Source organism: Pseudomonas sp. NPDC087336 (genome assembly GCF_044744285.1).
Classification (GTDB): domain Bacteria; phylum Pseudomonadota; class Gammaproteobacteria; order Pseudomonadales; family Pseudomonadaceae; genus Aquipseudomonas.
Genome location: NZ_JBIUYA010000013.1, coordinates 1 through 109,388 on the forward strand (window position 1 = coordinate 1; position 109,388 = coordinate 109,388).

Sequence of the window (109,388 nt, forward strand, 5' to 3'; positions counted from 1 at the left end):
CCGCGTCACCGTTGCGCAGGGCTCACGTCATGCGTCGACAGCGGAACGCGGAGCGTCCCTGGCGGCATTCCCACGCAGAGCGTGGGAACGATCACGTGTTCACTTGAAATCAGGTCGGCTGTCAGGCCGCCATCCCAAGTGCACTGACAATCAAGAACCAGTGCACCTTGCGCCAAGCCAGCCCCTGGTTCGAGCGCGTAGTTTTGTGTCGTGGGTTAGACGTTCGTCCTGACCTCCACCTGGATAACAACAAGATTTCTGGTGACCCATGAGCACAGTAGATCCGATCACCTTGGCAGTCGTGCGCGGCGCGCTCGAAACCGCGCAACGGGAAATGACCATCACCCTTGAGAAAACCGGTCGTTCAAGCGTTTTCAACCTGGCCCACGATTACTCCAACGCCCTCTTCGATCACCTTCCGGAAATGATCCTGCAAGGCCAGGACATCCCGATTCACCTCGGTTCGCTGATTCCGGCGATGAAATGCGTGGCCGGTTTCTTCGGCGACGACGTCCAGGAAGGCGATGTGATTTATCACAATGACCCCGCTTACATGGGCAGCCATATTCTCGACTGCTGCATGTACAAACCGGTGTTCTACGAAGGCGAGTTGGTGTTCTGGGCGGTGTGCAAAGGTCACCTGACCGACATCGGCGGACCGGTGCCCGCCGGCTACAACCCGGATGCCAAGGAGATCTACGCCGAAGGTTTGCGTATCCCGCCGGTCAAGCTCTGGTCCCAAGGCATGCGCCGCGAAGACGTGATCAACCTGCTGCTGACCAACATGCGCGCCCGGGCCTACCAGGAAGGCGATCTCAACGCCCAGTACGGCGCCTGCAATGTCGGTGAACGGCACTTGCTGGAACTGCTCGATCGGTATGGCGTGGCGCAGGTGCGCGCGTGTATCGCCGAATTGAAGGACATGGCGGACCGGCACATGCGGGCCTTGCTGCGAGAAGTGCCGGATGGCCTCTACAGCGGCACCGCCGTGCTGGAAGACTCGGGCCATGGGCTGGGTGAACTGTCGATCACCGCGCAAGTGGAAATTCGTGGCGACGAGGCGCACATCCTGATCGAAAGCCCGCCGCAGGTGCCGTACTTCATCAACTCCTACGCCGGCAACTCGGTGTCCGGGGTTTACCTGGGGCTGATGATGTTCGCCCAGGTCCCGCCGCCGTACAACGAAGGGCTGTACCGCTGCGTGTCCGTCGACCTCGGCCCGCCGGGCACCTTGTGCAACGCCCAGGAACCGGCGCCCCACGTCAACAGCACCACCACACCGATGGAAACCCTGGCCGACGCGGTGCGCCAGGCCCTGGAGCAAGCGGCCCCCGATCGTGTCACCGCCTCCTGGGGTCACGCCAGCGGGATCAACATCGCCGGCCATGATCCGCGCAATGGCAACGACGAGTACGTGACCATGGTGCTCGCCTCGATCATTTCCGGTGCCGGCGCGAACAAGTCCATGGACGGTTGGCCGGCATGCGGTCCGCTGTGTTGTTTCGGTGCGTTGATGTCCGGTGATATCGAGTTGCTGGAGTACGCCTATCCAATCCTCGTCCATCGCTACAGCCTGATGACCGACAGCGGCGGTGCCGGCGAATTTCGCGGTGGCTCGGGGACGCGCATCGAAATCGAACCGCTGAACCACGCCATGACGGTGGTCGGCTTTGGCGAGGGCCGGCAACTGCCGACGTCGGGTGCCGCGGGCGCGAACAACGTCCTGCTCGAACCCAAACTGGGCCGCTTGATTCACCGCAAGCTCGACGGTGAGGAACAGTCCTTCATCTACAACGCGCAGCTCACCGCGCAACCGGGCGAACGGGTGATCAACGTCAACCCTGGCGGCGGTGGCTATGGCAACCCCCTGCGACGCCCGGCCGCCAGCGTGGTCGACGACGTGCGCAACGGCCTGGTGTCCCGCGAAGGCGCCCGCCTGGAGTACGGCGTGGTGATCGACAGCCAAGGCCAGGTCGACGACGCCGCGACTCATGCTTGCCGCGCCACGCACTGATCGCCCCCCTTGAGCAATCTGGAATCCCTCATCATGAGCAAGCAACAATATCGCCTGGGCATCGACGCCGGCGGCACCTTCACCGATTTCATCCTGGCCGATCGCAGCGGCAACGTGCAGCTGTTCAAGGCTCCATCGACACCACAGGACGGCACCCTCGCCATCCGCAACGGGCTGGCGCAAATCGCCGATGCCATCGGCCGCACCCCCGCCGAAATCATTGGCGACTGTGACCTGTGCATCAACGGCACCACGGTGGCCCTCAACGCGCTGATCGAGAAAACCGGGGTCAAGGTTGGCCTGCTGTGCACCGACGGGCATGAGGACAGCCTGGAAATCCGCCTGGGTCACAAGGAAGACGGCCATCGCTACGATGCCAGTTACCCGCCGGCCTACATGCTGGTGCCGCGGCATCTGCGGCGGCCCATCGGCGGCAGGATCATCAGTGATGGCAGCGAATACGCCGCGCTCGACGAAAACGCAATAACTGAAGCGATCGAGTATTTCCGCGAACAGGACGTCAAGGCCGTGGCCATTTCGTTCGTCTGGTCGGTGCGCAATCCGAGCCACGAGCAACGCGCCGCCGAAATGGTGCGCGCGGCACTACCGGGTGTATTCGTCTGCACCGGCAACGAAGTGTTCCCGCAGATCCGCGAATACACCCGCACCTCGACCACTGTGGTCAACGCGTACCTGAGCCCGGTCACGGGCCGCTACATCGAACGCATCGACGCCTTGTTCGAAGAGCTCGGCGCGCAGCAGCCCACCCGCTACTTCCAATCCAACGGTGGCCTGGCGCCCGGTGTGGTGATGCGCGAACGCGCGGTGAATGCGATCAACTCAGGGCCCGCGTCCGCGCCGCAAGCCGGGTTGTGCGTGGCGCAGCCATTCGGCATCGACAACGTGATCACGGTGGACATGGGCGGCACTTCGTTCGACATCACCTTGAGCAAGTCAGGACGCACCAACTTCAGTAAGGACACTGACTTCCTGCGCTATCGCATCGGCGTGCCGATGATCCAGGTTGAAACCCTCGGTGCCGGCGGTGGCTCGATCGCCTATCTCGACGACTTCGGCATGCTCCAGGTCGGCCCGCGCAGCGCCGGCGCCAACCCAGGCCCGGTGTGCTATGGCAAGGGCGGCATCGAGCCGACCGTCACCGACGCCAACCTGGCCCTGGGTTACCTGGCCGACGGCGCGCTATTGGGCGGTAGCATCCGGCTCAATCGCCAGGCCGCCGTCGAGGCGATCCGGAGCAAAATCGCCGACCCCCTGGGCATCAGCGTCGAACGCGCCGCGCTTGGCATCATTACCCTGGTCAACCTGAACATGGTCAGCGGCATTCGCCGGGTGTCGGTCGAGCGCGGTTATGACCCACGGGACTTTGCCCTGATCGGCGCGGGCGGTGCGGCGGGCATGCACGTCATGCGCCTGGCCGAGGAAATCGGCAGCAAGGTGGTGCTGATCCCGAAAGTGGCTTCCGGGCTGTGCGCCTATGGGCAGATTCTTTCCGATATCCGCTACGACCAATTGACCACGCTGCCCATGCGCCTCGACGACGAACTGGTCGACCTGCCGTTGCTCAACCAAACCTTGCGTGACCTGCGCGAGCGCGGCATGAACAACCTGCGTGACGATGGCTTCGGCGCTGGCAATAACGTCGAGTGCTTGTACAACCTGGAAATCCGCTACCTCGGGCAGATCCACGAATGCAGCGTGGAGCTTGCCTGTGATCAGCTGGATCAGTCGGGCCTGGTCGCGTTGCGCGAGGCGTTCCACACCCGGCACAAGGCGCTGTTCTCCTACAGCGAACCGCAAAGCCCGGCAGAACTGGTCAACCTCGAGTGCTCGGTGATCGCGCGCCTGCAACGTCCGCCCATGCCGGAACTGCCGCCAGCTGCCGAGGACGTCGCACCCAAGGCCAGCGGTCATCGCTCAATGCTGTTCAGCGCCCAGTCGTCCTGGCAGCAAACGCCGGTGTACAACGGTGACCGCTTGCAATCGGGGCAAACGGTGCAAGGCCCGTGCGTGATCGAAGAGTCGACCACCAACATCGTCGTGCCCCCTGGCTGGCAGGCCACGCTCGCGCCATCGGCCACCTACCGGCTGACACCCGGTGATTGACCGCCCGTAAGCATTGGCAAATGATGGCAACCCAACGGTGTCGGCGGCTTTTCTGCGTCGGCACCGTCCTCATAATAAAAATGATACGAGGGCAGCCGTGACCTACAAACTCTCCACTCGCTCCTGGCCAGACAGTCAACGCCAGCCGCTCTGGGCCCAGGCCATCGGCAGTGCCTACTTTCCACTGTCACTGGAATTCGCGCCCGACAGCCCTTTCAGTGGCAGCCTGCAGATCTGGGAAACCGGCAGCACCGCGCTGACCCTTTCACGCTTGCGCTCCAGTCAACTGGGCTATTCGCGCAGCAAAGCCCAGGTCAGTGAAGACAAGGAAGCCTGCTACCTCGTCACCGTACCGCGGCGCAGTGAAGTGCATTTCGAACAGGACGGCCGCACCCTGCATTGCCAACCTGGTGGCTTCATCTTCGAACGGGGTGATGCGCCCTACCGCTTTCACTACGCCCGCGACAACGACCTGTGGGTGTTCAAGCTCCCCGAACGCGCACTGCAGGGCCAATTGCGCGGTGCCGAGCGCTATACCCGCCTGTGCTTCGACGCCAGGCGCGCACTCGGGCGGGTCTTTGTCGACCAACTGGCGATGTGCGCCGCACGTTTCGACGAATGCGACGCCCCCGCCCGGCACATGCTGCTGGAGCAGGCCCTTTCGACGTTGTTGATGGCATTGCGTGACGATGAGCGGGTGCTCAGCAGCGAAAGCTCGAACCTGGCCGGCCTGCATTTGCAACGCATCGAGCACTACGTCGACCAGCAACTGGGCAACCCCGACCTGGCGCCGCCAATGATCGCCGAGGCCTGTGGGTTGTCCGTGCGCTATGTGCATAAACTCTTCAGCAGCACGCCCTACAGCCTTGGGGAATGGATTCGCCTGCGCCGCCTTGAGGCGGTCAACAGAGGCCTGCTCGATCCCAACTGCCACCTGTCGATCGGCGAACTGGCCATGCGCTGGGGCTTCAGCGATCAGGCGCAATTTACCCGAAGCTTTCGCCAGCACTTTGGCTGTACGGCCAGGGAAGTGCGCAGTGGGGGGCGGTTGCCTGCGTCTTCGAATATTGGGGTTTCAGGCGGGATAAGGGCCTGACAGCCGACCAATCTCCTGCAGGTGTACCTCGATCTACTGTGGGAGCTGGCCTGCCGGCGATGAAGGTCTTACAGCCGACATTCTCTTTCAGGTGTACATATCCATTCCTGCGGTAACGGCCACTTAGGGTTTTTTCCTTACGGCGACTCACTTGTCCAAACGCCGGAGTGCCGGCCCAGCGAAAAGTAAGCAAAAGGCTTTGCCCCACCACTCTGTGTCTCGCTAAGGCTCGGCATGCCAGGGGACAGGCCGCCTTCGCGAGCAAGCTCGCTCCTACAGTTTTTACAACCATCCGACCAGAAACCCCTCTTAGCCTATTGCGCATCCGGTATTATGGTATACCATCATACGCACAGACACCTTTCACCCTGATACGGAGCAGCTCATGAGTTTCGAAATCCGCAAGATCGTCAGCTATGTCGAAGAAACCTTCATTGAAGGCGGCAAGGCCGCCGACAAGCCCGTGACCATGGTCGGGCTGGCCGTGGTGATGAAGAACCCTTGGCTGGGCAACGGTTTCGTTGAAGACCTCAAACCGCAGATCCGCGCCAACTGCTCCGACCTCGGCGCACTGATGGTCGAGCGCCTGGTGGGCATTATCGGTGGTGCCGAGAAGATCGAAGCGTACGGCAAGGCCGCCGTGGTCGGTGCCGATGGTGAAATCGAACACGCCTCCGCGGTGATCCACACCCTGCGCTTCGGCAACCACTACCGCGAAGCGGTGAAAGCCAAGAGCTACCTGAGCTTCACCAACAAGCGCGGCGGCCCGGGCACTTCGATCCAGATCCCAATGATGCACAAGGACGATGAAGGCCTGCGTTCTCACTACATCACCCTGGAAATGCAGATCGAAGACGCGCCGCGTGCCGACGAAATCGTCGTGGTCCTGGGTTGCGCCGATGGCGGCCGCCTGCACCCACGCATCGGCAATCGCTACATCGACCTGGAAGAACTGGCAGCCGAAAAAGCCCAGTAAGCCGGTCGGTCACTAAAACAAAAAGGTATGCAGGAGCGCTCCATGATTCGGCTCACCGCTGAACGCACCCCGGCTGGCACCAGTTACCTGGCGACCGGCCAAGGCCAGCCCGTGGTCTTGATCCACGGCGTGGGCCTGAACAAAGAAATGTGGGGCGGCCAGATCGTTGGCCTGGCCACGAAATACCGTGTCATCGCCTACGACATGCTTGGTCATGGCGCCAGCCCGCGCCCGCAAAGCGGCACGCCGCTGCTCGGCTATGCCGATCAACTGCTGGAGCTGCTCGATCATCTGCAATTGCCTAAGGCGGCAGTGATCGGTTTTTCCATGGGTGGGCTGGTGGCGCGGGCTTTTGCCCTGCATTACCCGCAGCGCCTGCAGAGCCTTGTGGTGCTCAACAGCGTGTTCAATCGCACCGCCGAGCAACGCGCCGGTGTCATCGCCCGCACAGCCCAGGCCGCCGAACACGGCCCGGATGCCAACGCCGAAGCCGCACTCTCGCGCTGGTTCAGCCGCGAATACCAGGCAGCTAATCCGGCGCAGATCGCCGCTTTGCGCCAGACGCTCGCGCAGAATGATCCGCAGGGTTACCTGACCACTTATCAATTGTTCGCCACCCAGGACATGTACCGCGCCGATGACCTGGCCAGCATCCAGGTGCCGACGCTGGTTGCCACCGGCGAACTCGACCCGGGGTCGACCCCGGAAATGGCCGAGCAACTGGCCCAGCGCATTCCCGGTGCGCAGGTTGCCGTACTCGCCGAGCAGCGGCATATGATGCCCGTAGAATCGCCGCGCCTGGTCAACCAGCTGTTGCTGGAATTTCTCGACACGGCGCACGCCCGACAAAACCAGATTAAGGGGATCGTTGCATGACTCTCGCACGCTTCCAGATGTGCATCGGCGGTGAATGGGTCGACGCCCTGTCCGGCAAGACTTTTGAAAGCCTCAACCCGGCCCTGGCCGAACCTTGGGCCGAACTGCCCGATGCCGACGAAGCCGACGTCGAGCGCGCCGTACAGGCTGCGCAGACTGCCTTCGACAGCCAGGCCTGGCGCGGCCTGACCGCCACCGCCCGCGGCAAGTTGTTGCGGCGCCTGGGCGACTTGATCGCCGAAAACAAGGAACAACTGGCGCAGCTGGAAAGCCGCGACAACGGCAAGCTGATCCGCGAAACCCGCGGCCAGGTCGGCTACCTGCCAGAGTTTTTCCATTACACCGCGGGCCTGGCGGACAAGCTCGAAGGCGGCACCCTCCCGCTGGATAAACCGGATCTGTTTGCCTACACCGTGCACGAAGCCATGGGCGTGGTTGCCGCGATCATTCCGTGGAACAGTCCGCTGTACCTGACCGCGATCAAACTGGCACCGGCCCTGGCGGCAGGCAACACCATCGTGATCAAGCCGTCCGAGCACGCCTCGGCGACCATTCTCGAACTGGCGCGCCTGGCGCTGGAAGCCGGAATTCCACCGGGGGTGGTCAACGTCGTCACCGGTTACGGCCCAAGCACCGGCGCCGCGTTGACCCGTCATCCGCTGGTGCGCAAGATCGCCTTCACCGGCGGCGCGGCCACGGCGCGGCATGTGGTGCGCAGCAGTGCGGAGAACTTCGCCAAGCTGTCGCTGGAGCTGGGCGGCAAATCGCCGAATATCATTTTCGCCGACGCCGACCTCGACAGCGCGATCAACGGTGCCATCGCCGGGATCTATGCGGCGTCCGGGCAAAGCTGTGTGTCGGGTTCGCGCCTGCTGGTGCAGGACGAGATCTACGACGAATTCGTCGCCCGCCTGGTGGAACGCGCCCAGCGCATCCGCATCGGCAACCCACAGGACGACAGCAGCGAAATGGGCCCGATGGCCACCGCGCAGCAACTGGCTGTTGTCGAGGGGCTGGTGGCGGATGCCATTGCCGAAGGTGCGCGTTTGCGCCTGGGTGGCAAGCGTGCGGAGAATCTCGGCGAAGGCTGGTTCTATGAGCCGACCTTGTTCGAATGCGACCGCAACTCGATGAAGATCATGCAGGAAGAAGTGTTCGGTCCGGTAGCCTCGGTCATCCGTTTCAAGGACGAAGCCGAAGCCCTGGCGATCGCCAACGACTCGCAGTTCGGCCTCGCCGCCGGCATCTGGACCCGCGACCTGGGCCGCGCCCATCGCCTGGCCCGGGATGTGCGCTCGGGGATCATCTGGGTCAATACCTACCGTGCCGTGTCGGCCATGGCGCCGATCGGCGGCTTCAAGAACAGTGGCTATGGACGCGAAAGCGGCATCGATTCCGTGCTGGCCTACACCGAGCTGAAAACGGTGTGGATCAATCTGTCCCAGGCACCGATGCCTGATCCGTTTGTGATGCGCTAGGAGTCCTGAAAAATGATCGAACCCGGCATTTACAAAGACGTCATGAGCTCGTTCCCTTCCGGGGTCACGGTGGTCACCACCCTGGACCCGGATGGCGGCATCGTCGGCATTACCGCCAGCGCCTTCAGTGCGCTGTCGATCGATCCGGCACTGGTGCTGTTCTGCCCCAACTACGCCTCTGACACTTACCCGATCCTGCGCGACAGCAAGCAATTCGCGATTCACCTGCTGTCCGCAGACCAGACCGCCGAAGCCTATGCGTTCGCCGGCAAGGGCAAGGACAAGGCCAACGGCATCGAATGGCACTTGAGCGAACGGGGTAACCCGTTGCTGCGAAAAGCCACGGCGATCATCGAGTGCGAACTGTGGCGTGAATACGATGGCGGCGACCACGCCATCATCGTCGGCGCGGTGAAGAACCTGATCCTGCCCGAGCAACCGGTGACGCCGATGATCTACCACAAAGGCAAGCTGGGCCCCCTGCCCACCCTGGCCTGATGGCGCTGCACAAATCCTTGCAGGAGCCCGGCTTGCCGGCGAAGGCGTGCACAAGGACGCCTTCGCCGGCAAGCCGGACTCCTACAGGTAATCACCTTTTCCTCCAGGAGCCGGCATGAGCCCAGCAGCCTCGCAACTGTTCCGCCAGCAGGCGTACATCAACGGCCAATGGCTGGATGCGCCCGACGGTGCGCGACAGGACATCTTCAACCCGGCCACCGGTGAACACATCGGTAGCGTACCGAACCTTGGCGCCGAGCACGCCCGGCAGGCCATCTTCGCCGCCAACAATGCCTGGCCGGCCTGGCGCGCGCTGACCGCCAAAGAGCGCAGCAACACCCTCAAGCGCTGGCACGCGCTGGTGCTGGAAAATGCCGATGCCCTGGCCGAAATCCTGACCCTGGAACAAGGCAAACCGTTGGCCGAAGCCAAGGGTGAAATCCTCTACGCCGCCAGTTTCATCGAGTGGTTCGCCGAAGAAGCCAAGCGCATCTACGGCGACACGATTCCCAGCCACAAGGGCGATGCGCGCATCGTCGTCAGCAAGGAACCGATCGGTGTCGTCGCGGCCATCACGCCGTGGAACTTCCCCGCAGCGATGATCACCCGCAAGGCCGGCCCGGCGCTGGCCGCCGGTTGTCCGTGCATCGTCAAGCCGGCGCCGGAGACGCCATTCTCGGCACTGGCCATGGCGGCGCTGGCCGAACAGGCCGGCATTCCTGCCGGTATTTTCAACGTGATCACCGGCGATGCCATCGCCATCGGCGCTGAGCTGACGGCAAGCCCGTTGGTGCGCAAACTGTCGTTCACCGGCTCCACGGCGATTGGCAAGTTGCTGATGGCGCAGTGCGCGCCGACGCTGAAGAAAGTCTCGCTGGAACTGGGCGGCAACGCACCGTTCATTGTCTTCGACGATGCCGACCTTGAGCGTGCTGTAGAAGGCGCGCTGATTGCCAAGTTTCGCAATGCCGGCCAGACCTGTGTCTGCGTCAATCGTTTCCTGGTGCAGGACGGCATTCACGATGCCTTTGTCGCGCGCCTGGCCGAACGGGTGTCGCAACTCAAGGTTGGCAGCGGTTTCGCTGACGGCGTCACCCAGGGCCCACTGATCAACGAGCGCGCCGTGGCCAAGGTTGAAGACCACGTGCAGGACGCACTGGCGCAAGGCGCCCGGTTGCTTTGCGGTGGCGAACGTCATGCGCTGGGGCACGGCTTCTTCCAGCCAACGGTATTGGCCGGCATCACCACGCACATGAAAGTCGCCCGGGAAGAGACCTTCGGCCCGCTCGCCGCGGTGTTCCGTTTCGACAGCGAAGCCGAGGCCGTGCAGATGGCCAACGACACCGAATTCGGCCTGGCGGCCTACTGCTACACCCGCGACCTGGGCCGCGCCTGGCGCATGAGTGAGGCGCTGGAATACGGCATGGTCGGGATCAACGAAGGGTTGATTTCCACCGAGGTCGCCCCTTTTGGCGGGATCAAATCCTCAGGCCTGGGCCGTGAAGGCTCCAGGTACGGCATCGAGGATTACCTGGAACTTAAATACACCCTCATGGGTGGGCTCGACGACGTTGGGAGCAGCCGGCAATGAGTAACGAGAAATACGAAAAAGGCCTGAAAATCCGCACCCAGGTGCTGGGTGAAGCCTATGTGAACCGCTCCATCGAGAACGCCGACGACTTCACCCGCCCCCTGCAGGAGATGGTCACCGAGTACTGCTGGGGCCACGTCTGGGGCCGTGAGGGTTTGTCGCTTAAAGAGCGCAGCATGATAAACTTGGCGATGATTTCGGCCCTCAATCGACCTCACGAACTCAAGCTGCACGTGCGTGGTGCCTTGCGTAACGGACTGAGTCGTGAACAAATACGCGAAACTCTGCTTCAGGTCGGTATTTATTGCGGGGTTCCCGCGGCCGTAGACAGCTTCCGGCTCGCCCGTGAAGCGTTCGCCGAAGCCGATGCCGAGGCCTCCAGTTAACCCTTGGCTATCTGACTGAACGAGCACCAGGATTATTGCGATCGAAGTGCTCTTTTTGCATGGACAGCCACATTCAGAGCGGACCCCATGAAACGCCTGCCACTCGACGACAGCTTCAAGGTCAATCGCAACCCCGTTACCCTGCGCGAAATCGTGCTGGATAAACTGCGAAGCGCCATCATGAACTTCCAGCTTCTGCCGGGAGATCGACTGGTCGAACGCGATCTGTGCGATCGCCTGGGCGTGAGCCGCACTTCGGTGCGCGAAGCCTTGCGTCACCTCGAATCCGAAGGCCTGGTGGAGTTCGCCGATGCCAAGGGCCCGCGGGTCGCGATCATCACGCTGGCCGATGCCGTCGATATCTATGAGCTGCGTTGCGTCCTCGAGGGCCTGATCGTCCAGCTGTTCACCCTGCGCGCCAAGGCCAAGGACATCAAGGCCCTGGAAAAGGCCCTGGAAGAAAACCGCCAGGCGTTGAAGGAAGGTGAACTGCAACAGGTCATCGATTCCGTGCAAGGTTTCTACGACGTGCTACTCGAAGGCTCCGGCAACCATGTCGCCGCGACCCAGTTGCGTCAGCTGCAGGCCCGCATCAGCTACCTGCGCGCGACTTCCGTGTCCCAGGAAAACCGTCGCGGCGCCAGCAACCAGGAGATGGAACGCATGGTCGAAGCGATCAAGAGCGGTGATCCGCTGGCCGCTCACCAGGCTTGCGTCGACCACGTTCGCGCCGCCGCCACCGTCGCCCTCGATTACCTCAAGCGCAAGCAGGAAGAGACCGGGGCGATCCCCGAGATCAACCAGCCCATTGCGCTCAAAGAACCGCGCATAGGTCGTTGATCATGTTCAGCCCGAGCTATTGTCCAAAGTGCGGCAGCAATGACATCAAGTCACAGCTGCCACCGGGCGATACGCACGAGCGCCTGATGTGCCGCGTCTGCGGCTACATCCACTACGTCAATCCGAAAATCATCGCCGGCTGCATCATCGAGCAGGACGGCAAGTACCTGCTGTGCCAACGCGCCATCCCCCCGCGCCCCGGCACCTGGACCTTGCCGGCGGGCTTCATGGAAGCTGGCGAAACCACCGAGCAGGCGGCGTTGCGCGAAGTCTGGGAAGAGAGCGGCGTGCGCGCGGAAATCCTCTCGCCCTACTCGATCTTCAGCGTGCCGAAGATCAGCGAGGTGTACATCATCTTCCGCGCCATCGCCCTGGAGATCACCGGGCAGTACGGACCGGAAACCCTCGACTACAAATTCTTCGCGCCCGAGGACATTCCCTGGGACAGCATCTACTACCCGGCGATCCGCCAGATCCTCGAACGCTACATCGAGGAGCGGCAGGCCGGGGTCTACGGGATCTACATCGGCAACGATGACAGCGGCAAGATCCACTTCATCCGCTGACGCAAACCTTCAATTTCGATTACCACCCGTAGGAACTGGCTTGCCAGCGAAGGGGCCGTTGGATACTGCGTTGATCTTGCGCACGCCTTCGCCGGCAAGCCAGCTCCTACAGGGTTATGTGGCGATTTTCATGCTGGCGCCACGCCTTCGACAATGATCACCTCGGCCCGAGCCACACCCTCGCGGTGCCCTTTGGCCTCCTGATACAGCTCTGATCGATAACAGGCCAGCGCCTGCTCGTAGGAATCGAACTCGATCACCACGCTGCGTTGCGGCGTCGGCCGACCCTCCATCGCTTCGCTGCGCCCACCGCGCGCCAATATCCGGCCACCGTATTGGGCAAACGCCTGCGGTGCCCGTTGGGTGTATTGGCTGTATTGATTGGGGTCGGTGATATCCACGTGAGCAATCCAGTACGCCTTCATAGTGACCTCTCTGTTTGTTTGTATTATGGTATACCATAGTATCTATTCATCAAACACCGGGAATCGCGACATGGCCTTCAACAGCATCGAAGAAATCATCGAAGACTACCGCCAAGGCAAGATGGTGCTCCTGGTTGACGACGAGGACCGGGAAAACGAGGGCGACCTATTGTTGGCCGCCGACTGCTGCAGCGCCGAAGCCATCAGCTTCATGGCCCGTGAGGCGCGCGGCCTGATCTGCCTGACCCTGACCGACGAGCATTGCCAGCGCCTGGGCCTCGAGCAGATGGTGCCGAGCAATGGCAGCGTGTTCAGCACCGCGTTCACGGTGTCGATCGAAGCAGCTGTTGGCGTCACCACCGGCATCTGCGCCGCCGACCGCGCGCGCACCGTCGCCGCCGCCGTCGCCCACGGTGCAAGTGCCGCCGATATCGTGCAGCCCGGCCACATTTTTCCGCTGCGCGCCCGGGAAGGCGGCGTATTGACCCGCGCCGGTCACACCGAAGCCGGCTGCGACCTGGCGCGCCTGGCCGGCTTCACCCCCGCCTCGGTGATCGTCGAAGTGATGAACGATGACGGCACCATGGCGCGCCGCCCGGACCTGGAAGTGTTCGCGCGCAAACACGGGATCAAGATCGGCACCATCGCCGACCTGATCCACTATCGTTTGAGTAACGAGCACACGGTGGTGCGTATCGGCGAGCGCGAGCTGCCGACGGTGCATGGCACCTTTCGTCTGATCACCTTTGAGGATCGCATCGAAGGCGGTGTCCACATGGCAATGGTTATGGGTGATCTGCGCCGCGATGAAGCGACGCTGGTGCGCGTGCACGTCATCGACCCGTTGCGCGACCTGGTTGGAGCCGAATACAGCGGCCCTTCCAACTGGACGCTGTGGGCCGCGTTGCAGCGGGTGGCTGAGGAAGGTCGCGGCGTGGTGGTGGTGCTGGCCAACCACGAATCGTCGCAAGCGTTGCTGGAGCGGGTGCCGCAATTGACCCAGGCGGCGCGGCAGTTCAGCCGATCGCAGTCGCGGATCTATTCGGAAGTCGGCACCGGTGCACAGATCCTGCAAAACCTTGGCGTCGGCAAACTGCGGCATCTGGGGCCGCCGTTGAAATACGCAGGTTTGACCGGGTATGACCTGGAAGTGGTGGAGAGCATTCCGTTCACTTCATGACCTGGAGGAGCCAGGCTTGCCGGCGAAGGCGTCCGCAAGATCGCCTTCACCGGCAAGCCTGGCTCCTACAGGTCCCCACCGGCAATAAAAAAGCATTTTTGGCTGATAGCCGGTAAGGCAAAGTGCTTGCACAAAGTTTGGAATACCATAATATGATATTCCATAGACCGAACGATTTGGCCAAGCGCACCCGCGAGGGAAAGCACCCACAACAGCCCTTGGCACGGTCGCCTTTCAAGGCCAGATGGACCTACTGCTCCCGATAGGCGGGCATTACCAAGCCCGCTCAAAAACACAACAAATGAGGGCGTGAAAATGGTGTTGAACAAACGTGCATCCGCAGTACTGTTCGCCGGCTTGCTGGCCACGGTCAGTCATGTGGCAACGGCTGCTGAAAGCGTCAACTTCGTCAGCTGGGGCGGTAGCACCCAGGATGCGCAGAAGCAGGCCTGGGCCGACCCGTTCAGCAAGGCCAGCGGCATCACCGTGGTCCAGGATGGCCCCACCGACTACGGCAAGCTCAAGGCCATGGTCGAAAGCGGCAACGTGCAGTGGGACGTGGTCGACGTCGAAGCCGACTTCGCCTTGCGTGCCGCCTCCGAAGGCCTGCTCGAACCCCTCGACTTCAAAGTCATCGAGCGCGACAAGATCGACCCGCGGTTCGTCTCCGATCACGGCGTCGGCTCGTTCTTCTTCTCCTTCGTCCTCGGCTACAACGAAGGCAAGCTCGGTGCCAACAAACCCCAGGACTGGTCCGCGCTGTTCGACACCAAGACCTACCCCGGCAAACGCGCCCTGTATAAATGGCCAAGCCCTGGCGTGCTGGAACTGGCGCTGCTGGCCGATGGCGTCAGCGCCGACAAGCTCTACCCGCTGGACCTGGACCGCGCCTTCAAGAAACTCGACACCATCAAGAAAGACATCGTCTGGTGGGGCGGCGGCGCTCAGTCGCAACAGCTGCTGGCCTCCGGTGAAGCGAGCATGGGCCAGTTCTGGAACGGCCGGATTCATGCCCTGCAAGAAGACGGTGCTCCGGTTGGCGTGAGCTGGAAGCAGAACCTGGTCATGGCCGACATCCTGGTCATTCCAAAGGGTTCGAAGAACAAGGACGCGGCGATGAAGTTCCTGGCCAATGCCACCAGTGCCAAAGGCCAGGCCGACTTCTCCAACCTGACCGCCTACGCCCCGGTCAACGTCGACAGCGTGGCGCGCCTGGACTCGGCTCTGGCGCCTAACCTGCCGACTGCCTACGCCAAGGACCAAATCACTCTTGATTTCGCGTACTGGGCCAAGAACGGTCCTGCTATCGCGACACGGTGGAACGAATGGCTGGTCAAATGAAGATGACGGCAACTGTGTCCCGTCCCTCGACGCCCGCCGGGAGCGCCACCGGCGCTGCCGCCAAGGCGGCTGCGATGACGCAAACCCCAACCCTGGCGCAACGCTGGCGCGGATCGAGCAACCTGATCCCCGCCCTGCTGTTCCTCGGCCTGTTCTTCCTCGGGCCATTGATCGGCTTGCTGCTGCGAGGTGTGCTGGAACCTGTTCCTGGGCTGGGCAACTACGAGCAGCTGTTCGCCAACTCGGCGTATGCCCGGGTCTTGCTCAATACCTTCTCGGTGGCCGGGCTGGTGACGCTGTTCAGCCTGCTGCTGGGTTTCCCGCTGGCCTGGGCGATCACGCTGGTGCCACGTGGCTGGGGTCGCTGGATTCTGAACATCGTGCTGTTGTCGATGTGGACCAGCCTCCTGGCGCGGACCTACTCCTGGCTGGTGCTGCTGCAAGCCTCCGGGGTGATCAACAAGGCGCTGATGGCCATGGGCATCATCGATCAACCGCTGGAGATGGTGCATAACCTCACCGGCGTGGTGATCGGCATGAGCTACATCATGATCCCGTTCATCGTGCTGCCGTTGCAGGCGACCATGCAGGCCATCGACCCGATGATCCTGCAGGCAGGTTCCATCTGCGGCGCCAGTCCGTGGACCAACTTCTTCCGGGTGTTCCTGCCGCTGTGCCGGCCGGGGCTGTTCTCCGGTGGCCTGATGGTGTTCGTGATGTCGCTCGGTTACTACGTCACCCCGGCGCTGCTGGGCGGTGCGCAGAACATGATGCTGCCTGAGTTCATCATCCAGCAGGTGCAGTCGTTCCTCAACTGGGGCCTGGCAAGCGCTGGCGCCGCGTTGCTGATCGTCATCACGCTGGTGCTGTTCTACTTCTACCTGAAGCTCCAGCCGGAATCCCCGGTTGGCGCCAGCAACGCGAGGTAAGCCGCCATGCTCCTGACCCCCAATGCCATGAGCCGCCGGATGCGCCTTGGCCTGTATGCCACCACCGGGCTGATCGGGTTGTTCCTGTTGCTGCCGATCGTGTTCATTGTCTTGCTGTCGTTCGGTTCGTCCCAGTGGCTGGTGTTCCCGCCACCGGGCTGGACGCTGAAATGGTACGGCCAGTTCTTCTCCAATGCCGACTGGATGAACGCGGCCATGGCCAGCCTCAAGGTCGCGGTGCTGACCACGTTCTTTGCCGTGGCCCTGGGCCTGCCGACTGCGTTTGCCCTGGTACGTGGGCGCTTCCCGGGCCGGGAAATGCTCTACGGCCTGTTCACCCTGCCGATGATCGTGCCGCTGGTGATCATTGCCGTGGCGGTGTACGCGCTGTTCCTGAAACTGGGCTACACCGGGACCATGTTCGCGTTCGTGGTCAGCCACGTCATCGTCGCCTTGCCGTTCACCATCATCTCGATCATCAACTCGCTGAAGCTGTTCGACCAGTCGATCGAAGATGCCGCGGTGATCTGTGGTGCCTCGCGCCTGCAAGCGGTGTTCAAGGTGACCTTCCCGGCGATTCGTCCGGGCATGGTGGCCGGCGCCCTCTTCGCCTTCCTCGTCTCGTGGGATGAAGTGGTACTGAGCGTGATGATGGCCAGCCCGACCCTGCAAACCCTTCCCGTGAAAATGTGGACCACCCTGCGCCAGGACCTGACGCCCGTGATCGCCGTCGCCTCGACGTTGCTGATCGGTCTCTCGGTATTGGTCATGGTGATCGCCGCCGCACTGCGCCGGCGCAATGAAATCAGCGCCTAAGCGCAGGAGTACGACATGAGTGCAGTGATCAAAGATGCCGCGCAGCAAAATGACAAGCCCCTGGTGAGCCTGCGCAACCTGAACAAATACTACGGCGACTTTGCCGCCGTGGACGACATCTCGCTGGACATCAAGGACGGTGAATTCCTCACCTTCCTCGGCTCCAGCGGCTCGGGCAAAAGCACCACGCTGTCGATGCTCGCCGGCTTCGAAACCCCCAGCAGCGGCGAGATCCTGGTCAACGGCCAATCGCTGGTGAACGTGCCGCCGCACAAACGCGACATCGGCATGGTGTTCCAGCGCTACTCGCTGTTCCCGCACCTGTCAGTGCGCGACAACATCGCCTTCCCGCTGGCGATCCGCAAACTGGCCGCGGCCGAACGTGATCGTCGGGTCGATGCGATGCTCAAACTGGTGCAGCTTGAACAGTTCGCCCATCGCCGCCCTTCGCAACTCTCCGGCGGCCAGCAGCAACGCGTCGCGATCGCCCGGGCGCTGGTCTACGAACCACGCATCCTGCTGATGGATGAACCGTTGGGCGCACTGGACAAGAAACTGCGTGAAGATTTGCAGGATGAACTGCGCCAGCTGCATCGGCGCCTGGGCATCACCATCGTCTACGTGACCCACGACCAGGAAGAAGCCATGCGCCTGTCCCAGCGCATTGCGATCTTCAGCCACGGCAAGATCGTTGGCCTGGGCAGCGGCTACGACCTTTACCAGAACCCGCCGAACGCCTTCGTCGCCTCGTTCCTCGGCAACTCGAATTTCCTCAAGCTCAAGGCCCAGGGCAATGCGGTGGCTTCGTTCGAAGGGCAACCGCTGTCGATCCGCCTGACGGCCGGCCTGCAAACCGATCAGGATGTGTTGCTGATGGTGCGCCCGGAAAAGGCCTTGGCCTTGAGTATCGAGCAAGCCGCTCAGGAACCGTTGGCCGCGGGGTGGAATGAAGTGACGGCCAAGGTAGTGGAAGTGTTGTTCCTGGGTGAAAGCCAGACGTGCAGCGTGGTGACTTCGGGCGGTACGTCGATGACCGTCAAGGCGCTTTCCGCGGCGGGCATGCCCATGAAGGCGGGGGATCCGGTGCGGGTGCGCTGGGCGACTGCGGATGCCTGCGTTTATACCGAATGGGCTGAAAGCGACTTGAACAAGGCGGCAGGGGCGCATTGATTTTTTGAGGTCCGCGACAGTGGACCGTTAGTTACATATCACCCTCGGGTCGCCGCAACGTCGGGTTGCGGTGGCCTTTTTTTTTGCTTTTTGATCGGGGGCATATCCGTTTCATCGGTAACGGCCACTCATGACGGCGGGTGAGAATCCTGTAGGAGCCCGGCTTGCCGGCGAAAGCGTCATCGCTGCCGATGATTGTCTTTCAGGTGTACATATCCACTGCTGCGGTAACGGCCACTCATGACGGCGGGTGAGAACCCTGTAGGAGCCCGGCTTGCCGGCGAAAGCGTCATCGCTGCCGATGATTGTCTTTCAGGTGTACATACCCATTGCTGCGGTAACGGCCACTCATGACGGCGGGTGAGAATCCTGTAGGAGCCCGGCTTGCCGGCGAAAGCGTCATCGCTGCCGATGATTGCCTTTCAGGTGTACATATCCACTGCTGCGGTAACGGCCACTCATGACGGCGGGTGAGAATCCTGTAGGAGCCCGGCTTGCCGGCGAAGGCGTCATCGCTGCCGATGATTGTCTTTTCAGGTGTACATATCCATTGCTGCGGTAATGCAGCAATGGATATGTACACCTGAAAGACAATCACCAAAACAAAAATGCCCGGCAAAAGCCGGGCATTCCTGACAAACACGAGCGATCAAAAAGTCAGTCGGTATAACTCAACCCCGAAGCCCTACCCTGCTGAACCCGCCCACGCGTAGCCAGGCAATAGTAAAGCGGACAAGTCACCACCAACCCCACCAGCCACGACAGATCCGCCCCCTCGACCAGGTTGGCATAAGGCCCCACATACAACGACGTATTGGCAAACGGCAGCTGCACGATGATCCCGATGAAATACGCCACGATCGCATGCAGGTTGAAGCGCCCATAGATCCCGCCATCCGCACGGAAGATCGAGGCAGTGTCATAACGCCCGCGCTTGATCACATAGAAGTCGATCAGGTTGATCGACGCCCATGGCACCAGCACCAACAGCAATGCCAGGATCAGCCCGATGAACTGCGAAATGAAGTCCGCCGAAGCGCCCAGCGCCACCACACAGCAGCCCGCCAGCACCACGCTCGACAGGATCACGCGCACCTTGATGCTCGGCGTCCACTGGCTGGCGAAGGTCTGGATGGAGGTGATGATCGACAACACCGCGCCATACAGATTCAAAGCGTTGTGGCTGATGATGTTGAGCAGGAACAGCACCATCAGGATCGGCCCCAGCCACCCGGTGGATTGCTTCACCGCGGCCATCGCTTCCGTACCTTCCGGGGTCGCCAGTACAGCCACCGCGCCGAAGGTGAAGGACAGGATCGTGCCCAGGGTTGCCCCCAGGTAGGTGGCCCAGAACGGTTTGGCAATGCCGATATCGGCCGGCAGGTAGCGCGAATAGTCCGACACGTAGGGCGAGAAACTTATCTGCCAGATAATCCCCAGGGACACGGTGGCCAACCAGCCGGACAGGTTGAAACCACCGCGAGTGAAAAAGTCCGCCGGCAGGTCATGGGCGAAGATGTAGAGGAACCCGGCGAGCAAGGCGCTGCCCATGACCCAGGTGCCGATGCGGTTGAGGGAATGGATGAAGCGGTAACCGATCACACCGATCGCCGTGGCGCTCAGGGCACCGATCAGGATACTTGCCGGCACTGGCACCGAGGGTGCGATGCCGACAATCGACTTGCCTGCCAGCACGATGTTGGAGATGAAGAAGCCGACGTAGATCAGTGCGGCAAAAAACACGATCAGCAACGCGCCATAGCGGCCGAACTGACCGCGGCTCTGGACCATTTGTGGAATCCCCATGCGCGGGCCCTGGGCCGACGCCAGGGCAATCACCAGCCCGCCGACCATGTGCCCGAGGGCAATCGCCAGCAGCCCCCATAACAAGTCGAGATGGAACACCTGGACCACCATGGCACCGGTGACGATGGGCAGTGGCGCAATGTTGGTGCTGAACCACAGGGTGAAAAGATCGCGGGCCTTCCCGTGGCGCTCTGCGAGTGGAACGTAATCGACCGTGTGATTCTCGATCAACGGGTCTTGCCGGGACATCTGGGACATATGCATGAACTCGAGTTTGTCTGTTCTTATCTTTGTATGAAGCCAAACCGGGGGGACTCTCTGGCCGCCCCTCAGATGCGCACCATATTATGGTATTCCAACATTTCCACAAGACTGATTCGGTCTTTGCGAGCCCATCTGATCCGGCATCCTGCCGCAAACCCACACCCACTGATTAGCTGAAAGCCCCGTAAACACTGACTTAAAAACCAAAGTCGTACGTTTATCGGACGACCAAAAAAGCCCTTGCAAACGATGTATTACGGTATACCATCAGACCTACAAACTCATAAAAACCACGTTCCACTCCCGAGGACAGTCCAATGATCGATGCCGCCATCTACAAACAAGTCATGGGCTCGTTCCCGTCCGGCGTCTGCGTCATCACCACGTTCGATGAAGACGGGCAGGTCGTCGGCCTGACCGCCAGCGCCTTCAGCTCGCTGTCGATGGACCCGGCCCTGGTGCTGTTCTGCCCTAACTACAGCTCGGACTCCTACCCGGTCCTGATCAGGAACAAGCGCTTTGCCATTCACGTCTTGTCCGGCGGCCAACAGAGCGAAGCCTATGCCTTCGCACGCAAGGGCAAGGACAAGGCGCAAGGCATCGAGTGGACGTTGAGCGAGCTGGGCAACCCGATCCTGGCCAACGCCACGGCGGTCATCGAATGCGAGCTGTGGCGCGAGTATGAAGGGGGCGACCACGCGATCATGGTCGGCGCGGTGAAGAACCTGATCGTGCCCCAGCACAATCCCGGGCCACTGGTGTATTGCCACGGCAAGATGGGCGCCCTGCCCGTTCTGGCCTGACACAGGCTGCGATCTTTTGATCCAATAGATTTTGCAGCACGATCGTATTATGGTATACCAATAATCAACAGCCCCGCAGTCGACGGGTCGACCACAAGAGATTCGAGGTAGCGTCATGAAATTTTCCCTGTTCGTACACATGGAACGTTGGGACGAAAGCGTCAGCCACCGCCAGCTGTTCGAGGACCTGACCGAACTGACGCTGATGGCCGAGGCTGGTGGTTTCAGCACCGTATGGATCGGTGAACACCACGCCATGGAGTACACCATTTCGCCAAGCCCGATGCCGCTGCTGGCGTACCTCGCCGGCAAGACCACCACCATCCATCTCGGCGCCGGCACCATCATCGCGCCGTTCTGGCACCCCATCCGGGTCGCCGGTGAATGCGCCCTGCTCGATGTGATCAGCAACGGTCGCATGGAAGTGGGCCTGGCCCGTGGCGCCTATCAGGTTGAATTCGACCGCATGGCCGGCGGCATGCCAGCCTCTTCCGGCGGCCAGGCATTGCGGGAAATGGTTCCGGTGGTTCGCGCCCTGTGGCAAGGCGACTACGCCCATGACGGCGACATCTGGAAATTCCCGACCTCCACCAGCGTGCCCAAGCCGATCCAGAAACCGAACCCACCAATGTGGATCGCAGCCCGTGACCCGGACTCGCACAACTTCGCCGTCGCCAACGGCTGCAACGTAATGGTCACGCCGCTGATGAAAGGCGATGAAGAAGTCCTCGACCTGAAGAACAAATTCCAGGCCGCCCTGGACAACAACCCGGACGTGCCACGCCCGCAATTGATGGTGCTGCGTCATACGCACGTGCACGCGGTCGACAATCCCGAAGGCTGGAAAGTCGGGGCCAAGGCAATCGCCAAGTTCTACCGCACGTTCGATGCCTGGTTCGGCAACAAGGAAACTCCGGTCAACGGCTTCCTGGCACCAAGCCCGGAAGAGAAGTTCGCCGGTCGTCCCGAGTTCGAGCTGGAGAGCCTGCACAAGACCGCCATGATCGGCACCCCGGAAGAAATCATCCCGCGCATCAAGTACTATCAGGAGCTGGGTGTCGACGAGTTCAGCTTCTGGTGCGACAACAGCCTGCCGCATGCCGAGAAGAAAAAGTCCCTGGAGTTGTTTATCAAGCACGTGGTGCCGGCGTTCCGCTGAGCCCACCTCCCTGCCCCTGTGGGAGCAAGCCTGCTCGCGATGGACGTCAACGATAACGTGTTCCGCCTGAATCACTGCGTTTTCCGGATGTTTTTCGCGAGCATGCTCGCTCCTACAGGTGGGTCGATTCCCATGTTCAACGGTCGTCTCCAATCGCTCTCCCCTCCCTCCGGCGCCGAGCAGGCTTACCTGCGCGGCGAATGGACCGCTTCGCATATCCATTTCAAGCGCCTGCGCGCCAGCGTTTCCGCCAAGCAGAACGGCTTCTGGCAACCCGTTTACTGAGCCTGCCCGAATAAAAAGTCACGCACGTCATACCGCTTCATTGCGCGGTATGCACTGTGCATTGTGCTTCGGCTCATGATCAGGTTTGCCCCATGAACAATAAAAACGCTCTGTTGATCATCGACATGCAACAGGAGGACGGTTTCGTCCTCGAACACTTCGACAAAGTGCTGGCCAACACCGCCGCACTGCTCGACACCGCCCGGCAGCAGCGGGTCCCGATCCTCTATACCCGCCATATCAATCAAGCCGATGGCAGAGATCTGCCACACGGCGAACCCCGCGCATGCGACGGCGGTCCGAGCGGCTACCGCGCCGGCACCCGCCAGGTGGAGATCATCGAAGGCCTGGCGCCGCGGCCCGATGAAGCCATTGTCGACAAAGGCCGCTACAGCGCCTTCCACCGTACCGATCTGGATGCCCGGCTCAAGGTGCTGGACGTCCGCACACTGATCATCTGCGGCGTGCTCACCGATGTCTGCGTGCTGACCACGGTATTCGATGCTTTCGCCTTGGGTTATCAGATTCGCCTGGTCAGCGATGCCTGCACCACGACCACCCAGGCCGGTCACTACTCAGCGCTGTTGATCATGGCCAACTGGGTCTACTCCCTGGAAATCCTCACCAGCGGCGAATGCCGGCGCGCCCTGCAAAACCTTGACTACCTGAGCCTGAATCCCGAGTACCCGGACCTGTTCGCCCACCAGCCCCATGAGCTGCCAGGCACCATCGCCCGGTTGCAAAACCACCTCGTGCGGACTCAGGAGTAATCGCCATGCAAGTCGAAAAAAGAAGCATCGATTTCATCCCTGAAGCCGAGCGCCATGGCCGGCCGGGGTCGCTGTTCTTCATCTGGTTCGGCGCCAATATGAACATCACCACCATCGCCTCCGGGGTGTTGCCGGTGGTAATGGGGCTCAACCTGTTCTGGAGCGCCCTGGCAATCATCGTCGGCTCGTTGCTGGGCGCGATTTTCATGGCCTCCCATTCCGCCCAGGGGCCCAAGCTGGGCATCCCGCAGATGATCCAGAGCCGCGCGCAGTTCGGCGTACTCGGGGCGGTGTTGCCGCTGTTGTTCGTGATGCTGATCTACCTGGGGTTCTTCGTCAGCAACACCCTGCTGGCCGCCCAGGCGCTGGAGTCGGTGAGCCCGTTGCCGGCCAGCGGCAACATCTACCTGATCGGCGCCTTGTGCTTCGTGGTGGCGCTGTATGGCTACCGGTTGATTCACCGCTTGCAGAAGCTGCTGTCGATCCTTTCGCTGCTGATATTCGCCGCCGCCACGCTGTTGGCCTTGCAACTGCCGATCCCGGCCGAGCAATGGCTGCCGACGGGCTTCTCGCTGTCGAAATTCCTGGTGGCGGTGAGCATTGCCGTGACCTGGCAGCTGTCCTACGCGCCCTACGTCGCCGACTATTCGCGCTACCTGCCGAGCGGTACGTCGGCCGCACAGGTGTTCTGGTACAGCTACGCCGGTACGGTCAGCGGCGGTGCATGGATGATGATTCTCGGGGCGATCCTGAGCGTCGGCATCGGCGACTTCTCCAGTAACGTCGGCGGCCATGTCGCCGGGCTGTTCGGCAGCGGCGCGATACTGCTGTTCGCCTTCATCGTCTACGGACAGGTGTCGATCAACGTGTTCAACCTGTACGGGGCGTTCATGTCGACCATCACGGTGATCGAACCCTTCGCTCAATTGAAGGTGACGCCACGGGTACGCGGGCTGTTCATGCTGGTGATCAGCGTGGTAGCGACCGGCCTGTGCACCATCAACCAGGACGATTTCATCGCCTTCTTCCTCAACTTCATTTTCTTCATGAGCTACTTCCTGATCCCCTGGACGGCGATCAATCTGGTGGACTTCTACTGCCTGCGCAAAGGTGAATACCGGATCGACGACATCTTCGACCGCAACGGGATGTATGGTCGGGTCAACTGGATCGCCTGCGGCAGTTTCGTGCTGGCGATTGCCCTGGAGATTCCGTTCATGAACACCACGTGGTATGTCGGTCCGATCGCCACCGCGCTCGAAGGTGTCGACCTGGCCTGGCTGGTCGGCTTGCTGGCGCCGGCCTTGAGTTACTACTGGCTGATGAAGCTTGGCAAGCGAGCCGAACAAGTCGGCGAATTGTCCTGATCCATCCCTGAAGACCACAACGTCGGGCGCAATGCCCGGCGTTGTGCCCTGCCCCCGTGACGTCGCTCAGCGCGCTGAATCGTGCCGGGTGTTGCGCTCGAAAATGGCCCCCTCGATACCCAGCACTTCACGGGTATCGGCGTAGATCCCGACACCTTTCTCCCAGACGTGCTTGATCGAATGATCGGCGCAGCGAATCCGGTAGTTGAGTTCGAACGGCTCCCGCCGTGACAGGGCATATTGGACTTCGCGCCAGACATACTCGGCGTCTTGCGCCAGGATCAGGCTGTTGTAGGTGAATTCATGATTGTCCACCAGCCGCTCCGCTGGATACCCGGTCAGTTGCAGGCACCCGGCGCTGACAAACTCCATGGTCCAGTCACGGTTGTTGCGTCCGCGATAGATCAGCCCCGGCATGCTGTCGAGCAGGCTCATGCAGCTGCGCTGGCTGGCCAGCAAGGCAATCTCGCGCCGCTTGTGCGCCGTGATGTCCCCCGCGACCAGGTAGAAACCCTGATCACCACGCCTGAGGCTGACCTCGAACCAGCGCAGTTCCCCTGACGGGTGCACAAAGCGCAGCCGCTGATTGAAAGAGGACTCGGGTCGCCGACGCAACTCATGCAGCGCCTGGCGCCACATCGAGCGGTCTTCGTGGTGCACATGGTCGATGAGGTTGCGCCCGCATTCGGGTCGATCCATCAACTCCACCCACGCCAGATTGAAGTGTGCGATCTGACCGTCATCCGTCAGCTCCAGCAACGCCGCAGGAAAGTGATCCATCATCTAATGACGCTCCCCATGTCTCACCGATGCGCCGTTGTGCACCCAGGCCGCCAGTTCCAGACGCGAGTGCAGACTGAGTTTCTGCAAAAGATTCTTCACATAGATCTTGACCGTGCCATCGCTGATCCCCAGTTCCCGGCCGATCTGTTTATTGCTCATGCCGGTGGCGATCAGGGCCAGCGTCTGGCCTTCGCGCTCGGTCAGGTTGCGGGTGTCGCATTGTTCAATATCGTGCACGGGCCGATGCGTCGACGCGCCCTGATCGGCCAGCAGGGCAATCAGGGTCGACTCCAGGACGATCGCGCCCCTGTTGCAATTGCGCATGTAGTCCAGCAATGCATCGGGCTCGGTTTCCTTGAGCACATAACCGCTGGCTCCCAGGCGCAGGGCCATCAATAACTCGGCGCGATCCATCGAAGCGGTTAGCACCACCACCTGACAGTCCAGGCGCAGCTGACGCAGTTCATCAAGGACCTGCAAGCCGCTCAAGCCTGGCATGTGCAGGTCAAGCAGAACCTGTTGCGGGGCCAGGCTCACGGCCAGATTGATGCCTTCGCGACCACTGGCGGCCTGCCCCACCACCGCAAAGTCGTCACTGGCATCGAACAGCTGGGCCAGGCCCCTGCGAAACAAAGGGTGATCATCGATCAGTAACAAGGTCGTGCAGTCCATCGAAACTCCCCTCTGACAAATCCTGGTGACGGCAAAGGCCAAGGTGCACGCGTACCCCGTGCGGACGGATGGCCTCAATGGTCAGCCGCGCGCCAATGCTCGCGGCACGCTCGCGGATAATCGCCAGCCCGAAATGGTTTTCCTCCCCTGACGCCGGGCTCAAGCCGATGCCGTCATCCTCCACCGACACCGACGCATCACCATCCTGGTTTTGCCGCAACTCGATGCGCACATGGCGTGCATGGGAATGGCGTACCGCGTTGGCCAGCGCCTCGCGAATGATCTGCAATACCTGCAATTCGGTTTCCGGGCCCAAGGCGTCGTCGGCCAGGCGGTTATCCAGTTCGAACACGATGATGCAACGTCGTGAGAACTCCGCGACGGAGTCGGCCAGGGCCTGGCGCAGGGAGCGCCCATCCATGGTCAGGCGGGCGCTGGTGATCAGTTCCCGTACCTGGCGCTGGAGCTGGCTCAAGCCGCCGCGCAACTCTTGCAACACCGCAGCCGCCTGCGCAGGCTCGCCCATCTGCGACTGCAACAGACTCGCCTGAAACGATAGATAACCCAACTGCTGGGCCACCGAATCGTGCAGTTCACGGGCCAGCGCACCGTGCCGGAAAGTCGCATGCCTACGTTGCTGTTCGCGGGTGTGACAGAGCAGACGCACACTGACGCTGACGGCCTGCGCGGTCTCTTCCAGCAACCGGCGCCAGCTCTCGCCGGCCGCGCGTGACGTATCGAGCATCAACCAGCCACTGCCGGGTTCGTCGCTATCGGGTAAGGCACACAGCAGGCGATGCACGCCCCTTTGCCGACAAGGACCACAGGCTTGGGCGGATTCGTTCGATGCAAGGGTTCGCCTGGGGCAGTGCTCCACGTCGTGGCAACCCTCGATCAAACCGCGCCGAGCCGGCGTCGGCTCGACACCGCCGAGGATCAGGTTCAGTTGGCAACCGGGCAACAGTGCTTCGAAACGGTCCGTAAAAACCGCCAAGGCACCGTCAGCGTGCACCTGGCTCAAGGGCAACCCGGCCAACAGCTTGCGCACGCTGCGCGCCTGTTCGGGACGGATACGCCCCCACCAGAGCGGCCACCACTGCACTCGTGTTCGCACTATCGATCACTCCCCGTCCGCTTGCTCGGCTGTGAACAAGGACCAGCAACTTCCATGCCCCGAACGGCCCTCGAGCAAGGCTTACCCCCAAAGAGATAGCGCTTTTTCTGGATTGAGAGATTTTTCCCCGTAGGAAATTATCTTCCCCAACAGGAAACAACACACCCTGTCCAACGCCTTTCTCGCCCCTTCAAACAGGTGCGGATCAACAGGAAAGCCAGCATGACGGATAGACACAGCGCCGCCCCGGATCGACTTCACAGCCTCCCGCTCTATCGCCAGCCGCTTCCTCGTGAAGCCGCCACCCGCCATATCGTGATCCTGCAATCGGCGGCCGCCTGCGCGTCCTTTGTCGGCGAGTTGCAACAGCCCCTGGTGCTGAACCAGGAGAACAGCGACTTCAGTGCCCGCCTGCATCAGGTGCTGGGCAGCGCCACCGTGGGCAGTCACGTGTACATCATGGGTGACGAGGCATTCGTGTGGCGCATTCACGCTCAAGCCCGCGCCGCGGGGCTGGAAGATGACGAGATCGACATCACCCGCTCCATCGTCGGCCAGCGCTCGGTGTATTGCGTGCATTGCGGCCTGACCCAGGCTTGCGGGCCGCAGCCATCGCTCACTTGCGTGCGCTGTGAAGTCGGGCTGGAGGTGCGCCAGCATTTTTCCCAACGCCTGGGGGCTTACCTCGGTGTCTGCACCAACGCCGACCAGCCATATGCAGGAGTCCAGCCATGAGCGGCGCGCTGATGGTCCGGGTCAGCGCGACCAACATGCTCACTCCGGTCGTGCGCGAATTCACCCTGCAACCCTGCACCGGTTCCCTGCCGGGGTTCTCTGCCGGCAGTCATATACAGGTCCACCTACCGGGCAATGTACGCAATGCCTACTCGTTGACCAGCGACCCGTCGGACAGCCACTACCGTATCGCGGTACGCCTGCAGGAAGCCTCTCGCGGCGGCTCGCACTACTTGCACCTGCACGTAAAGGCAGGCGACACGCTGCAGATATCGCCGCCGGCCAACCTGTTCGCCCTGCACTCGACCGCCCGTCTGCACATCCTGATCGCCGGTGGTATCGGCATCACACCGTTCATGTCGCACGTTGCGGAGCTGGAACGACGCCAGGCCGATTTCGAACTGCATTACCTCTGTCGCCCGGGCCTGAGCGATGCCTATCTCCAGCCATTGCAACAACGGCTGGGATCGCGACTGCACACCTACAGCGGCCGCCCGGACCTGAGCACGATCCTGCGCGATCGCCCGCTGGGCAGTCACGTCTATACCTGCGGCCCGCAAACCTTGCTCGATGCAGTTCAGCAGCAGGCCAGGGCCCTGGGCTGGCCCTTGGCGCGGGTGCACTGGGAAGCCTTCAAGGGCGCAACACCCGGGCAAGCCTTCGATCTGGAACTGCTGCGCAGCGGGCAGCGTCTGCGGGTCGGGGCCGAACAAAGCCTGCTCGAAGCGCTGGAGTCCGCCGGCCTGCAGATCCCCAACCTGTGCCGTGGCGGGGTCTGTGGCCAATGCATGACCCGCCATGTGCGCGGTGAAATCGAGCACCGCGACAGCTTTCTGAGCCCCGCCGAGCAGGCCGATTTTCTCATGCCCTGCGTCTCTCGCGGCTGCGGCCCTTGCGTTTCGCTAGACCTATAGGAGTCGACCATGACCGTTCCATCAAGCCCCGTGCTGAGCTATCGAAACGACTTCAGCTTTCGCAACAGCCCCGCCGCCATCCGCCGGTTTCCTTTTCCCTTTACCGAGGACAGCTATCTGTATTCGGTGAACATCGAACCCGCCACTTCCCGGGACCCTGGTTCGATTTACCAGCACAGCTTCGACATCGACGAACACTACCGTTCGGAAATGGCCGAACGCGCGTTGGTACTGGACAAGGACCCGCGCCGTTACCTGGTGATGCCGCACATGCAAGTGGCGGCGTGGGATGCGCTGCAGATGCTCATGGAGCACCTCGCCGCCGACTATCCGCAGTGGTTCGTACTGGAGCGTCAAGGCGACCACTGGCATTGGCGCAATCATCTGCTGGACATCGATCAGCGCTTTGTTTTCGGTGATGCCGCAAGCCTTCCCTGCGAGCCGCTGGCGTTCATCACCCGTCAGGTCCAGGGGGATTTCGCCCTGCTCGATCAGCGCGACGGTGACCTGTACATGGACGCCGGCATGGTCACAAGCCCGGCCGACTGGTCCCTGGCGTTCGACGCTGGCATGAGTTTCAAGCAGTGGCATTCACCGGTGCCCATGGCCCATCAGATGGGTGTGTTCGACCGCGCATTGAAGTACCTGCTGGCCCTGCAGGCCGGGCAGCCGGTGCGACGCCTGAACTGGACGCTGACCATCAAGCCGCGTCTCGACTCCTCACCCGAGACGTTCCATGAATGGGGCGCCGACCGTGGGCGCATTACCGCCGAAAACGTCGGGCAGCACGTGCATCTGCGGGTCGAATTGCAAGTGATGGCCCGCTTGCCCCGCAGCAACGCGGTGATGTTCAGCATCCGCACCTACCTGATCAGCATGGATTCGCTGGTCACTCAGCCCGGCTGGGGCTGCCGCCTGCACCGCGTGCTGCGCGACTTGCCCGAGCCGATCGCCGACTACAAGGGCATGAGCCGCTATCGACAGACCCTGGTCCAGTGGCTGAGCCGCTTCGACCCGCAAGCCTGACCCCTTACCACTTTCTCCCGACAAGGATCCTCACATGGCTCACTCATGGCGTATTTCTGCACTGGCCGAACGGCACCGCGCACTCGGCTCGAACCTGGAAGACTGGAACGGCATGGGCACTGCCTGGACCTACAACAGCGAACTTGCCGATCATCATCAGGCGATCCGCACCCGCGCGGGCTTGATGGATGTGTCCGGCCTGAAGAAAGTCCACTACGTCGGTCCCCACGCCGAAAGCCTGTTGCAGTGGGCCACCACCCGTGACATCGCCAAGCTCTACCCGGGCAAATCGGTGTACGCCTCGATGCTCGACGAGGATGGCAAGTTCGTCGATGACTGCATCGTCTACCGCACCGGGCCCAACGCGTTCATGGTGGTGCATGGTGCCGGCAGCGGTTACGAAATGCTGGTGCGCTCCTCCCAGGGTCGGCAAGTGGCGGTGCTGTTCGATGACGACTTGCACGACCTCTCGCTGCAAGGGCCATTGGCCGTGGACTTTCTCGCCGAGCACGTCCCCGGTATTCGTCAGCTGCCCTACTTCCATCACCTGCAGACCCGCCTGTTCGACCGCCCGGTGATGATCTCCCGAACCGGCTACACCGGCGAGCGAGGCTACGAGATTTTCTGCAAGGCAGCCGATGCCCCAGCGCTGTGGGACTCGATTCTCGAACAGGGCGCGAGCCTGGGCATCATTCCCTGCGCCTTCACCGCACTGGACTGGTTGCGGGTGGAAAGCTCGCTGATGTTCTTTCCCTACGACAACTCGCAGATGTACCCCTTCGCCGACCAGAAGGCGGGCGACACCCTGTGGGAAATGGGCCTGGATTTCACCGTGTCCCCGGACAAGCGCGATTTCCGCGGCGCCGAAGAGCATTTTCGACTGCGCGGCCAGGAGCGTTTCAAGATCACCGGCGTCCTGCTCGAAGGCGTTCGCCCCGCCGAGGCCGGCGACACCCTCTGGCAAGGCGACAAGCAAGTCGGAGTGATCACCTGTGGCATGTATTCGCGCCTGAGCAAACGTTCCATGGCCATCGCCCGCATAAACCTTGCCTGCTCCACGCCCGGGATTGCCCTGCAGGTTCGCGGCAGTCTGGAGGTCGCGGCGCTGACCCATGCCCTGCCCTTCGACGACCCGGAAAAAACCAAGCGCACGGCCAAGGGCTGAGCCTCCATCCATTGCATCAAGGAGCCCATGATGGACACCTGCGAACATTACATTCTCAAGATCAGTTGCCCGGCAGCCTCCGGCATCGTCGCCGCCATCACCACCTGCCTGGCGGCGCAACAGTGCTACATCAGTGAGCTAGCGCAATTCGACGACGAATTCACCGGGCAGTTTTTCATGCGCGCGGTATTTCGTTTCAACGCCGGCGTCACCGGCGATATCGGTGCCCTGCGCGAAGACTTGGGCGACCTGGCCGGCGGCTTCGACATGCAGTGGCAGCTTTTCTGCACCAGCGAGCCGACCCGGGTGCTGCTGATGGTCAGCAAATTCGACCATTGCCTGACCGACCTGCTGTATCGCCACCGCAAGGGCGAAATGGACATGACCATCACGGCAGTGGTCTCCAACCACCTGGACTTGCGGGCGATGGCCGAACGCGAGGGCATTCGCTTCATCTACCTGCCCATCACCAAGGACAGCAAGGCCAGCCAGGAAGCCGAGTTGATGCGCATCGTCGAGGACACCCGGACCGACCTGGTGGTACTCGCCCGCTACATGCAGATCCTGTCCGACGGGCTGTGCCAGCAGTTGTCCGGGCGAGCCATCAATATTCATCACTCGTTCCTGCCCGGTTTCAAGGGTGCCAAGCCGTATCACCAGGCCTACGACCGCGGCGTGAAACTGATCGGTGCCACGGCGCATTACGTCACCAGCGACCTCGACGAGGGACCGATCATCGAGCAGGAAATCCAGCGGGTCGACCATACCCATCTGCCCGATTCCCTGGTCGCCATCGGCCGCGATACCGAAACGGTCGCCCTCTCCAAAGCCCTCAAATACCACCTGGAACACCGGGTGTTCATCAACCAGGACAAGACAGTGATCTTTCGCTGAGCGCCCCTGCCTTTCATTTCAATAGCCAATACGAGGCACGACCATGACATTACGCGTGGCAATCATCGGCGCCGGACCTTGCGGCCTGGCGCAACTTCGAGCTTTCCAGTCGGCCCGCGACCAGGGCGCCGACATCCCCGAGCTGGTCTGCTTCGAGAAGCAGAGTGACTGGGGCGGCATGTGGAACTACACCTGGCGCACCGGCCTGGACGAGAACGGTGAACCGGTGCACGGCAGCATGTACCGCTACCTGTGGTCGAACGGACCGAAGGAATGCCTGGAGTTCGCCGACTACACCTTCGAAGAACATTTCGGCCGCCCCATCGGCTCCTACCCGCCACGCGAAGTGCTGTGGGACTACATCAAGGGTCGGGTCGAAAAGGCTGGCGTGCGTGACTACATCCGCTTCAACAACGTGGTGCGCCAGGTCACGTTCGATGAGCAAAGCCAGCGCTTCACCCTGCACGCCCACGACTACAACAGCGATACCCTGACCTGCGAACAGTTCGACTACGTGATCAACGCCTGCGGTCATTTCTCCACCCCCAAGGTGCCGTACTTCGAAGGCTTCGAACAGTTCGCCGGGCGTATCCTGCACGCCCACGATTTCCGTGAGGCACTGGAGTTCAAGGGCAAGGACCTGCTGATCGTCGGCAGCAGCTATTCCGCCGAGGACATCGGTTCGCAGTGCTACAAGTACGGCGCCCGCAGCATCACCAGCTGCTACCGCACCGCGCCCATGGGTTATGCCTGGCCGGACAACTGGGAAGAAAAACCGCTGCTGCAACGCCTGGAAAACAACCGTGCCTGGTTCATCGATGGCAGCAGCAAGCACATCGATGCGGTCATCCTCTGCACCGGTTACAAGCATCACTTCCCGTTTCTGCCGGACGAGTTGAGCCTCAAGACCGACAACCGCCTGTGGCCAATGAACCTCTACAAAGGCGTGTTCTGGGAACCAAACCCCCGGCTGATTTACCTCGGCATGCAGGATCAGTGGTACTCCTTCAACATGTTCGACGCCCAGGCCTGGTACGCCCGCGATGTCATTCTCGGACGCATCGAACTGCCAGGCCAGGCTGAAATGATCGCCGACAGCTGCCAATGGCATGAACGGGAACAGACGCTGCAAACCAACCAGCAGATGTTCGAGTACCAGGGCGCCTACATCCAGCACCTGGTGGACGCAACCGACTACCCCGACTTCGACATCGCCGCGGTCAACGAAACCTTTCTGCACTGGAAGCATGACAAGGCCGCAGACATCATGGGCTATCGCGACAAGTCCTATCGCTCGCTGATGACCGGCACCCAGTCACCTCCCCACCACACTCCCTGGCTACAAGCCCTGGACGACTCCATGGCGGCGTACCTCGGTGAGCCGCCAACTGCCATCAAGTCAGTTGGCTGACCCTGGAGCCTGCTCATGAATGCACCTCGTTTTTCGCGACCCCGGGAGCCCGGCCTTTATGCCCGCGCTCCTGATCTGGAGCGCTACAGGGTGGCTGCAGGTGGCCTGACCCTGGTCGCCCTGCAGCCCGGCGACAGCCTGCAAGTGATCGACCTCGAAGGCCAACAGACATGCGAATTATTGGCGTTGGCAGCCAATGGCCACAGCGCGCTCGCCGATTGGGCACTGAGCGGTTCGGCAGACTGTCGGTTCATCACTTCACGACTGTTCGATGGGAGCGTGCAGGCACGTCGCGTGGTCCAGGCACTGGTGCGGCGCGGTGTCGATCCGCAGCACCTGCCTGATGCCGCATCACTCTGGGACAACAACAGCCCCGCCGGCTACAGCCGGCATTTTGTGGCCTGCGCAGCGTTGCTGGTGATCGTCGCGGCGCCCGCCGGGCCGACCTCGGTCGACCTGCAATACCGCCCCAGCGAACTCCGGTTGTGGGTGACCCGGGCCAATCCCTCGTCACTGTTGCTGCCCGCCCTGCCGGAACCGTTGGGTGAATTGCTCGACGAGTTCACCCTCAGCCCCGGCACTGCCCGCAGCTACACCGTCGGCAAGGGCCAGTACGTGCAAGTGCTGGATGTCGCCGGCCGCCAGTGCTCGGACTTCGTCGCCCTGGATCGGCGCGCACTGGATCGCGGCCTGGAGCTGGACCTGGACCAGACCGTTACCCGCACATTGAATGGCAGCGCTTACCCGGCGCCCGGGCTGTTTTCGAAGTTTTTCGACCGGCAAATGCAGCCGATGCTCGAGGTCGTGCAAGACACCGTCGGCCGTCATGACGCCTTCGCCCTGGCTTGCGCCGCTCGCTACTACGAGAGCCACGGTTATTTCGGGCACGACAACTGCAGCGACAACCTCAGCAAGGTGCTGGCACCGCACGGAGTCAAGGCCCGCAATGGCTGGCCGGCGATCAATTTCTTCTTCAACACCGCAATCGACGCGCACCAGCAAATGACCCTCGACGAGCCCTGGTCGCGCCCCGGCGACTATGTGCTGTTGCGGGCCATGACCGATCTGCTATGTGGCAGTACCTCGTGCCCGGATGACATCGACCCGGCCAACGGCTGGAACCCGACCGATATCCATGTCCGCATCTACAGCGAAAAGGAGCGTTTTTCCCTCGCCATGAGCACTCGAACCACGGCCGACGCCGACCCGATCCTCACCCGTGAATCGGCGTTCCATTCACGTACCAGCACGATGACTGGCAGCTTCGTCGACTACCGCAACTGGTGGTTGCCACTGCGCTATGACGGCTACGGCGCGATCGAGGAATACCTGGGTTGCCGCGAACGGGTGGCCGTGATGGACCTGACCGCCCTGCGCAAATTCGAAATCATCGGCCCCGACGCCGAAGCCTTGTTGCAGTACTGCCTGACCCGCGACGTGCGGCGCCTGGCGGTGGGGCAAGTGGTGTACTCGGCGATGTGTCACGCGCATGGCGGCATGCTCGACGACGGCACCTTGCTGCGCCTGGGCCCGGATAATTTCCGCTGGATCTGCGGCGAAGACTACGCCGGCGTCTGGCTGCGCGAACAGGCACAAAAACTCGGCATGAAGGTCTGGGTCAAATCCGCCAGCGAGCAGATTCACAACCTGGCGGTGCAAGGTCCGATGAGCCGCGAACTGCTCAAGCAGATGGTCTGGACCGCGCCGACCCAACCGAGCCTGGAAACCCTGGGCTGGTTCCGTTTCCTGGTCGGCCGCCTGGACGGTCATGACGGCTGCCCGCTGATGATTTCGCGCACCGGCTACACCGGCGAACTGGGTTACGAAGTCTGGTGCCACCCAAGCGATGCCGAAAAGGTCTGGGACCGGATCTGGGCGCTCGGCCAACCCTTGGGCGTGGTGCCGCTGGGCCTGGAAGCACTGGACATGCTGCGCATCGAAGCCGGGCTGGTGTTTGCCGGCTACGAGTTCAGCGATCAGACCGATCCATTCGAAGCGGGTATCGGTTTTTGCGTACCGCTCAAAAGCAAAACCGATGACTTCATCGGGCGCGACGCCCTGCTGCGCCGCTGCGCCCATCCCGCGCACAAGCTGGTGGGCCTGCAAGTGAACGGTAACGAAGCGGCTCACCACGGCGACCCGGTCTACCGCGGTAGGGCCCAGGTCGGCGTCATCACCAGTGCCTGCCGTTCGCCGTTGCTTGCCAGCAACATCGCGCTGTGCAGGGTCGATGTGGCCTGTAGCGATGCGGGCACGGAACTGGAAATCGGCAAAGTCGATGGCCTTCAGAAGCGCATCAGCGCCACGGTCAGCGCAGCGATTTTCTACGACCCGCAGAAGAGCCGGGTCCGTAGTTGATCGACCTCTTTTTGACTGCCCATACACACCCTGCAGGAGCAAACCTGCTGGCGATGAACTCAAGAACAACGCGTTTTTCCAGAAAACACGCGTTTTCGTTGACGTCCATCGCGAGCAGGCTCGCTCCTACAGGGGTTCGGTTCTACTCAGACATGGGAATACGAAGATGGAAGCGACTACGTTCGAGGCCGTACCGCAGGCCGCCAGTTCAGTGGGCAGCCTGCACCGCAAGATCGATTGGCGCGGGGCTTTCTGGGTCGCCAGTGGCGTGCCCGCCCTGGTGCTGTTTTCCATCGGCGCAATCGCCGCTACGGTTGGCAAACCGGCCTGGATCGTCTGGATCGTGTCGATTCTGTTCGGGTTCATCCAGGCCTTCACCTATGCCGAAATCGCCGGGCTGTTCCCGCACAAGTCCGGTGGCGCCTCGGTCTACGGCGCGGTTGCCTGGGTACGTTACAGCAAGCTGATCGCCCCGGTTTCGGTGTGGTGCAACTGGCTGGCATGGTCGCCGGTGCTGTCGATCGGTTCGGGGCTGGCGGCCGGCTACATCCTCACCGCCCTGTTTCCAGCCGATGCGTTGATCAATACCTGGCAACTGACCTTGCTCGACCTGGGCTGGATCAAGAGCGGCCTGTCGCTGCGGATCAATGCGACATTCGCCATCGGCCTGTTGATTCTACTGACGGTCTTTGCCGTGCAGCATGGCGGCATCCTGCGCTCGGCACGCCTCACGCTGGTGCTGGGTGTGACGTCGCTGATTCCATTACTGCTGGTGGGCGTCGTGCCATTGTTCACCGGGGATGCGGCCCAGGCCAATTTCCTGCCGTTGTACCCCTTGGCGCATGATGCGGCCGGCCAGGTCATCGACGGGCCCTGGGATATGTCCGGATGGTCGTTGATGGCCGGTGGGCTGTTCATGGCCGCGTGGTCGACCTACGGCTTCGAAACGGCGGTGTGTTATACGCGCGAATTCAAGGACCCAAAGCGCGACACCTTCAAGGCGATCTTCTATGCCGGCCTGCTGTGCATCCTGGTGTTCACACTCGTGCCCCTGGCATTTCAAGGCAGCCTGGGTCTTGGCCAGTTGGTAACCCCGGCCGAGCTCGATAGCAGCGGTGCGGTGGTCACACCGGCGGTCTACAGCGGCCTGTTGTCGCCGGCGATTTACAGTGGCATGGGTGTTGGCCAGGTCATGGCAGACAGCATCGGCGGCGGCAAGGTGGTGGCCAACATCGTGTTGATCATGCTGGTCCTCGCCACGTTGCTGGCGATCATGACGTCCATGTCCGGGTCCTCGCGCACCCTGTACCAGGCGTCGGTGGATGGCTGGCTGCCGAAATACCTGGGCCGCACCAACGAACACGGCGCCCCCACCGCTGCCATGTGGACCGACCTGTCGTTCAACCTGCTGCTGTTGTTGATGTCCGATTATGTATTCGTCCTCGCGGCGTCGAACGTCAGCTACATCATTTTCAACTTCCTCAACCTCAACGCCGGCTGGATCCATCGCCTGGATCGCCCTGACTGGATCCGCCCGTACAAAGCGCCCACCGTGCTGCTGGCGGCCGGTGGTGTACTGAGTTTCGTCAACCTGGCCTGCATGGGCCTGGGCGCCGACATCTGGGGCGCCGGAACCCTGGTGACCGGCCTGCTGCTGGCGCTTTTGATCCTGCCGGTGTTCTGCTACCGCCACTACGTGCAGGACCAGGGGCGCTTCCCGCAAGCTATGCTCAGTGAGTTGCACGTTGAGGCCGATGCTGGTCAGAAACGCGCCGGCTGGTTGCCCTATGCCACGCTGATCGCGGGCGTACTGGTGGTATATGGCTGCCATCAACTGGTAGCCTGAGCTTCCTTGCCCGCAGGTACTTGATCAATCATCGGGGCGCAATGGCGCCTCGATGATCGCTTCAGCTCTCCACTCAATCCAGACAACGGTGACTATTTTGCTCAACGCCACCCCCGCACCTGCCCGCGATATCGACGGCAAAGCCATCTCGGCCCAGGTTCTCGACGAGGTTCGAGATGAGGTTCAGGTCCTGGCCCGACAACAGATCTACCCCGTCCTGGCCGTATTGCTTGTGGGTGAAGACCCGGCCAGCGAGGTGTATGTGCGCAACAAGCTGCTGCGGGCCAAGGAGGTCGGCATCCGTTCACTGGAGTACCGCCTGGCGCAAAGTGCCAGCCAGAACGAGGTGCTGGAACTGATCGCGCAACTGAACGCCGACGTCACGGTGAACGGGATCCTGGTGCAATTGCCATTGCCGGACCACATCGATGAAGCCGCGGTGATCCATGCCATTGACCCGATCAAGGACGTGGACGGTTTTCATCGGGAAAACGTCGGTGGGCTGGTCCAGGGCATCGAAGTACTGACACCCTGCACCCCCAGCGGCTGCATGCGCCTGCTGCACGAAACCTGCGGTGACTTGAGTGGCTTGCATGCCGTCGTCATCGGCCGTTCGAACATCGTCGGCAAACCCATGGCGACGCTGTTGTTGCAGGCCAACTGCTCGGTCAGCGTGGTGCACTCGCGCAGCGTCGATGCGCCGGCATTGTGCAGGCTGGCGGACATCGTGGTGGCAGCGGTGGGTCGCCCACAGCTGATCGATGCCAGCTGGCTCAAGCCTGGAGCGGTGGTGATTGATGTGGGGATTAATCGCATTGCCAGCGCGTCGGGCGATAGACTGGTCGGCGATGTCGATTACGCCAGTGCACGCACCGTCGCCAGCGCAATCACGCCAGTGCCCGGTGGTGTCGGGCCGATGACCATTGCTTATCTGCTGAAAAACACCCTGATTGCCAGCCAGTTGCAGCGTGCGACCTGGACTCGCCAACCAATGCAATTGTAGGAGCGAGCCTGCTCGCTCCTACAGGCAGATCACTGTCAATCAGTGGTTGTAGGCACGCTCATTGTGCTCGGCCAGATCCAGGCCCATCTCTTCCACCGACTCATCGGCACGCAGGCCGACCACGACATTCACCACTTTGAGAATGAGCCAGCTGATGACGAAGCAGTACACCGTCGTCAGCGCTACACCCTTGATCTGCGCCAGCACCTGGCTCCCCATGCTCACGCCTTCCACCAGCCCACCCAGGGACGGCACGCAAAACACACCGGTCAACACCGCGCCGATCATCCCGCCGATGCCGTGAAGGCCGAACACGTCGAGGCTGTCGTCATAACCGAAACGGCGCTTGAGCACCGTAACGCTCAAGTAGCAGAACACCCCACACAACAAGCCGATGGCCAGGGCACCGCCCACGCCCACATAGGCGCACGCTGGCGTAATCCCCACCAGACCTGCCAGGGCACCGCTGGCCAGGCCCAGCGCACTCGGCTTGCCGACCTTGAACCACTCGGTGAACATCCAGCCAAGAATCCCGGCGCACGCCCCTAGTTGGGTATTGAGCATGACGATGCCGGACGTGCCGCTGAGGCCGCCACCGGAACCGATGTTGAAACCGAACCAGCCGACCCAGAGCATGGCTGCACCGACCATGGTCAGGCTCAGGTTGTGCGCCGGCATCGGCGTATTTTCATAGCCCTTGCGCTTGCCCAGGATCAGGCAGGCGGCCAGCGCGGCAACGCCGGCATTGATGTGCACGGCGGTGCCGCCGGCAAAATCGAGGACGCCCCAGTTATGCATCAAGGCCCCCGCACCACCCCAGACCATGTGCGCCACCGGGGCGTACACCAGGGTGAACCACAGCGCCATGAACAACAGCGCCGCCGAGAACTTCATGCGTTCGGCGAAGGCACCGGCGATCAGCGCCGGGGTGATGATGGCGAAGGTCATCTGGAAGGTCACGAACACCCCTTCCGGAATCTCGCCGACCAGGCTTTGCGGTGTCATTCCCGCCAGGAAGGCGCGGCTCATGCCACCGACAAAACTGTTGAAGGTCACCTCGCCCTCGACCATGCCCGTGGTGTCGACCACCATGCTGTAGCCATAGATCACCCACAACACCCCCACCAATCCGGCGATGCCGAAGCACTGGGTGAACAACGACAACATGTTTTTCGCCCGCACCAGGCCGCCATAAAACAACGCAAGGCCCGGCAGGCACATGAACAACACCAGCACCGCCGCCATGACCATCCAGGCCGTGCTGCCGGTGTTCAATGTGGGTGCATCGGCTGCCTGCGCTAAGGGCACCAGCGCACTACTCGCCAGTAAGCCAACAAGGGATTTGCCGAGAAGACGATTGACCATGTTCAAAGCTCCTGCAATGGAAATCGGAAGTGTCGGGCAGCAAGCAAGTAGTAAAACAACGGGCCTTGGTGGCCTCTTCGAATATCTGAACGCCTGGCTCCTGCCGGCGAACACGATCTTGCGCACGCCATTGTCTGTAGGAGCCCGGCTTGCCGGCGAAGAACGATGACGCGTTGTATCTGATCGTTCCCACGCTCCTGCGTGGGAATGCAGCCCGTGACGCTCTGCGTCACAGAAGCGGAACGCGGAGCGTCCCTGGAGGCATTCCCACGCAGAGCGTGGGAACGATCCAAGGAGCCAGCGCCTGAAAGGTGTCAGTAACCGGAACCCGGAATCCAGCGGGTTCCCGCCAGCGGCACCCGTGCCATGGCTGCCGATTCCACCGTCAACGCCACCAGATCCTCCGGATCCAGGTTGTGCAGGTGCGATTTGCCGCACGCCCGGGCCATGGTCTGTGCTTCCAGCACCAACACCCGCAGGTAGTTGGCCAGGCGGCGACCGCCTTCCACCGGGTCCAGGCGCTTGGACAGCTCCGGGTCCTGGGTGGTGATACCGGCCGGGTCGCGACCGTTCTGCCAGTCGTCATAAAAGCCTGCGGCTGAACCAATCTTGTGCAGTTCTTCATCCAGGCGCGGGTGGTTGTCGCCCAGCGCAATCAGGGCCGCCGTGCCAATGGCCACCGCGTCCGCGCCCAGCGCCATGGCCTTGGCCACGTCGGCACCGTTGCGAATCCCTCCCGAAACGATCAGTTGGACCTTGCGATGCATGCCCATCTCCTGCAAAGCCTGTACCGCTTGCGGGATGGCCGGCAAAATCGGAATCCCCACGTGTTCGATAAACACTTCCTGGGTCGCCGCCGTGCCCCCCTGCATGCCATCGAGCACGATCACGTCGGCCCCGGCCTTCACCGCCAGCTTGACGTCGTAGTACGGGCGGCTGGCGCCGATCTTCACGTAGATCGGCTTCTCCCAATCGGTGATTTCGCGGATCTCGGCGATCTTGATCGCCAGGTCATCCGGGCCGGTCCAGTCCGGGTGCCGGCAGGCGCTGCGCTGGTCGACACCGATCGGCAGCGTGCGCATGCCAGCGACTCGCTCGGTGACTTTCATGCCCAACAACATGCCGCCGCCACCGGGTTTGGCGCCCTGCCCCAGGACGATTTCAATGGCGTCCGCCTTGCGCAGGTCATCCGGGTTCATGCCGTAGCGCGATGGCAGGTACTGATAGACCAGATGCTGCGACTGCCCGCGCTCTTCCGGGGTCATGCCGCCGTCACCGGTGGTGGTGCTGGTACCGGCGATGGTAGCGCCGCGGCCCAGGGCTTCCTTGGCATTGGCTGACAGCGCACCGAAACTCATGCCGGCGATGGTCACCGGAATCTTCAGGTGGATCGGCTTCTTGGCGAAGCGGTTGCCGAGGATCACATCGGTGCCGCACTTTTCCCGATAGCCTTCCAGCGGGTAGCGCGACACGCTGGCGCCAAGCAGCAGCAAGTCATCGAAGTGCGGGACCTTGCGCTTGGTGCCACCGCCGCGAATGTCATAGATGCCGGTCTCGGCGGCGCGTTGGATTTCCTGGATGGTCAGGCGGTCGAAGGTCGCGGACTCGCGCAGTACCGGAGGATTCTTCTCACTCATAGCTATTCTCCTTGCGTGGATCAATACGCGGACGCGTTATCGACTTTGAAGTTGTACAACTGACGGGCCGAGCCATAGCGCTTGAAGTCAGCTGCCTTATGCTCGAATCCGGCGCGGTTGAGCAGCACTTGCAGTTCCTCCAGGTGTTCGGCGCGCATCTCTTTCTCGATGCAGTCCGACCCCAGCGACGCGACGCTGCCCTTCACGTAAATGTGCGTTTCATACAGCGAATCGCCCAGCGCATCACCGGCATCACCGCAGACGACCAAACGCCCGGCCTGGCCCATGAAGCAGCTCATGTGGCCTATGCTGCCGCCGACCACGATGTCGATGCCTTTCATGGAAATCCCGCAACGGGCCCCGGCATCCCCCTCGATCACCAGCAACCCGCCATGGGCGGTGGCGCCGGCGGCCTGGGACGCACTGCCCTTGATCCGCACGTAACCTGACATCATGTTTTCCGCGACACCCACACCGGCGTTGCCGTGCACGGTGATGCTCGCTTTCTGATTCATGCCCGCGCAGTAGTAACCGGCATGCCCCTGGATATCGATGGACACGGCCTGGTTCACCCCGACGGCGAGGTTGTGCTTGCCGTTGGAATGGGTCACCACCCATTCGCGGTCTTCTACGTTGTGCACCTGGTCATGCAGCGCCTGATTGAGGTCGCGCACGCTGGCGATGGAAAGATCGATGGTTTTCATGTGTGCGCTCCTTAAGCTGACTCGCGTTCCCAGATGTACAAGGTGGCCGGTGCCGGCTCCCAGATCCTGGCGTTTTCAATGCCCGGCAGGCTCGACAGCGCCTGGTATTCCGAAGCCATGGCGACGTAGTCGTCGGTCTCGGCGAGGATCGCCGGCTTGCAGGCGATCGGGTCGCGGATCACCGCAAAGCCGTTGCGCGTGCCGATGGCGAAGGTAAAGAAACCGTCGAGGTCCTCCAGCGCATGGTCCAGCGCATCCTTAAGCGAGTCGCCCTGCTGCAGGCGCCAGGTCAGGTAACCGGCGGCCACTTCGGTGTCGTTGTCGGTTTCGAACTGGATGCCTTCGCGCTTGAGCTCCTGGCGCAGGCGGAAGTGGTTGGACAGTGAGCCGTTGTGCACCAGGCACAGGTCGGCACCGGTGGAAAACGGGTGGCTGCCTTCCATGGTCACCGCGCTTTCGGTGGCCATGCGGGTGTGGCCGATGATGTGGCTGCCCTGCATGCCGGCCAGGCCGAAGCGTTGGGAAATCTCCTGGGGCAAGCCCATGCCCTTGAGGATCTCGATGCTCTGCCCGGCGCTCATGATGCGTACGCCCGGTGCCAGTTCTGCGAGGGCCAGGCGTACCGGTGCCTCCTGCGCGTGAATCTTCAATACGGCGGCGCTGGCGTTCTGGAACCAATCCAGTGAGCAGCCCAGACGACCTTCCAGTTCACCCATCAGGGCTGTCCAGTCGAAGCTTTCGGTGGTTGCCTGCAGGGTCAGCTTGACCCAGCCATCGGCCACTTCATCGCCATAAATGGCGAAGCCGGCACTGTCCGGGCCGCGATCGGTCATGGCCTGCAACATCGGTTCGAAAAGCTGGCCCAGCCGGGATTCCAGCTGCGGGTTTTTCAGGTAAAGACCTACGATTCCACACATAAAACAGTCCTCACTGCGTTCGGCAGCCGCACGTTCAAGCGGCGAGATGGTTCGATTGAGCGCGCCGGTTGGCGCTTAGAAAAATTCGGTGTAGCGCTGCACTTCCCAGTCGGAGACGTGGCGGCTGTACTCAACCCACTCCATGCGCTTGAGCTTGATGAACTCGCCGACGATCTGCGGACCCAGCACTTCGGCGAACAACGGGTCGGCCTCCAGCGCATCGCAGGCTTCCTTGAGCGACTGCGGCAGGGTCTTGATGCCGCGGGCGGCGATCTGCTCAAGGCTCAGGCTGTAGAGGTTTTCGTTGCAGACGTGGTCGATTTCCAGTTGGCGGTCGATGCCGTCCAGACCCGCCGCGATGATCGCGGCGCTGACCAGATAGGGATTGCAACCGGCGTCCGGCAGGCGGAATTCGAGGCGGCCGTAAGGCACCCGGACCATCGCCGAACGGTTGTTGGCACCGAAGGCGATAAACGCCGGTGCCCAGGTCGCGCCGGACAACGAATTGCCCACCACCAGGCGCTTGTAGGAGTTGACCGTGGGTGCGGCGAAGGCACACAGCGCCGGGCCATGGGCAAGCAGGCCGGCAGCAAAGTGATAGGCCATTTTCGACAGGCCCATGCCGCTCGGGTCACTGGCGTCATGGAACAGGTTCTTGTTCTCGGCACTGCTGATCGACAGGTGAAAATGCATGCCGTTGCCGGCGCGTTTCGGGTCGGGCTTGGGCATGAACGAACAGATCATGCCCAGGTCATTGGCGATCTCGCCGGCGGCCATGCGAAAGAACGTGAAGCGATCCGCCGAGGTCATGGCATCGCTGTAGGTGTAGTTGATCTCGAACTGGCCGTTGGCGTCTTCGTGATCGATTTGATAGACCTCGAAATCCACCGCCTGCAGGGCTTCGGTCAAGCGCTCAAGGAACACCCGGGAGCGCGACAAACCCTTGTAGTCGTAGCAAGGCTTGTCCAGGTTGTCGCTGAGGTCGACCAGTTGCAGCTTGCCCTGCTCGTCGCGACGCATCAGGTTGAACTCCGGTTCCAGACCGGTATTGAGGGTCCAGCCCTTGTCCTCCAGGCGCCGGACCTGCTGCTGCAATACATAACGGCTGTCATAGGGATGGGGTTTGCCATCGACATGACCGACGCACACCACCCGGCCATACCCCGGCTGCCAAGGCACGGGCGTCAGCGTAGCGAGGTCGCCGCGGGCCATGAAGTCCGGACCGTGAGGCTCCATGCCCATGCCACTGATCGCGAATCCGGCAAAACCGGCGCCCTCTTCGGCCACCGTCTTGAGCCCACAGATCGGCACCGACTTGGTCTTGGCCGCACCATGGATATCGACAAACTGCGCAAGCACGTACTTGATCCCGTGCTTGTCGATGATGCGCTGGGTTTCTGCTGGCAACATTGCTCGTCACTCCTCGCGAAAGGCAAATCTGTTATGGGTTGGCCCTGACTTTCTTTTTATTCCTGAAAAGAAAGTTTGTTTCCCAATAGGAATGCAAGGCCCTTGCCAGCTTCGCGAGTGACGCGTGTAAAACACTTGTTGTGCTGTTTATATGGGAAAAATCTTTTCCCCATGGGAATATTGCCCGATGGATACGCGCTTGAAGCCGCGACTTGCACTTTCTCAGTGCGAAACTAATATTACTGAACGGAAAGTGTGCAGGATCCGATGACTATGCCGACCGAAACCGCCCCGCGCCTCAAGCTCGAGCAATACCTGGGAATGCAGATCAAGCGCCAGCGCCAGGCCCAGGACCTGAAACTGGCTGATGTGGCCAAGATTGCCGATATCAGCCAGGGCATGTTGAGCAAGATCGAAAACGCCCAGGTCTCCACCAGCCTCGACACCCTCAGCCGCCTGTGTGACGTGCTGGGCCTGCCGCTGTCGAAGTTGTTCAGTGAGTACGACCAGCAGGACGGCAGCGCACTACTGGTCAAGGCCGATCAGGGCATGGAAGTGGTGCGCCGGGGAACCGAGAAAGGCCATACCTATCGTTTGCTCAATCACACACGCGGGCCGAAGAAGAGTTTCGAGGCCTACATGGTGAGCATGGATGACGCTAGCGAAGAGTTCCCGACCTTCTCCCACCCGGGTACCGAATTTTTGCATTTGCTTGAAGGCGAGTTGATTTACCGGCATGGCAACCAGCTGTATCGAATGGAGGCCGGCGATAGCCTGACCTTCGAAGGAGAAATTCCCCATGGGCCTGAGCAATTGGTGCGGGTGCCGATCCGGTTGTTGTCGATCATGAATTACGGAAGCGACAAGGAATGATTGCGTAACGGCCACCGAATGGCGCCACCCTCACGGTGGGTGGAGATCCTGTAGGAGCGAGCATGCTCGCTCCTACAAGGGAGAACCCCAAAAAATCCCGCCCGGAAATCTCCGGACGGGATTTGTTGAATCACACAAACTCACCCCATTCAGGCAATCGGAATCAACGGATCCGCCGCCGCCCACGCGCTTTCACGATCAGCCGCCGGCGGATAGATCCATACCGTGTTGATCTGGGTCTTCAGCGACTTGCCTTCCTGCCGGGTCAGCTTGACCTGACGATCCCAACCTTCGGTATAGACCGCCCCCCACGCCCCCAGATCCAGGCAGGTCACGTATTTGGGCTGGCTGTAGGGCGTCGGGTCCACTCCGAGAATCTGCGCAGCAACGTTATTGCCAGCATGACGACCCAACACAATGGCGTGCTGGCAGGTCATCAGCGCATGGTTGCCAATGTCGTCGCTGGCAGCAAAGGCCACGTCGCCGGTGGCGAAGATGTCTGGCTGGCCAATGACTTGCAGGTGCGCGTCGACGTGCAGGCGGCCCAGGTGGTCGCGTTCGGCGGGGATCTGCTCGGTCAGCGAGCTGGCACGCACGCCGGTGGTCCAGATAACCGTTTTGGCGTCGATGTGCTGGCCGTCGGACAAGCTCACGCCGCTTTCATCGACGGCGACAACCGAGGCGTTGAGGTGCCATTTGACGCCGGTTTCCTCACTGGCTTCGGCAATTTTCTCGGCGATTTGCGGGCCCATGGAGCCGCCTACCTTGGCGCCACGATCGACGATGATCACCTTTATGTCCGCATCCTCGCCGAGGATGGCTCGCAGACGGGTGGGCATTTCAGTGGCGGTTTCGATACCCGTGAAACCACCACCAGCTACCACCACCGTGTTGCGTGCCCGGCTCTGCGGCTGGTTGGCCAGGGATTTGAGGTGGGCTTCCAGGCGTATGGCCTGTTCGATCTGATCGACGTCGAACGCATGTTCGGCCACACCCGGGGTGTCCGGCAGCGCGAGGCGGCTGCCGGTGGCCAGAACGAGTTTGTCGTAGATGCAGACTTGTTTTTCGCCCTGGGCATCGAGGTAACCCACACGCTTTTGCTCGACGTCGATGGTCTCGGCAGCCCCCTTGAGGAACTTGACGCCGACCGCATTGAACAACTCACCGATGGGCGCCGCCAGCTGGTGAGCGTTCGGCTCGTAGAAGCGTGGACGCACGCGCAGTTCGGCCTGGGGCGCCAGTACCGTTACGTCAACATCATTGTGACCATGTATATCGAACAGGCGGGTGGCGCTCAAAGCGCTCCACATGCCGCCGAAACCTGCGCCAATTACCAGGATGCGTTGTTTCATTTTTAACTCCAGAGGAAAAACCAGGCAGTGAATTGGGTTAAGCGGTCAGGAGGTCGGTACCCACTCTCTGTTGATAGCGTTTCCGCTCCCGACCCGACAACTACGACTGTATTGATCGCAGTTAATTCGAGCAAGGTCTTTTTCTCAATGGTTCGAATCGATGCCATCGATAGACCGACAAAACCCTGCTAAATCCGCACTCTGGAAGTCCTTTCCAGCACTTTGAGAAAATTCGCAATCGTTGCCTGGCTAAGGATCAGCTGCTAATATTTACGACAACATTAGTCGGAGATCGATATGTCTCTTTACAGCGCGGGCGTCGAGTACGGCATTCACTGCCTGATTTTCCTGGTGGGCAATGGTGGAGAAACCCGGGAGGCGAGCGTGCGTGACCTGGCAGAGCTGCAAGGCGTGCCGTTGGACTATCTGGCAAAAATCTTCACCAAACTGGCCAAGGCAAAACTGGTGGTTGCCACCGAAGGCGTGCGTGGGGGTTTTAAGCTGGCGCGGCCGGCCGATGAGATCAGCCTGCTGGACATCGTCAATGCCATCGACGGGCGCAAGGCCATTTTCGAATGTCGGGAAATCCGCGGTCGCTGTGCGTTGTTCGAAGGCGAGGTTCCCGATTGGGCGCTTGATGGCCACTGCTCGGTGCACGGGGCAATGTTGACTGCGCAGAAGCGCATGGAAGAAGCCCTGGCCCAACAGACCATCCTGGACATCGCCAGAAAGGTCGGGCGTAAGGCGCCTGCGCAGTTCAATGCGCAGGTCGAGAGCTGGATGAGTGATCGCCGGGAAAAGAAAGGCACCGCCAGTGCCCAGGCCGATCAACTTATCCAGGTCACCGAGATCGAAGGCTGAGCCCTACAGGCAGTCGCGTACGGCCTGACGCATGGCCCCTGATTTTGCCCAGGGCGGCCCCTGGTACAGCGAGACCCGGCTGCCTTCCTTGTACTTCACGATATCCAGCACTTCATCGGCGGTTATGACACTCGGCGCGGTGATCCGGTAGCCGTTGGAAATCGAAGTCTGGGTAGTCTTGGCGATCTCCTTTTGCCAGGCCGGCAATACACATGCCGCTACATCCTTGGGTAATTTGTCGCTCGGCTTGTTGTAGTTCGGCTCTCCCGGCACCAAGGACGCAGGCAACGAACACCCCGCCAACAACGCCATCACCACTCCCCCCATCAACATTCGACTCATGAAGCATCCTTAAACCTGAAAAAATAAAATGTAGCCTGTTGCCACGCTGACAGCGTTTTTTTTGCATCGAGCCTCAGGGACTGACGCTGTGATCGCCGGGGTCCGGGTAGGAGCGCTCGTTCAGATAGGTCGTCCAGCGCTCGAAGGCTTCATGTTGCCATTGGCTGACCCGCTCCCATTCCGGCCCGCTGAACTGGTGCTCGGTAATGAGTTTCATCATTTCACTGGTGGCCGCATCCAGATCGGCTTTCAGTGCCTGGGCATGCGCCCGGAAGTCATCGGTTGTCGTCATTTTGAATGGACCCTGCCCTGGTAAAATGTCGGCACTACACTACGACAGCAAACGGCAGCTAATTTTCCGGAGCGCGCCAACTTCCCGACCGAAGGTAGCCCTTTGGCATCAGACGAGCACAACGCCCCGCCACGGGATGGGGTCTAAAATTGCGTAGCACAACCTTACGGGAGATCATCATGTGGCTTAACGAACATGAACAGACGCTTCGGCGTGATCTGCAAGGGCTGGCATCGGACCTGCGCTGGTCAGCGGTAGAACTGTTGCGCATCGCCGAACAACTGCGCCTGTCAGGCAACGATGTCGACGCAGAAGCCGTGAGGCGCCTGTGCGATTTGTTCCAGGGCGATGAACAACGGCTGGCGGGTTATGCCGAGGAAGTGAAGGCCAAGATCATCAGTCGAAACAAGCCTGAATAGCGGGAGTCGAGGCGTGAACAAGTCCCTCTACACGCTTGCCACCCTGATCGTGGTGCTGGCGGGCTGCAGCACCGACTCACAGATCTATCGGGATCAACCACTGGTGGCAAACGTCGAGGCCGGGATGAGCAAGGAGCAAGTCGAGCAAATCGGCGGCCCACCCCTGTCGATCTCCAACCGCACGGTCGAGCCCGGCACTTGTTTCGACTACAACCTGACCCAGCCTGGTCATCAGCAACGGTACAACGTCAGCTTCGATAGCCGGGGCAGGGTCGATCATAAAAGCTTCATGACCTGTGCCGAATGGAGTAACGCGCAGCAAAAGGCCAGGGAACCGACCCGCAGCGGCGGTGGAGGCTACTGAGCCGCTAACAATTGCGTGGCGACACGTTCAGCCACCTCCCCCGGCACCCAACCCCTCCAGATCTGCGGCTGGTCACGCAGGAAAGCTTCCGCCACCTGACGCGGCTGCAGGCGCTTTTCGCTCATTTGGCCGAGGGTATGGTTGAGCAGGTCGATCGGCAAGTCGACCTTTTCGAAGAACGCCACCAGGTCCGGGTACTGCGCCTTGAACGGTGCGGACACGCCGATCGCCAGGCTGGCCGGCATCGACCGGGTGCCCTTAGGATGCGGGTTGTTGGCGTCGGCCAGGGTCTTCCAGGCCTCGGCATCGAACGCTGGCTCATCGAGCTTCACCAGTTTGAAACGCCCCAGCAGCGGCGTCGGCGACCAGTAGTAGAACAGCACCGGCTTGCCACGGCGGATCGAGGAAGCCACCTCGGCATCCAGTGCCGCACCCGATCCCGTGCGGAAGTTGACGAAGCTGTCGGTTAGCTCGTAAGCCTTGAGTTTCTGACTGTTGACGATCTCGGAGGTCCAGCCGGTCGGGCTGTTGAGGAAGCGTCCACGGCTTGGGTCTTCCGGGTCACGGAACACATCCTTGTAGCGGGCCAGGTCGGCGACGGATTTCAGTTCCGGGGCCAGGGGCTTGATGCCTCGCTCAGGGTCGCCCTTGATTACGTATTCCGGCACCCACCAGCCTTCGGTGGCGCCTTTGACCGTGTCACCCAGGCCAAACACTTTGCCTTCGGAAGCGGCCTTGACCCACGCCGGACTGCGCCCTGCCCACTCCTCGCCGATCACCTGGATATCGTTTTTGGCCAACGCTGCTTCGAGGCTGACGGTGCTGCCCGGCAAGGTGTCTGTCGGGTAACCGTAACCTTTCTCGACAATCACCCGAAGAATTTCGGTGATGAGGCTACCGCTTTCCCAAGTGATGTCGCCGAAGTGGATCGGCGCGACTTTTTCTGCAGCGGGAACCTGAGTCGCCACAAGGCTCAGGGCCAGCAGCGAACTGCCGAGCAGGGTTTTCAACGATCTCATGCGGACCTCCGGGTCAGGGCATTCAAGGATTGGTTGGCGCTGTGCCGGGCACACAGGGCTTGGGAGCGCGTCATGTAATCGCTCACCGAGCGTTGGGAAATGCCCAGGCGGACGGCAATTTGCGGGTATGTCAGGCCGTCGACCCGCGACAACAGGAAAGTTGCCCGAACCTTGTCCGGCAAACGCTCAAGCGTGCGCGCCAGGCCACGCAACGCCTGGGTCAGTTGCACCTGTTCTTCGGGCGAGATCGCTTGATCCCGGTCAACGTGCTGCAACTGTTCGAGGTGCTGGCGCTCCAGGTCGCGACGGCGCCAGAGCTGGTAGATCAACCGATGGGCAATGGTGGTGAGCAAGGCGCGAGGCTCGCGGATCGGGGTCAGACCCGGCGATTCGAGCAACTGCACAAAGGTCTCGGCAGCGATGTCTTCGACGCAGGGACTGGCCCCCAGATACCGGCGTAACCGAGTGCAAAGCCAGGGGTAATGCGCGCGGAATAATCCGCCCACGTCGTTGCGATGGGAAAAGTCGGTGCCGGACATAGAGGCTCCAAAGGTCAGGGGTCGCTGAATGTCCGGTAGTCCGGTGACGCGATCCTAGCAAGGAGCCTTATTCTTTAATAATACTTAAAAAGCATTTTTATATTCCAAATATGAATTTCAGCGCAATCGTCCAAAGCCCAGATCCTCGGCCTCTCGCTGGTAGTCGAGAATGGTTTGATAGTCGCTTTCGCTAGCCGGCAGGATCTCTTGCAAGCCGAGGATTTCGGCGACGTCCGGCAGCTCCTGCAACGTCTGATTCATCACCTGCCGAAGGTGCCTGGCCTGCTGTTCGGTGACGGTAGCCGCGGTGATGTAGGGTAACGTCGGACTGAAGGCGCTGCGACCGACGATCCGCAGGTTGGCCACTTCGTCTTCGGCGTGTCGCGCCAGGTAGGCAAAGGTCACGCTGTCGATGGCCGCCAGGTCCGCTTTATCTTCACGCAACCAGCGAAGACTTTCGCGGTGACTGCCGCTGATACCGACACGGGAAAAAAACTGCCCCTCTCGCTGCAGCGGCGCCAGTCGGTGCCGCAGTAGGTTCATGCCGCTGTTGGAATCTTCGCCATTGATCACACCGCGGCTGCCTCCGAAGGCCGACAAGCTGCGCCGTGGGTCATCGGCGCGACTCAGCAACAGGCTGCAATGATTGCCGCCGCTGGCGTCCGGCAATTCATAACGAGGACAACCAATGATCCGCACCCGACCGCGCAATGCCGTCATCAGCGGATAGCCGCAGGTCTGCGTCAGCAGCAAGTGCGGGGACAGCCACAGGTCCATCAGCGAAAGTCCTTCGGCGTTGCGGCGCGTGGTACCCAGCCGCTCGAGGATGCGACTCAGCCAGCGCTCGTTGGCCTGGCGGACCGGTTCGGGGGCAACGTACATCAAAAGCTCTGCGTAGACTGAAGTCATTGGCTCTCTCAACTGAACGGATGCCGCGGGCTATCGATGGCCTTCACCCCGTGCCGGCGCCATAACTGGCCATAACCCTGCACCAGGAATCCGCCGCTGCGCGTCAGCCATTGCTCGCGGCGCGCACGGTAAGCGCGGGGCAAGTCGTACCAGGGCAGCCCCGGCAAGTCGTGATGCACCAGGTGCAGGTTGAGGTTCAGGAACAGCCAGCGCCACGGCCAGGCGGCTTCATTGATGACTGTCCTTTGCTCGGGCTCGGCATGGGGACGGTGTTCATAGTAGGAGCGGATCATGGCGATCGATAGCGCCGGCACGCTGATCAGTAACAGGTAATGCCAGATCGGCAGCACACTGTAGCGGGCGATAAACAGCAACATCAGCAGGGTCAACGCACTGTGGCTCAGCCACATCGACCAGGCCTGTCGCTCACCCGCTTTCAGGCGCTGCAACTCCTCCTGGGCCAGCGCCAGCAAGGCCAGCGGAGCGCCTAGGATGAAACGACCCAGCACGGTTTTGTTCAGCCAGTGCAGGGCTTGTTCGAACAGTGAACTGCCCTGCCATTGCTCGGCGCTCAGGTAACGGCTTTCCGGATCGCGACCCGGCAGGGTCAGGTCTTCATCGCGGTGATGCAGCAAATGGCTGTCGCGATACAGGGTGTAGGGATACCAGACGGCGAACGGCGCGTAGCCGAGGATCTTGTTCAGCGATACCCAACGGGTGGGATGACCGTGAAGCAATTCGTGCTGCAGCGACAACCAGAGCACCACCAGCGGGATCAACAGCAGTGTGCTCCACCACAGGCCCAACCTGTCACTGCCCAGCACGATGCCGAACCAGCCGGCGTACACGCCGACCAGCAGCAACCAGGTCGGCCATTCGGTGCGAGCGGTCAGGCGTTGGCGCAAGGTTTCGATTTCTACACGGTGGGCGGTGTCGAAGTAATGGGGCATGGCGTTGCTCGGATCGGGGACCAGTCCCCTTCTGTGCAACGGCGTCGGGTTTTCTTGCAGATTATTTTTACGATCGTTTCTACGAACCGTTGGCGGTTATTGAGCCGTCTCCCGAAAGATAAAAGCTCCAGCTAACCGTAATTTTGGATTGGGTGTATATCCGTTACCGCAGCAATGGATATACACCCAATCCTGTTGAACGTGCCTTCAAGTGGCTTGCTGATTACGAGGCTTGCCAGCACGGGCCTTGTAACCAGGCAGCGCCGCCGCAAAGGCCAACGCCTCTTCGCGACTGGCAAATGAGCCAAGCCGGTCTCCTTGGGTGCAGACCCGCCACGGGCCGTTGTTCACACTGAGTACGTCATAGCCGTTCATGTGCATCTTGTTCAACATCGGAACGCTCATAGTCACCTCCATCTTGGCAGTGATCACAGGGTTGACTTGCCTACCTTACACCCCCCTGCCGCAAAGAGGCCGACCGGACGTCGAGTCGGCTTAGTGCAGCGCGATTGCACTTTTAGACACCTGTGCTGTTCAAAATGTCCAGGAAACCCGCAATGGGTTACGGCCCGAATATTGCATTTTTGTTACATTACTGTGACAGCCTGGATTGAAAGAACCCATGAAAGTACGCGCAACCGTCATTTGCGAGCACGACCGGCACATACTCCTGGTGCGCAAGACCAGAAGTCGCTGGATGTTGCCCGGCGGCAAGGTTGAACGCGGCGAGACCGCGCAGGATGCCGCCCTGCGCGAGCTTCAGGAGGAAACCGGGCTGGGTGCCGACGACATGCTGTACCTGATGGAACTGGAAACAAGGGATACCCGACACCATGTCTACGAAGCATCGTTGCCCGATCCCCATCAGGCACGGCCGCAAAACGAGATTTTCGATTGCCTCTGGTACCCGCTGGACGCGGTGCACAACCTGAACCCCAGCGACGCCACGCTGCAAATCCTCAAAGCGTTCCAGCGTCGCCTATAACCAGCGCATTCAGCCCTGGTCGCCACCACCCACCGGCATCACCATGCCAGTGATGTAAGACGCCTCGTCGCTGGCCAGGAACAGGATGGCGCCGGCCTGCTCATCCAGCGTGCCGTAGCGCTTCATCAAACTGCTGTCGAGGGTCTGATCGACGATCTGCTGGTACCAGGCCTTCTCTTGCTCGCTCTGCTCGGCACTGTTGCGCGGGATAACCCGTGGCGGCGCTTCAGTGCCGCCGGGCGCAGTGGCATTGACCCGAACACCGCGACCAGCGGTTTCGAACGCCAGGCACGCGGTCAGCGCATTCACCCCGCCCTTCGCTGCGCCGTAGGGCACACGGTTGACGCTGCGGGTGGCGATCGACGAAACGTTGACGATCGCGCCACTGCCCTGCTCCAACATGAACGGCAATGCGGCATGGCAGCACCACAAGGTCGGAAACAGTGAACGGCGAACCTCGGCCTCGATCTGCGACGCCTCGTAATGCTCGAATGGCTTGGCCCAGATGGTCCCGCCGACGTTGTTGACCAGCACGTCGAGTCGACCGAAACGCGCGACGGCGGTTTGCATGACCCGGTTGCACTCCTCGTACTGCTCAAGGTCGGCGGTCAGGGCCAGGACCTGGCTGTGCGGGGCCAATTGTTGCTGCACTTCGAACACCAGCTCGGAGCGATCGACCAGGATCAGCTTCGCCCCTTGCGCCGCCATGCGCTCGGCCACGCGCCGACCGATGCCCTGCGCAGCCCCGGTGATCAGCGCGACTTTTTCGTGAAATCTGTTCATGTGTACCTCAATGCGTTTTCTGGGTCTCAGGCAGACGAATCGCTTTTGTAGGAGCCCGGCTTGCCGGCGAAGGCGGACTCAAGGACGCCTTCGCCGGCAAGCCGGGCTCCTACAGGACATCAACAGCCGTGAGATCACGCCGCGCTGGCAGCAAATTTTTCATAGTAGAAATTCGCGGGCTTGATGCCTTGCTCGCCAATGTACTTGCTGACCGCCTCAACCATTGGCGGTGGGCCGCACAGGTACACGTCGACGTCGCCATCGTTCAGGTGCTTGGGTGCGATGTGCTGGGTCACGTAGCCCTTGAGCGGATGCTGGCTGTCGGGGCTGGCCACGCAGGCGCTGTAGGTGAAGTGGGGGATGCGTGCGGCGAACGCTTCCAGGCGGTCGAGCTCCACCAGGTCGAAATCGTTGGTCACTCCGTAGATCAGGTGCAGCGGGTGTTCACTGCCCTGCTCGGCGATCTTCTCCAGCATCGCGGTGAACGGCGCCAGCCCGGTGCCGCCCGCCAGCAGCAACAACGGCCGACGGATATCGCGCAGATAGAAACTGCCCAGGGGACCTGCCAGGCTCATGCTGTCGCCCGCCTTGGCCATGCTGGTGAGGAAACTGCTCATCAGGCCGCCCGGCACGTTGCGGATCAGGAAGCTGACTTCACCGTCACGCTGCAACGAGCTGAACGAATAGGCGCGGGTCTGCTCGCTGCCGGGAATGCCCAGGTTCACATACTGGCCTGGCAGGAAGGCCAATTTGCTCAAGGACTCGCCCTTGATCGACAGGGCGATGGTGCTGTCGGACAACTGGCGCACCGCGCTGATGGTGGCGTCGTAGCTGGCCTGGCGGGTGCGGCAAACTTGCGATGACGTCGGCACCCGCACCACGCAATCGCTCTTGGCGCGCATCTGGCAGGTCAGGACAAAGCCCTGTGCGGCCTCTTCAGGGCTGAGGGCGTCTTCGATGTACTCCTCGCCCAGATCGTAGCTGCCCGCTTCGGCAAAGCACTTGCAGGTGCCGCAAGCGCCATCACGGCAGTCCAGCGGAATATTGATGCCCTGGCGGTACGCGGCGTCGGCCACGGTCTCGCCAGCATTGGCGTCGATGAACCGGGTGACGCCGTCTTCGAAATTGAACGCAATGGAATGGGTCATGACGGCTGCCTCACAAATGGTAAACATCGATGACCTGGCGAACGTAGTCGTTCTTCAGGATCACTTTCTTGGCCTTGATCAACGGGTTTTCACCGCGCACATCGAGGGTGTAGAAACTGCTGCCGAAATAGCTGTCGACGGTCTTGTAGCGAAAGCTCAGGGTGTGCCAGTTGAAGCGCACCTTGCACATGCCGTCGGCTTGCTCGAGCAGCTCGATGTTGCTGATGTTGTGGGACGTGCGGGTGTCCGGCACGCTGGCGCTGGAACGCTCGGTCTTGATGCGGAAGATGCGGTCTTCAAGGCCTGTGCGGTTGCCGTACCAGATCAGCGAGATTTCACGCTGCGGGTCTTCAGTCAGTTCGTCATTGTCGTCCCAGGACGGCATCCAGTACGTCGCGTCGGGGGCGTACAGTTCCAGCCACTCGTCCCACTGGCGGTCGTCGAGGTAGCGCGCCTCGCGGTAGAGGAAATCGCGCACGGCATTGTAAGAAATGGTCATTGCACGTCCTCCACGGCGATCAGTTTCGACTGCTCGGCCGCCAAGGCCTTGAGCATGGTCTGCTGCCAATACTTGTGTTGCAGCACGAACAGGCCTTCATCTTCGGTGCGCACGCCGCTGAGCAGCGGATGCAGGTCGATTTCCTTTGCAGCCTCGTCGGCGCCTTCGATCCAGTGCTCGGCGCCGCGGGACATGTCGTTCCAGGTGGTGACGCTGCCCTGGTAACTGGTCTGGCAGGAGCGGAACTCTTCCAGATCGTCCGGCGTGGCCATGCCGCTGACGTTGAAGAAATCCTCGTACTGACGAATCCGGCTCGAACGCGCGTGGTCGCTTTCGCCTTTGGGGGCGATGCAGTAAATGGTGATTTCCGTGCGGTTGACCGAGATTGGCCGGGCAATACGGATCTGCGAGCTGAACTGGTCCATCAGATACACGTTGGGGTACAGGCACAAGTTGCGCGAGTTCTCGATCATCCAGTCGGCGCGGGCCTTGCCGAAGTCCTGGGCGAGATCAAAGCGACGTTCGTACAGCGGACGGTCCTCGGGGTTGGCCCAGCGGGTCCAGAGCAACATGTGGCCCTTGTCGAAGGAATAGAAACCACCGCCCTGCTTGGCCCAGCTGCCGGCGCTCATGGTCGGGTTCTCGTCACCGGCTTCGCGCTGCTTGCGCTGGTTCTGGGTGGCGGCGTAGTTCCAGTGCACGGAGCTGACGTGGTAACCGTCGGCACCGTTCTCCGCGGTGAGTTTCCAGTTGCCTTCGTAGATGTAGCTGGAAGAACCGCGCAGCACTTCCAGGCCATCGGTGGACTGGTCGACGATCATGTCGATGATCTTCGCCGACTCGCCCAAGTGCTCGGCCAGCGGCACTACATCGGCCTTGAGGCTGCCGAACAGGAAGCCGCGATAGGACTCGAAGCGCGCCACTTTGGTCAGGTCGTGGGAGCCTTCGCAGTTGAAGCTCGACGGGTAGCCGGCGTTCGCCGGATCCTTGACCTTGAGCAGCTTGCCGGAGTTGTTGAAGGTCCAGCCGTGGAACGGGCAGGTATACGAGCTTTTGTTGCCGGACTTGTGCCGGCACAGGGTCGCGCCGCGATGACTGCAGGCGTTGATGAAAGCGTTGAGCACCCCGTCCTTGTTGCGCGCGATGAAGATCGACTGGCGCCCCATGGTGGTGGTGTAGAAATCGTTGATGTTGGGGATCTGGCTTTCGTGCGCCAGATACAGCCAGTTGCCTTCGAAGATGTGTTCCATCTCCAGATCGAACAGGCGCGGATCGGTAAACATCTCGCGCTTGCAGCGATAGATGCCCTGCTCTGGATCGTCTTCAAGCAGGGACTCAAGGTATTCAGGTCGCAGGGTCATGGCCGCCGCCTCCATTGTTATTGTTCAGGCAAGGCTCATGCTAGGACGGGGCAATGGGGCGGACTATCCGCGGGGTGCAGAGGTTTATCCGTTTTGTGCAATGCGTGTTTTGCGGGCGAGATACTCCTTGTAGGAACCCGGCTTGCCGGCGTAGGCGGCATTGAATATTGCGCCGGTCTTTCGGGCGCTTTCGCTGGCAAGCCAGCTCCTACAGGGGGCTGCAGGTATCGATCCAGGGATCAGTGGCGGCGCTTGAGGGTATCGGATGGCAACTCGCCGAACTGCTTGCGATAACTGTCAGAGAAGCGTCCCAGGTGCAGGAAGCCGTAGTCCATTGCGATCTCCGTGACGTTGCGCACGTTGCAGGTCGGGTCGCTGAGGCAGGCGTTGACGCGCTCCAGGCGTTTCTGGCGGATGTAGTTTTTTGGCGTGGTGCTCGCGTTGCGTTCGAACAGGCCGTACAACGACCGCAGGCTCATGCTGGCCTGGCGCGCCAGCTCTTCGCTGTCGATGTCCTGCTTGAGATTCCTGGCGATGTAGTCGGCAATCGCTTCGAACGTGGCGGCCTGCGAGCCGAGTTCGAGGCGGCTGACGTTGGTCTTCATCAGGCTGAGCATCTTGCTGACGATGATCTGCGCGTAATGTTCCTGCACTCGGGGAATCTGCTCGGTGGCCTCGGCCTCCTGGCAAATCATCGCCAGCAGGTTGACGAAACCTTCCAGTTCATTGAGCTGGTAGCGGTTCTCGAGAAACCGCACGCCTTCTCCCGGATAGCGCCAGCGCTGCTCGTTGCAGACGGACTCGAACAGGGACGTGGGAACCTTGAGGATGAATTTTTCGCAATCGTCGGAGTAGGTCAAATCGACCGGATCGTCGGGATTGATCAGCAGCAACTCACCGGGGGCAAAGTAGTGTTCCTGGCCATGGCCGCGCCACAGGCAATTGCCCTGCAGCAACACTTGCAGGTGATAAATGGTTTCCAGCGCGCCCGAGGTGACGCGAACGCTGCCGCCGTAGCTGATACGGCAAAGGTCCAGGCTGGCGAATTTGCGATGATTGAGGCTGGCCAGGGGGTGCCCGGCACGAGGCATCAGGATGCAATGATTACCGACATGCTGATTGACGTAGCCCGATACCGCGTACGGGTCGGCATGGTCGAATACGGTGCTGCGCTGACTCAACAGTTGCGCTTGCATCATCGGGTCACTCTCGTTGTTGTTATAGGGTGCATCAGGTCATTCTAGGGCAGTACTGGCAGTGGTGTGTCATTGGACTGACCTGTGGAAGGTCATGTCATCAATCCCGTGCAGGAGCTGCCGCAGGCTGCGATCTTTTGATCTTGCCTTTAAAGAGCAAAGTCAAAAGATCGCAGCCTGCGGCAGCTCCTACAGTTCAGCAGGGATCAGTCCTCCAGAGCACGAACCCGCTCGTGGCGCTGCTGCTCTTCAGGCTGGGCGGACGACTGCAGGGTGAAGTCGAACTCGATTTCCGCAAAGCGACCGCTGACGCCGTACTGCGCTGCACGCGCCTGGTCATCGCTGAAGGTGATCTTGGCGATCAGCTCGTCACGGGTGGCGTAGGCAAAATCGTCGTGCAGGTACTTCTCGCCATCCAGGTTGATCTGGGTGGTCAGGTGACGATGGTCCGGTGCGGAAATGAAGAAGTGCACGTGCGCCGGGCGCTGGCCGTGACGGCCCAGTTGATCGAGCAGTTGCTGGGTCGGACCGTCCGGTGGGCAGCCGTAGCCCGACGGCACGATGCTGCGGAAACGGTAGCGGCCTTCGGCGTCGGTGACGATGCGGCGACGCAGGTTGAATTCCGACTGAGAAGCATCGAAGTACGAGTAGGTACCGCCAGTGTTGGCGTGCCACACGTCCACAATGGCGCCAGCCAAAGGTTCGCCAGCGGTGTTGAACACCCGGCCTTGCATGAACAGGGTCACACCTGGATCGACGCCGTCATCCAGGCGCGCTTCGCCTTGCGACAGCGGTGCACCGGCCACGTACAGCGGGCCTTCGATGGTGCGCGGGGTGCCACCGGATTTACCGGCCTGCTCGTCTTCGGCGTCCATCAGCAGGTCGAGGTAGTGCTCCAGGCCCAGGCCGGCCACCACCAGTCCAGCCTCCTGGCGTGCACCCAGCACGTTCAGGTAGTTGACCGCTTTCCAGAACTCTTCCGGGGTTACGGCAAGGTCTTCGATGATGTTCACCGAGTCGCGCAGGATGCGGTAGATCAGGGCTTTGGTGCGCGCATCACCGGCATCGTTGTGCAGGCCGCTGGCTTCTTCGAGAAATTTCTGGACTTCGGCAGTGTGGGAAATCTTGACGTTCATTTTACAGGTTCCTCATCTTGTAATTATTGGCATGGCGAACTGAACAGGCTGGGTTCAGCGGTCATCCTCGCGAATCGACGAAGGATGCCGGCACATCGCGGTGACTTCGATCGCCATGTACGGATACAGCGGCAGTTGCATGAGCAAATCGTGCAGTTCCTGGACGCTGTCGACATCGAACACGCTGTAGTTGGCGTAAAGCCCGGCGATGCGCCACAGGTGACGCCACTTGCCTTGGTCCTGCAGGCGCTGGGCCAGGGCTTTTTCGTCGGCCTTGAGCTGCGCGGCGCGTTCAGGGTTCATGTCGACCGGCAAATTCACGGTCATCTTTACGTGGAACAGCATAATGCTCTCCTCAGGCTTGATGAATGGTGGATGTCTTGTCGCGACGGAAAAACGCCAGGCGTTCTTCGTCCAGGCTCAGGCCCAGACCCGGGGTCTTCGGCACGTGCAACTCGAAATCGCGGTAAACCAGCGGTTCGCTGAGAATGTCTTCGGTCAGCAGCAGCGGGCCGAACAGCTCGGTGTCCCACGCCAGTTTGTTCAGGGTGACAAAGGCATGGGCCGAAGCCATGGTGCCGATTCCGCCTTCGAGCATGGTGCCGCCGTACAGGGCGATACCGGCCGCTTCGGCGATGGAGGCGGTGCGCAGCACGGCGCGCGGGCCACCGTTCTTGGCGATCTTCAGGGCAAACACCGAGGCCGCGCCTTCGCGGGCCAGGTTGAACGCGTCTTCCACGCACTCGATGGACTCGTCAGCCATGATCGGTGCCGGGCTCATGGCATTCAGGCGAGTCATGCCTGCGCGGTTGTTGCGCGAGATAGGCTGTTCGATCAGGTCGATGCCGTTGGTGCCAAGGATGCGGCAGGCGCGCAAGGCGACGGCTTCGTCCCAGGCCTGGTTGACGTCGACCCTGACGCTCGCACGATCGCCCAGGGCTTTCTTGATCGCAATCACGTGGGCGAGGTCGCGATTGACCTCGCCGGCACCGATTTTCAGCTTGAATATGCGGTGGCGGCGCAGGTCGAGCATTTTTTCCGCTTCGGCGATGTCCTTTTCGGTATCGCCGCTGGCCAGCGTCCAGGCCACGGGCAGCGAATCACGCACGCGGCCGCCGAGCAATTCGCTGACCGGCAGGCCAAGACGCTTGCCCTGGGCGTCGAGCAGTGCGGTTTCGATGCCGGACTTGGCGAAGGTATTGCCACGGATGCTGCGTTCCAGGCGCAACATCGCGGCATTGACATTGCCGCTGTCCTGGCCGATCAACAGCGGTGCGAAGTGCTTGTCGATGTTGGTCTTGATGCTGTCAGGGCTTTCGTTGCCATAGGCCAGGCCACCGATGGTGGTGGCTTCGCCGATGCCTTCGATGCCATCGGCGCAGCGCACGCGAATGACCACCAGGGTCTGGTTCTGCATGGTGTGCATCGCCAGCTTGTGCGGGCGGATGGTCGGCAGATCGACGATGATCGTCTCGATCGATTCAATGGCTGTAGCAAGCATTTCGATACCCGTCAGGTTCTTGAAGTTCTGGACCTGATTCTCATACGGCTTTTTCCGGGCGGCCAATATAGAATTGGTCTGGCTTGATACCCTTAAGGTATGCAAGTGCTCGATATCCGGAGGCTCCATGGAACTGCGTCACCTGCGTTACTTTCAGGTATTGGCTCAAACCCTCAATTTCACCCGCGCCGCCGAACGGCTGCACATCGCCCAGCCGCCCTTGAGCCGGCAAATCCAGCAACTGGAAGATGAACTGGGGGTGATGCTGCTCGAACGTGGCCGACCGTTGAAGCTGACTGACGCCGGGCGTTTCTTCCATGAGCACTCCACCGCCCTGCTCGACCAGTTGCACAAGGTCTGCGACAACACGCGGCGCATTGGCCTCGGGGAAAAGACCTGGCTGGGCATCGGCTTTGCGCCCTCGACGCTCTACGGCGTGTTGCCGCAACTGATCCGCCGCTTGCGCAGCGGCGAGCCGCTGGAGCTTGAACTCGGGCTGTCGGAGATGACCACGCTGCAGCAGGTACAGGCGCTCAAGGCCGGGCGCATCGACGTCGGTTTCGGCCGCATCCGCATCGACGACCCGGCCATCGTCCAGACCGTGCTCACCGAAGACCGCCTGGTGGCCGCCTTGCCCGCCGGTCACCCGCTGCTGGCCGGGCCCGTCAGCCTGCGCGACCTGGCCAGGGAGCCCTTCGTGCTTTACCCCGGCAACCCGCGTCCCAGCTATGCCGACCACGTGATCGCGCTGTTCGAATCCTATGGGGTGAGCATCCATATCGCGCAATGGACCAACGAGCTGCAGACGGCGATCGGGTTGGTGGGTGCCGGGATAGGAGTCACGCTGGTGCCGGCTTCGGTGCAGTTGCTGCACCGCGACGACATCGGATTCACCCCGCTGCTGGAGGACAACGCCACCTCACCGATCATTCTCAGTCGGCGGGTGGGCGACGTGTCACCGGGGTTGAATCATTGTTTGCGGATGATCGACGAACTGCTGCCACAGGCAATCACGTCCTTGTAGCTGCCGCAGGCTCGGTGTTCAGCCAGCGAACGCCCGGCGCCCGGCGCTCATCTCGGCGCGCAATTCACCGATAAATTCGGAGATTACACGCACGCTGGTCAACTCCTCGATCGAGACACCGGCAATCAGCAGCTTGACTTGCCCGCTGGCGGGATCAAAGACCTCGATCCGCAGCAGCCCGCCGCTCTCCGTGCATTCGCAGGCCAGGGGCTCAAAACCGGACTCGACAATGTTGCAAAGGACTGAAACGGGAACCATGACCGATGCCTCCGTGGCAGTGGAACGCAATGGATCCGGTGAGAATAGACGCCATTTGCCGATTTTGCGCCAGTCAATACTGTTAACTGCCTCGCATTTGCAGCCTTGCTCAGTGGCTATTGTCTTTCCAGATCCAGTTCCAGATCCCCGGCAATTGCGCCGGCTGTGAACTGTCGCGCAGCGTACGGGCCATGGCGGCCCGTTGCAGGGCGGCGGTATCGTCATAAAACGCTATTGGGGCGGTCCTGACTCCCGTCGCCCGAGCGCTGTCGAGAAGGATCTGCAGGTATTCGCGAGTGTGCCGCGCGGTGTAGCGATTAAGGTCGTGGAACGTCACCACCACCGGAATCACCCCGTCCACCACCGGCAGCTCGCCCCGGGCAATGCGCTCGCGTACTTCGGACATCGAACGCAGCATATGGGCGCGGCGCCGGGGGCTGGCATTGAAGCCCCAGATCTTGCCGTCGTTGGCGCTCAGGTCAGTCAGCAGCACATGCAGGCCATGCTGCTGGTAAGCGGCGAAGGTGCGTTTGTCGTAGCTCCAGAATGGCGGGCGCAGCAAGGTCGGCGGCGCACCGGTGATCGCGGCGATGTCGGCACACCCGTCGGTGAGCGCCTGTTCCAGCTCCTGCGCGTCCAGCGAGCGATGATTGGTGTGCGAAGGCGTGGCCGTGTGGAAGGCCAGAATGTGCCCGGCATCGCGCTCGCGGTGCATGACCGCCCGCCCGATTTCACTGGCGCCAGCGCGCGAGGCACGGGTCTGCACGAAAAACACCGCCTTGATGCCGGGTTGCACAGGATTGATCGCCAGGCTGTCGAGCACGGCCTCGGTCGGGTTCCAGAAACTCGAGGCGCTGGGGCCATCGTCGAACGTCAGCAAAAAGCGGATCGGTGGTTGCGTGTGCAACGCCTGTTCGGTTTGCGAGGTCATTTCAATGGGTGCGGCGATACAGCCCAGCAGACCGACTGCCATGGCGAACACCGATAGAATCTTGAACAGCTGTTTCATGTTTTGCCTTGGGCCAGACCGTAACCCGCGCAGCCGCGGGCCGAGGTTGGATAAGGTACACAGTGTTTGGTTCCGGCTACAGGGCTTGGGTGAACATCTATGCTGATCACACCAGCCGGAGGGTTCGATCGATGTGCGGACGATTGTCGCAATACCGGGGCATTCACGATTTCGTGGCGGTGCTGAGCATTCCCGACGCCTTGATCAACCACGTCGGCGATCAGCCACTGGCCCGCTACAACGCCGCGCCCACCACGCAGCTTGCGCTGTTGCACCTGGAGAGCGATGGCCTGCACGCCGACTCGCAGCGCTGGGGCTGGCGACCGCACTGGGCGAAGGATCGTGCGGCGCCGATCAATGCGCGCGTCGAGAAAGTCGCCCACGGCCCGTTCTTTAGAGCGATCTGGCCCCATCGCGCCATCTGCCCGGTCGACAACTGGTTCGAATGGGTCGATGCCGGGGATGGCACGCGACAACCCTGGCTGATTCGCCGACGTGACCAGGGGCCGGTCTTCTGCGCGGCGATCGGGCAATTCCCGGTGGGCGGTGCAGCTTCCAGGGACGATGACGGCTTTGTCATCATCACCGCCGATAGCGCGGGCGGCATGCTGGACGTGCATGACCGCCGACCGGTGGTGTTCAACGCAGAACTGGCACGCGAATGGCTGGACCCGGCGACGCCCAGGGAACGTGCCGAGCAGATGGTGCTGCTGCAGGGGGAAGACAGTGATGCTTTCGAGTGGTACCGGGTCGACAAGGCCGTGGGTAATGTCAGGAATCAGGGGGCTGGGTTGATTGACACTTTGAAGGCATAAAACACGTATAGAAACATGGCATTTTGATTCTCCCACCGCTTGTCAAACGATGTCAGGCACTTACTTACAATTGGTGCTCTAACCCCGACTTCCCGCAGTTGCTGGAATAAGCCCAAACCTGTAGGAGCGAGCCGCCCTGAGCCGGCTCGCTCCTACAGTTACAGTGTTTCGCAAGTTGCTCAGAACTTGCGGTCAGGCTCTGACAACTCTCGGCTGTCGTCATGCTTCCACGTCTGTTCTGAATGTTTTTGCTCTTCGATTTCTTCTTCCGTCGGCTCATCCATGTCGTCTTCGGGATCCGGTTTCTTTTGCTCTGTTGCCATGGGTTCACCTCTCTTCCTGAAGGGATCGGTCATCAACTTTAAGCGTAGAACAGTTTCCCGTCCCGGGCTCACAGCCACCAACGCAGCAAAAAGAAAAAACCCATGCTCAACAGCATGCTGAGCAAGGTGTTGCGGGTGTACAGCACCAGGCCGACAGCCACCAGCGAACTGATCAGGTAGGGATTGTCCCATTGCAAGTTCAGTTGCTTGTCCGGCATGAACACGATCGGCCCGCAGATCGCCGTCAGCATGCCCGGCACGGCGAAACCGAGGAACTGCCTGGCATTGCTGCTCAACCGCAGCGGCAGTCGCGGTTCCAGGAATACATAGCGGTTGAGAAATACCAGGGCGCCCATGCCGATAATCACTGCCCAGACCATCATGTGCGCGCGCCCTGGAATTTGTTGCAGATAAACCCGGCGGTCATGCCGGCAAGGCCCGACAGCACCAGGGCCGAGCCCCATTGCCAGTAGCTGAACAGCACCGAGCAGAACAGCGAGACCGCGACACAGACCACCGTCGGCACGTTGCGCACCACCGGGGTGATCAGGGCGATGAAGGTGGCTGCGATGGAGAAGTCCAGCCCCAGGTGTTCCAGGCCCGCAATGCTACTGCCCAGCACGATGCCCGCCAGGGTGAAGAGGTTCCAGGCCACGTAGAACGTCAGGCCGACACCCAGGGCGTACCAGCGATCGAACTGCTGTTTGTCGTGCTGGCTGGTCAGGGCGAACAGTTCATCGGTGAGCAAAAAGCCCAGCCCCGCTCGCCAGCGACCCGGCAATGGCGAGATCACCGAACGCATGCTCATCCCGTAGAGCAAATGCTGGGAAGTCAGCAACAAGGTGGTCAGCAGGATCGAAAAGATCCCGGCCCCGCCCTTGAGCATGCCGATGGCCACCAGCTGCGCAGCACCGGCAAACACGATGCTCGACAAGCCCTGTCCTTGCAGGGGCGTGAGGTTAGCTTCGATGGCCATGGAACCGGCCAGCAGGCCCCAGGGTGCCGTCGCCAGAGATAACGGCATGATCGCCACGGCGCCACGCAAGAATGCGCTGCGCGGCAAGAGTGAATTGGACATAACGCTCTGCAACCAGGGAAAGACCTGAGACTGTGCCAGCAGTCACGATGGATGGCTTGAACAATCTTGCGCACTTGGGCCGCTCACAGGCTGGCGGGGCATTTTTCAGGATATTCGTGATTGACAAACAACGCGCCGGCTTTTAAAACTGGGCGCCTCATTCAGGGTGTAAGCAAAGATGTCCGCAACCTTCAATCTCGACGCTTGTGTCATTGGCTTGACTGCCAAGGCCCAAGGTTGCGTTGCGCACGCCCTCAAATCGAAGAAACAGTCGCTCATGTGACCGGGGCGCGCTGTCCCGTCAGATGAGCTGACAGGACATTGAGCGCGACGGACCACCCTCCCTTTGCTTACTTCCTTCTACGCTTCTGACGGTGACGACATCGGTCAACCATCAGGAGAAAGTGCATGTCATCGTTTCAAGGTATCTGGGTTCCCCTCGTCACACCGTTCCACAATGGCGCCATCGATTTCATCGGGTTGCGCCGGCTGGTCAGCCATCTGCTGGAACAAGGTGTCGACGGCCTGATTGTCTGTGGCACCACCGGCGAACCGGCGGCCATAGGCAAACACGAGCAGCTCGCGGTGCTCGATGCGGTGCTCGAGCAAGTGCCGGCCCGGCAGGTCGTCATGGGCCTGGCCGGCAACAACCTGATCGAGCTGCTGCACTTTCAGCAGGAGATCCTCAAGCGCCCGGTGGCCGGCCTGCTGGTGCCGCCGCCGTATTACATCCGGCCGTCCCAGGCGGGGCTCGAAGGGTTTTTCCAGACGGTCGCCGACGCGTCCAGTGTGCCGCTGATCCTGTACGACATCCCCTACCGCACCGGCGTGACCTTCGATCAGGCGACCTTGCTGAACATCGTCGCCCATGAGCGGATCGTCGCGATCAAGGACTGTGGTGGCAACCTGGGCAACACCCTGGCATTGCTGGCCAGCGGCAAGGTCGATGTGCTGTGCGGTGAAGACAACCAGATTTTCAATGCCCTGTGCCTGGGCGCCAAAGGCGCGATTGCCGCCTCGGCGCACGTCCATCCACATCTTTTCGTGGCGCTGTACCGACAGATTCGCGACAACCAGCTGGCGGCCGGCCGGGCAACCTTTTTCCAGCTTCTGCCGTTGATCCAGAGCCTGTTCATCGAGCCCAACCCGGCGCCGGTGAAAACCGCGTTGGCCCTGCAAGGCTTGATCACGGATGAGCTGCGCGCACCGATGCAACGCAGCAGCGATGCCATGGTGGCGCGACTAAAGGAGGTGCTTGGCGCACTGGGCAGTGACAATCGATAGAGCGCCAGGCACCCGCGCGAGTACCATGGAGCGATTCGACTGACGCGCCAGGGGGTCGACATGCACTACCGAATCGCCGCCGATGGCCTGATGCTGTTTCACCTGGCGTTCATTGTGTTCGTCGTGTTCGGCGGGCTGCTGGTGCTCAAATGGCCGCGCCTGATGGTGTGGCACCTGCCCGCCGCCGCCTGGGGCGTGGCGGTGGAGGTGTTCCACCTGCCTTGCCCGCTGACACACTGGGAAAACCTGATGCGCCAGGGGGCGGGGCAAACCGGTTACGGCGGTGGCTTTATCGAACATTACCTGTGGCCGATCATCTACCCGGCCGGGCTGACACCGGCCATTGAGCTGGGGTTGGGCAGCGCGGTACTGCTGGTCAATGCACTGGTTTATCTTCGATTGATCTGGCACAGGAAACGGCGGCGTCTATCGTAACCGTCAAACATGAGGGCACGGCTCATGCTGTCGACTGAAGACCTGACGCTGCTGCAAGCGATCCGCGAGACCGGCAGCCTGTCGCGGGCCGCGGCCTACCTCGGCAAGGCGCCCTCCACGGTGTCCTACGCCGCGCGGCAACTGGAAGAACGCTTCGATGCCTTGCTGTTCGATCGCCGGCGCTACCGCCTGCAACTCACCCCCGCCGGTGAATTGCTGGTCAACGAAGCGGCGCGACTGATGCAGGACGTCTCGCGCCTGACCCAACGGGTGCAGCAAGTGGCCAATGGCTGGGAAAGTCGGCTGTGGATCGTCACCGATGAACTGCTGGAATTCGAAACCCTGATCCCGGTGATCCACGAGTTCGATGCGCTGGGTTCCGGCGTACCGCTGCGCATCACCCAGGAAGTGCTCCGGGGTGTCTGGGAGGCCCTGCGTGAAGGCCGCGCCGACCTGATCATCGGTGCCACCAACGAGCCACCGGCCATCGCGTCCCTGGGCTGGATGCAACTGGGGGAAATGCAATGGGTATTTGCCGTCTCGCCCAGGCACCCGCTGGCCAAGGCCCGCGAACCGATCACCCGCGCCATGGTGGCGCAGCACCGGGCGATCGTCGTGGCAGACTCCTCCCGGGCCAGCGAAGGCAGTACCTACGGTGTCTCCGGTGGCCAATCGGTGCTGGCGGTACCGACCATGCGCGCGAAAATCCTCGCCCAGTGCGACGGCCTCGGCGTGGGCTGGCTGCCCAGGCACCGGGTCGCCTCGTTACTGGACAATGGCACGCTGGTGGAAAAGCAGATGGCCGACCCCCGCGAGCCGAACATCCTGTATGCCGGCTGGCGCGGCGACCACGACGGGCGGGCGCTGGGCTGGTGGCTGGAAAAGCTCAAGCAACCGTATCTTTGCACCCGGCTGGTACAGGGCAGCGACCGGTTTGCCTGAGCCTCAGTTGGCAATCACGCTCATGTTGCGCCCGCTGGCCTTGGCCACGTACAACGCTTTGTCGGCCGCACCGATCAGTTCTCTGGTCTGGGCATTCGACGCCGGATCGTAACCGCACACACCCACGCTGACCGTCACCTTGCCATCAGGGCTTTCAGTATGCGGCAGGCTGGCGGCCTGGACTGCATGGCGGATTTTTTCCGCCAGCAGGAATGCCCCGACGTAGTCAGTCCCCGGTAGCACCACGGCAAACTCCTCGCCGCCAAAGCGCGCAGCCAGATCGCCAGGACGCCTGATGTGCTCGGTGATGAGCCCAGCGATCTTGCGCAGGCACTCATCACCGGCCAGATGGCCATAGCGATCGTTGAACGGCTTGAAGTGATCGACATCGATCATCAACAGGGCCAGGCCCGTCATGTTGTGCCGGGCGCGGCCCATTTCCGCCTGGATGAACAGGTCGAACTGGCGGCGGTTGGCCAGGCCTGTGAGCGCGTCTTCCAGCGCCAGCAACTCAAGGTTGCGATTGAGTTCGAGCAGGCGTTCCTGAGTGCCGAGCAATTCGCCCTGGATGCGATCCTGCTTCTTCATCAACTTGATCAGGCGATAGCCGAGTACCCCCAGAACCCCGAGTAACAGCGCGACGATCCCCGCACTGAGCAAGGACTCCTGGCGCCAGCCGGCCAGCACCTCGTCCTTGTTGAGCGCGGCAAAGACGATCAGCGGATAACCCTCGACCCGGCGATAGCCCACGACCCGCTCCACGCCATCCAGGATGGACCGCACGGTAGCCGTGCCCGAACTGGCCTGTGGCAGGAGCTTGGTGAACAGCGGGCTCTTGGCCAGGCTGGTGCCGATGTCCGCCTCGTGAAACGGCCGGCGCACGATAATGCTGGCATCATCGGCGATCAGGTTGATCACGCCGTTGCGGCCCATGTCGATGCCATCGTACAGCTGCAGGAAATGACTGAGGTAGAGGGTGGCCAGCGCCACCCCGGCGAAACGCCCATCGGGGTAATTGATCCGGCGCGACACCGTCATGATCCATTCGCCGCTGGAGCGGCTCTTTATCGAAGGGCCGATGTGCGGTCCGCGGTCGGGATGATCGCGGTGATAGATGAAGTATTCGCGGTCGGAATTGTTGGCGACCCCCACCTCGGCACCGTTGGAATTGGCGATCCATTTGCCGGTTTCGTCATAGACGAACAGCCCATGCACCTGGCTCAACTCACTGCGCTGGGCGCCGAGCAGGCGTTGCAGGCGATTGAGCCGACCCGGCTCGATACCGTCGTTCTCCAGGCGATCGACCAGGGTGAACAGCAGCGTGTCGGCTTGCTTGATCGCCGCCTGGGCCTGCGAGGCCAGGGTCTGCGCAAGGTTGGACATCGCCACTTCCTTGTCATGCAGATGGTACTGGCGCGAGCTCCAGGTTTCCCAGATCACGATCACCGCCATCGACAGGCAGACGGCAATCAAGAGGGTCACGGCAGAGCGAGTCTTGAGTCGGGCGACTCCCTGCCGGTTTTGTTCCACAGGATCGTGAATGGACGGCTGCCCCATGACGTTCGCTCCTTGAATCGAATGAAAAGGCCCTTGCTGCTCCATGGGTCTAGCGTGCTGCCTGCTTTAGCGCGTCCAGCCAGGCCGGGTCCAGTCGCGTCTGCCGGATGTCGATGCCCTGCGCTTGCATCCGCGCCTGATGTTGCTCCATTTCCCGGTGCAATTGCGCATCATCGCTGGAGTTACCGTCCAGTTGGTGCATCTGGCTCAATCCCAGGTGATAGAAGCGCAACAGCTTCATCGCGTCTGGATCCCCCGCTTCCACGGCCGCCTTGAGGTGGTGCATGACGTTGGTGATGCTCATCAGGCTGCGCTTGAGTTGCCAACTGTAGACCGCCGGCGCCATCCACGCCTGGTGCCAGAACAGCTTGCGCATCAACGCGGCCATGACCAGGACGGCGGCAAACACCCCGCCGATGTTGAAGCGTAGATTGTCCCCTGAGGGCTCGCCGAACAACGTCACCGCCGCGGTGGACAGGGCCATCGCCAGCGCGAGGAAGATCAGCGCGATCATCACCGTGCTGCGCCGTGTCCGTTGCCGATAGTCGTCGGCGTTCATCGGCTGGATTTCGAACATGACGTCGGGATTCCTTGGCTTCAATGGCAAAAAAAGGGTCTCAGGGTAAAAAGACCGCGGGCCATTATCGCCTCTGCGACGGATTTAGCTATGCTGGGGCTCCTTTTCATCTATACATCATCAAAAGGAGGACATGGCGAGACCGCGCAGTTCGTGCCATCTTCTTTCATGGATACTCTCTATTCGGATGTCATTCGTTGTTTGCGCGTGAATGACATCGTTTTAAGGATCATTGAATGACCCAACGACAAGTAATCAATGCATCGGTCAGCCCGAAAGGCAGCCTGGAAACACTCTCCCAACGGGAAGTCCAGCAACTGAGCGAAGCCGGATCCGGCAGTACCTACGACATCTTCCGCCAGTGCGCCCTGGCCATCCTCAACACCGGCGCCCACGTCGATAACGCCAAGACCATCCTCGAGGCCTACAAGGACTTCGAAATCCGCATCCACCAGCAAGACCGCGGCGTACGCCTGGAACTGCTGAACGCCCCGGCCGACGCCTTCGTCGACGGCGAAATGATTGCCAGCACCCGTGAAATGCTGTTCAGCGCCCTGCGCGACATCGTCTACACCGAAAACGAACTCGACAGCCAACGCATCGACCTGAGCACCTCCCAGGGTATCAGCGACTATGTCTTCCACCTGCTGCGCAACGCCCGCACGCTGCGCCCCGGTGTCGAGCCGAAGATCGTGGTGTGCTGGGGCGGTCACTCGATCAATACCGAAGAATACAAATACACCAAGAAAGTCGGCCACGAACTGGGCCTGCGCAGCCTGGACGTGTGCACCGGTTGCGGCCCCGGCGTGATGAAAGGCCCGATGAAAGGCGCCACCATCGCCCATGCCAAACAGCGCATCCACGGCGGCCGCTACCTGGGCCTGACTGAACCTGGGATCATCGCCGCCGAGGCGCCGAACCCGATCGTCAACGAACTGGTGATCCTGCCGGACATCGAAAAGCGCCTGGAAGCCTTCGTCCGCGTCGGCCACGGCATCATCATCTTCCCAGGCGGAGCCGGTACGGCCGAGGAGTTCCTGTACCTGCTGGGCATCCTGATGCACCCGGACAACGCCGGCCTGCCCTTCCCGGTCGTCCTCACCGGCCCGAAACATGCTGCGCCTTACCTGGAACAGCTTGATGCGTTCGTCGGCGCCACCCTGGGCGCAGACGCCAAGAAGCACTACGAGATCATCATCGACGACCCGACTGAAGTCGCCCGATACATGACCCAGGGCCTCAAGGCGGTCAAGCAGTTCCGTCGCGAGCGCAACGACGCGTTCCATTTCAACTGGCTGCTGAAGATCGACGAAGGCTTCCAGCGCCCGTTCGACCCGACCCACGAGAACATGGCCAACCTCAAACTGAGCCGTGACCTGCCGGCCCACGAATTGGCCGCCAACCTGCGCCGCGCGTTCTCCGGCATCGTCGCCGGCAACGTCAAGGACAAGGGCATCCGCCTGATCGAAAAACACGGGCCATACCAGATCCGTGGCGATGCGGCCGTCATGCAGCCGCTGGATCAACTGCTCAAGGCCTTCGTCGCCCAGCACCGGATGAAACTGCCAGGTGGCGCGGCTTATGTGCCGTGTTATCAAGTGGTTGCGTAATCTCGTTAATGTAAATTGTTAGACGCGAGCCGAAGCCAATGCTTCGGCTTGCTGCTTTCAGGGAGAGGTAAATCAGATCGCACCATCGGCGCCTCTACCAACGTGGCCGTTACCGCAGGAATGGATATGTGCACCTGAAAGAGAATTGGTCGCCTGTAAGGCCGCCTTCGCTGGCAAGCCAGCGCCTACAAAATGTATCGTGGCAAAAAAAGAGGATCGACCAATGGACCACGTCAACCACATCCTGATCGTCGACGACGATCGCGAAATTCGCGAACTGGTCGGCAACTACCTGAAGAAAAACGGCCTGCGCACCACCGTGGTCGCCGATGGCCGGCACATGCGCAGCTTCCTCGAAGCCAATCAGGTCGACCTGATCGTGCTCGACATCATGTTGCCCGGCGACGACGGCCTGGTCCTGTGCCGCGAACTGCGCGCTGGCAAGCACAAAGCCACGCCGATCCTGATGCTCACCGCACGCAACGACGAAACCGACCGTATCCTCGGCCTGGAAATGGGCGCCGACGACTACCTGACCAAACCCTTCGCCGCCCGCGAACTGCTGGCGCGGATCAACGCCGTATTGCGCCGCACCCGCATGCTGCCACCCAACCTGCTGGTCAGCGAAAGCGGGCGCATGCTCGGCTTTGGCCACTGGCGCCTGGACACCACCGCCCGTCACCTGCTGGACCAGGACGGTACCCTGGTGGCCCTCAGTGGCGCCGAATACCGCCTGCTGCGGGTGTTCCTCGATCACCCGCAACGGGTGCTGAGCCGCGACCAATTGCTCAACCTGACCCAGGGCCGCGACGCCGACCTGTTCGACCGCTCGATCGACTTGCTGGTCAGCCGCCTGCGCCAACGGCTCAAGGACGACTCGCGGGAATCGACCTACATCAAGACCGTGCGCAGCGAGGGCTACGTGTTCTCCTACCCGGTGGAAATGCTTGATGCCCAGGCCTGAATGGCACGATCGCGCCTGCGACCGATACCGCAAGGAAGATCGACACGCTCGATAACGACTATGCGCGAGGGTGTTTTTTCATCGCGATGCTCCAGCACTACAGTGGCCACATCTTCTCCCCACGCTCTGGAGCAACAATATGAAAAGCCTCATTGGTCTCGGCTTCGCCCTTTCGGTGCTTGGCGCCACTAGCGCCATCGCCGCCCCTCACGCCACTACGCCACTCGTTGCAGCGGCGAAAGTCAGCCAACCGGCCACACTCAACGTGATCACCGTCAGCGCTGACCAAAAAGACAAACTCTACGTCGCGGAAAACCGCCCTGAGTTCGGCTCCAAATATCAGCGCTATTGATCAACGGCCTTGGGCTGCCTGAAACAAGGCTGCGATCTTCTGATCGTTCCCACGCTCTGCGTGGGAATGCCACCAGGGACGCTCCGCGTTCCACTGACGACGCATGACATGAGCCATGCGCAACGGTGACGCGGAGCGTCACAGGATGCATTCCCACGCAGAGCGTGGGAACGATCATTTGGGTGCCCCGTTAAACCACGATGGCTTCAGTGAACAGCGTTGCGCCAATGCGGGGTTTCTTCATTTTTGCGACGTTCAGGCTGTTACCAGACGCACAGCCAACGCCTTGGCCTGACTGGCCACGTCCGTCACGGCGGTGCTTTCCCACCACACCCCGCGCAACGGTGGGCCCATGGCAAACAACCGGCTGGCAGCCTGGCCGTCGGCATCCAGCACTGCACCGTCGACCTCGGCGGCAATCCCCAGCGCCAGGTGTCCCGGGCGAATCAGCCCGCGCGCCAGCAATTGCCGGGGCAACGGACGCGCCACCCGTCGCCAGTCATATTCGATACCGCTGGAGTTGATCAACGCCGCGCCATTGACGACAACCGCTTGCGTTTCACCCCGCCGGCGAATTCGAATACTCACCTCATTGCCCGACGAAGGCTCAAGCCCTTTGAATGACGCCGCCTGAATGCGCAACCGCCCCTCCCCGTGCAGGCGCTCCACCAGTTCGGCGCTCAACGGTGGCGAGCGGTGATGATGACTTTCCCACCACGGCCGAACATGGCGCACGAATTGCCGGCGCTGTACGTCGCTGGCCTGATTCCACAAACGCCCGATGTGCGCCCGCACCGTGTCCAGCGGTGCCTGCCAGTCAATGCCCTGGGCGATGGCGTCGCGGCAATGCCGGCGCAACTCTCGCACCAGCTGGCGTGGCGTTCGAATGCTGTGATCCTCGGCCAAAAAATCCACCCAGGCCGGTGGTTGGCGCCGCACATGGGGCAGCAGGCCGTGTCGGGAAAACACTTCGATCGGCCCGCGATGCCCGGCCTGTTCCAGCGACACCACGGCATCGACCATGGTCAGCCCCGAGCCGATGATCAGCACCGTCGAGTGCGGATCGAGCTGACGCATCGCCGCCACATCCCACGGGTCAAGTGCCGCCGCGTTCAAGCCACTGGATTCGGTCTGCGGCGTGCGCGCGGCCGGGAACATCCCCGTGGCGAGCACGGCATAAGTACCCTGCAATTGCTGGCCGTCACTCAAGCTCAAGCGCACCGACTGCGCATCGGTTTGCAGGTCAACCACCTCGGCTTGCACATGCTCGACCGTTGAGCCATTCAACACCCCCACTGCTTGCGCCTCGGCCAGGCGCTGCTGCACGTACAGGCCGAAAATCCCCCGTGGCGGGAACAGCTCACTGATCGGTACATGCTGCTCATCCGACTCCGGCCAGCCGCCGGCCGCAATGTAGTCGGTCAGCCATTGGGTCAGGTCATCGGCGTTGTCCGGGTCGACACTCATGCGCGCCGCGTTGCCGTTGAGCGTATGCCCCAGCTCCACGGCGCTGTAGGCCTCGCCGCGCCCCAGCTCGGCGCGCGGTTCGATCACCAACACCTGGCGCTTGCCCGGCAGACGCAACAGTTGCGCCGCCAGCATCGCGCCGCTGAGGCCGCCGCCGATGATCAGGATGTCCGCGTGACGGATGACGTCGGCCGCCTGTCCGTTTTGGGTTTCACTCATGCCGTTCTCACTGCTCAGTGTTTACCTAGATAGAAGTCATGCAGATCGCCCCGGGCCAGCAACGCGCTGGACATAGCCGTGGAAGCGTACTTGAACGCCACATTAATGTTTTGCTCGGCAATCAGGAAGCTCACCTGTGCCTCGCGGTTGAGCCGGGCGACGATCTCGAAAATTTCCTGGACGATAATAGGCGCCAAACCCATGGAAGGTTCGTCGAGCAGTACCAAAGTAGGACGCGTCATCAACGCCCGGCCTGGGTCTTGCGCTTGGTTTTCAGGCGCGGGAACCAGGCTTAGATGCGCTCCAGGTCCCGGGCCATGTCCTGGCGACTCAAGCCGCGGACGAAGCCGCCACTGCGCAGGTTGTCTTGCAATGCCGGCTGCAACGGGCGGACTTGCGCCCAATGGCGCAATTGCTCAGCGCCTTGGGCGCGCTGACCTGCCATTCCCTGGTATCCGCAATCGGCGGACGCTTGAGTTCGTGCACGCTCATGGGTTGACCTCCTGTTCATGGGCAATGTGGGAGCGAGCTTGCTCGCGAAGCTGTCAGGATCGTTCCCACGCTGTGGACTGACCCCAAAAAGTTGGACGATCGTAAATCTATACCTGAACAGATTGAGTCCTGTATTCAACAGGGCTCAGTCCGTTTAGCTTCAGCTTGATGCGTCGGTGATTGTAATAGTGGATGTAGTCCACTAGACCAGCGCCATCGGCGGGATCAGTTGCAGCGGGTCGTTGACCGGCACCTGGGCCGCCTGGCGGATCGCCGCATCGCCGTTGCCGTTGTAGACGTCATAGATACCGAGCACATCGGCGATGAACAACCCGTCAAACTTGCCGCGTTCGAGGATTTTTGCCAGGTCGGTCCAGTATTCCAGGTCTTTGTACTGCCACGAACGATCCCGCGGATGTGCCCACAACCCCGGCGACTGATGGCCGACGCAGTTCATGTCGAAAGCATTGAGACGAATTTCACGGGCCATCAAACGGCTCCCTTGATTGATGTGTGCAAGCTGGGTGGGTGAATGCCGTTGAGGCGAAAGTTGCCCCGAAACGCGCCACGAGCGTGTGGCCGACGGCAATCGCGTCCGCATCCAAGCGGATCACATGGGCAGGGCTCCCATTGGCCGAGCGGGGGGATGGGGCTTTGGCTGTCATGGGCCGACTCCGGGTTCTGGGTGAATGCACCAGAGCTTTTGCAGGAGTTGTGCCTGAAATCTAATTCGTTAATTTTCAATGAGTTAACGAATTATTAGAGAATAATTTTTAGCTTCAGAACAGCAAAGTGTCTATTCACTGTTGATCGGCCAACAGTTCAGATCACCACATTGCGCACAAAGCGCACCGCCACGTCTCCCTCGTTGCGATAGGAATGGGGCTGGTTGCTGGCGAACATGAAGAACTCGCCGGCGGCGATCCTGTGCGGCACGTCGCCGACCATCAGCGTCAGGCAGCCTTCGAAGACGTAGAACTGTTCGCTCCAGCCTTCGGCATCCGGCTCCGACGGGTAATGCTCGCCAGGTTCCAGGCGCCATTCCCAGAGTTCGACTTCGCGGGTGGCATTGGCCTTGGCCAGCAGCACCGCCTTGCTGCCGGGAATGGTACCGGCCCAGGCCAGCTCGTTGATGCGGCTGTGGTCGCGCACATCAGGGGCCTGGATCAGGTCGCTGAAGGCCACGTCCAGCGCTTCGGCCACACGGTCGAGGGTGGTCAGGCTGACGTTCTTTTCGCCGGCCTCGATCGCCACCAGCATCCGGCGACTGACACCGGATTTTTCCGCCAACGCGGTCTGGCTCATATCGGCGGCATGGCGCAAACGCCGAATATTCTGGCTGACATGCTGCAGGACCGAAGCCCGGGGCGAGGAATCTTTGTGCACTATATTGCTCACTTGATGGTGTTGCGCAGTATACTGCCCAACTTCGGGCGCATTGTGCGTCCCCCTCAAATAGTGTGCAAGATCATGACGTCGGTGAACTCCTCCCAGGCTCCCTCCCGTTTCCTGCGGCTCAGCAAGGCCGAGTGCGTGCTGGTGTTGATCACCATGGTCTGGGGCGGGACCTTTTTGCTGGTCCAGCATGCGATGACCGTCAGCGGCCCGATGTTTTTCGTCGGCCTGCGCTTCGCCGCCGCCGCAATCATCGTCGCCCTGTTTTCCTGGCGCAGCCTGCGGCAATTGACCTTGTTCGAACTCAAGGCCGGCGCCTTCATCGGCGTGGCGATCATGCTTGGCTACGGCCTGCAGACGGTGGGGTTGCAGAGCATTCCCAGCAGCCAGTCGGCGTTCATTACCGCGTTGTACGTGCCCTTTGTACCGTTGCTGCAATGGCTGGTGTTGGGTCGTCGACCGGGGCTGATGCCGAGTATTGGCATCATGCTGGCGTTTACCGGGTTGATGCTGCTGTCAGGGCCTTCCGGTGCGGCGTTGAATTTCAGCCCCGGTGAAATCGCAACATTGATCAGCGCCATTGCCATTGCGGCGGAGATCATTCTGATCAGCAACTTTGCCGGCCAGGTCGATGTGAAGCGAGTGACCGTGGTGCAATTGGCGGTCACGTCGCTGCTGTCGTTCCTGATGGTGGTGCCGACCCAGGAGCACATTCCGGATTTCTCCTGGTTGCTGTTGTGCAGTGCCTTGGGGCTGGGCGCGGCGAGTGCGGCGATCCAGGTGGCGATGAACTGGGCGCAGAAGAGTGTTTCGCCGACCCGGGCCACATTGATCTACGCCGGTGAGCCGGTGTGGGCCGGGATTGTCGGGCGGATCGCCGGGGAGCGGTTGCCGGCGATTGCGTTGGTCGGTGCGGGGTTGATCGTGGCGGCGGTGATTGTCAGTGAGTTGAAGACCAAGGGTAAGGCGGCTCTTGAAATCGAGGACGATCTGAACCGCGAAGCCGAGCACTGATCGTTCCCACGCGCAGCAAAGGAATGCAGCCCGGGACGCTCCGCGCGTCCCCAAAGCGTGTCGCAGAGCGTCACAAGAGGCGTTCCCACGCAGAGCGTGGGAACGATCGGGTGTGGCTGGAAACAACATTGAACAAGACTTTTCCGCCTACCTTGTAGGATTCTGCGACAGCTTGGCGTTTGGTGATCCGGGAGCTGGCACGTATGATGCTTCACAAACTTCCGCAGATTAGAAGCCTATGTCCCTGATAGTTCTACTGCTTCTGCCTTTCATAGGCAGCTGTCTGGCAGCGGGGCTGCCACACAACGCGCGAAATACCGAATCACTTCTGGCTGGCCTGGTTGCCTTGATCGGCTCCGTCCAGGTCGCCCTCCTGTACCCGCAAATCGCCCATGGCGGCGTCATCCGCGAAGAGTTTTTCTGGCTGCCGAGCCTTGGCCTGAACTTCGTCCTGCGCATGGACGGCTTCGCCTGGCTGTTCTCGATGCTGGTGCTGGGCATCGGCACCCTGGTGTCGCTGTACGCCCGCTACTACATGTCGCCGGACGATCCGGTGCCGCGTTTCTTCGCGTTTTTCCTGGCGTTCATGGGTGCCATGCTCGGGCTGGTGATCTCCGGCAACCTGATCCAGATCGTGTTTTTCTGGGAGCTGACCAGCCTCTTCTCGTTCCTGCTGATCGGCTATTGGCACCACCGCGCCGACGCCCGACGCGGCGCCTACATGGCGCTGATGGTCACCGGCGCGGGCGGCCTGTGCCTGCTGGCGGGGGTCATGCTGCTTGGCCATGTGGTGGGCAGCTATGACCTGGACAAGGTCCTGGCCGCCGGCGAGCTGATTCGCGCACATGCCCTCTACCCCATCCTGTTGCCCCTGATCCTGATCGGCGCGCTGAGCAAAAGCGCGCAATTCCCCTTCCACTTCTGGCTGCCCCACGCCATGGCCGCGCCGACACCGGTTTCGGCCTATCTGCACTCGGCGACCATGGTCAAGGCCGGGGTGTTCCTGCTGGCCCGGCTATGGCCGTCGCTCTCGGGCAGTGAAGAATGGTTTTACATCGTCAGTGGTGCCGGCGCCGCCACCCTGTTGCTCGGCGCTTATTGCGCGATGTTCCAGAACGACCTCAAGGGCCTGCTGGCGTACTCGACCATCAGCCACCTGGGCCTGATCACCCTGCTGCTGGGCCTGAACAGCCCGCTGGCCGCCGTGGCCGCGGTGTTCCACATCCTCAACCATGCCACGTTCAAGGCCTCGCTGTTCATGGCCGCCGGGATCATCGACCACGAAAGTGGCACCCGCGACATCCGCAAGCTGAGCGGCCTGTACAAGCTGATGCCGTTTACCGCCACCCTGGCCATGGTCGCCAGTGCCTCGATGGCCGGCGTGCCCCTGCTCAACGGTTTCCTGTCCAAGGAAATGTTCTTCGCCGAGACCGTGTTCATCAACGCCACGGCCTGGATCGAAGCCACCCTGCCGATCGTCGCGACCATCGCCGGGACCTTCAGTGTCGCCTACTCCCTGCGCTTCACCGTTGACGTGTTCTTCGGCCCGACCGCCACCGACCTGCCCCACACCCCGCACGAACCACCGCGCTGGATGCGCGCGCCGGTCGAGTTGCTGGTGTTCGCCTGCCTGGTGGTCGGGATCTTCCCGGCGCAAGTGGTCGGCCCATTGCTCGCCGCGGCCGCGCAACCGGTCGTGGGCGGCACCTTGCCCGAGTACAGCCTGGCGATCTGGCACGGCTTGAACGCGCCGATGATCATGAGCCTGATTGCCATGTCCGGCGGTATCCTGCTGTACCTGCTGTTGCGCAAGCAGCTCAAGCACGGGCGCTTCCACTACCCGCCGCTGATTGGCCGCTTCAACGGCAAGCGCCTGTTCGAACGCAGCCTGGTGCTGATGATGCGCCTGGCCCGACGCCTGGAACCGCTGATCAGCACCCGGCGCCTGCAGATGCAATTGTTCCTGATGGTACTCGCCGCGGTCCTGGCCGGGTTGATCCCGATGCTGCACAGCAGCCTGCACTGGGGCGACCGGCCAAAGATTCCGGGCTCGATCGTGTTCGTCATCCTCTGGCTGCTGGCGATTGCCTGCGCCCTCGGCGCCGCGTACCAGGCCAAATACCATCGTCTGGCCGCCCTGACCATGGTCAGCGTCTGCGGCCTGATGACCTGCGTGACCTTCGTCTGGTTCTCGGCTCCGGACCTGGCATTGACGCAACTGGTGGTCGAAGTGGTGACCACGGTGCTGATCCTGTTGGGCCTGCGCTGGCTGCCACGGCGGATCGAAGAGGTTTCGCCGCTGCCGAGCAGCCTGCGCAAGGCGCGCATCCGCCGTATCCGCGACTTGCTGCTGTCGGCCGTGGTCGGCGGCGGCATGGCCTTGCTGGCCTATGCGATGCTGACCCGGCAGACGCCGAACGTCATTTCCTCGTTCTACCTGAGCCGCGCCCTGCCCGAAGGCGGCGGTAGCAACGTGGTCAACGTGATGCTCGTGGACTTCCGCGGCTTCGACACCCTGGGTGAAATCACCGTGCTGGTAGCGGTGGCCCTGACCGTGTTCGCCCTGCTGCGGCGCTTCCGTCCGCCGAAGGAAAGCCTGCAGTTGCCGGCCCAGCAGCGCTTGCTCGCGCCCGACGTGGTCACCGACCTGGTCAACCCGCGTCACGCCAGCGACACCGCGCTCGGCTTCATGATGGTCCCGGCGGTGCTGGTGCGCCTGCTGCTGCCGATTGCCCTGGTGGTGTCGTTCTACCTGTTCATGCGCGGGCACAACCAGCCGGGCGGCGGCTTTGTCGCGGGCCTGGTGATGTCGGTAGCGTTCATCCTGCAATACATGGTCGCCGGCACCCAGTGGGTCGAAGCGCAAATGAGCCTGCGACCGCTGCGCTGGATGAGCGTCGGCCTGCTGTTCGCTACCGTCACAGGCCTCGGTGCGATGGTCGCCGGCTATCCGTTCCTGACCACCCACACCTGGCATTTCGACCTGCCGCTGCTGGGCGACATTCACCTGGCCAGTGCGTTGTTCTTTGACGTCGGCGTATACGCCGTGGTGGTCGGTTCGACGCTGTTGATCCTCACCGCCCTCGCCCACCAATCGGTGCGAGGTCACAAGACCGCGGCCCAGCCCAAACTTGCCGTCATCAAGGAGGCTGTCTGATGGAAGAAGTCATCGCCATCGCCATCGGCGTCCTGGCCGCGTCCGGCGTCTGGCTGATCCTGCGTCCGCGGACGTTCCAGGTGGTCATGGGCCTGTGCCTGCTGTCGTATGGCGTCAACCTGTTCATCTTCAGCATGGGCAGCCTGTTCATCGGCAAGGAGCCGATCATCAAGGACGGCGTGCCCCAGGATCTGCTGCACTACACCGACCCCCTGCCGCAAGCGCTGGTGTTGACCGCCATCGTCATCAGCTTCGCGATGACCGCGCTGTTCCTGGTGGTCTTGCTGGCTTCGCGCGGCCTGACCGGCACCGACCATGTGGATGGCCGGGAGCCTAAAGAATGAATCCAATGTCGCACCTGATCGCCGCGCCCATCCTGCTGCCGCTGCTGACCGCCGCGATCATGCTGATGCTTGGCGAGAAACATCGCCCGCTGAAAGCCAAGATCAACCTGTTCTCCAGCCTGCTGGGGCTGGGGATTTCAGTTTTGCTATTGCAATGGACGCAAACCACCGGCGTCCCGGGCTCCATTGGCGTGTACCTGCCGGGCAACTGGCAAGTGCCGTTCGGCCTGGTGCTGGTGGTCGATCGCCTGTCGGCGCTGATGCTGGTGCTGACAGGCATCATTGGCGTCTGCGCGTTGCTGTTTGCCATGGCCCGTTGGGACAGCGCTGGTTCAAGCTTCCACGCGCTGTTCCAGATCCAGTTGATGGGCCTGTACGGCGCCTTCCTGACGGCGGACCTGTTCAACCTGTTCGTGTTTTTCGAAGTGCTGCTGGCCGCGTCCTACGGCCTGATGCTGCATGGCTCGGGTCGGGCGCGGGTGTCTTCGGGGCTGCATTACATCTCGATCAACCTGCTGGCCTCGACCCTGTTCCTGATTGGCGCGGCGCTGATCTACGGCGTCACCGGCACGCTGAACATGGCCGACCTGGCGCTGAAAATTCCCTTGGTGCCGGAGGCCGATCGCGGCCTGCTGCACGCGGGCGCGGGCATTCTGGCGGTGGCGTTCCTGGCCAAGGCCGGAATGTGGCCGCTGAATTTCTGGCTGGTGCCGGCGTACTCCTCGGCCAGCGCGCCGGTGGCGGCGATGTTCGCGATCATGACCAAGGTCGGCATCTACACCTTGCTGCGCCTGTGGACCCTGCTGTTTTCCGGCCAGGCTGGCGCCTCGGCGTACTTCGGTGGTGACTGGCTGATCTACGGCGGCATGGCCACCATCGTCTGCGCGGCACTGGCGATCCTCGCGGCCCAACGCCTGGAGCGCATGGCCAGCCTGAGCATCCTGGTGTCGGCGGGGATCCTGCTGGCGGCGATCGGGTTCGGCCAGCCCAACCTGATCGGTGCGGCGCTGTTCTATGTGGTCAGCTCGACCCTGGCCCTGAGCGCGCTGTTCCTGCTGGCGGAGCTGATCGAACGCTCGCGCTCGGCCAACGAAATGCCCTTGGAAGATGAAAACGAAATGCTGCCCCGGCCGCTGGAATCGTTGCATCCAGTCAAGGGCATCAACCTCGACGACGACCAGAAAGCCGTGGTCGGCCAAGTGATTCCCTGGACCATGGCGTTCCTCGGCTTGAGCTTCATCGCCTGCGCCCTTTTGATCGTCGGCATGCCACCGCTCTCCGGGTTCATCGGCAAGCTCGGCCTGCTCAGCGCCCTGCTCAACCCGATGGGCCTGGGCAACGCCGGTGATGCGCCGGTATCGAATGCCGCATGGGGCTTGCTGGCGCTGCTGATCCTCTCGGGCCTGGCCTCATTGATCGCCTTTTCCCGCGTGGGCATCCAGCGTTTCTGGACGCCGGCAGAACGCCCCTCCCCCGTGCTCCGACGCCTGGAGTGCGTGCCGATTTTCGCGCTGCTGGGCTTGTGCATCCTGCTCACGCTCAAGGCCGAACCGCTGCTGCGTTACACCCAGGCGGCCGCCAACGCCTTGAACAACCCGCAGCAGTATGTGATGGCCGTTCTCGGCACCCGTGTGGTCCCAGGTCCGCAAGCCAGTGCAGCGCTGCTGGAGGTGCAACCATGAAGCGCCTGCTGCCTGCGCCATGGCTGTCGCTGGCCCTGTGGTTGTTGTGGTTGCTGCTGAACCTGTCGCTCAGCCCCGGCAACCTGCTGCTGGGCGCCCTGCTGGGGTTTTGCGCGCCCTTGATGATGCGCAAGCTGCGCCCGCTGCCGATCCGCATTCGGCGGCCCGGGGTGATCCTGCGCCTGTTCCTGCTGGTCGGTCGCGATGTGCTGGTGTCCAACCTGGTGGTCGCCTGGGGTGTACTCAATGCCGGCCGCCGGCCGCCGCGCTCGGGGTTCGTCAAGGTGCCACTGGACCTGCGCGACGCCAACGGCCTGGCCGCGCTGTCGATGATCTGCACGGTGGTCCCCGGCACGGTCTGGTCGGAACTGGCGCTGGACCGCAGCATCCTGTTGCTGCACGTCTTCGACCTGGATGACGAAGTGCTGTTCATCCAGCACTTCAAGGCGACCTACGAGCGCCCCCTGATGGAGATTTTCGAATGAGCAGCCTGCTGTCCAACGCGATCCTGCTGAGCCTGTTTCTGTTTTGCGTGGCGATGATCCTGACCCTGATCCGCCTGTTCAAGGGCCCATCGGCCCAGGACCGGGTCCTGGCCCTGGACTACCTGTACATCGTGGCGATGCTGATGATGCTGACGCTGGGCATTCGCTATGCCAGTGACACTTACTTCGAGGCGGCGTTACTGATTGCGCTGTTCGGTTTCGTCGGCTCGTTCGCCCTGGCGAAATTCCTTCTGCGCGGCGAGGTGATCGAATGAGTGCGCCCTTGTCCCTGTGGGTGGAAATACCCGTGGTCATCCTGCTGGTGCTCGGCAGCCTGTTTGCCCTGGTGGGCGCCATTGGCCTGTTGCGCATGAAGGATTACTTCCAGCGCATGCACCCTCCGGCCCTGGCCTCGACCTTGGGCGCATGGTGCGTGGCCCTGGCCTCGATCATCTTCTTTTCAGCCCTCAAGTCCGGGCCGGTCCTTCACGCCTGGCTGATACCGATCCTGCTGGCGATCACCGTACCGGTGACCACCTTGTTGCTGGCCCGGGCGGCTTTGTTTCGCAAACGCATGGCCGGGGATGATGTGCCGGCGGAGGTTTCGAGTCGGCGTACGGAGAGTGGGGGCTGATTGAAAGATCGCAGTCTGCGTTGATGGAGTACATAGCCATTCCTGCGGTAACGGCCACTTAGGGTTTCGCCCTTACGGCGACTCACTTTTCCAAACGCCGGAGTGCCGGCCCAGCGAAAAGTAAGCAAAAGGCTTTGCCCCACCACTCGGTGCCTCGCTGTGGCTCGGCATGCCATAACGAAGGCATTGCTCCGTGGGTCGCCCAGATCAAAAGCCAAAGCGAGGCGGCCTGACAGCCGACCTGATTTCAAGTGAACACGTGATCGTTCCCACGCTCTGCGTAGGAATGCATCCTGTGACGCTCCGCGTCACCGTTGCGCAGGGCTCACTTCATGCGTCGACAGCGGAACGCGGAGCGTCCCTGGCGGCATTCCTTTGCGGCGCGTGGGAACGATCACATCGCGGACACACCTGGAATGAGGTCGGCTGTCAGGACGCCTTCGCCGGCAAGCCTGGCTCCTACAGTGGAGGATCGGGGGTATCCGCCCGCACCGAGGCGTCAAAGAGAAGCAGGTTGCGATCTTTTGATTCTAGACCCAGGCCACCGCCAACAACCCAGCCCCCAGTACCACGCACAAGGGCGAATGAACCCAAGTGTCCCAGTAGGCAAACCGCGACCCCTTGACCTCCTTGAAAAACCCCACCAGCTCCGAATCGCCAATCGCCCGGGCGAACAGCAATAGCGCAATGGCGCTGATCACCCACTGCAACCCTCGATGATCCACCTGCGGCAGCCACCAGCCAACCCGCAAGCACACCAATAGGGCAATGATCAGCAACGCTGCCGCCACCAGCATCGTCATCCAGCCACGGGGCTTGAAGGCCGGCTGCAACCGCGCACCGCCCTCCACCGGCACCTGCGGCACGACTGCCACGGCGGCCCATTCACCACCCAACGCCCAATACACGTGCACCAGAGCGATCGCCGCAATTACCGTCGCCAGCCATTGAGCCAACACGAAGGTCATGGTCTGAAATCCTTGAAAGGGATTTGAACAGACTCATCCTAGTCGGCTTTTTTTGCCATGCACGCCACGACGCCAGCGACCCGACCAACGCAACACATGGGCCATTTTTGCAGCCGGCATCTACAGGGAGGCAGACACCTTGTCCGCGATCTCCTTGGGCAACCAGGCCTTCCAGACTTCTGGATGCGCCTTCATGAACGCTTCGGCGGCCTGACGCGGTGGTGTGTGTTTTTCACTCATGTCGGCCAGCGCCCGGTTCAGCGGGTCGATGGGGAAATCGACCTTGGCGAAGAACTCGGCGATCTGCGGGTACTGCTTCTGGAACGGCGTGGACACGCCGATGGACAGCTTCGAAGGCAGCGAACGGGTCGGTTGCGGATTGGGGTTGTCAGCGTCGGTCAGAGTCTTCCAGGCCTGCGCATCGAAGGGCGGCTCCTCCAGCTGGATCAACTTGAAGCGACCGAGCAGCGGCGTGGGCGACCAGTAATAGAACAGCACCGGTTTGCCCCGGCGAATCGACGAGCTGATCTCTGCATCCAGCGCCGCGCCCGAACCGCTGCGAAAATTCACAAAGCTGTCATCGAGCCCGTAGGCCTTGAGCTTCTGCTTGTTGACCACTTCCGAGGTCCAGCCAATGGGGCTGTTTAGGAAGCGTCCCTTGTTCGGGGCTTCCGGGTCCTTGAACACGTCCTTGTACCTGGGCAGGTCGGTGACACTGCGCAAGTCCGGCGCCAACGCCTTGATGCCCCTGGCCGGGTCGCCCTTGATCACGTACTCCGGCACCCACCAGCCTTCGGTGGCGCCCTTGACCGTGTCGCCCAGGCTCACGACCTTGCCTTCGGCCTCCGCCTTGACCCAGACCGGGCTGCGCCCCGCCCACTCTTCGCCAATGACCTGGATGTCATTGTTGGCCAGGGCGGTTTCCAGGGTGATGGTAGTGCCCGGCAAGGTGTCGGTCGGCAGCCCGTAGCCCTTTTCGACGATGATCCGCAGGACATCGGTGATCAGGCTGCCGCTTTCCCAGTTGAGGTCGGCGAAGTGGATCGGGGTGCTGGCAGCGAGCACCGGAACGGGTGACGCCAACAGTCCGAACGTGGCCACGACAGCGGCCAGCAACCGGCGAATGCCTTTCATGCTTGTGCACCTCGTGCTGTTCACAGCAATAGCAGGATGGCCTGGCAGAAGACCGCGAAGCCTCTGAATACTCAGTCAACTGACTGTAGTAGAGGTTCCTGCTTTCGAGGGACGCAGATCAGCTTTCACCCATTGCCTGCAGAAGGGCCAGCTCTCTCCTGACCATGCTGGCGTATGCCGCAGGTCGCAACGCGTAGATCTGCGAGGCCACCCAGTTCAACCAGGCACCCTGTAAAACAGCCTTGTGCTCAAACAGACGCAGGGCTTCGGCTTGCGCACTGGCCTGGTGCTGCTGGTGGAAATCGGCGCGGGGCAGGTCCACTACTCACTGGCCTTGAACGTCACCAGTTCACCCTTGCGCCACTTGGCGGCCTTGCCGGTCACGGCCTTGAGGGTTTTGGTCAGGCCTTCCTGCAGTTGTTGGTGGGCGGCGAACACCGTCACCACGCTGTGGCCTTCCTTGAACAGGATGGCCTGGCCGTCGGCGGTGGTCACGAAGGCGTAGTCGCCCAGGCCGTAGACGGTCAGTTTGATATCGCGGAACTTGATTTCCAGTTTGCCGCCTTCGCGGCTGGGCAACACCGACGCGCTGAAATGATCGCCGACCTTGAGCTTGAGCCCCGGTTTATCGTCCACCACCAGCGCTGATTCGGTGTCGATCTCGGCAATGTAAATGCCTTCAGCGTTCTGTTCGGTAATGTAAACGAAACGTGACTGAAACTGTTTAACCAGCTTTGCGCGCAAATCACCTAGCACGAACAAAGCATGCATATCGAGATTACTTACTGCCAAGGAACCATCCCCACATCTGAAAATGACGCCGCACGCGAAAAAAGCGCACGGCCAAAAAAGCGGCAATGCCGAGGTGAAGCCAGATAACCCGGGTTGAGATCCTGGATGCGCAGAGCGCTCATCCCTCTCGGGGGTTTGAGCAGATTACTGGATGCCGCTCATATCGTCTCGCCCAGCGTTCGACACAGGCTGAAGGAAAACGCCCTTGGAACGGCCAGAGAAATACGGACTATCAACTTTAGGGAAAAAACTCTTATAAAAAAGCACTTTTCTTACATATCGCACGCCAGAAATTGCTTTAGATAAGCCTTGTCCATCCACCAGTGACGCTGATTCTAGAGCAGCGATGCTCACCGAGACTACCCATGACGACGTACATTACGTCGGCAAACCCAAGAAAAGGACTTCATATGTGCACACTGACACACTTTGCCCATCCCCAGGCATCTTACTCCAACACCCCTCCTTCCCTGCACCCCGCGGTGTTTCTTGCTACCGAAGCCGCCCCTCGGGCTCCTTCGCCGCCACGATTTCACGTGGTCTTGGCGGGCAACGCGTTCTTTCATATCAAGGAAACTTCCACTGGGCACGTAAGAGGTTTCCGCGGCGATCATAACCAGGCCTGCGCCCTCGCCCGGGCACTTGAGTCACGTATGTGACACTTTCGTCCCGTTTTCCCTGGCAGGTTTCGCCAGGCCTGCGACTTTACTCAGCCGCAGGCAGGCAACTGCTGCCATACTGCCCGACCAATCAAACGCGCCTTCCCGTGGCGGGCGCGTTAAACAACAATATTTTTCATGGGAAGGCCACAACGTGACGGAATTTGATATCGGCGAGTTTTTCATCCGGGGCGAAGCCAGAGAGATCGACGGCGAGTTCCAGGCCGTGATCGTGATGCGCGCCAAGCCGCCGCTGAAAACCGTGACCTATCATCAGGTCGAGAAAGATCGCTGGTTCAAGTCCTCCGACATCGCCGCCCTCGCCGCACAGCAATCGGCCAAGGAACTGAAGGCTGCCGTCGATGCAGGCGCCTTGAAAACCTGATACGCGGATTTGCGGTCTATGCTCACTGCTGCGTTTGCACATCGTTTTCGAACTTACTGAAGCGAGGCTCTCTCAGATGTAACAGAGACGTCCTTCATCTCTCTCATTCGACGCGACCGATGACCTGCCAGGAGATCAAGATGGAATTACCGACCCACGACTTGAAAGGCTTGTTCGACCAGCTCGGCCTGGATTCCAGCCAGAAAGCCATTGACGATTTCATTGCCAGCCATTCCCCCCTGCCCCACGACAAGAAACTCATCGATGCCGAGTTCTGGACCTCCCAACAGGCAGGCTTCCTCAAGGAACAACTGCGTGAAGACGCCGACTGGGCACGGGTGGTCGACGACCTGAACCTGCGCATGCATCAGCGTCACTAGCCTCAGGCACAGTGCAGGTTGCCTGGCGTTTCGGCGCGCAATTGCGCCAACCAGGCAGCCTTGCACTCTTCAGCTTCATGGCGACTGGAGTACGCCGTGCCACGGCGTTCGCCATTGAGCAGCACCACCCAGCAGATGCATTGCCCCAACGCCCGCAGATTGGCGGGTACTCCACTGCCGATCATGACCGCGACATCAACCTTACTGTGCATGTTGCGCCTCGAATTCCGTTAGCAACCTAACTAATACAGATATGGTAACGACTTCACAGGCGCGAAAACAATATCGACTTTGTACAGCTTAGTTACCTCAATTGTAATAATCGCCAGCCATCATCGAGGGTTTTCCGGCTTGTACCCCAAGCGTAATCCACCCCAATGACGCCCCTTGAGCATGATCGGCACCGACAGGTCGTGCATCAACTCGCCGGTGTCACGGGTGTAGGTTTGCAACAGCACGGCCTGCTGATGGCTGCCACAGCGGATCCCCGTGCGGTCCGTGAACTTGCGTTTGCTGCGGTTGTTCAGCGTATCGCGCTGTATGTCGCCGGTCAGTGGCTGGCTGAACGTTTTGTTATGCGTCGGCACATAACCCTGCTGGGTGCAGGCGATGGCGAACACCAGGCCTTCGTGGCGTGGCAGCAGCGGCTCCTGGATTGCTGGCAAGACCTGATCGGTGTAACGATCGAAACGCGTCCGGTATTTGGCCGGGTGGGTATCGGGGATTGCCTGGTACTGGCGGTCGAACAGGTCTTCGAGGCTGATGAGCCCTGCATCGATATCCGCCTCGAAACGCGCCGCAATCTGGCTCGCGCCTTCCCGGGCCAGGTCGTAGATCCGCTGGTGGTAGTCATCCAGGCCGACTTCGGCGAGGCGCTCGCTGATGGTCTCGGCCTGGCCTTCCATCTGCACCGCTGCCAGGGCCAGGCGCTGGGTCTGTTGGTCACTGATTGCGAGGTCGCTGCGCATCTGCTCGATAGCGTGAAACAGGCTATCGAGTTGTTCGCGGTTGGTTTCGGCACCGCGTGCGATTTCCCCGACCTGGCTTTCGACACCGGCAGCCAGGCGGGCAATGTTTTCCAGGTGCTGGCCGGTCTGTTCGACCTGGCCGACGCCGGTGTCGAGGTCGCTGGACAACTGGCGGATTTGCTCAACCACTTGCGCGGTGCGTTGCTGGATATCGGCCACCATGTCGCCGACTTCTCCGGTGGCCGTGGCGGTGCGCGCGGCAAGCCCGCGCACCTCATCGGCCACCACCGCAAAGCCACGACCGTGCTCTCCAGCCCGCGCCGCTTCGATGGCCGCGTTCAAGGCCAGCAAGTTGGTCTGGCTGGCAATGGACTGGATCACCAGCGTGACCCGCTGAATTTCATCGCTGCGCAGGCTCAGGGCTTCGATCAGCTCACGGCTGTTGTTGGCCCGCTGACTGAGCTGGTGCATGCGCGCAATAGACTCGATCAACTCGGTACGCCCTGCCACGCCGCTTTGATGCGCTTGACTCGCGGCACTCAGGGCCTGGCGACTGAGGGCGGAGGTGGCCTGCTCGGTGGCGATCATGATGTCGGCATTGCCGACGATTTGCGCGGCCGCACCCAGTTGCGATTGCAACTTGTCGGCCAGTTGCTTGACCGAGAAGGCCACGCCCGCAGCGGACAAGGCGTTTTGACTGGTGGTGTAGGACAGCTCGCGGGTTAACGCCGAGAGCGCGCTGGACGTATCGGCAGGCACGGCTTCGGGCATCGCGCGCGAGCGCAGGCGCGGCAACCAGATGATCAGCACAGCCAGAGGCAGGCCAAGGTAGAGCGACCAGCCGCCCAGGCTCATGCCACACAACAGCAGCACCAGGGCGATGCTTTGCAGTGTCGGCGTCAACCAGCGGTTGTTCGGCAAAAGCACGGGTGCAGGCACTGCCGCCACCCGAGATCCGTCTCTCGTCATCTTTTTCACCCCGCCAATTTCTAGTTGTTGTCTTCGCATTAAACGCCGGCATAAGGCCATTATCCATGAGCCTTTAGTCGGGGACGTTGCAGCAGATCAATAGAAGTTCGGGGGGATTGTGTAGGCGTCGAAAAGCAAAGATCGCAGCCTGCGGCAGCTCCTACATGAGTTCACTTGAACCCGTAGGAACTGCCGCAGGCTGCGATCTTTTCCAGGCAGCCCCGGTTAAATGGGCTACCCGACGGAATCAGGCCTGACGCTGGTGCTTATCGATCTGCTCGTGACGTTCTTGAGCTTCGATGCAGTACTTGGTGGTCGGGCTGATCAGCAGGCGCTTGAGGCCGATTGGCTCGCCGCTGTCATCGCACCAGCCGAAGCTGTCTTCCTTGATGCGTTCCAGGGCTTGCTCCAACTGCGGCAGCATGCGCTGATCACGATCGATCGCGTTCACCAGCCAGGTGCGCTCTTCTTCGACGGAAGCGGCGTCAGCCGGGTCGGCCGGGGTGTCCAGGCTTTCGATGGCGATGCGGTTCTGTTCGATGCGCTCATGGGTTTCGACTTTCATGTTCTGCAACAGCTCGGAGAAAAAAGCATGTTGCTCGGCATTCATGTAGTCATCCGCCGGCATGGCCAGCAACTTGTCCTTTGTCATTGATATCTCTATAAAAAAACGTGCATTAAGGCGAATTAGGGAGCGTTGCGGCGGACCCTCGAAGGTCAGCGCAAAGGCGCCGTTTATACCAAGCGCCACCCGGCACTCAATTTACGAGGGGCGGCAGTCTAAGGCCGACTTGAGGCCTCAGCAACTGAAAAGACAGCGAATTTGTCCGACAAAGCCTCGAAAATGCTCTAAGACAGGCATCCAGGCGGATATCGGAGTGCGTTTATAGCAAGAAATTCAATCCTGCGAAGCTTATATGGAGGACAAACCGCTGAGTAGCATGCCCCCGGTTTGCAGGTCGAGCGGGCTCAGCTAAGGTTGTCGCTCGCCAAATGGCCATCTCAAGGAGAGATTATATGAAGCTGATCGGCATGCTGGATTCACCTTACGTGCGACGCGTTGCGATTTCTGCCAAGCGCCTGGGCATCGCCCTGGAGCACGAATCGGTGTCGGTGTTCAGGACTTTCGAGCAATTTCGGCAAATCAACCCGGTGGTCAAGGCGCCTACCCTGATCCTGGATGACGGTGAAGTATTGATGGATTCGACGCTGATCATCGATTACCTGGAGGCATTGGCCGGACCGGAACGCAGCCTGATGCCCGCGGGTATCGAAGATCGCCTGCGCTCACTGCGCCTGATTGGCCTGGCGTTGGCCGCCAGCGAAAAATCGGTGCAGCTTTATTATGAGCGCAACCTGCGTCCGGCAGAGATTCAGTTCCAGCCTTGGGTCGAGCGGGTCGAGGGGCAATTGGCGGCCGCCTATCTGGCTCTGGAACGGGAGCTGGAAAAGCAGCCGCTGAAAACCGATGGTTTGATTGACCAGGCTGGTATTACCCTCGCGGTGGCGTGGAGCTTTACCCGGTACGTAGTGCCGGATCAGGTCGCGGTTGAGCGGTTCCCGGGGATCGCTGCGTTTACCGAGTATGCCGAGGGGCTTGAGGTGTTTATCGACACTCCGATTGACTGACGGCGTAACGACCCCCATCGCATCGCCAGCAAGCCGGCTCCTACAGGTGCGTGTCACACCGCAAACCCAAGTCGGCCTCGCACTCCGGCCTGGTCCACACACAAAAAATGCCGCTCCTGCCAAGAAGGCAGAAGCGGCACAGGCACGAGGCCAGGAACTATCAGCTCATGTAAACAGCGCGATCAGAATGATGATCGGGATCGGTATGCCGAGAAAGAACAGCAGTAATGAACGCATGATGATTCTCCTGGGTTAGCGAACAGGTGTGGTGGTTACGTAAGTGTCGGTTTCCACATACACCACGGCGTCCCGACGACGACCTCCAAATGTTGCTGCAAGGCTGGCGAAGAACGCACCGGCCAAGAGTGCAACAAACATCCACAAGGTGGTCATGGCGGCGACCTTGGCGGCTTTGTCGGCAGCTTGTTGCGCGGCCAGCTTGGCGTCGGCCACGGCTTTTTGCGTGCGGGCATAGACCTCATCGACACGACGTTCAGCGTCCGCTTGCGGCAGGTTAGTCCGCTGCGCCACCAGTTGTGCCAGGTAGGTGCGGTCTTCAGCGGCCAACTGACCGTCGCTCAGGGAGCGCACGAAAATGCGCGTCACCGTGGCTCGGGCGGCGTCATCGCTGACGGCGGCCGGCTGGTCATTACGAAACAGGCTGTCGATGTAGTAGCCATACTGATCGCTGTCGGTGTTGGCTGCCGCGGTGCCCGCCGTGGCTGTCATGGCCGTGGCCGCGCCACCGGCAACCTGCGCCCCGGCCTGTACGCCGCCACTGACGATGCTGCTGACCGAACCGGCGACCAGTGTGGCCGTCACCAGCGTCGCCACGCACCAGGCGAGAAAGCCGTGGGCGGTGTCGCGAAAGTAGACTTCATCGCCATGCATGTAGGCCCACTTCACCCGCAGCCGGCCAGCGAGGTAGCCACCGGCCCCGGACGCGACGATTTGCGTGACGGCCAGCCAGACAATGGTCGAGATGCCCAGGCCCTTGGCGCTCATGCCTTCATTGGCCCACGGCGAAACCGCCGAAAATCCCAGGCCGAATCCGAGCAGCACCAGGATCAGCGACAACGCCGCCGCAGCCGCGGCCCCGGCGAAGATCGCCCCCCAGGAAACGCCGGACACCGTGCTCGACTCATCCGTGGTGGGATAGAAACCCTCAGAGGATCTATTCATTGTTTTATCGCTCCAGGCAGAAAGATGGTGTTACAAGTCTCGAAGGAGCAATTGCAGTCAGCGTGCCAGTCGCGGTTTATTAATAAATCCCGTTCTTTCAGCGGCTTAGAAAGTTTGAACTTCCCAGGTCCATGCAATTTGCAACGAAAGGGTGGGCGCAGCGGGTTTTATGCATTGACCGACGCTGGATTTGTCCATGAACTTTTATTTAGTAAGCCGGCGATCATTTCTTGGCAAAATGGCGCACACGTTGTGAATATTAATCAGGCCAGCCTTATGACCCGCATCTTGACCATCGAAGACGACGCCGTGACCGCCCGGGAAATTGTCGCCGAACTGAGCAGCCACGGCCTTGACGTCGAGTGGGTCGACAATGGTCGAGAGGGGCTGGAACGTGCGGTCAGCGGCCACTATGACCTGATCACCCTCGACCGCATGCTGCCCGAGCTCGACGGCCTGGCAATCGTTACCACGTTGCGCACCATGGGCGTGGCCACGCCTATCCTGATGATCAGCGCCCTCTCCGACGTCGACGAGCGCGTGCGCGGCTTGCGTGCCGGGGGCGACGACTACCTGACCAAACCCTTCGCCACCGATGAAATGGCCGCCCGGGTCGAAGTCCTGCTGCGTCGGCAGAACAACGTCACTGCCCAGGCCACGACGCTGCGGGTGGCAGACCTGGAGCTGAACCTGATCAGCCACGAAGCCAGCCGCGACGGCCAGTTGCTCACGCTGCTGCCCACCGAATACAAACTGCTGGAATTCCTGATGCGCAACACCGGGCAAATCCTCTCGCGGATGATGATTTTCGAAGAGGTCTGGGGTTATCACTTCGACCCCGGTACCAACCTGATCGACGTGCACATCGGCCGCCTGCGCAAGAAAATCGACCCACCTGGCAATGTCCCGTTGATTCGAACTGTACGAGGCTCGGGTTATGTCATTGCCGAACCCGTCTAAAGGCTGGCGCTCTTCCACCAGTCGCCTGCTGGCGCTCTACAGTGCGTTGTTCGTGGCCTGGAGCGGGATTCTCATGGGGGTCATGTATTACGAGGTGTCCGCTTACCTCGACAACCTGGCCAAGCATTCGCTGATGCAACGCCAGCATCTGTTTTCACACTTCCAGGGCGATCAACTGACGGACGCCCTCGCCGTCAGCATGACCTTCGACATCCGCGGCATCGACGCCTACGGCCTGTTCGATGCCGAGCACCGTTACCTCAGCGGAGCCCTGCGCCACATTCCAAAAGGCCTGCCGCTGGACGGCAAGATTCACATGCTCAACGACTGCGCCGAGTCCGACGACCCGACCCTGCCCATCGACAGCTGCGACGCCGTGGCGACCCAGACGAAGGACGGCCGCTGGTTGATCCTGGTGCGGGACAACGGCTCGTTGTTTGCCGTGACCCGGATCATCCTGCATGCCTTGTTCTGGGGCGTGACCCTGACCATCCTGCCGGGCATCGTCGGTTGGCACCTGTTGCGCCGCCGGCCGCTGCGGCGGATTCGCGCGATCCAGGGCAGCGCCGAAGCCATTGTCGCCGGTGACCTGACCCGGCGCCTGCCGCTGTCCAGCCGCCGCGATGAACTGGACATGCTCGCCGCTATCGTCAACGCCATGCTCGAGCGCATCGAGCGTTTGATGAACGAGGTCAAGGGCGTTTGCGACAACATCGCCCATGACTTGCGCACCCCGCTGACCCGCCTGCGCGCGCAGCTTTACCGCATGCAACAACAGGCCGGCGAAGGGTCGACGCAAGCGACGCAACTGGACGCGGTGCTGGCCGAAGCCGACACCCTGATGGCGCGTTTTCGCGGGTTGCTGCGAATTTCCGAACTGGAGGATCGCCAGCGCCGGTCCGGCTTCGTGCAGCTGGACCCGGTGCCGTTGCTGCAGGAACTGCATGAGTTTTATCTGCCGTTGGCCGAGGACGATGGCCTGACGTTCGAACTGCAACTGCCCGCATCGTTGCCTTCGCTCAATGGCGATCGCGCCTTGCTGTTCGAAGCGGTGGCCAATCTGTTGAGCAACTCGATCAAATTCACCCCGCCCGGTGGCCAGGTGATTTTGCGTGGGGTCAATGAGAACGGGCATACCCGCATCGAAGTGCACGATTGCGGCCCCGGTATTGCGGAGGCTGAACGCGAGGCGGTGTTCCAGCGTTTCTATCGCGCCGAGGCGGGAAACCTGAAAAGCGGTTTCGGCTTGGGGCTGTCGATCGTCGCGGCGATTGTCAGCCTGCATGGGTTTGCGCTGGAGGTGGGGACGAGTGAATTGGGTGGGGCGCGGTTGGTGCTCGATTGTCGCGAAAGTTTAATGACCCCCTCATGATCGTTCCCACGCAGAGCGTGGGAACGATCGACGACGAGTCAGGTTGGGTAGTTGGCCCGCAGTGCCTCAAGCCCACCCTGATAGATCCCGGTAAACAACGCCACCACTTCCTCGTCGCTCACCCCCACCGGTTCAAATCGTCCGGACCAGGTCACCCGGGCGCCCTGCCCCTGCGGTTCAACGCGGATCGTCGCCAGATAATCAGTGGCCGGAAACGGCGCCTGCAGGATCGAGTAACTGTAGGTTTTGCCATCGTTGTCGAACGCTTGCAGGCGCTCGATCACCACTGCGCCGTCCGCTGTCTGCAGGCTGCGCACCCGCCCACCTTCGCTGAGCTCGCTCCTGGGAATGAACGGCAGCCAGTCCGGCAGCGAGTTGAAACCGCCGATCAATTGCCAGACCTGATCGGCCGAGGCCGGGATGTCGATGGATGCTGAGGTTGTTGCCATGAAAAATACTCTCCAGATTCAAAAAGGTTCAGATAGCCATGCTGTCGACGACGCCGCCGTCGACCCGCAAGGCTGCGCCGGTGGTGGCCGAGGATAAAGGCGAAGCGATGTACGCCACCAGGTTTGCGACCTCCTCGACATCCGCCACGCGTTGAATGATCGAGCTCGGCCGGGCCTTGCGCACGAACGCATCGGCCTCTTCCCGCACGCTACGTCCGGAGGCGGCGATGGCATCCTTGAGCATTTCCTCTACACCGTCAGTGAGGGTCGGCCCCGGCAGGATCGAGTTGACTGTCACCCCGGTGCCCGCCAGGCGTTTGGCCAGGCCATGGGACACGGCCAGGTTGGCGCTTTTGGTCACGCCGTAGTTGATCATCTCGGCGGGGATCGCCACGCCGGATTCCGAGGAAAGGAAAATCACCCGGCCCCAACCCTGCTTGACCATGTCCGGCACGTAATGCCGGGCCAGGCGCACACCGGAGATCACGTTGACTTCATAGAAGCGTGTCCACTCGCTGTCCGGGGTCTCGAAGAAGTCCACATCGTTGTAGATCCCGAGGTTGTTGACCAGGACGTCAGCACGGGGTTCGGCGGCGAACAGTTTTTCCGCGCCTTCGGCGGTGCCCAGGTCGGCGGTCAAGCCGCGCAATTGTGCGCCGGGCACGCTCTGGCGGATGCTCGCCAAGGCCTGCTCGACCTTGGCCGTATCGCGGCCGATCACCACCACCGTTGCGCCGGATTCGGCCAGCGCCTTGCTGATGCCCAGGCCGATGCCGGCGGTGCTGCCGCTGACAATCGCCAGTTTTCCACTCAGATCGATTTTCATGCTCAAGCTCCAATGATGGGTAATGGTGCGCGCTCGGACACCAGCTTCGCGTCGCGCAGTGCCTGCCAGAAAGCGGCGGGAATCACCTCGGACAATGCGGCGACATCTTCGGCAATCCGCTCAGGACGGCTGGCACCTGGAATCGCCGCCGCCACCGCCGGGTTGGCCAGGGAGAACTGCAAAGCAGCCGCTTTGATGCTGACACCGTGGGCAGCGGCGATGCGCTTGATCTGCTCGACTTTATTGATGATCTGCGGGCTGGCCTTCTGGTATTCGAAGTGCGCGCCACCGGCCAGGATCCCCGAGCTGTACGGACCGCCGACCACGATCTCGACGTTCTGCGCCAGTGCCGCGTCCATCAGACGCTGCAAGGCACGATCATGGTCGAGCAGAGTGTAGCGACCCGCCAGCAGAAAGCCGTCCGGCTGCGCTTCGCTCAGATCCAGGGTCAATTCGCACGGCTCGACCTTGTTCACACCCAGGCCCCAGCCCTTGATCACGCCTTCTTCACGCAGGCGGGTCAGCACTTTGAACGCACCGGTACGGGCCTGGTTGAAGTACTCCAGCCATTGATCGCCGTAGAAATCCTGGGCGATGTCGTGCACCCAGACGATGTCCAGGCGATCGGTTTGCAAACGCTTGAGGCTGTCTTCGATCGAACGCAGGGTTGCATCGGCGCTGTAGTCGTTGACGATCTTGTTTGGCAGACCGTATTCGAACACCCCGCTCTTCTCGCCCAGATCGCGGGCGGAGGCGTCTTCGACTTCGTCGAGAATCACCCGGCCGACCTTGCTGCTCAGTACATAGTCATCGCGGTTGTAGCGCGACAGCGCCTGGCCCAGGCGAATTTCCGACAGGCCCGAACCGTAGAACGGCGCGGTATCGAAGTAACGCACCCCGGCATCCCACGCGGCGTGGACGGTGGCTTGCGCCTCTTCTTCGGCAATGGCGCGGAACATGTTGCCCAGGGGGGCAGTGCCGAAACCCAGTGCGCCGGGTAGTTTGTCTTTCAAGCTCATATTCGGATCCTCATCAGTTCAGTGGTCAGGTGTGACCGTTGAGCAGATCCTAGATTGCGACCATCGGACCGTCCAAGACATAATGTGCAGCACTTGAGTCCCTATAGGTCTGACATGATCGACTTCCGCCAATTGCGCTACTTCGTCGCCGTCGCCGAGGAAGAACACGTCGGTCGCGCCGCCGAACGCCTGCACATTTCCCAGTCGCCCCTGAGCCGGCAGATCGCCCAGCTCGAAGAACGCCTGGGCCTGACCCTGTTCGAGCGCAGCCAGCAACGCATCCGCCTGACCCGCGACGGCCAGACCTTCCTCGCCGAAACCCGCGCCCTGCTGACCCACGCCAACCGCCTGGAATCCCTCGGCAAACGCCTGGGTCGCGGCGAGGAAGGCGGCTTGTGCATCGGCTACATCGAAAACGCCATGCACGCCGGCGTCCTGCCCAATGCCTTGCGCGTGCTGCGCAGCGACCGGCCGAACGTGCACGTGGCGCTGTACAACCTGAGCTCGGCTGAACAACTCGAAGGTCTGCGACAGCGTAGTCTGGATATCGCCCTGGTCAGTGAACCGCCGACCGATGACGACCCAGACCTGCTGGGCTTCCAGGTGCTGGACGACCCGATGTTGCTGGCCCTGCCCGAACATCACCCGCTGGCCAGCCAGGCGCAACTGACCGCCGCCGACCTCGGCGACCAGGAATGGATAGGCGTGCAGCACCACCAGAATGTCGCCAGCCGCGAAAACTTCGTCAGTGCCTGCATCCGCGCAGGCTTCACCCCGGATATCCGCATGGAAGCCACCGGCCCCTTCACGGCAATGGCGCTGGTGGCCTCGGGGCTGGGCATCGCCATGATCCAGAAAGGCTTGAGCCGCAACGCACCGCCGGGCGTGGTGCTGCGGGAAGTGCCATGGATCCCCCTCACCAGACCGCTGTGGGCGGCGTGGCACCGGATCAATCTGCGGCCATTGGTGGAGACGTTCAGGAAGGTGCTGACGGAGCCGGGAGCGGCTGACTGAAATCTTTCAACTAAATGCAATCCATGTGGGGGCGGCAAACGCATGCTAACCCCATACCGAGCCAGGTACTGCCCAGCCCCGTGGCGAAGGACCAAGCTCCCTCGCCAAGGGGTTTGGTGCTTTACTGAAAAAAACCAAACCCAGCGAGCCCCCACCATGAACCGCAACGACCTGCGCCGCGTGGACATGAACCTGTTGGTGATTTTCGAAACCCTGATGTTCGAGAAGAACCTGACCCGGGCTGGGGAGAAGCTGTTCCTCGGCCAACCCGCCGTCAGTGCCGCGCTGGCGCGATTGCGGGATCTGTTCGACGATCCGTTGCTGGTGCGCAACGGCCGGGTGCTGGAGCCGACGCCGCGGGCGCTGGTGATTCTCAAGGAGCTGCAACCGGCCATGGACACCATTTCCGGGGCGGTGAGCCGGGCCAAGGATTTCGACCCGTCCATCAGCCGCGATGTGTTTCGCATCGGCCTGTCCGACGATGCCGAGTTTGGTCTGTTTCCGCCGCTGCTCAAGCAGATACGCGAAGAAGCGCAGAACGTCGTGGTGGTGGTGCGCAGGGTCAATTACCTGTTGATGTCGTCGATGCTTGCCAGCGGCGAGATTTCCGTCGGCATCAGCTACACCACCGAGTTGCCGGCCAACGCCAAGCGCAAGAAACTGCGGGACCTGAGCGTCAAGGTACTGCGCGGCGATGACCGGCCGGGCGCCCTGACCCTGGATGAATTCTGTGAGCGTCCCCACGCGCTGGTGTCGTTTTCCGGGGACTTGAGCGGGGCCATCGACAATGACCTGGCGCGCATCGGCCGCTCCCGCCGCGTGGTCCTGGCAGTGCCGCAGTTCTCGGGCCTGCGCGCCTTGCTGGCGGGCACCGACATGCTGGCCTCGGTGCCCGATTACGCGGCCTGCGCGCTGATCGAGGGCAGCAGCCAATTGCGTGCCGACGACCCGCCGTTCGACATCAACCTGTCCGAACTGTCCATGGTCTGGAACGGCGTCAACGATAACGATCCGGCAGAACGTTGGTTGCGCTCGCGAATAGTGGAGCACATGTCGGCGCCACTGCCGGGGCATTGAGCGCGTTGAAGTGCGGGTCGGTTTCGCGCAGGTAGATCGGCATGTCCGTCATCGGCGGCATGGCCGGGATTTCGAAGTACATCTGGATCACCCAGCCACGGTGATAGCTGGCGTGGTTGACCACGTGCATCAACATCGCGCCGGCAGTCATGGTGCCGCTTTCGCCGGAAACGAAAGTGAACCTCAGGGGTTTGTCCAGCGAGGCATCGGTCTGCCTCGCACTCCAGTTGCAGTACCAGCGATCCACGTCCTGTTGCGCCAGGCGCAGCACCGCCAGCTCAGGATGCACCAGGTCATGGGAAGTATTAAAGCCGTGCCCTCGGCCTTCGAGGTGAGCCTGCCAGATACGGTCCACCACATAGATGTGATTGAGCGTGCCGATCATGCCCTTGAAGACCCCGGCGCGTTCTTTTTCGACTTCGCCCGGTGGCAATAGCGCCAGGTTGTCGAACAGGCGCTGGTTGGCCCATTGTTTGTAATCGGCAAGCATGCGGGCAGTGCGTACGTTGATCATCAGATGTCTCCGATGGCGAAGAGCACATCTTCCAAGGATAGCGCTATCTGTGCGTTGCGGCGCGGGCACTGATTATCGGTCACACGCTCCTACAGGTGCTCCACCACCCGTTCGGCCAGCGCCAGGCAACTGGTCAGCCCCGGCGATTCGATGCCGAACAGATTGACCAGCCCCGGCACCCCATGCTCGGCCGGACCGCTGATGCGAAAGTCCGCGGCCGGCTCGTTCGGGCCGCTGATTTTCGGGCGAATGCCACTGTAGGCCGGTTGCAGGCTGTCATTCGGCAAGCCTGGCCAGTAACGGCGGATCGCTGTGTAAAAGCCGTCGGCCCGGGATGGATCCACCCGGTAATCGACCCTGTCGACCCATTCCACATCCGGCCCGAAACGCGCCTGGCCACCGAGATCGAGGGTCATGTGCACGCCCAGCCCGGCGCTTTCCGGCGCCGGGTACACCAGGTGCCGGAACGGCGCGCGGCCGCTGAAACTGAAATAGCTGCCCTTGCACAACCGCGCCTGGGGAACGTATTGCCCTGGCAGGCCGGCGATGCGGCTTGCCACTTCCGGCGCGGACAATCCCGCACAGTTGATCAGCTTGCGGCAGTTCAAGGTCGTGGGCTCGGCGCCGCCCATGTGCAACTCGAAACCCTGATCGATGCAGCGAGCCGACAACAGCAGCGTATGAAAGGCCAGCAACGCGCCCCAGGCCTCGGCATCGGCCTGCAGCGCCAGCATCAGGCCATGGGAGTCGACGATACCGGTGGACGGCGACCACAGCGCGGCAACGCAGGACAACTCAGGTTCCAGCGCCCGCGCCTGGCCGGCCTCCAGCCATTGCAGGTCGTCAACGCCATTGCGCCGCCCCTGCTCCAGCAAACCCTGCAACGCTACACGCTGCGCATCATCGGTGGCGACGATCAACTTGCCCAGCCGTTGATAATTGACGCCGCGTTCGTCGCAGAAAGCGTAAAGGCGTTGCTTGCCCTCCACGCACAACTGCGCCTTGAGACTGCCGCTCGGGTAATAGATACCGGCGTGGATCACTTCGGAATTGCGCGAGCTGACGCCCACGCCGATTCCTTCACCGGCCTCGACCAGGATCACTTCGCGCCCGCCCATGGCCAGGGCCCTGGCCACCGCCAACCCGACCACACCGGCCCCGACCACCACGCAGTCGACATCAACGCTCATCAAACCAGCCCTCGCTCCCGGTAATCGATCAGGCTGGAGAATATCGCCAGCAGCATGGCCATGACCACGAAGAAGATCAGCACCAGGAAATACGAGCCGGTGAACTGCACGATCAAACCGATCAGGATCGGCACGATCACCCCGGCCATGTTGCCGCAGAAGTTCATGGTGCCGCAAGCGTAAGCCGTTCCCAGCATGCACAGCGCCGCCACCAGCGCCGAACCGCTGAACCGCTGAACATGCTGCGCATCACCAGGTTGGGAGAGGCGCCGCTGGATTTCCATTTATCCCCCAGGTAGCCGCCGACAAGCTCGCCGACGAAACCGCACAACGCCACCGACAGCGAGGCGCGGTCGATGTAGTGGGTAGCCCTTCTGTGCGCAAACAGACAAGTATCGACAATACAATTGTTCTGGATTTTCACGAGTGGGCGAACTTGCAGTTTTCCCGAGCGGATGACATAAAACCCTGAAATCCGGACAGCCGACCAGCTGCGATAACGCTTATACCGTTTGCGAATTATCATTATTCCAACGCGTCAATCCAGAAGCCTATGAACGATATCGCCAGCACTCCCGAGTCCGCGCCCGACCAACCGCGCTTGATCGTCTTCCTCGCCTACCCCGAAATGGGCCTGCTCGACCTGACCGGTGCGCAAACCGTGTTCTGGGCCGCCTCGCGCTACCTCACCAGCAGCAACCTGCCAGGATACACACTGCAAACCGCCAGCCTGGGCGGTGGCCTGATCCACACGGCGGAGGGGCTGGCCGTCGACACCGTGCCATTGAGCATCTTCGACGGCCAAACGATCGACACACTGATCGTTCCCGGTGCCCCAGCGATTATCCTGGCGATGAACAACGCCTTGGGCCTGGTCGACTGGCTCAAACAGGCATCGAGCAAAGCCAGGCGCACCGCTTCGGTGTGCAGCGGCACGTTCCTGTTGGCCGAGGCCGGATTGCTCGAAGGTCGGCGCGCCGCCACCCATTGGGCGATGTGCGGCCTGCTCAAGGAGCGCCATCCGTCCATCGAAGTCGACAACGATGCGATCTTTGTCCAGCAGGGTTGCGTCTGGACGTCCGCCGGGGTCAGCGCCGGGATCGACCTGGCGCTGGCGTTGGTTGAAGAAGATTGCGGGCGTGAGCTGGCACTGCTGACGGCGCGGGAAATGGTGGTGTTCCTCAAGCGCCCCGGGGGCCAGGCCCAATACAGCCAATTGCTGCAAGCGCAAACCAGCGAAGGTGCGGCCTTCGACGACCTGCACCTGTGGATCACGCAGAACTTGTCCGGTGCCAACCTCACCGTCGAGACACTCGCCCAACAGGTACAAATGAGCCCGCGCAACTTTGCCCGGGTCTACAAGCTCAAGACCGGCCGCACGCCGGCCAAGGCCGTGGAGGTGCTGCGCGTGGAAGCTGCGCGACGACTGCTGGAAGACTCCGAACGTAACATCGATCAAATCTCCCGATTGTGTGGTTTTGGTGATGAAGAACGCATGCGCCTGACCTTCCAGCGCAACCTCGGGGTTTCGCCACGGGATTATCGCAACCGGTTTTCGCGCTGATTACCGGACTCACGACAACGGCATGGGAACTCCTGACGACCGCCATGCATCCTAAAGGTGAGAGACTTCCTTTTTGCGTCATGCTTTCAGAGGACACCGTCATGCGCCGTCTGATTATCATTTCTTCCCTTTTGCTGGGCCTACCCGTCGGCTCCGCGATGGCCGATGTCGATGCAAAAGATGTCGCCACGTCGGCCGGGGTTTCCGCCTCGCTGTACTCGACGTTCAAGGATGACAAACTGATGATTCCCGCCCGGGATGACGCCTCCAGCTTCGTGGCCAGTGGCGGTGCGATTCGTGGCGTTTATCTGGAGCAGGTTTTGCAGCGTGTCCGTCAGGAACATCCTGACCTCAACAGCGCCAGCGACGAAGACCTGGCTCGCGCCATCCTCGTTCAGGAAGGCGTTCCGGCTGGTCAATAGATCGCAACGACGTATCGCCTGTACCTCCCGTAGGAGCCAGGCTTGCCGGCGAAGAACGATGACGCGGTACAGCAGACAATCCGCGGCGTCTGGTTCGCCGGCAAGCCTGGCTCCTACAGGTTTGCGACCCGTCCCGTTGTCGTTTAACGATAACGCGGCGCCGACTCTGAATTACCGAACAACCCCGACAGCACCTGGCGCTGCGCTTCGTAGCGATCCCACTGCTCCCCGTCGTGCAATCCCGGAATGGTCACCACTTCCCCCCTCCCCAACCCCACCAGTGCGGCATCGACCATGTCTTCGGCGGACATGACGATCTCCTGCGGCAAATTCTCCACCGAGTTACCTGCCTCGCTCCAGAAGTCGGTGGCCGTCGCGCCCGGCAGTACGGCCTGGATACGAATACCTTTGTCCACCAGTTCGCGATGCATTGATTGGCTCAGGCCCAGGACAAATGCCTTGGTCGCGCCATACACACCGTTGAGGATTTCCGGGGCGATGGCGACGATCGACGAAATGTTGATCACGGTCCCGGTACCGCGCGCGACGAAGCCCGGTACCACGGCGTAGGCCAGGCGGGTCAGCGCGGTGATGTTGAGGGTGATCATGTTTTCCATGTCATCCACGGGACTTCCGAGCAACGGCATGACTGCACCGACGCCGGCGTTGTTGACCAATAAGGTGATGCTCGCGTCATTACGCAGAATCTGTTCGACCCGCAACAGGTCGGCCTTGTCTTTGAGATCCGCGGCGACCACTTCCACAGTGCGGCCGGTCTGGTCGCTCAGGCGATTGGCCAGTGCGTTGAGTTTTGCCTGGCTGCGCGCGACCACGATCAGGTCGTAGCCCTGCCGGGCGAGACGGTCGGCGTACACCGCGCCTATGCCGGAAGAGGCGCCAGTGATCAGTGCAGTGCCTTTGGAGGAGAGAGCCATGTTCAATTTCCTTCACTGTGAGGCGAGACAGTCGCCAGCCAAGCGCATTTATAAGTCGACTCGTGCCTGTCGCAAATGACGTTTAAACTACGTTTTTCGGACATCAGATTTGAGGACCTGACGATGATCAGCGTGGCGTTTGTGGTTTTCGAGGGTTTCCAGTCCATGGCGCTGGCGGCCATGCCGGTGTTCGAGTACGCCAATTTCAGTGCCGGGCAAGCCCTGTATGACGTGCGTGTACTGTCCGAAGACGGCCGCACCTTGCGCGCTTCTGGCGGCCTGAATGTCGGCACCGAGGCGTTCGGCGAGCGGGTGTTCGATACAGTAATCGTGGTGGGTGGCGACGCCATCCTCGAACAGGCGCCCGAGGGGGTACTGGACTACTTGCGTGCCAGCGCCAGAACCGCGCGCCGCACCGCGTCGATTTGCTCCGGAGCCTTTGTCATGGCCCAGGCCGGACTGCTGGAGGGCCGACGGGCGACCACGCACTGGGCCTATGCGGGGCAACTGCAAGAACGTTTTCCATCGATCAAGGTAGAACCCGACCGCATCTACGTGATCGACGGCTCGATCTGGACCTCCGCCGGCATGACCGCCGGCATCGACTTGGCGTTGGCCATGGTCGAAAAAGATCACGGTGCTGAACTTGCGCGCTCCGTGGCGCAGAAACTGGTGATGTACCACCGCCGTGCCGGCGGCCAGTCACAGCACTCGGCGTTGTTGGAGCTGGCGCCGAAATCCGATCGCATCCAGACCGTCCTCGCCTACGCCAGGGAGCACCTCGCCCAAACGTTATCGGTGGAACAACTGGCGCAAGTGGCACGCCTCAGCCCGCGCCAGTTCAGCCGTGCGTTCCGTACCGAAACCGGTCAGTCGCCCGCCAAAGCCATCGAAAACCTGCGCCTGGAGACGGCACGGCAGATGCTCGAACGTGGGCGCCTGACGCTCGAGCAGATTGCCTTGGAAACTGGCTTTGTTGATCCGCGGCGCATGCGCGAAGCATTCCTTCGAGTCTTCGGGCAGCCGCCGCAGGTGATCCGGCGCAATGCGCGATCAGCGGCACATTGATCGTTCCCACGCAGAGCATGGGAACGATCAGCGCTACACTGAACAGTGTCGGGGGTATTGCCTATGAAAATCTCGGCCAAACTGGCGTTTTTTGCCATCGTGTCGACTCTCGCTTACCTCTGGCTGGCGATTTGGGGGCTGGGTGGCTTCGCGGCGTTTTTTTCCCATGCCGCCTTGGTGGTCGTTGCCCTGGCAACCCTGGTCATGGCCATTGCTTCGCTGTTTACCGAGGTCAACCTGAGTTCCGGCGAGCGCGAGGATCGGGCCAATCGCTGGGTGCTGCCAGCATTCGGGGTGATTGGACTGTTGAGTGGTTTTTTGCCGGCCTATACCGACCGGATCGACTTCTGGACCTTCGGTGGCGAGGGCGTGCGTTGGCTCGGGGCGCTGTTCTTCATCATCGGCGGCGTGCTGCGCATGTGGCCGGTGTTCGTACTCGGCAATCGCTTCAGTGGACTGGTGGCGATCCAGCCGGGGCATCGCCTGGTGACCGACGGGATCTATCGCCGCTTGCGTAATCCCAGTTACCTGGGGATGTTGGTGATTGCCGTGGGTTGGGCGCTGGCCTTTCGTTCGGCGGTCGGGCTGTTGCTGGCCGCGCTGACGGTGATTCCGCTGATCGCGCGCATTCACGCCGAGGAAGCGCTGTTACGGGCGCAGTTTGGGGGGGAGTACGAAGCCTATTGCACTCGGAGTTGGCGGTTGATCCCGAGAATTTACTGAGACACCCCCACCCTGTGGTGAAGTCGAATCATTGCGTCGGCATCCAAACTTGCCACAACTTCGTCATACTTTGCCAACGTGGCATGCGCCGTCTGAATCGGCTGCTCATGCGTCGCCGTGACGATCAGCAAATCCGCCCCCGCCGCTTCGGCTGCAAGAATACCGACCGTCGCGTCTTCGAAAACCAGGCAGTCCGATATCTCGACACCCAGCCGCCGCGCCGCCAATCGATAACCGGCCGGGTCGGGTTTGCCGGCGCTGACGTCTTCGGCGGTGACCATCACCTGCGGCTCGGGAATCCCCGCGGCGGCCATTCGCCGCAACGCCAGCGCCCGCGGCGCAGAGGTCACGATCGCCCACTGATGTGCCGGCAAAGACTTGAGAAAGCGCGCCGCGCCAGCCACCTCTTCAACGCCCTCGACATCCTCGATTTCAGCTTCGGTGATCCACGCCGCCTCGACCTCGGCATCGACGCCAGGCAGGGCTAGGCGGTTGATGGTGTCGATGGCGCGGGCACCGTGAATGGTCGGCAGGAAGGTCTCGACATCGACGCCGTGGCGCACAGCCCAAGTGGCCCAGACGCGCTCGGCGGCGGCAATCGAGGTGAGGATGGTGCCGTCCATGTCGAACAGGAAGGCGCGGTAAGGGACGTTCAAGACTGATTCGGGAGCAGACAAAGGGTCCTTCCTATTTCAAGGATCTGGCGGGTATCCCGAGAAATGTACACGATGAATGGAGCTGACGCTGGCTGCGATTTTTCAAGATCAAAAGTTCGCAGCCTGCGGCAGCTCTACAGGGGACGGCGTGATTTCAGGGCGCCGTCCACGCAATCGAGCAACTGCCCCAGCGCCCAGGGTTTCTTGATAAACGAGACATTGTGCCGCACGCCGGAGCTTTCAGGGGTTTCGAAGCCGGACATGATCATGATCGGTTTGTCCGGCCAACGATCACCGAACAGATTGGCCAGGTCTGCACCGTTGAGGGTGCCCGGCATGGTGATGTCCGTCAGCAACATCGCGACTTCAGGCGCGTGCCCCTGCAAATACACCGACGCGTCGTCGGCACTGGTCTGCGGTTGCACCACATAGCCCTCCTCCTGAAGAATTTCGCAGAGAAACTCCAGGATCATCGGATCGTCTTCAACCACCAGAATCAATCCGCCATGAAGGTGTCCGCCCGCTGTCGATTCTCGACTCATGACCTTGCCGCTCCCTGATCGCAACAATAAATACGCGGGCTCGAAATCCGCTACCTACTGGTATGAACGGCGGTCTCTGCGGAAATTCATTTTTGATACAAACAGACGACGAAATCCGTGTTGCGACACTGCGCAATATCACCAAGCTATCAACTGTCATCGGGGCATGAGCTCAGGTCACACCCCGAATGACAGGGTTTGTATTACTGGGACATCGGGTCCTTTTTCATGGCGTCCTTGGACATGGCGTCTTTCTTCATGCCGTCCTTGCTCATGGCATCCTTGGACATGCTGTCCTTGCTCATCGCGTCCTTGGCCATGGCGTCCTTTTTCGTGGTGTCTTTGTGCATGGCGTCCTTGGACATCGAATCCTTGCTCATGCTGTCCTTGCTCATCGTATCGCCAGCAAAAACACTGGCGGCGCCGACGGCCAGGCACATGGACAGAACAACGGTGGTCAACTTTTTCATGGTGAAACTCCTTGATGCATGGGGTGTGGACGAGGGGAATTGCCGGGGTTTGGTCAGCTGCCACCGAACCAGTTGTAGCCCTGGTCTTCCCAGTAGCCGCCGGTGTAGGTGTTGCTGACGAAGATCGCCTGGATGTGTTTTGGATTTTTGTAGCCGAGCTTGGTGGGCATGCGCAGCTTCATCGGGAAGCCGTATTCGCGCGGCAGCACGGCGCCGTCATAGGTCAGCGCCAACAGGGTTTGCGCATGCAGTGCAGTGGCCATGTCGATGCTGGTGTAGTAATCGTCGGCGCACTTGAAGCCGACATACTTGGCGTCGGTATCGGCCCCGACCCGCTTGAGGAAATCGCTGAAGCGTACGCCGCCCCAACGGCCGATCGCGCTCCAGCCTTCGACGCAGATATGCCGGGTGATCTGCTCGGTTTGCGCCATGGCGCGCAGCTCTTCGAGGCGCCAATTGCGCTTGTCCGCCACCAGGCCGGTGACTTCCAGCCGATAACGCTCCTCCTCCACCGTTGGCGCTTCGTCGATGCCGTAGAAGGCATTGAACGGGAATGGCCGGGTGATCATCGACGCCGGGTAGGTCGGGGCCATGGCATTGGGGTTGAACAGCCAGCCTTGCACCCGGTCGTTGAAGCGCGACATGGACGACAATGCGGTCTCGACGCTGTCGTTGTCGGTGAGGTTGCAACCGGACAACATGGCCACGCCACCGAGTGTCAGGCCACGCAGCAGGAACGCGCGGCGCGAGCGGTCTTCGATCTGCGGGGCGAGGATTTTACGGGCGTCGGTCAGGATAGAGGACTCGTCCAGCCCGGAGCCTTGAATGCGCTTTTTCATACGGGCTCCTTGCGGCCAACGATCATGGCTATCAATGTTTTTGGAACAAGTGCCACCATCACCAGATGCACCGCGACGAATGCCACCAACAACGCCATCGCGACGAAGTGCACATGGCGCGCACCTTCGTAGCCCCAGAGCAATTCACGCAACAGCGGGAATTGCACCGACTTCCACAGCACCAGCCCGGAGATCACCAGCAGCGTGATATCGGCCATCACGAACAGGTACGCCACACGTTGCACCTGGTTGTAATGGCTCAGGTCGGCGTGCGCCAACCGGCCCCGCAACGCGGCCCACAGGTCCTGCAGCACGCCCTTGG

Annotated in this window: 119 protein-coding genes and 3 pseudogenes (1 of these 122 running past the window's edge); 63 read left to right on the forward strand and 59 right to left on the reverse strand. The window is 61.4% G+C overall.

Annotated features, from left to right (window positions below):
- The first annotated feature begins 268 nt into the window (after positions 1-268).
- The 11 genes from ACIO0C_RS14735 (at position 269) to ACIO0C_RS14785 (ending at position 12,445) form a co-directional block, all read left to right on the forward strand.
- A complete protein-coding gene (locus tag ACIO0C_RS14735) occupies positions 269-2,014 on the forward strand; it encodes a hydantoinase B/oxoprolinase family protein (RefSeq protein WP_401313173.1) in 1,746 nt (581 codons plus the stop codon).
- 33 nt (positions 2,015-2,047) lie between these two features.
- Entirely contained in the window at positions 2,048-4,138 is a 2,091-nt protein-coding gene (locus tag ACIO0C_RS14740; RefSeq protein WP_401313175.1) for a hydantoinase/oxoprolinase family protein, read from the forward strand.
- Between the two features lie 97 nt (positions 4,139-4,235).
- Entirely contained in the window at positions 4,236-5,234 is a 999-nt protein-coding gene (locus tag ACIO0C_RS14745; RefSeq protein WP_401313178.1) for a helix-turn-helix domain-containing protein, read from the forward strand.
- 385 nt (positions 5,235-5,619) lie between these two features.
- A complete protein-coding gene (locus ACIO0C_RS14750) occupies positions 5,620-6,210 on the forward strand; it encodes an amino acid synthesis family protein (protein WP_401313181.1) in 591 nt (196 codons plus the stop codon).
- Between the two features lie 42 nt (positions 6,211-6,252).
- A complete protein-coding gene (locus ACIO0C_RS14755; RefSeq protein ID WP_401313183.1) occupies positions 6,253-7,086 on the forward strand; it encodes an alpha/beta fold hydrolase in 834 nt (277 codons plus the stop codon).
- On the forward strand, positions 7,083-8,564 hold the full coding sequence (locus ACIO0C_RS14760; RefSeq protein WP_401313185.1) for an aldehyde dehydrogenase: 1,482 nt from the start codon (positions 7,083-7,085) through the stop codon (positions 8,562-8,564). Before ACIO0C_RS14755 ends, ACIO0C_RS14760 begins: the two co-directional genes overlap by 4 nt.
- Positions 8,565-8,576: 12 nt before the next feature.
- Positions 8,577-9,062, forward strand: coding sequence for a flavin reductase family protein (locus ACIO0C_RS14765; protein ID WP_401313187.1), 486 nt, complete (start codon positions 8,577-8,579; stop codon positions 9,060-9,062).
- 115 nt (positions 9,063-9,177) lie between these two features.
- Complete coding sequence (locus ACIO0C_RS14770; RefSeq protein ID WP_401313190.1) at positions 9,178-10,653, forward strand: NAD-dependent succinate-semialdehyde dehydrogenase; 1,476 nt, start codon at positions 9,178-9,180, stop codon at positions 10,651-10,653.
- Entirely contained in the window at positions 10,650-11,039 is a 390-nt protein-coding gene (locus ACIO0C_RS14775; RefSeq protein WP_401313193.1) for a carboxymuconolactone decarboxylase family protein, read from the forward strand. The genes ACIO0C_RS14770 and ACIO0C_RS14775 overlap by 4 nt, the downstream gene beginning before the upstream one ends.
- An 87-nt stretch (positions 11,040-11,126) precedes the next feature.
- Positions 11,127-11,879 (forward strand): GntR family transcriptional regulator, encoded by a 753-nt coding sequence (locus ACIO0C_RS14780; RefSeq protein ID WP_401313196.1) that lies wholly within the window; start codon positions 11,127-11,129, stop codon positions 11,877-11,879.
- A 2-nt stretch (positions 11,880-11,881) separates the two neighbouring features.
- Positions 11,882-12,445 carry an NUDIX hydrolase gene (locus ACIO0C_RS14785; RefSeq protein ID WP_401313199.1) on the forward strand — a complete coding sequence of 188 codons (564 nt, stop codon included), beginning with the start codon at positions 11,882-11,884 and terminating at the stop codon, positions 12,443-12,445.
- A 128-nt stretch (positions 12,446-12,573) separates the two neighbouring features.
- On the opposite strand, the gene ACIO0C_RS14790 is transcribed toward ACIO0C_RS14785, so the two are convergent.
- On the reverse strand, positions 12,574-12,870 hold the full coding sequence (locus ACIO0C_RS14790; protein ID WP_401313202.1) for a DUF1330 domain-containing protein: 297 nt from the start codon (positions 12,868-12,870) through the stop codon (positions 12,574-12,576).
- Between the two features lie 70 nt (positions 12,871-12,940).
- Here ACIO0C_RS14790 and ribBA point away from each other — a divergent pair, with 70 nt between their 5' ends.
- The 5 genes from ribBA to ACIO0C_RS14815 all read left to right on the forward strand — a co-directional run bounded on the left by ribBA (position 12,941) and on the right by ACIO0C_RS14815 (position 18,306).
- Positions 12,941-14,050, forward strand: coding sequence for a bifunctional 3,4-dihydroxy-2-butanone-4-phosphate synthase/GTP cyclohydrolase II (gene ribBA, locus ACIO0C_RS14795; RefSeq protein WP_401313204.1), 1,110 nt, complete (start codon positions 12,941-12,943; stop codon positions 14,048-14,050).
- Between the two features lie 315 nt (positions 14,051-14,365).
- Complete coding sequence (locus ACIO0C_RS14800; protein WP_401313207.1) at positions 14,366-15,391, forward strand: ABC transporter substrate-binding protein; 1,026 nt, start codon at positions 14,366-14,368, stop codon at positions 15,389-15,391.
- A complete protein-coding gene (locus tag ACIO0C_RS14805; RefSeq protein WP_401313557.1) occupies positions 15,388-16,320 on the forward strand; it encodes an ABC transporter permease in 933 nt (310 codons plus the stop codon). Before ACIO0C_RS14800 ends, ACIO0C_RS14805 begins: the two co-directional genes overlap by 4 nt.
- A 6-nt stretch (positions 16,321-16,326) precedes the next feature.
- Positions 16,327-17,136 (forward strand): ABC transporter permease, encoded by an 810-nt coding sequence (locus ACIO0C_RS14810; protein WP_008059566.1) that lies wholly within the window; start codon positions 16,327-16,329, stop codon positions 17,134-17,136.
- 15 nt (positions 17,137-17,151) lie between these two features.
- Positions 17,152-18,306, forward strand: coding sequence for an ABC transporter ATP-binding protein (locus ACIO0C_RS14815; RefSeq protein WP_401313209.1), 1,155 nt, complete (start codon positions 17,152-17,154; stop codon positions 18,304-18,306).
- A gap of 289 nt (positions 18,307-18,595) precedes the next feature.
- On the opposite strand, the gene ACIO0C_RS14820 is transcribed toward ACIO0C_RS14815, so the two are convergent.
- Both ACIO0C_RS14820 and ACIO0C_RS14825 read right to left on the reverse strand, forming a co-directional pair.
- A complete protein-coding gene (locus ACIO0C_RS14820) occupies positions 18,596-18,925 on the reverse strand; it encodes a hypothetical protein (protein WP_401313212.1) in 330 nt (109 codons plus the stop codon).
- A gap of 38 nt (positions 18,926-18,963) precedes the next feature.
- Entirely contained in the window at positions 18,964-20,370 is a 1,407-nt protein-coding gene (locus ACIO0C_RS14825; protein WP_401313214.1) for a purine-cytosine permease family protein, read from the reverse strand.
- A gap of 323 nt (positions 20,371-20,693) precedes the next feature.
- Here ACIO0C_RS14825 and ACIO0C_RS14830 point away from each other — a divergent pair, with 323 nt between their 5' ends.
- The 5 genes from ACIO0C_RS14830 to ACIO0C_RS14850 all read left to right on the forward strand — a co-directional run bounded on the left by ACIO0C_RS14830 (position 20,694) and on the right by ACIO0C_RS14850 (position 24,760).
- Positions 20,694-21,179: a flavin reductase family protein gene (locus tag ACIO0C_RS14830; protein WP_401313217.1), complete on the forward strand. Its 486-nt coding sequence runs from the start codon at positions 20,694-20,696 to the stop codon at positions 21,177-21,179.
- 115 nt (positions 21,180-21,294) lie between these two features.
- Positions 21,295-22,338 carry an LLM class flavin-dependent oxidoreductase gene (locus ACIO0C_RS14835; protein WP_401313220.1) on the forward strand — a complete coding sequence of 348 codons (1,044 nt, stop codon included), beginning with the start codon at positions 21,295-21,297 and terminating at the stop codon, positions 22,336-22,338.
- 39 nt (positions 22,339-22,377) lie between these two features.
- Positions 22,378-22,623 carry a hypothetical protein gene (locus ACIO0C_RS14840; protein ID WP_401313570.1) on the forward strand — a complete coding sequence of 82 codons (246 nt, stop codon included), beginning with the start codon at positions 22,378-22,380 and terminating at the stop codon, positions 22,621-22,623.
- 92 nt (positions 22,624-22,715) lie between these two features.
- Complete coding sequence (locus tag ACIO0C_RS14845) at positions 22,716-23,393, forward strand: isochorismatase family cysteine hydrolase (RefSeq protein WP_401313223.1); 678 nt, start codon at positions 22,716-22,718, stop codon at positions 23,391-23,393.
- Between the two features lie 5 nt (positions 23,394-23,398).
- Entirely contained in the window at positions 23,399-24,760 is a 1,362-nt protein-coding gene (locus ACIO0C_RS14850; RefSeq protein ID WP_401313226.1) for a purine-cytosine permease family protein, read from the forward strand.
- Between the two features lie 66 nt (positions 24,761-24,826).
- On the opposite strand, the gene ACIO0C_RS14855 is transcribed toward ACIO0C_RS14850, so the two are convergent.
- Genes ACIO0C_RS14855 through ACIO0C_RS14865 form a run of 3 tightly spaced genes read right to left on the reverse strand, consistent with a single transcriptional unit; the run spans position 24,827 to position 27,329 of the window.
- Entirely contained in the window at positions 24,827-25,543 is a 717-nt protein-coding gene (locus tag ACIO0C_RS14855; protein ID WP_401313229.1) for a PAS domain-containing protein, read from the reverse strand.
- Entirely contained in the window at positions 25,544-26,215 is a 672-nt protein-coding gene (locus tag ACIO0C_RS14860; RefSeq protein ID WP_401313232.1) for a response regulator, read from the reverse strand.
- Positions 26,184-27,329, reverse strand: coding sequence for an ATP-binding protein (locus ACIO0C_RS14865; protein ID WP_401313235.1), 1,146 nt, complete (start codon positions 27,327-27,329; stop codon positions 26,184-26,186). Before ACIO0C_RS14865 ends, ACIO0C_RS14860 begins: the two co-directional genes overlap by 32 nt.
- A 222-nt stretch (positions 27,330-27,551) precedes the next feature.
- On the opposite strand from ACIO0C_RS14865, the gene ACIO0C_RS14870 reads away from it, so the two are divergent.
- The 9 genes from ACIO0C_RS14870 (at position 27,552) to ACIO0C_RS14910 (ending at position 38,681) form a co-directional block, all read left to right on the forward strand.
- Entirely contained in the window at positions 27,552-28,064 is a 513-nt protein-coding gene (locus tag ACIO0C_RS14870) for a dimethylamine monooxygenase subunit DmmA family protein (RefSeq protein ID WP_401313238.1), read from the forward strand.
- Entirely contained in the window at positions 28,061-28,978 is a 918-nt protein-coding gene (locus ACIO0C_RS14875; protein ID WP_401313241.1) for a PDR/VanB family oxidoreductase, read from the forward strand. The genes ACIO0C_RS14870 and ACIO0C_RS14875 overlap by 4 nt, the downstream gene beginning before the upstream one ends.
- Positions 28,979-28,987: 9 nt before the next feature.
- Entirely contained in the window at positions 28,988-30,004 is a 1,017-nt protein-coding gene (locus tag ACIO0C_RS14880) for a heme-dependent oxidative N-demethylase family protein (protein ID WP_401313243.1), read from the forward strand.
- 34 nt (positions 30,005-30,038) lie between these two features.
- Entirely contained in the window at positions 30,039-31,169 is a 1,131-nt protein-coding gene (locus tag ACIO0C_RS14885; RefSeq protein WP_401313246.1) for an aminomethyltransferase family protein, read from the forward strand.
- 27 nt (positions 31,170-31,196) lie between these two features.
- Positions 31,197-32,063, forward strand: coding sequence for a formyltetrahydrofolate deformylase (gene purU, locus ACIO0C_RS14890; protein ID WP_401313249.1), 867 nt, complete (start codon positions 31,197-31,199; stop codon positions 32,061-32,063).
- A gap of 43 nt (positions 32,064-32,106) precedes the next feature.
- Positions 32,107-33,474 carry an NAD(P)-binding domain-containing protein gene (locus ACIO0C_RS14895; RefSeq protein WP_401313252.1) on the forward strand — a complete coding sequence of 456 codons (1,368 nt, stop codon included), beginning with the start codon at positions 32,107-32,109 and terminating at the stop codon, positions 33,472-33,474.
- Positions 33,475-33,489: 15 nt separating this feature from the next.
- Positions 33,490-35,832, forward strand: coding sequence for a DUF1989 domain-containing protein (locus ACIO0C_RS14900; RefSeq protein ID WP_401313255.1), 2,343 nt, complete (start codon positions 33,490-33,492; stop codon positions 35,830-35,832).
- 166 nt (positions 35,833-35,998) lie between these two features.
- Positions 35,999-37,678, forward strand: a complete 1,680-nt coding sequence (locus ACIO0C_RS14905) for an APC family permease (RefSeq protein WP_401313258.1) — start codon at positions 35,999-36,001, stop codon at positions 37,676-37,678.
- Positions 37,679-37,730: 52 nt separating this feature from the next.
- Positions 37,731-38,681: a bifunctional 5,10-methylenetetrahydrofolate dehydrogenase/5,10-methenyltetrahydrofolate cyclohydrolase gene (locus tag ACIO0C_RS14910; protein ID WP_401313261.1), complete on the forward strand. Its 951-nt coding sequence runs from the start codon at positions 37,731-37,733 to the stop codon at positions 38,679-38,681.
- Positions 38,682-38,720: 39 nt separating this feature from the next.
- Here ACIO0C_RS14910 and ACIO0C_RS14915 read toward each other — a convergent pair whose 3' ends face one another.
- Positions 38,721-40,046: an ammonium transporter gene (locus ACIO0C_RS14915; RefSeq protein ID WP_401313264.1), complete on the reverse strand. Its 1,326-nt coding sequence runs from the start codon at positions 40,044-40,046 to the stop codon at positions 38,721-38,723.
- Here ACIO0C_RS14915 and ACIO0C_RS14920 point away from each other — a divergent pair.
- Complete coding sequence (locus tag ACIO0C_RS14920; RefSeq protein ID WP_401313267.1) at positions 40,045-40,215, forward strand: hypothetical protein; 171 nt, start codon at positions 40,045-40,047, stop codon at positions 40,213-40,215. The genes ACIO0C_RS14915 and ACIO0C_RS14920 overlap by 2 nt on opposite strands.
- Positions 40,216-40,360: 145 nt before the next feature.
- Here ACIO0C_RS14920 and ACIO0C_RS14925 read toward each other — a convergent pair whose 3' ends face one another.
- The 4 genes from ACIO0C_RS14925 to glnT form a co-directional block, all read right to left on the reverse strand.
- Positions 40,361-41,683 carry an FMN-binding glutamate synthase family protein gene (locus ACIO0C_RS14925; protein ID WP_401313270.1) on the reverse strand — a complete coding sequence of 441 codons (1,323 nt, stop codon included), beginning with the start codon at positions 41,681-41,683 and terminating at the stop codon, positions 40,361-40,363.
- 20 nt (positions 41,684-41,703) lie between these two features.
- Positions 41,704-42,387 (reverse strand): protein glxC, encoded by a 684-nt coding sequence (locus tag ACIO0C_RS14930; protein WP_401313273.1) that lies wholly within the window; start codon positions 42,385-42,387, stop codon positions 41,704-41,706.
- An 11-nt stretch (positions 42,388-42,398) separates the two neighbouring features.
- On the reverse strand, positions 42,399-43,304 hold the full coding sequence (locus ACIO0C_RS14935; protein WP_272602635.1) for a glutamine amidotransferase family protein: 906 nt from the start codon (positions 43,302-43,304) through the stop codon (positions 42,399-42,401).
- Positions 43,305-43,379: 75 nt separating this feature from the next.
- The gene (gene glnT, locus ACIO0C_RS14940; protein ID WP_401313276.1) at positions 43,380-44,714 is read right to left on the reverse strand and encodes a type III glutamate--ammonia ligase; all 1,335 of its coding nucleotides are present in this window, start codon (positions 44,712-44,714) and stop codon (positions 43,380-43,382) included.
- Between the two features lie 273 nt (positions 44,715-44,987).
- On the opposite strand from glnT, the gene ACIO0C_RS14945 reads away from it, so the two are divergent.
- Positions 44,988-45,587 carry a helix-turn-helix domain-containing protein gene (locus ACIO0C_RS14945; protein WP_401313279.1) on the forward strand — a complete coding sequence of 200 codons (600 nt, stop codon included), beginning with the start codon at positions 44,988-44,990 and terminating at the stop codon, positions 45,585-45,587.
- Between the two features lie 149 nt (positions 45,588-45,736).
- Here ACIO0C_RS14945 and ACIO0C_RS14950 read toward each other — a convergent pair whose 3' ends face one another.
- Positions 45,737-46,939: an NAD(P)/FAD-dependent oxidoreductase gene (locus tag ACIO0C_RS14950; RefSeq protein ID WP_401313282.1), complete on the reverse strand. Its 1,203-nt coding sequence runs from the start codon at positions 46,937-46,939 to the stop codon at positions 45,737-45,739.
- A gap of 297 nt (positions 46,940-47,236) precedes the next feature.
- Between ACIO0C_RS14950 and ACIO0C_RS14955 the strand changes: the two genes are divergently transcribed.
- Positions 47,237-47,800: an RrF2 family transcriptional regulator gene (locus ACIO0C_RS14955; protein ID WP_401313285.1), complete on the forward strand. Its 564-nt coding sequence runs from the start codon at positions 47,237-47,239 to the stop codon at positions 47,798-47,800.
- Between the two features lie 3 nt (positions 47,801-47,803).
- On the opposite strand, the gene ACIO0C_RS14960 is transcribed toward ACIO0C_RS14955, so the two are convergent.
- Complete coding sequence (locus ACIO0C_RS14960) at positions 47,804-48,142, reverse strand: hypothetical protein (RefSeq protein WP_401313288.1); 339 nt, start codon at positions 48,140-48,142, stop codon at positions 47,804-47,806.
- Between the two features lie 73 nt (positions 48,143-48,215).
- Positions 48,216-48,434 carry a hypothetical protein gene (locus ACIO0C_RS14965; RefSeq protein ID WP_401313290.1) on the reverse strand — a complete coding sequence of 73 codons (219 nt, stop codon included), beginning with the start codon at positions 48,432-48,434 and terminating at the stop codon, positions 48,216-48,218.
- A gap of 179 nt (positions 48,435-48,613) precedes the next feature.
- On the opposite strand from ACIO0C_RS14965, the gene ACIO0C_RS14970 reads away from it, so the two are divergent.
- Both ACIO0C_RS14970 and osmE read left to right on the forward strand, forming a co-directional pair.
- Entirely contained in the window at positions 48,614-48,853 is a 240-nt protein-coding gene (locus tag ACIO0C_RS14970) for a hypothetical protein (protein WP_008066717.1), read from the forward strand.
- A gap of 13 nt (positions 48,854-48,866) precedes the next feature.
- Positions 48,867-49,217: an osmotically-inducible lipoprotein OsmE gene (gene osmE, locus ACIO0C_RS14975; protein WP_401313293.1), complete on the forward strand. Its 351-nt coding sequence runs from the start codon at positions 48,867-48,869 to the stop codon at positions 49,215-49,217.
- Here the strand turns inward: osmE and ACIO0C_RS14980 are convergent.
- From ACIO0C_RS14980 to ACIO0C_RS15000, 5 genes are all read right to left on the reverse strand, one after another.
- Positions 49,211-50,236, reverse strand: coding sequence for an ABC transporter substrate-binding protein (locus ACIO0C_RS14980; RefSeq protein ID WP_401313296.1), 1,026 nt, complete (start codon positions 50,234-50,236; stop codon positions 49,211-49,213). The two genes, osmE and ACIO0C_RS14980, sit on opposite strands and share 7 nt — an antisense overlap.
- Entirely contained in the window at positions 50,233-50,775 is a 543-nt protein-coding gene (locus ACIO0C_RS14985) for a sigma-70 family RNA polymerase sigma factor (RefSeq protein ID WP_401313298.1), read from the reverse strand. The genes ACIO0C_RS14980 and ACIO0C_RS14985 overlap by 4 nt, the downstream gene beginning before the upstream one ends.
- 117 nt (positions 50,776-50,892) lie before the next feature.
- A complete protein-coding gene (locus ACIO0C_RS14990) occupies positions 50,893-51,684 on the reverse strand; it encodes a phosphate/phosphite/phosphonate ABC transporter substrate-binding protein (RefSeq protein WP_401313301.1) in 792 nt (263 codons plus the stop codon).
- An 8-nt stretch (positions 51,685-51,692) separates the two neighbouring features.
- Positions 51,693-52,634 carry a fatty acid desaturase gene (locus ACIO0C_RS14995; protein ID WP_401313304.1) on the reverse strand — a complete coding sequence of 314 codons (942 nt, stop codon included), beginning with the start codon at positions 52,632-52,634 and terminating at the stop codon, positions 51,693-51,695.
- A gap of 207 nt (positions 52,635-52,841) precedes the next feature.
- Positions 52,842-53,039: a DUF2188 domain-containing protein gene (locus tag ACIO0C_RS15000; RefSeq protein WP_272602648.1), complete on the reverse strand. Its 198-nt coding sequence runs from the start codon at positions 53,037-53,039 to the stop codon at positions 52,842-52,844.
- Positions 53,040-53,256: 217 nt separating this feature from the next.
- Between ACIO0C_RS15000 and ACIO0C_RS15005 the strand changes: the two genes are divergently transcribed.
- Entirely contained in the window at positions 53,257-53,619 is a 363-nt protein-coding gene (locus ACIO0C_RS15005; RefSeq protein WP_401313307.1) for an NUDIX hydrolase, read from the forward strand.
- A gap of 9 nt (positions 53,620-53,628) precedes the next feature.
- Here the strand turns inward: ACIO0C_RS15005 and ACIO0C_RS15010 are convergent, their stop codons facing one another.
- The 8 genes from ACIO0C_RS15010 to ACIO0C_RS15045 form a co-directional block, all read right to left on the reverse strand.
- A complete protein-coding gene (locus tag ACIO0C_RS15010) occupies positions 53,629-54,402 on the reverse strand; it encodes a 1,6-dihydroxycyclohexa-2,4-diene-1-carboxylate dehydrogenase (protein WP_401313310.1) in 774 nt (257 codons plus the stop codon).
- 134 nt (positions 54,403-54,536) lie between these two features.
- Positions 54,537-55,550, reverse strand: a complete 1,014-nt coding sequence (benC, locus tag ACIO0C_RS15015) for a benzoate 1,2-dioxygenase electron transfer component BenC (RefSeq protein ID WP_401313312.1) — start codon at positions 55,548-55,550, stop codon at positions 54,537-54,539.
- A 10-nt stretch (positions 55,551-55,560) separates the two neighbouring features.
- Positions 55,561-56,049, reverse strand: a complete 489-nt coding sequence (gene benB, locus ACIO0C_RS15020; protein WP_401313315.1) for a benzoate 1,2-dioxygenase small subunit — start codon at positions 56,047-56,049, stop codon at positions 55,561-55,563.
- Positions 56,046-57,410 (reverse strand): benzoate 1,2-dioxygenase large subunit, encoded by a 1,365-nt coding sequence (gene benA / locus ACIO0C_RS15025; protein WP_401313317.1) that lies wholly within the window; start codon positions 57,408-57,410, stop codon positions 56,046-56,048. Before benA ends, benB begins: the two co-directional genes overlap by 4 nt.
- A gap of 239 nt (positions 57,411-57,649) precedes the next feature.
- A complete protein-coding gene (locus ACIO0C_RS15030) occupies positions 57,650-58,609 on the reverse strand; it encodes an AraC family transcriptional regulator (protein WP_401313320.1) in 960 nt (319 codons plus the stop codon).
- A gap of 203 nt (positions 58,610-58,812) precedes the next feature.
- Positions 58,813-59,742: a catechol 1,2-dioxygenase gene (gene catA / locus ACIO0C_RS15035; RefSeq protein ID WP_008055866.1), complete on the reverse strand. Its 930-nt coding sequence runs from the start codon at positions 59,740-59,742 to the stop codon at positions 58,813-58,815.
- 54 nt (positions 59,743-59,796) lie between these two features.
- Positions 59,797-60,087: a muconolactone Delta-isomerase gene (catC, locus tag ACIO0C_RS15040; RefSeq protein WP_008029082.1), complete on the reverse strand. Its 291-nt coding sequence runs from the start codon at positions 60,085-60,087 to the stop codon at positions 59,797-59,799.
- 10 nt (positions 60,088-60,097) lie between these two features.
- Positions 60,098-61,243, reverse strand: coding sequence for a muconate cycloisomerase family protein (locus tag ACIO0C_RS15045; protein ID WP_401313558.1), 1,146 nt, complete (start codon positions 61,241-61,243; stop codon positions 60,098-60,100).
- A gap of 127 nt (positions 61,244-61,370) precedes the next feature.
- Between ACIO0C_RS15045 and ACIO0C_RS15050 the strand changes: the two genes are divergently transcribed.
- The gene (locus ACIO0C_RS15050) at positions 61,371-62,267 is read left to right on the forward strand and encodes a LysR family transcriptional regulator (protein WP_401313323.1); all 897 of its coding nucleotides are present in this window, start codon (positions 61,371-61,373) and stop codon (positions 62,265-62,267) included.
- An 18-nt stretch (positions 62,268-62,285) separates the two neighbouring features.
- Here ACIO0C_RS15050 and ACIO0C_RS15055 read toward each other — a convergent pair whose 3' ends face one another.
- Both ACIO0C_RS15055 and ACIO0C_RS15060 read right to left on the reverse strand, forming a co-directional pair.
- Positions 62,286-62,525, reverse strand: a complete 240-nt coding sequence (locus ACIO0C_RS15055) for a DUF1652 domain-containing protein (RefSeq protein ID WP_401313325.1) — start codon at positions 62,523-62,525, stop codon at positions 62,286-62,288.
- 109 nt (positions 62,526-62,634) lie between these two features.
- Positions 62,635-63,534: a polysaccharide deacetylase family protein gene (locus ACIO0C_RS15060; RefSeq protein ID WP_401313328.1), complete on the reverse strand. Its 900-nt coding sequence runs from the start codon at positions 63,532-63,534 to the stop codon at positions 62,635-62,637.
- A gap of 131 nt (positions 63,535-63,665) precedes the next feature.
- Between ACIO0C_RS15060 and ACIO0C_RS15065 the strand changes: the two genes are divergently transcribed.
- Positions 63,666-64,349: an SOS response-associated peptidase gene (locus ACIO0C_RS15065; protein ID WP_401313331.1), complete on the forward strand. Its 684-nt coding sequence runs from the start codon at positions 63,666-63,668 to the stop codon at positions 64,347-64,349.
- A gap of 179 nt (positions 64,350-64,528) precedes the next feature.
- On the opposite strand, the gene ACIO0C_RS15070 is transcribed toward ACIO0C_RS15065, so the two are convergent.
- From ACIO0C_RS15070 to ACIO0C_RS15080, 3 genes are all read right to left on the reverse strand, one after another.
- Entirely contained in the window at positions 64,529-64,672 is a 144-nt protein-coding gene (locus ACIO0C_RS15070; protein ID WP_401313334.1) for a hypothetical protein, read from the reverse strand.
- Positions 64,673-64,740: 68 nt separating this feature from the next.
- Positions 64,741-65,052, reverse strand: a complete 312-nt coding sequence (locus ACIO0C_RS15075; RefSeq protein WP_401313559.1) for an AzlD domain-containing protein — start codon at positions 65,050-65,052, stop codon at positions 64,741-64,743.
- Positions 65,052-65,750 (reverse strand): AzlC family ABC transporter permease, encoded by a 699-nt coding sequence (locus ACIO0C_RS15080; protein WP_401313337.1) that lies wholly within the window; start codon positions 65,748-65,750, stop codon positions 65,052-65,054. The genes ACIO0C_RS15075 and ACIO0C_RS15080 overlap by 1 nt, the downstream gene beginning before the upstream one ends.
- Positions 65,751-66,158: 408 nt before the next feature.
- Between ACIO0C_RS15080 and dapA the strand changes: the two genes are divergently transcribed.
- Genes dapA through ACIO0C_RS15095 form a run of 3 tightly spaced genes read left to right on the forward strand, consistent with a single transcriptional unit; the run spans position 66,159 to position 68,411 of the window.
- Complete coding sequence (gene dapA / locus ACIO0C_RS15085) at positions 66,159-67,034, forward strand: 4-hydroxy-tetrahydrodipicolinate synthase (protein ID WP_401313340.1); 876 nt, start codon at positions 66,159-66,161, stop codon at positions 67,032-67,034.
- A 60-nt stretch (positions 67,035-67,094) separates the two neighbouring features.
- Entirely contained in the window at positions 67,095-67,469 is a 375-nt protein-coding gene (locus ACIO0C_RS15090) for a DUF2784 domain-containing protein (protein ID WP_401313342.1), read from the forward strand.
- 24 nt (positions 67,470-67,493) lie between these two features.
- On the forward strand, positions 67,494-68,411 hold the full coding sequence (locus ACIO0C_RS15095) for a LysR family transcriptional regulator (protein WP_401313344.1): 918 nt from the start codon (positions 67,494-67,496) through the stop codon (positions 68,409-68,411).
- A 3-nt stretch (positions 68,412-68,414) separates the two neighbouring features.
- Here ACIO0C_RS15095 and ACIO0C_RS15100 read toward each other — a convergent pair whose 3' ends face one another.
- The gene (locus tag ACIO0C_RS15100) at positions 68,415-69,968 is read right to left on the reverse strand and encodes a sensor domain-containing diguanylate cyclase (RefSeq protein ID WP_401313347.1); all 1,554 of its coding nucleotides are present in this window, start codon (positions 69,966-69,968) and stop codon (positions 68,415-68,417) included.
- 49 nt (positions 69,969-70,017) lie between these two features.
- Positions 70,018-70,545: a DUF3087 domain-containing protein gene (locus ACIO0C_RS15105; protein WP_401313349.1), complete on the reverse strand. Its 528-nt coding sequence runs from the start codon at positions 70,543-70,545 to the stop codon at positions 70,018-70,020.
- Positions 70,546-70,781: 236 nt separating this feature from the next.
- Between ACIO0C_RS15105 and ppnN the strand changes: the two genes are divergently transcribed.
- From ppnN to ACIO0C_RS15120, 3 genes are all read left to right on the forward strand, one after another.
- Positions 70,782-72,155 carry a nucleotide 5'-monophosphate nucleosidase PpnN gene (gene ppnN / locus ACIO0C_RS15110; protein ID WP_401313351.1) on the forward strand — a complete coding sequence of 458 codons (1,374 nt, stop codon included), beginning with the start codon at positions 70,782-70,784 and terminating at the stop codon, positions 72,153-72,155.
- 223 nt (positions 72,156-72,378) lie between these two features.
- Positions 72,379-73,119 (forward strand): response regulator, encoded by a 741-nt coding sequence (locus ACIO0C_RS15115; RefSeq protein WP_401313354.1) that lies wholly within the window; start codon positions 72,379-72,381, stop codon positions 73,117-73,119.
- A gap of 139 nt (positions 73,120-73,258) precedes the next feature.
- On the forward strand, positions 73,259-73,471 hold the full coding sequence (locus ACIO0C_RS15120) for a hypothetical protein (RefSeq protein WP_401313356.1): 213 nt from the start codon (positions 73,259-73,261) through the stop codon (positions 73,469-73,471).
- A 255-nt stretch (positions 73,472-73,726) separates the two neighbouring features.
- Here the strand turns inward: ACIO0C_RS15120 and ACIO0C_RS15125 are convergent, their stop codons facing one another.
- The 5 genes and pseudogenes from ACIO0C_RS15125 to ACIO0C_RS15145 all read right to left on the reverse strand — a co-directional run bounded on the left by ACIO0C_RS15125 (position 73,727) and on the right by ACIO0C_RS15145 (position 77,035).
- Positions 73,727-75,157 (reverse strand): FAD/NAD(P)-binding protein, encoded by a 1,431-nt coding sequence (locus tag ACIO0C_RS15125; protein WP_401313358.1) that lies wholly within the window; start codon positions 75,155-75,157, stop codon positions 73,727-73,729.
- Between the two features lie 14 nt (positions 75,158-75,171).
- Positions 75,172-75,539, reverse strand: a pseudogene (locus ACIO0C_RS15130) (ABC transporter ATP-binding protein); the annotation flags it as partial.
- A gap of 217 nt (positions 75,540-75,756) precedes the next feature.
- A pseudogene (locus tag ACIO0C_RS15135) lies at positions 75,757-75,849 on the reverse strand (IS3 family transposase); the annotation flags it as partial.
- Between the two features lie 5 nt (positions 75,850-75,854).
- A pseudogene (locus tag ACIO0C_RS15140) lies at positions 75,855-76,139 on the reverse strand (5,10-methylene tetrahydromethanopterin reductase); the annotation flags it as partial.
- 332 nt (positions 76,140-76,471) lie between these two features.
- Positions 76,472-77,035, reverse strand: coding sequence for a helix-turn-helix domain-containing protein (locus ACIO0C_RS15145; RefSeq protein WP_180204175.1), 564 nt, complete (start codon positions 77,033-77,035; stop codon positions 76,472-76,474).
- 15 nt (positions 77,036-77,050) lie between these two features.
- Between ACIO0C_RS15145 and ACIO0C_RS15150 the strand changes: the two genes are divergently transcribed.
- The 7 genes from ACIO0C_RS15150 to ACIO0C_RS15180 all read left to right on the forward strand — a co-directional run bounded on the left by ACIO0C_RS15150 (position 77,051) and on the right by ACIO0C_RS15180 (position 84,360).
- Entirely contained in the window at positions 77,051-78,058 is a 1,008-nt protein-coding gene (locus tag ACIO0C_RS15150) for a DMT family transporter (RefSeq protein WP_401313561.1), read from the forward strand.
- Positions 78,059-78,296: 238 nt separating this feature from the next.
- Positions 78,297-81,215 carry a monovalent cation/H+ antiporter subunit A gene (locus tag ACIO0C_RS15155; RefSeq protein ID WP_401313361.1) on the forward strand — a complete coding sequence of 973 codons (2,919 nt, stop codon included), beginning with the start codon at positions 78,297-78,299 and terminating at the stop codon, positions 81,213-81,215.
- Positions 81,215-81,559 carry a Na+/H+ antiporter subunit C gene (locus tag ACIO0C_RS15160; RefSeq protein ID WP_007986256.1) on the forward strand — a complete coding sequence of 115 codons (345 nt, stop codon included), beginning with the start codon at positions 81,215-81,217 and terminating at the stop codon, positions 81,557-81,559. The genes ACIO0C_RS15155 and ACIO0C_RS15160 overlap by 1 nt, the downstream gene beginning before the upstream one ends.
- On the forward strand, positions 81,556-83,241 hold the full coding sequence (locus tag ACIO0C_RS15165; RefSeq protein WP_401313364.1) for a monovalent cation/H+ antiporter subunit D: 1,686 nt from the start codon (positions 81,556-81,558) through the stop codon (positions 83,239-83,241). Before ACIO0C_RS15160 ends, ACIO0C_RS15165 begins: the two co-directional genes overlap by 4 nt.
- A complete protein-coding gene (locus ACIO0C_RS15170) occupies positions 83,238-83,726 on the forward strand; it encodes a Na+/H+ antiporter subunit E (RefSeq protein ID WP_401313367.1) in 489 nt (162 codons plus the stop codon). Before ACIO0C_RS15165 ends, ACIO0C_RS15170 begins: the two co-directional genes overlap by 4 nt.
- Positions 83,723-84,001: a K+/H+ antiporter subunit F gene (locus tag ACIO0C_RS15175; protein ID WP_008063386.1), complete on the forward strand. Its 279-nt coding sequence runs from the start codon at positions 83,723-83,725 to the stop codon at positions 83,999-84,001. Before ACIO0C_RS15170 ends, ACIO0C_RS15175 begins: the two co-directional genes overlap by 4 nt.
- Positions 83,998-84,360, forward strand: coding sequence for a Na+/H+ antiporter subunit G (locus ACIO0C_RS15180; RefSeq protein WP_401313370.1), 363 nt, complete (start codon positions 83,998-84,000; stop codon positions 84,358-84,360). Before ACIO0C_RS15175 ends, ACIO0C_RS15180 begins: the two co-directional genes overlap by 4 nt.
- 530 nt (positions 84,361-84,890) lie before the next feature.
- Here ACIO0C_RS15180 and ACIO0C_RS15185 read toward each other — a convergent pair.
- The 4 genes from ACIO0C_RS15185 to ACIO0C_RS15200 all read right to left on the reverse strand — a co-directional run bounded on the left by ACIO0C_RS15185 (position 84,891) and on the right by ACIO0C_RS15200 (position 87,254).
- Positions 84,891-85,328, reverse strand: a complete 438-nt coding sequence (locus ACIO0C_RS15185) for a DUF3995 domain-containing protein (protein WP_401313373.1) — start codon at positions 85,326-85,328, stop codon at positions 84,891-84,893.
- 120 nt (positions 85,329-85,448) lie between these two features.
- The gene (locus ACIO0C_RS15190) at positions 85,449-86,462 is read right to left on the reverse strand and encodes an ABC transporter substrate-binding protein (RefSeq protein WP_401313376.1); all 1,014 of its coding nucleotides are present in this window, start codon (positions 86,460-86,462) and stop codon (positions 85,449-85,451) included.
- Between the two features lie 118 nt (positions 86,463-86,580).
- Positions 86,581-86,784, reverse strand: a complete 204-nt coding sequence (locus ACIO0C_RS15195) for a hypothetical protein (protein ID WP_401313379.1) — start codon at positions 86,782-86,784, stop codon at positions 86,581-86,583.
- Entirely contained in the window at positions 86,784-87,254 is a 471-nt protein-coding gene (locus ACIO0C_RS15200; protein WP_401313382.1) for a hypothetical protein, read from the reverse strand. Before ACIO0C_RS15200 ends, ACIO0C_RS15195 begins: the two co-directional genes overlap by 1 nt.
- A gap of 410 nt (positions 87,255-87,664) precedes the next feature.
- On the opposite strand from ACIO0C_RS15200, the gene ACIO0C_RS15205 reads away from it, so the two are divergent.
- The 3 genes from ACIO0C_RS15205 (at position 87,665) to ACIO0C_RS15215 (ending at position 88,678) form a co-directional block, all read left to right on the forward strand.
- Entirely contained in the window at positions 87,665-87,913 is a 249-nt protein-coding gene (locus ACIO0C_RS15205; protein WP_401313562.1) for a hypothetical protein, read from the forward strand.
- 154 nt (positions 87,914-88,067) lie between these two features.
- Entirely contained in the window at positions 88,068-88,298 is a 231-nt protein-coding gene (locus ACIO0C_RS15210; protein ID WP_401313384.1) for a hypothetical protein, read from the forward strand.
- 140 nt (positions 88,299-88,438) lie between these two features.
- Positions 88,439-88,678, forward strand: a complete 240-nt coding sequence (locus ACIO0C_RS15215; RefSeq protein ID WP_401313387.1) for a DUF2789 domain-containing protein — start codon at positions 88,439-88,441, stop codon at positions 88,676-88,678.
- Between the two features lie 2 nt (positions 88,679-88,680).
- On the opposite strand, the gene ACIO0C_RS15220 is transcribed toward ACIO0C_RS15215, so the two are convergent.
- The 3 genes from ACIO0C_RS15220 to ACIO0C_RS15230 form a co-directional block, all read right to left on the reverse strand.
- Positions 88,681-88,890, reverse strand: coding sequence for a hypothetical protein (locus tag ACIO0C_RS15220; protein ID WP_401313390.1), 210 nt, complete (start codon positions 88,888-88,890; stop codon positions 88,681-88,683).
- 120 nt (positions 88,891-89,010) lie between these two features.
- Positions 89,011-90,675, reverse strand: coding sequence for a methyl-accepting chemotaxis protein (locus ACIO0C_RS15225; protein WP_401313393.1), 1,665 nt, complete (start codon positions 90,673-90,675; stop codon positions 89,011-89,013).
- A gap of 187 nt (positions 90,676-90,862) precedes the next feature.
- Positions 90,863-91,267: a TraR/DksA C4-type zinc finger protein gene (locus ACIO0C_RS15230; RefSeq protein WP_007935965.1), complete on the reverse strand. Its 405-nt coding sequence runs from the start codon at positions 91,265-91,267 to the stop codon at positions 90,863-90,865.
- Between the two features lie 365 nt (positions 91,268-91,632).
- On the opposite strand from ACIO0C_RS15230, the gene ACIO0C_RS15235 reads away from it, so the two are divergent.
- A complete protein-coding gene (locus tag ACIO0C_RS15235; protein ID WP_401313396.1) occupies positions 91,633-92,244 on the forward strand; it encodes a glutathione S-transferase in 612 nt (203 codons plus the stop codon).
- Between the two features lie 252 nt (positions 92,245-92,496).
- On the opposite strand, the gene ACIO0C_RS15240 is transcribed toward ACIO0C_RS15235, so the two are convergent.
- Positions 92,497-93,426 carry a hypothetical protein gene (locus ACIO0C_RS15240; RefSeq protein ID WP_401313398.1) on the reverse strand — a complete coding sequence of 310 codons (930 nt, stop codon included), beginning with the start codon at positions 93,424-93,426 and terminating at the stop codon, positions 92,497-92,499.
- Between the two features lie 276 nt (positions 93,427-93,702).
- Here ACIO0C_RS15240 and ACIO0C_RS15245 point away from each other — a divergent pair, with 276 nt between their 5' ends.
- The gene (locus ACIO0C_RS15245; RefSeq protein ID WP_401313400.1) at positions 93,703-94,386 is read left to right on the forward strand and encodes a response regulator transcription factor; all 684 of its coding nucleotides are present in this window, start codon (positions 93,703-93,705) and stop codon (positions 94,384-94,386) included.
- Positions 94,364-95,758 (forward strand): sensor histidine kinase, encoded by a 1,395-nt coding sequence (locus ACIO0C_RS15250; RefSeq protein WP_401313402.1) that lies wholly within the window; start codon positions 94,364-94,366, stop codon positions 95,756-95,758. The genes ACIO0C_RS15245 and ACIO0C_RS15250 overlap by 23 nt, the downstream gene beginning before the upstream one ends.
- Before the next feature lie 38 nt (positions 95,759-95,796).
- On the opposite strand, the gene ACIO0C_RS15255 is transcribed toward ACIO0C_RS15250, so the two are convergent.
- From ACIO0C_RS15255 to ACIO0C_RS15265, 3 genes are read right to left on the reverse strand one after another with little or no spacing between them, the layout of a single operon-like run.
- A complete protein-coding gene (locus tag ACIO0C_RS15255) occupies positions 95,797-96,207 on the reverse strand; it encodes an SRPBCC family protein (RefSeq protein ID WP_401313405.1) in 411 nt (136 codons plus the stop codon).
- Positions 96,208-96,235: 28 nt separating this feature from the next.
- Positions 96,236-97,033, reverse strand: coding sequence for an SDR family NAD(P)-dependent oxidoreductase (locus ACIO0C_RS15260; protein WP_401313407.1), 798 nt, complete (start codon positions 97,031-97,033; stop codon positions 96,236-96,238).
- 2 nt (positions 97,034-97,035) lie between these two features.
- On the reverse strand, positions 97,036-98,052 hold the full coding sequence (locus ACIO0C_RS15265) for an aldo/keto reductase (protein ID WP_401313410.1): 1,017 nt from the start codon (positions 98,050-98,052) through the stop codon (positions 97,036-97,038).
- A gap of 114 nt (positions 98,053-98,166) precedes the next feature.
- On the opposite strand from ACIO0C_RS15265, the gene ACIO0C_RS15270 reads away from it, so the two are divergent.
- Together ACIO0C_RS15270 and ACIO0C_RS15275 are read left to right on the forward strand one after the other, a co-directional pair.
- Positions 98,167-99,066, forward strand: coding sequence for a LysR substrate-binding domain-containing protein (locus tag ACIO0C_RS15270; RefSeq protein WP_401313413.1), 900 nt, complete (start codon positions 98,167-98,169; stop codon positions 99,064-99,066).
- A 156-nt stretch (positions 99,067-99,222) separates the two neighbouring features.
- The gene (locus ACIO0C_RS15275) at positions 99,223-100,143 is read left to right on the forward strand and encodes a LysR substrate-binding domain-containing protein (RefSeq protein WP_401313416.1); all 921 of its coding nucleotides are present in this window, start codon (positions 99,223-99,225) and stop codon (positions 100,141-100,143) included.
- Here ACIO0C_RS15275 and ACIO0C_RS15280 read toward each other — a convergent pair.
- The 3 genes from ACIO0C_RS15280 to ACIO0C_RS15290 form a co-directional block, all read right to left on the reverse strand.
- Positions 100,064-100,657 carry a DinB family protein gene (locus ACIO0C_RS15280; protein WP_401313419.1) on the reverse strand — a complete coding sequence of 198 codons (594 nt, stop codon included), beginning with the start codon at positions 100,655-100,657 and terminating at the stop codon, positions 100,064-100,066. The genes ACIO0C_RS15275 and ACIO0C_RS15280 overlap by 80 nt on opposite strands.
- An 89-nt stretch (positions 100,658-100,746) precedes the next feature.
- Positions 100,747-101,847, reverse strand: coding sequence for an NAD(P)/FAD-dependent oxidoreductase (locus ACIO0C_RS15285; protein WP_401313421.1), 1,101 nt, complete (start codon positions 101,845-101,847; stop codon positions 100,747-100,749).
- Entirely contained in the window at positions 101,847-102,131 is a 285-nt protein-coding gene (locus ACIO0C_RS15290) for a hypothetical protein (protein WP_401313423.1), read from the reverse strand. The genes ACIO0C_RS15285 and ACIO0C_RS15290 overlap by 1 nt, the downstream gene beginning before the upstream one ends.
- Positions 102,132-102,400: 269 nt before the next feature.
- On the opposite strand from ACIO0C_RS15290, the gene ACIO0C_RS15295 reads away from it, so the two are divergent.
- Positions 102,401-103,411: a GlxA family transcriptional regulator gene (locus ACIO0C_RS15295; protein ID WP_401313426.1), complete on the forward strand. Its 1,011-nt coding sequence runs from the start codon at positions 102,401-102,403 to the stop codon at positions 103,409-103,411.
- Between the two features lie 101 nt (positions 103,412-103,512).
- Complete coding sequence (locus ACIO0C_RS15300) at positions 103,513-103,833, forward strand: DUF2388 domain-containing protein (protein ID WP_401313429.1); 321 nt, start codon at positions 103,513-103,515, stop codon at positions 103,831-103,833.
- A gap of 143 nt (positions 103,834-103,976) precedes the next feature.
- On the opposite strand, the gene ACIO0C_RS15305 is transcribed toward ACIO0C_RS15300, so the two are convergent.
- Entirely contained in the window at positions 103,977-104,768 is a 792-nt protein-coding gene (locus tag ACIO0C_RS15305) for an SDR family NAD(P)-dependent oxidoreductase (RefSeq protein ID WP_401313431.1), read from the reverse strand.
- Between the two features lie 123 nt (positions 104,769-104,891).
- Between ACIO0C_RS15305 and ACIO0C_RS15310 the strand changes: the two genes are divergently transcribed.
- Both ACIO0C_RS15310 and ACIO0C_RS15315 read left to right on the forward strand, forming a co-directional pair.
- Positions 104,892-105,836, forward strand: a complete 945-nt coding sequence (locus tag ACIO0C_RS15310) for a GlxA family transcriptional regulator (RefSeq protein ID WP_401313433.1) — start codon at positions 104,892-104,894, stop codon at positions 105,834-105,836.
- Between the two features lie 63 nt (positions 105,837-105,899).
- A complete protein-coding gene (locus ACIO0C_RS15315) occupies positions 105,900-106,559 on the forward strand; it encodes a methyltransferase family protein (protein ID WP_401313436.1) in 660 nt (219 codons plus the stop codon).
- On the opposite strand, the gene ACIO0C_RS15320 is transcribed toward ACIO0C_RS15315, so the two are convergent.
- The 5 genes from ACIO0C_RS15320 to ACIO0C_RS15340 form a co-directional block, all read right to left on the reverse strand.
- The gene (locus ACIO0C_RS15320) at positions 106,553-107,236 is read right to left on the reverse strand and encodes an HAD-IA family hydrolase (protein WP_401313438.1); all 684 of its coding nucleotides are present in this window, start codon (positions 107,234-107,236) and stop codon (positions 106,553-106,555) included. The two genes, ACIO0C_RS15315 and ACIO0C_RS15320, sit on opposite strands and share 7 nt — an antisense overlap.
- Before the next feature lie 113 nt (positions 107,237-107,349).
- Complete coding sequence (locus ACIO0C_RS15325) at positions 107,350-107,757, reverse strand: response regulator (protein ID WP_401313440.1); 408 nt, start codon at positions 107,755-107,757, stop codon at positions 107,350-107,352.
- A gap of 203 nt (positions 107,758-107,960) precedes the next feature.
- Positions 107,961-108,227, reverse strand: coding sequence for a pentapeptide MXKDX repeat protein (locus ACIO0C_RS15330; protein ID WP_401313443.1), 267 nt, complete (start codon positions 108,225-108,227; stop codon positions 107,961-107,963).
- A 53-nt stretch (positions 108,228-108,280) separates the two neighbouring features.
- Positions 108,281-109,066 (reverse strand): molybdopterin-dependent oxidoreductase, encoded by a 786-nt coding sequence (locus tag ACIO0C_RS15335; RefSeq protein WP_401313444.1) that lies wholly within the window; start codon positions 109,064-109,066, stop codon positions 108,281-108,283.
- Positions 109,063-109,388, reverse strand: the 3' portion of a protein-coding gene (locus ACIO0C_RS15340) for a cytochrome b/b6 domain-containing protein (protein ID WP_401313446.1). 292 nt of this gene lie beyond the right edge of the window; only the last 326 of its 618 coding nucleotides appear in the window; the start codon falls outside the window, past its right edge; it ends in the stop codon at positions 109,063-109,065. Before ACIO0C_RS15340 ends, ACIO0C_RS15335 begins: the two co-directional genes overlap by 4 nt.

Coding starts and splice junctions, on each gene's coding strand:
- ACIO0C_RS14735 (WP_401313173.1), top strand. CDS start 269: ATGAGCACAGTAGATCCGATCACCTTGGCAGTCGTGCGCGGCGCGCTC.
- ACIO0C_RS14740 (WP_401313175.1), top strand. CDS start 2,048: ATGAGCAAGCAACAATATCGCCTGGGCATCGACGCCGGCGGCACCTTC.
- ACIO0C_RS14750 (WP_401313181.1), top strand. CDS start 5,620: ATGAGTTTCGAAATCCGCAAGATCGTCAGCTATGTCGAAGAAACCTTC.
- ACIO0C_RS14755 (WP_401313183.1), top strand. CDS start 6,253: ATGATTCGGCTCACCGCTGAACGCACCCCGGCTGGCACCAGTTACCTG.
- ACIO0C_RS14760 (WP_401313185.1), top strand. CDS start 7,083: ATGACTCTCGCACGCTTCCAGATGTGCATCGGCGGTGAATGGGTCGAC.
- ACIO0C_RS14765 (WP_401313187.1), top strand. CDS start 8,577: ATGATCGAACCCGGCATTTACAAAGACGTCATGAGCTCGTTCCCTTCC.
- ACIO0C_RS14770 (WP_401313190.1), top strand. CDS start 9,178: ATGAGCCCAGCAGCCTCGCAACTGTTCCGCCAGCAGGCGTACATCAAC.
- ACIO0C_RS14775 (WP_401313193.1), top strand. CDS start 10,650: ATGAGTAACGAGAAATACGAAAAAGGCCTGAAAATCCGCACCCAGGTG.
- ACIO0C_RS14780 (WP_401313196.1), top strand. CDS start 11,127: ATGAAACGCCTGCCACTCGACGACAGCTTCAAGGTCAATCGCAACCCC.
- ACIO0C_RS14785 (WP_401313199.1), top strand. CDS start 11,882: ATGTTCAGCCCGAGCTATTGTCCAAAGTGCGGCAGCAATGACATCAAG.
- ACIO0C_RS14790 (WP_401313202.1), bottom strand. CDS start 12,870: ATGAAGGCGTACTGGATTGCTCACGTGGATATCACCGACCCCAATCAA.
- ribBA (WP_401313204.1), top strand. CDS start 12,941: ATGGCCTTCAACAGCATCGAAGAAATCATCGAAGACTACCGCCAAGGC.
- ACIO0C_RS14800 (WP_401313207.1), top strand. CDS start 14,366: ATGGTGTTGAACAAACGTGCATCCGCAGTACTGTTCGCCGGCTTGCTG.
- ACIO0C_RS14805 (WP_401313557.1), top strand. CDS start 15,388: ATGAAGATGACGGCAACTGTGTCCCGTCCCTCGACGCCCGCCGGGAGC.
- ACIO0C_RS14810 (WP_008059566.1), top strand. CDS start 16,327: ATGCTCCTGACCCCCAATGCCATGAGCCGCCGGATGCGCCTTGGCCTG.
- ACIO0C_RS14815 (WP_401313209.1), top strand. CDS start 17,152: ATGAGTGCAGTGATCAAAGATGCCGCGCAGCAAAATGACAAGCCCCTG.
- ACIO0C_RS14825 (WP_401313214.1), bottom strand. CDS start 20,370: ATGTCCCAGATGTCCCGGCAAGACCCGTTGATCGAGAATCACACGGTC.
- ACIO0C_RS14830 (WP_401313217.1), top strand. CDS start 20,694: ATGATCGATGCCGCCATCTACAAACAAGTCATGGGCTCGTTCCCGTCC.
- ACIO0C_RS14835 (WP_401313220.1), top strand. CDS start 21,295: ATGAAATTTTCCCTGTTCGTACACATGGAACGTTGGGACGAAAGCGTC.
- ACIO0C_RS14840 (WP_401313570.1), top strand. CDS start 22,378: ATGGACGTCAACGATAACGTGTTCCGCCTGAATCACTGCGTTTTCCGG.
- ACIO0C_RS14845 (WP_401313223.1), top strand. CDS start 22,716: ATGAACAATAAAAACGCTCTGTTGATCATCGACATGCAACAGGAGGAC.
- ACIO0C_RS14850 (WP_401313226.1), top strand. CDS start 23,399: ATGCAAGTCGAAAAAAGAAGCATCGATTTCATCCCTGAAGCCGAGCGC.
- ACIO0C_RS14855 (WP_401313229.1), bottom strand. CDS start 25,543: ATGATGGATCACTTTCCTGCGGCGTTGCTGGAGCTGACGGATGACGGT.
- ACIO0C_RS14860 (WP_401313232.1), bottom strand. CDS start 26,215: ATGGACTGCACGACCTTGTTACTGATCGATGATCACCCTTTGTTTCGC.
- ACIO0C_RS14870 (WP_401313238.1), top strand. CDS start 27,552: ATGACGGATAGACACAGCGCCGCCCCGGATCGACTTCACAGCCTCCCG.
- ACIO0C_RS14875 (WP_401313241.1), top strand. CDS start 28,061: ATGAGCGGCGCGCTGATGGTCCGGGTCAGCGCGACCAACATGCTCACT.
- ACIO0C_RS14880 (WP_401313243.1), top strand. CDS start 28,988: ATGACCGTTCCATCAAGCCCCGTGCTGAGCTATCGAAACGACTTCAGC.
- ACIO0C_RS14885 (WP_401313246.1), top strand. CDS start 30,039: ATGGCTCACTCATGGCGTATTTCTGCACTGGCCGAACGGCACCGCGCA.
- purU (WP_401313249.1), top strand. CDS start 31,197: ATGATGGACACCTGCGAACATTACATTCTCAAGATCAGTTGCCCGGCA.
- ACIO0C_RS14895 (WP_401313252.1), top strand. CDS start 32,107: ATGACATTACGCGTGGCAATCATCGGCGCCGGACCTTGCGGCCTGGCG.
- ACIO0C_RS14900 (WP_401313255.1), top strand. CDS start 33,490: ATGAATGCACCTCGTTTTTCGCGACCCCGGGAGCCCGGCCTTTATGCC.
- ACIO0C_RS14905 (WP_401313258.1), top strand. CDS start 35,999: ATGGAAGCGACTACGTTCGAGGCCGTACCGCAGGCCGCCAGTTCAGTG.
- ACIO0C_RS14910 (WP_401313261.1), top strand. CDS start 37,731: ATGATCGCTTCAGCTCTCCACTCAATCCAGACAACGGTGACTATTTTG.
- ACIO0C_RS14920 (WP_401313267.1), top strand. CDS start 40,045: ATGTTCAAAGCTCCTGCAATGGAAATCGGAAGTGTCGGGCAGCAAGCA.
- ACIO0C_RS14915 (WP_401313264.1), bottom strand. CDS start 40,046: ATGGTCAATCGTCTTCTCGGCAAATCCCTTGTTGGCTTACTGGCGAGT.
- ACIO0C_RS14925 (WP_401313270.1), bottom strand. CDS start 41,683: ATGAGTGAGAAGAATCCTCCGGTACTGCGCGAGTCCGCGACCTTCGAC.
- ACIO0C_RS14930 (WP_401313273.1), bottom strand. CDS start 42,387: ATGAAAACCATCGATCTTTCCATCGCCAGCGTGCGCGACCTCAATCAG.
- ACIO0C_RS14935 (WP_272602635.1), bottom strand. CDS start 43,304: ATGTGTGGAATCGTAGGTCTTTACCTGAAAAACCCGCAGCTGGAATCC.
- glnT (WP_401313276.1), bottom strand. CDS start 44,714: ATGTTGCCAGCAGAAACCCAGCGCATCATCGACAAGCACGGGATCAAG.
- ACIO0C_RS14945 (WP_401313279.1), top strand. CDS start 44,988: ATGCCGACCGAAACCGCCCCGCGCCTCAAGCTCGAGCAATACCTGGGA.
- ACIO0C_RS14950 (WP_401313282.1), bottom strand. CDS start 46,939: ATGAAACAACGCATCCTGGTAATTGGCGCAGGTTTCGGCGGCATGTGG.
- ACIO0C_RS14955 (WP_401313285.1), top strand. CDS start 47,237: ATGTCTCTTTACAGCGCGGGCGTCGAGTACGGCATTCACTGCCTGATT.
- ACIO0C_RS14960 (WP_401313288.1), bottom strand. CDS start 48,142: ATGAGTCGAATGTTGATGGGGGGAGTGGTGATGGCGTTGTTGGCGGGG.
- ACIO0C_RS14965 (WP_401313290.1), bottom strand. CDS start 48,434: ATGACGACAACCGATGACTTCCGGGCGCATGCCCAGGCACTGAAAGCC.
- ACIO0C_RS14970 (WP_008066717.1), top strand. CDS start 48,614: ATGTGGCTTAACGAACATGAACAGACGCTTCGGCGTGATCTGCAAGGG.
- ACIO0C_RS14980 (WP_401313296.1), bottom strand. CDS start 50,236: ATGAGATCGTTGAAAACCCTGCTCGGCAGTTCGCTGCTGGCCCTGAGC.
- ACIO0C_RS14985 (WP_401313298.1), bottom strand. CDS start 50,775: ATGTCCGGCACCGACTTTTCCCATCGCAACGACGTGGGCGGATTATTC.
- ACIO0C_RS14990 (WP_401313301.1), bottom strand. CDS start 51,684: ATGACTTCAGTCTACGCAGAGCTTTTGATGTACGTTGCCCCCGAACCG.
- ACIO0C_RS14995 (WP_401313304.1), bottom strand. CDS start 52,634: ATGCCCCATTACTTCGACACCGCCCACCGTGTAGAAATCGAAACCTTG.
- ACIO0C_RS15000 (WP_272602648.1), bottom strand. CDS start 53,039: ATGAGCGTTCCGATGTTGAACAAGATGCACATGAACGGCTATGACGTA.
- ACIO0C_RS15005 (WP_401313307.1), top strand. CDS start 53,257: ATGAAAGTACGCGCAACCGTCATTTGCGAGCACGACCGGCACATACTC.
- ACIO0C_RS15010 (WP_401313310.1), bottom strand. CDS start 54,402: ATGAACAGATTTCACGAAAAAGTCGCGCTGATCACCGGGGCTGCGCAG.
- benC (WP_401313312.1), bottom strand. CDS start 55,550: ATGACCCATTCCATTGCGTTCAATTTCGAAGACGGCGTCACCCGGTTC.
- benB (WP_401313315.1), bottom strand. CDS start 56,049: ATGACCATTTCTTACAATGCCGTGCGCGATTTCCTCTACCGCGAGGCG.
- benA (WP_401313317.1), bottom strand. CDS start 57,410: ATGACCCTGCGACCTGAATACCTTGAGTCCCTGCTTGAAGACGATCCA.
- ACIO0C_RS15030 (WP_401313320.1), bottom strand. CDS start 58,609: ATGATGCAAGCGCAACTGTTGAGTCAGCGCAGCACCGTATTCGACCAT.
- catA (WP_008055866.1), bottom strand. CDS start 59,742: ATGAACGTCAAGATTTCCCACACTGCCGAAGTCCAGAAATTTCTCGAA.
- catC (WP_008029082.1), bottom strand. CDS start 60,087: ATGCTGTTCCACGTAAAGATGACCGTGAATTTGCCGGTCGACATGAAC.
- ACIO0C_RS15045 (WP_401313558.1), bottom strand. CDS start 61,243: ATGCTTGCTACAGCCATTGAATCGATCGAGACGATCATCGTCGATCTG.
- ACIO0C_RS15050 (WP_401313323.1), top strand. CDS start 61,371: ATGGAACTGCGTCACCTGCGTTACTTTCAGGTATTGGCTCAAACCCTC.
- ACIO0C_RS15055 (WP_401313325.1), bottom strand. CDS start 62,525: ATGGTTCCCGTTTCAGTCCTTTGCAACATTGTCGAGTCCGGTTTTGAG.
- ACIO0C_RS15060 (WP_401313328.1), bottom strand. CDS start 63,534: ATGAAACAGCTGTTCAAGATTCTATCGGTGTTCGCCATGGCAGTCGGT.
- ACIO0C_RS15065 (WP_401313331.1), top strand. CDS start 63,666: ATGTGCGGACGATTGTCGCAATACCGGGGCATTCACGATTTCGTGGCG.
- ACIO0C_RS15070 (WP_401313334.1), bottom strand. CDS start 64,672: ATGGCAACAGAGCAAAAGAAACCGGATCCCGAAGACGACATGGATGAG.
- ACIO0C_RS15075 (WP_401313559.1), bottom strand. CDS start 65,052: ATGGTCTGGGCAGTGATTATCGGCATGGGCGCCCTGGTATTTCTCAAC.
- ACIO0C_RS15080 (WP_401313337.1), bottom strand. CDS start 65,750: ATGTCCAATTCACTCTTGCCGCGCAGCGCATTCTTGCGTGGCGCCGTG.
- dapA (WP_401313340.1), top strand. CDS start 66,159: ATGTCATCGTTTCAAGGTATCTGGGTTCCCCTCGTCACACCGTTCCAC.
- ACIO0C_RS15090 (WP_401313342.1), top strand. CDS start 67,095: ATGCACTACCGAATCGCCGCCGATGGCCTGATGCTGTTTCACCTGGCG.
- ACIO0C_RS15095 (WP_401313344.1), top strand. CDS start 67,494: ATGCTGTCGACTGAAGACCTGACGCTGCTGCAAGCGATCCGCGAGACC.
- ACIO0C_RS15100 (WP_401313347.1), bottom strand. CDS start 69,968: ATGGGGCAGCCGTCCATTCACGATCCTGTGGAACAAAACCGGCAGGGA.
- ACIO0C_RS15105 (WP_401313349.1), bottom strand. CDS start 70,545: ATGTTCGAAATCCAGCCGATGAACGCCGACGACTATCGGCAACGGACA.
- ppnN (WP_401313351.1), top strand. CDS start 70,782: ATGACCCAACGACAAGTAATCAATGCATCGGTCAGCCCGAAAGGCAGC.
- ACIO0C_RS15115 (WP_401313354.1), top strand. CDS start 72,379: ATGGACCACGTCAACCACATCCTGATCGTCGACGACGATCGCGAAATT.
- ACIO0C_RS15120 (WP_401313356.1), top strand. CDS start 73,259: ATGAAAAGCCTCATTGGTCTCGGCTTCGCCCTTTCGGTGCTTGGCGCC.
- ACIO0C_RS15125 (WP_401313358.1), bottom strand. CDS start 75,157: ATGAGTGAAACCCAAAACGGACAGGCGGCCGACGTCATCCGTCACGCG.
- ACIO0C_RS15150 (WP_401313561.1), top strand. CDS start 77,051: ATGGTGTTGCGCAGTATACTGCCCAACTTCGGGCGCATTGTGCGTCCC.
- ACIO0C_RS15155 (WP_401313361.1), top strand. CDS start 78,297: ATGTCCCTGATAGTTCTACTGCTTCTGCCTTTCATAGGCAGCTGTCTG.
- ACIO0C_RS15160 (WP_007986256.1), top strand. CDS start 81,215: ATGGAAGAAGTCATCGCCATCGCCATCGGCGTCCTGGCCGCGTCCGGC.
- ACIO0C_RS15165 (WP_401313364.1), top strand. CDS start 81,556: ATGAATCCAATGTCGCACCTGATCGCCGCGCCCATCCTGCTGCCGCTG.
- ACIO0C_RS15170 (WP_401313367.1), top strand. CDS start 83,238: ATGAAGCGCCTGCTGCCTGCGCCATGGCTGTCGCTGGCCCTGTGGTTG.
- ACIO0C_RS15175 (WP_008063386.1), top strand. CDS start 83,723: ATGAGCAGCCTGCTGTCCAACGCGATCCTGCTGAGCCTGTTTCTGTTT.
- ACIO0C_RS15180 (WP_401313370.1), top strand. CDS start 83,998: ATGAGTGCGCCCTTGTCCCTGTGGGTGGAAATACCCGTGGTCATCCTG.
- ACIO0C_RS15185 (WP_401313373.1), bottom strand. CDS start 85,328: ATGACCTTCGTGTTGGCTCAATGGCTGGCGACGGTAATTGCGGCGATC.
- ACIO0C_RS15190 (WP_401313376.1), bottom strand. CDS start 86,462: ATGAAAGGCATTCGCCGGTTGCTGGCCGCTGTCGTGGCCACGTTCGGA.
- ACIO0C_RS15205 (WP_401313562.1), top strand. CDS start 87,665: ATGTGCACACTGACACACTTTGCCCATCCCCAGGCATCTTACTCCAAC.
- ACIO0C_RS15215 (WP_401313387.1), top strand. CDS start 88,439: ATGGAATTACCGACCCACGACTTGAAAGGCTTGTTCGACCAGCTCGGC.
- ACIO0C_RS15220 (WP_401313390.1), bottom strand. CDS start 88,890: ATGCACAGTAAGGTTGATGTCGCGGTCATGATCGGCAGTGGAGTACCC.
- ACIO0C_RS15225 (WP_401313393.1), bottom strand. CDS start 90,675: ATGGCCTTATGCCGGCGTTTAATGCGAAGACAACAACTAGAAATTGGC.
- ACIO0C_RS15230 (WP_007935965.1), bottom strand. CDS start 91,267: ATGACAAAGGACAAGTTGCTGGCCATGCCGGCGGATGACTACATGAAT.
- ACIO0C_RS15235 (WP_401313396.1), top strand. CDS start 91,633: ATGAAGCTGATCGGCATGCTGGATTCACCTTACGTGCGACGCGTTGCG.
- ACIO0C_RS15240 (WP_401313398.1), bottom strand. CDS start 93,426: ATGAATAGATCCTCTGAGGGTTTCTATCCCACCACGGATGAGTCGAGC.
- ACIO0C_RS15245 (WP_401313400.1), top strand. CDS start 93,703: ATGACCCGCATCTTGACCATCGAAGACGACGCCGTGACCGCCCGGGAA.
- ACIO0C_RS15250 (WP_401313402.1), top strand. CDS start 94,364: ATGTCATTGCCGAACCCGTCTAAAGGCTGGCGCTCTTCCACCAGTCGC.
- ACIO0C_RS15255 (WP_401313405.1), bottom strand. CDS start 96,207: ATGGCAACAACCTCAGCATCCATCGACATCCCGGCCTCGGCCGATCAG.
- ACIO0C_RS15260 (WP_401313407.1), bottom strand. CDS start 97,033: ATGAAAATCGATCTGAGTGGAAAACTGGCGATTGTCAGCGGCAGCACC.
- ACIO0C_RS15265 (WP_401313410.1), bottom strand. CDS start 98,052: ATGAGCTTGAAAGACAAACTACCCGGCGCACTGGGTTTCGGCACTGCC.
- ACIO0C_RS15270 (WP_401313413.1), top strand. CDS start 98,167: ATGATCGACTTCCGCCAATTGCGCTACTTCGTCGCCGTCGCCGAGGAA.
- ACIO0C_RS15275 (WP_401313416.1), top strand. CDS start 99,223: ATGAACCGCAACGACCTGCGCCGCGTGGACATGAACCTGTTGGTGATT.
- ACIO0C_RS15280 (WP_401313419.1), bottom strand. CDS start 100,657: ATGATCAACGTACGCACTGCCCGCATGCTTGCCGATTACAAACAATGG.
- ACIO0C_RS15285 (WP_401313421.1), bottom strand. CDS start 101,847: ATGAGCGTTGATGTCGACTGCGTGGTGGTCGGGGCCGGTGTGGTCGGG.
- ACIO0C_RS15290 (WP_401313423.1), bottom strand. CDS start 102,131: ATGGAAATCCAGCGGCGCCTCTCCCAACCTGGTGATGCGCAGCATGTT.
- ACIO0C_RS15295 (WP_401313426.1), top strand. CDS start 102,401: ATGAACGATATCGCCAGCACTCCCGAGTCCGCGCCCGACCAACCGCGC.
- ACIO0C_RS15300 (WP_401313429.1), top strand. CDS start 103,513: ATGCGCCGTCTGATTATCATTTCTTCCCTTTTGCTGGGCCTACCCGTC.
- ACIO0C_RS15305 (WP_401313431.1), bottom strand. CDS start 104,768: ATGGCTCTCTCCTCCAAAGGCACTGCACTGATCACTGGCGCCTCTTCC.
- ACIO0C_RS15310 (WP_401313433.1), top strand. CDS start 104,892: ATGATCAGCGTGGCGTTTGTGGTTTTCGAGGGTTTCCAGTCCATGGCG.
- ACIO0C_RS15315 (WP_401313436.1), top strand. CDS start 105,900: ATGAAAATCTCGGCCAAACTGGCGTTTTTTGCCATCGTGTCGACTCTC.
- ACIO0C_RS15325 (WP_401313440.1), bottom strand. CDS start 107,757: ATGAGTCGAGAATCGACAGCGGGCGGACACCTTCATGGCGGATTGATT.
- ACIO0C_RS15330 (WP_401313443.1), bottom strand. CDS start 108,227: ATGAAAAAGTTGACCACCGTTGTTCTGTCCATGTGCCTGGCCGTCGGC.
- ACIO0C_RS15335 (WP_401313444.1), bottom strand. CDS start 109,066: ATGAAAAAGCGCATTCAAGGCTCCGGGCTGGACGAGTCCTCTATCCTG.